The organism is Bradyrhizobium sp. CCBAU 51745 (assembly GCF_028128715.1).
GTDB classification, from domain to species: Bacteria; Pseudomonadota; Alphaproteobacteria; order Rhizobiales; family Xanthobacteraceae; genus Bradyrhizobium; species Bradyrhizobium manausense.
On the sequence record NZ_LBJP01000086.1, the window covers coordinates 1 to 113,552 of the forward strand.

At 63.3% G+C, this 113,552-nt stretch carries 105 protein-coding genes, 3 pseudogenes and 1 riboswitch (1 of these 109 running past the window's edge); of the genes and pseudogenes, 60 read left to right on the forward strand and 48 right to left on the reverse strand.

Annotation, left to right across the window (positions count from 1 at the left end; all coding sequences use genetic code 11):
- Nucleotides 1–513: 513 nt before the first annotated feature.
- Entirely contained in the window at nucleotides 514–1,074 is a 561-nt protein-coding gene (locus XH98_RS26710) for a hypothetical protein (RefSeq protein ID WP_271601968.1), read from the reverse strand.
- A gap of 505 nt (nucleotides 1,075–1,579) precedes the next feature.
- Between XH98_RS26710 and XH98_RS41235 the strand changes: the two are divergent.
- From XH98_RS41235 to XH98_RS26720, 3 genes and pseudogenes are all read left to right on the forward strand, one after another.
- Nucleotides 1,580–1,810, forward strand: a pseudogene (locus XH98_RS41235) (helix-turn-helix domain-containing protein); the annotation flags it as partial.
- Nucleotides 1,811–1,819: 9 nt separating this feature from the next.
- Nucleotides 1,820–2,323 carry a TetR family transcriptional regulator C-terminal domain-containing protein gene (locus XH98_RS26715; RefSeq protein WP_271620410.1) on the forward strand — a complete coding sequence of 168 codons (504 nt, stop codon included), beginning with the start codon at nucleotides 1,820–1,822 and terminating at the stop codon, nucleotides 2,321–2,323.
- A 389-nt stretch (nucleotides 2,324–2,712) separates the two neighbouring features.
- Entirely contained in the window at nucleotides 2,713–4,194 is a 1,482-nt protein-coding gene (locus XH98_RS26720; protein WP_271620411.1) for an NCS1 family nucleobase:cation symporter-1, read from the forward strand.
- Nucleotides 4,195–4,309: 115 nt separating this feature from the next.
- Here XH98_RS26720 and XH98_RS26725 read toward each other — a convergent pair whose 3' ends face one another.
- Complete coding sequence (locus XH98_RS26725; RefSeq protein WP_271620412.1) at nucleotides 4,310–4,603, reverse strand: hypothetical protein; 294 nt, start codon at nucleotides 4,601–4,603, stop codon at nucleotides 4,310–4,312.
- A gap of 30 nt (nucleotides 4,604–4,633) precedes the next feature.
- Here XH98_RS26725 and XH98_RS26730 point away from each other — a divergent pair, with 30 nt between their 5' ends.
- Nucleotides 4,634–5,539, forward strand: coding sequence for an AraC family transcriptional regulator (locus XH98_RS26730; RefSeq protein WP_271601971.1), 906 nt, complete (start codon nucleotides 4,634–4,636; stop codon nucleotides 5,537–5,539).
- A 100-nt stretch (nucleotides 5,540–5,639) separates the two neighbouring features.
- On the opposite strand, the gene XH98_RS26735 is transcribed toward XH98_RS26730, so the two are convergent.
- The 3 genes and pseudogenes from XH98_RS26735 to XH98_RS26745 all read right to left on the reverse strand — a co-directional run.
- Nucleotides 5,640–6,887 carry an NAD(P)/FAD-dependent oxidoreductase gene (locus XH98_RS26735; RefSeq protein WP_271601972.1) on the reverse strand — a complete coding sequence of 416 codons (1,248 nt, stop codon included), beginning with the start codon at nucleotides 6,885–6,887 and terminating at the stop codon, nucleotides 5,640–5,642.
- Nucleotides 6,888–6,893: 6 nt separating this feature from the next.
- Complete coding sequence (locus tag XH98_RS26740; RefSeq protein WP_271620529.1) at nucleotides 6,894–7,991, reverse strand: aminotransferase-like domain-containing protein; 1,098 nt, start codon at nucleotides 7,989–7,991, stop codon at nucleotides 6,894–6,896.
- Nucleotides 7,992–8,060: 69 nt separating this feature from the next.
- Nucleotides 8,061–8,279, reverse strand: a pseudogene (locus XH98_RS26745) (GntR family transcriptional regulator); the annotation flags it as partial.
- Nucleotides 8,280–8,582: 303 nt separating this feature from the next.
- Between XH98_RS26745 and XH98_RS26750 the strand changes: the two are divergent.
- The 7 genes from XH98_RS26750 to XH98_RS26780 all read left to right on the forward strand — a co-directional run bounded on the left by XH98_RS26750 (nucleotide 8,583) and on the right by XH98_RS26780 (nucleotide 16,086).
- Nucleotides 8,583–9,743 carry an ABC transporter ATP-binding protein gene (locus XH98_RS26750; protein ID WP_442868637.1) on the forward strand — a complete coding sequence of 387 codons (1,161 nt, stop codon included), beginning with the start codon at nucleotides 8,583–8,585 and terminating at the stop codon, nucleotides 9,741–9,743.
- Nucleotides 9,740–10,801: an ABC transporter substrate-binding protein gene (locus XH98_RS26755; protein WP_271601974.1), complete on the forward strand. Its 1,062-nt coding sequence runs from the start codon at nucleotides 9,740–9,742 to the stop codon at nucleotides 10,799–10,801. The genes XH98_RS26750 and XH98_RS26755 overlap by 4 nt, the downstream gene beginning before the upstream one ends.
- Nucleotides 10,802–10,866: 65 nt before the next feature.
- Nucleotides 10,867–12,087, forward strand: a complete 1,221-nt coding sequence (locus XH98_RS26760) for an ABC transporter permease (protein ID WP_271601975.1) — start codon at nucleotides 10,867–10,869, stop codon at nucleotides 12,085–12,087.
- A gap of 6 nt (nucleotides 12,088–12,093) precedes the next feature.
- Nucleotides 12,094–12,918 carry an ABC transporter permease gene (locus tag XH98_RS26765; RefSeq protein ID WP_271601976.1) on the forward strand — a complete coding sequence of 275 codons (825 nt, stop codon included), beginning with the start codon at nucleotides 12,094–12,096 and terminating at the stop codon, nucleotides 12,916–12,918.
- Nucleotides 12,919–12,929: 11 nt separating this feature from the next.
- Nucleotides 12,930–14,327: an ethanolamine ammonia-lyase subunit EutB gene (locus tag XH98_RS26770; RefSeq protein WP_271620414.1), complete on the forward strand. Its 1,398-nt coding sequence runs from the start codon at nucleotides 12,930–12,932 to the stop codon at nucleotides 14,325–14,327.
- Nucleotides 14,327–15,139: an ethanolamine ammonia-lyase subunit EutC gene (gene eutC, locus XH98_RS26775; RefSeq protein WP_271620415.1), complete on the forward strand. Its 813-nt coding sequence runs from the start codon at nucleotides 14,327–14,329 to the stop codon at nucleotides 15,137–15,139. The genes XH98_RS26770 and eutC overlap by 1 nt, the downstream gene beginning before the upstream one ends.
- A 608-nt stretch (nucleotides 15,140–15,747) precedes the next feature.
- On the forward strand, nucleotides 15,748–16,086 hold the full coding sequence (locus XH98_RS26780; protein ID WP_271601979.1) for a hypothetical protein: 339 nt from the start codon (nucleotides 15,748–15,750) through the stop codon (nucleotides 16,084–16,086).
- A gap of 77 nt (nucleotides 16,087–16,163) precedes the next feature.
- Here XH98_RS26780 and ftsH read toward each other — a convergent pair whose 3' ends face one another.
- Nucleotides 16,164–17,963, reverse strand: coding sequence for an ATP-dependent zinc metalloprotease FtsH (gene ftsH / locus XH98_RS26785; protein ID WP_271620416.1), 1,800 nt, complete (start codon nucleotides 17,961–17,963; stop codon nucleotides 16,164–16,166).
- A 249-nt stretch (nucleotides 17,964–18,212) separates the two neighbouring features.
- On the opposite strand from ftsH, the gene groL reads away from it, so the two are divergent.
- The 3 genes from groL to XH98_RS26800 all read left to right on the forward strand — a co-directional run bounded on the left by groL (nucleotide 18,213) and on the right by XH98_RS26800 (nucleotide 21,784).
- Nucleotides 18,213–19,835: a chaperonin GroEL gene (gene groL / locus XH98_RS26790; RefSeq protein WP_271602341.1), complete on the forward strand. Its 1,623-nt coding sequence runs from the start codon at nucleotides 18,213–18,215 to the stop codon at nucleotides 19,833–19,835.
- A 174-nt stretch (nucleotides 19,836–20,009) separates the two neighbouring features.
- Nucleotides 20,010–20,531 (forward strand): Hsp20/alpha crystallin family protein, encoded by a 522-nt coding sequence (locus tag XH98_RS26795; protein ID WP_271601980.1) that lies wholly within the window; start codon nucleotides 20,010–20,012, stop codon nucleotides 20,529–20,531.
- 311 nt (nucleotides 20,532–20,842) lie between these two features.
- Complete coding sequence (locus tag XH98_RS26800) at nucleotides 20,843–21,784, forward strand: CBS domain-containing protein (RefSeq protein WP_333932718.1); 942 nt, start codon at nucleotides 20,843–20,845, stop codon at nucleotides 21,782–21,784.
- Here XH98_RS26800 and XH98_RS26805 read toward each other — a convergent pair.
- Nucleotides 21,729–22,469, reverse strand: coding sequence for a maleate cis-trans isomerase family protein (locus tag XH98_RS26805; RefSeq protein ID WP_057758574.1), 741 nt, complete (start codon nucleotides 22,467–22,469; stop codon nucleotides 21,729–21,731). The genes XH98_RS26800 and XH98_RS26805 overlap by 56 nt on opposite strands.
- 205 nt (nucleotides 22,470–22,674) lie before the next feature.
- Here XH98_RS26805 and XH98_RS26810 point away from each other — a divergent pair, with 205 nt between their 5' ends.
- The 6 genes from XH98_RS26810 (at nucleotide 22,675) to XH98_RS26835 (ending at nucleotide 28,107) form a co-directional block, all read left to right on the forward strand.
- Nucleotides 22,675–23,382 carry a GntR family transcriptional regulator gene (locus XH98_RS26810; protein ID WP_271601982.1) on the forward strand — a complete coding sequence of 236 codons (708 nt, stop codon included), beginning with the start codon at nucleotides 22,675–22,677 and terminating at the stop codon, nucleotides 23,380–23,382.
- Between the two features lie 2 nt (nucleotides 23,383–23,384).
- The gene (locus XH98_RS26815) at nucleotides 23,385–24,134 is read left to right on the forward strand and encodes an aspartate/glutamate racemase family protein (RefSeq protein WP_271620417.1); all 750 of its coding nucleotides are present in this window, start codon (nucleotides 23,385–23,387) and stop codon (nucleotides 24,132–24,134) included.
- Nucleotides 24,135–24,241: 107 nt separating this feature from the next.
- Entirely contained in the window at nucleotides 24,242–25,336 is a 1,095-nt protein-coding gene (locus tag XH98_RS26820) for an ABC transporter ATP-binding protein (RefSeq protein WP_271620418.1), read from the forward strand.
- A gap of 30 nt (nucleotides 25,337–25,366) precedes the next feature.
- Nucleotides 25,367–26,413: an ABC transporter substrate-binding protein gene (locus tag XH98_RS26825; RefSeq protein ID WP_057758582.1), complete on the forward strand. Its 1,047-nt coding sequence runs from the start codon at nucleotides 25,367–25,369 to the stop codon at nucleotides 26,411–26,413.
- 15 nt (nucleotides 26,414–26,428) lie between these two features.
- Nucleotides 26,429–27,292, forward strand: a complete 864-nt coding sequence (locus XH98_RS26830; RefSeq protein ID WP_271601985.1) for an ABC transporter permease — start codon at nucleotides 26,429–26,431, stop codon at nucleotides 27,290–27,292.
- The gene (locus XH98_RS26835; RefSeq protein ID WP_271601986.1) at nucleotides 27,292–28,107 is read left to right on the forward strand and encodes an ABC transporter permease; all 816 of its coding nucleotides are present in this window, start codon (nucleotides 27,292–27,294) and stop codon (nucleotides 28,105–28,107) included. The genes XH98_RS26830 and XH98_RS26835 overlap by 1 nt, the downstream gene beginning before the upstream one ends.
- Here the strand turns inward: XH98_RS26835 and XH98_RS26840 are convergent, their stop codons facing one another.
- On the reverse strand, nucleotides 28,108–28,443 hold the full coding sequence (locus XH98_RS26840; protein WP_271620419.1) for a hydroxyisourate hydrolase: 336 nt from the start codon (nucleotides 28,441–28,443) through the stop codon (nucleotides 28,108–28,110).
- A gap of 26 nt (nucleotides 28,444–28,469) precedes the next feature.
- Here XH98_RS26840 and XH98_RS26845 point away from each other — a divergent pair, with 26 nt between their 5' ends.
- Entirely contained in the window at nucleotides 28,470–29,666 is a 1,197-nt protein-coding gene (locus XH98_RS26845; RefSeq protein ID WP_271620420.1) for an MFS transporter, read from the forward strand.
- 98 nt (nucleotides 29,667–29,764) lie between these two features.
- Here XH98_RS26845 and XH98_RS26850 read toward each other — a convergent pair whose 3' ends face one another.
- From XH98_RS26850 to XH98_RS26875, 6 genes are all read right to left on the reverse strand, one after another.
- A complete protein-coding gene (locus XH98_RS26850) occupies nucleotides 29,765–31,483 on the reverse strand; it encodes a phospholipase D-like domain-containing protein (protein WP_271620421.1) in 1,719 nt (572 codons plus the stop codon).
- A gap of 145 nt (nucleotides 31,484–31,628) precedes the next feature.
- Nucleotides 31,629–32,309, reverse strand: coding sequence for a DUF2278 family protein (locus tag XH98_RS26855; protein ID WP_271601989.1), 681 nt, complete (start codon nucleotides 32,307–32,309; stop codon nucleotides 31,629–31,631).
- A gap of 58 nt (nucleotides 32,310–32,367) precedes the next feature.
- A complete protein-coding gene (locus XH98_RS26860; protein WP_271620422.1) occupies nucleotides 32,368–34,230 on the reverse strand; it encodes a GMC family oxidoreductase in 1,863 nt (620 codons plus the stop codon).
- Nucleotides 34,231–34,280: 50 nt separating this feature from the next.
- Nucleotides 34,281–34,883 (reverse strand): hypothetical protein, encoded by a 603-nt coding sequence (locus XH98_RS26865; protein ID WP_157083798.1) that lies wholly within the window; start codon nucleotides 34,881–34,883, stop codon nucleotides 34,281–34,283.
- A gap of 682 nt (nucleotides 34,884–35,565) precedes the next feature.
- Complete coding sequence (gene rhaI, locus XH98_RS26870) at nucleotides 35,566–36,864, reverse strand: L-rhamnose catabolism isomerase (RefSeq protein WP_271620423.1); 1,299 nt, start codon at nucleotides 36,862–36,864, stop codon at nucleotides 35,566–35,568.
- Nucleotides 36,861–38,957, reverse strand: a complete 2,097-nt coding sequence (locus tag XH98_RS26875) for a bifunctional rhamnulose-1-phosphate aldolase/short-chain dehydrogenase (RefSeq protein WP_271620424.1) — start codon at nucleotides 38,955–38,957, stop codon at nucleotides 36,861–36,863. Before XH98_RS26875 ends, rhaI begins: the two co-directional genes overlap by 4 nt.
- Before the next feature lie 185 nt (nucleotides 38,958–39,142).
- Between XH98_RS26875 and XH98_RS26880 the strand changes: the two genes are divergently transcribed.
- The 9 genes from XH98_RS26880 (at nucleotide 39,143) to XH98_RS26920 (ending at nucleotide 47,757) form a co-directional block, all read left to right on the forward strand.
- A complete protein-coding gene (locus tag XH98_RS26880; protein ID WP_271601994.1) occupies nucleotides 39,143–39,955 on the forward strand; it encodes a DeoR/GlpR family DNA-binding transcription regulator in 813 nt (270 codons plus the stop codon).
- Between the two features lie 2 nt (nucleotides 39,956–39,957).
- A complete protein-coding gene (locus XH98_RS26885; RefSeq protein ID WP_271601995.1) occupies nucleotides 39,958–41,499 on the forward strand; it encodes a sugar ABC transporter ATP-binding protein in 1,542 nt (513 codons plus the stop codon).
- Complete coding sequence (locus XH98_RS26890) at nucleotides 41,496–42,482, forward strand: ABC transporter permease (protein ID WP_271620425.1); 987 nt, start codon at nucleotides 41,496–41,498, stop codon at nucleotides 42,480–42,482. Before XH98_RS26885 ends, XH98_RS26890 begins: the two co-directional genes overlap by 4 nt.
- The gene (locus tag XH98_RS26895) at nucleotides 42,479–43,471 is read left to right on the forward strand and encodes an ABC transporter permease (RefSeq protein ID WP_271601997.1); all 993 of its coding nucleotides are present in this window, start codon (nucleotides 42,479–42,481) and stop codon (nucleotides 43,469–43,471) included. Before XH98_RS26890 ends, XH98_RS26895 begins: the two co-directional genes overlap by 4 nt.
- A 49-nt stretch (nucleotides 43,472–43,520) precedes the next feature.
- Nucleotides 43,521–44,636, forward strand: a complete 1,116-nt coding sequence (locus XH98_RS26900; RefSeq protein ID WP_271601998.1) for an autoinducer 2 ABC transporter substrate-binding protein — start codon at nucleotides 43,521–43,523, stop codon at nucleotides 44,634–44,636.
- Between the two features lie 78 nt (nucleotides 44,637–44,714).
- Nucleotides 44,715–46,079, forward strand: a complete 1,365-nt coding sequence (locus tag XH98_RS26905) for an FGGY-family carbohydrate kinase (protein WP_271620426.1) — start codon at nucleotides 44,715–44,717, stop codon at nucleotides 46,077–46,079.
- A 91-nt stretch (nucleotides 46,080–46,170) separates the two neighbouring features.
- Nucleotides 46,171–46,467 (forward strand): hypothetical protein, encoded by a 297-nt coding sequence (locus XH98_RS26910; protein WP_057758609.1) that lies wholly within the window; start codon nucleotides 46,171–46,173, stop codon nucleotides 46,465–46,467.
- A 95-nt stretch (nucleotides 46,468–46,562) separates the two neighbouring features.
- Nucleotides 46,563–46,997, forward strand: coding sequence for a VOC family protein (locus XH98_RS26915; RefSeq protein ID WP_271620427.1), 435 nt, complete (start codon nucleotides 46,563–46,565; stop codon nucleotides 46,995–46,997).
- A 37-nt stretch (nucleotides 46,998–47,034) separates the two neighbouring features.
- On the forward strand, nucleotides 47,035–47,757 hold the full coding sequence (locus XH98_RS26920; protein ID WP_271602001.1) for a DUF72 domain-containing protein: 723 nt from the start codon (nucleotides 47,035–47,037) through the stop codon (nucleotides 47,755–47,757).
- A 2-nt stretch (nucleotides 47,758–47,759) separates the two neighbouring features.
- Here XH98_RS26920 and XH98_RS26925 read toward each other — a convergent pair whose 3' ends face one another.
- From XH98_RS26925 to XH98_RS26935, 3 genes and pseudogenes are all read right to left on the reverse strand, one after another.
- Entirely contained in the window at nucleotides 47,760–47,933 is a 174-nt protein-coding gene (locus XH98_RS26925; RefSeq protein ID WP_271620428.1) for a hypothetical protein, read from the reverse strand.
- A 15-nt stretch (nucleotides 47,934–47,948) separates the two neighbouring features.
- A complete protein-coding gene (locus XH98_RS26930) occupies nucleotides 47,949–49,025 on the reverse strand; it encodes a flavodoxin family protein (protein ID WP_271620429.1) in 1,077 nt (358 codons plus the stop codon).
- 834 nt (nucleotides 49,026–49,859) lie between these two features.
- Nucleotides 49,860–50,363, reverse strand: a pseudogene (locus XH98_RS26935) (SDR family NAD(P)-dependent oxidoreductase).
- A gap of 169 nt (nucleotides 50,364–50,532) precedes the next feature.
- On the opposite strand from XH98_RS26935, the gene XH98_RS26940 reads away from it, so the two are divergent.
- From XH98_RS26940 to XH98_RS26950, 3 genes are read left to right on the forward strand one after another with little or no spacing between them, the layout of a single operon-like run.
- Nucleotides 50,533–51,708, forward strand: coding sequence for a zinc-dependent alcohol dehydrogenase (locus XH98_RS26940; RefSeq protein ID WP_271602004.1), 1,176 nt, complete (start codon nucleotides 50,533–50,535; stop codon nucleotides 51,706–51,708).
- A 10-nt stretch (nucleotides 51,709–51,718) separates the two neighbouring features.
- Nucleotides 51,719–52,264 (forward strand): hypothetical protein, encoded by a 546-nt coding sequence (locus tag XH98_RS26945; protein WP_271620430.1) that lies wholly within the window; start codon nucleotides 51,719–51,721, stop codon nucleotides 52,262–52,264.
- Nucleotides 52,251–53,381, forward strand: coding sequence for a DUF305 domain-containing protein (locus XH98_RS26950; RefSeq protein WP_271620431.1), 1,131 nt, complete (start codon nucleotides 52,251–52,253; stop codon nucleotides 53,379–53,381). The genes XH98_RS26945 and XH98_RS26950 overlap by 14 nt, the downstream gene beginning before the upstream one ends.
- A 13-nt stretch (nucleotides 53,382–53,394) precedes the next feature.
- On the opposite strand, the gene XH98_RS26955 is transcribed toward XH98_RS26950, so the two are convergent.
- On the reverse strand, nucleotides 53,395–54,003 hold the full coding sequence (locus tag XH98_RS26955) for a cysteine hydrolase family protein (protein ID WP_271602007.1): 609 nt from the start codon (nucleotides 54,001–54,003) through the stop codon (nucleotides 53,395–53,397).
- 115 nt (nucleotides 54,004–54,118) lie between these two features.
- Between XH98_RS26955 and XH98_RS26960 the strand changes: the two genes are divergently transcribed.
- Nucleotides 54,119–54,634, forward strand: coding sequence for a YciE/YciF ferroxidase family protein (locus tag XH98_RS26960; RefSeq protein WP_057758622.1), 516 nt, complete (start codon nucleotides 54,119–54,121; stop codon nucleotides 54,632–54,634).
- Between the two features lie 178 nt (nucleotides 54,635–54,812).
- Here XH98_RS26960 and XH98_RS26965 read toward each other — a convergent pair whose 3' ends face one another.
- The 6 genes from XH98_RS26965 to XH98_RS26990 all read right to left on the reverse strand — a co-directional run bounded on the left by XH98_RS26965 (nucleotide 54,813) and on the right by XH98_RS26990 (nucleotide 60,669).
- Complete coding sequence (locus XH98_RS26965; RefSeq protein WP_271620432.1) at nucleotides 54,813–55,391, reverse strand: histidine phosphatase family protein; 579 nt, start codon at nucleotides 55,389–55,391, stop codon at nucleotides 54,813–54,815.
- A gap of 55 nt (nucleotides 55,392–55,446) precedes the next feature.
- Entirely contained in the window at nucleotides 55,447–56,526 is a 1,080-nt protein-coding gene (locus XH98_RS26970; protein ID WP_271620433.1) for an ABC transporter ATP-binding protein, read from the reverse strand.
- A 9-nt stretch (nucleotides 56,527–56,535) separates the two neighbouring features.
- Nucleotides 56,536–57,369: a carbohydrate ABC transporter permease gene (locus XH98_RS26975; protein ID WP_057758627.1), complete on the reverse strand. Its 834-nt coding sequence runs from the start codon at nucleotides 57,367–57,369 to the stop codon at nucleotides 56,536–56,538.
- A gap of 9 nt (nucleotides 57,370–57,378) precedes the next feature.
- The gene (locus XH98_RS26980) at nucleotides 57,379–58,329 is read right to left on the reverse strand and encodes a carbohydrate ABC transporter permease (RefSeq protein ID WP_442868635.1); all 951 of its coding nucleotides are present in this window, start codon (nucleotides 58,327–58,329) and stop codon (nucleotides 57,379–57,381) included.
- Between the two features lie 131 nt (nucleotides 58,330–58,460).
- Nucleotides 58,461–59,723, reverse strand: a complete 1,263-nt coding sequence (locus XH98_RS26985; RefSeq protein ID WP_271602010.1) for an ABC transporter substrate-binding protein — start codon at nucleotides 59,721–59,723, stop codon at nucleotides 58,461–58,463.
- A 1-nt stretch (nucleotide 59,724) separates the two neighbouring features.
- Entirely contained in the window at nucleotides 59,725–60,669 is a 945-nt protein-coding gene (locus tag XH98_RS26990) for an N-acetylmuramic acid 6-phosphate etherase (RefSeq protein WP_271620434.1), read from the reverse strand.
- Nucleotides 60,670–60,762: 93 nt separating this feature from the next.
- On the opposite strand from XH98_RS26990, the gene XH98_RS26995 reads away from it, so the two are divergent.
- From XH98_RS26995 to XH98_RS27015, 5 genes are read left to right on the forward strand one after another with little or no spacing between them, the layout of a single operon-like run.
- Nucleotides 60,763–61,635, forward strand: a complete 873-nt coding sequence (locus XH98_RS26995; RefSeq protein WP_271620435.1) for a BadF/BadG/BcrA/BcrD ATPase family protein — start codon at nucleotides 60,763–60,765, stop codon at nucleotides 61,633–61,635.
- Nucleotides 61,632–62,387: a GntR family transcriptional regulator gene (locus XH98_RS27000; protein ID WP_057758636.1), complete on the forward strand. Its 756-nt coding sequence runs from the start codon at nucleotides 61,632–61,634 to the stop codon at nucleotides 62,385–62,387. The genes XH98_RS26995 and XH98_RS27000 overlap by 4 nt, the downstream gene beginning before the upstream one ends.
- Entirely contained in the window at nucleotides 62,384–63,409 is a 1,026-nt protein-coding gene (locus tag XH98_RS27005) for an SIS domain-containing protein (RefSeq protein ID WP_271620436.1), read from the forward strand. The genes XH98_RS27000 and XH98_RS27005 overlap by 4 nt, the downstream gene beginning before the upstream one ends.
- A complete protein-coding gene (gene nagA, locus XH98_RS27010; protein ID WP_271620437.1) occupies nucleotides 63,409–64,542 on the forward strand; it encodes an N-acetylglucosamine-6-phosphate deacetylase in 1,134 nt (377 codons plus the stop codon). Before XH98_RS27005 ends, nagA begins: the two co-directional genes overlap by 1 nt.
- A gap of 42 nt (nucleotides 64,543–64,584) precedes the next feature.
- Nucleotides 64,585–65,682 carry a Gfo/Idh/MocA family protein gene (locus XH98_RS27015; RefSeq protein ID WP_442868636.1) on the forward strand — a complete coding sequence of 366 codons (1,098 nt, stop codon included), beginning with the start codon at nucleotides 64,585–64,587 and terminating at the stop codon, nucleotides 65,680–65,682.
- 14 nt (nucleotides 65,683–65,696) lie between these two features.
- On the opposite strand, the gene XH98_RS27020 is transcribed toward XH98_RS27015, so the two are convergent.
- Nucleotides 65,697–66,473: a cyclase family protein gene (locus tag XH98_RS27020; protein WP_271620438.1), complete on the reverse strand. Its 777-nt coding sequence runs from the start codon at nucleotides 66,471–66,473 to the stop codon at nucleotides 65,697–65,699.
- Between the two features lie 53 nt (nucleotides 66,474–66,526).
- The gene (locus XH98_RS27025; protein WP_271602015.1) at nucleotides 66,527–67,516 is read right to left on the reverse strand and encodes a fumarylacetoacetate hydrolase family protein; all 990 of its coding nucleotides are present in this window, start codon (nucleotides 67,514–67,516) and stop codon (nucleotides 66,527–66,529) included.
- 139 nt (nucleotides 67,517–67,655) lie between these two features.
- Between XH98_RS27025 and XH98_RS27030 the strand changes: the two genes are divergently transcribed.
- The 5 genes from XH98_RS27030 to XH98_RS27050 are packed head-to-tail and all read left to right on the forward strand — an operon-like array spanning nucleotide 67,656 to nucleotide 71,592.
- The gene (locus XH98_RS27030) at nucleotides 67,656–68,552 is read left to right on the forward strand and encodes an ABC transporter substrate-binding protein (RefSeq protein WP_333932745.1); all 897 of its coding nucleotides are present in this window, start codon (nucleotides 67,656–67,658) and stop codon (nucleotides 68,550–68,552) included.
- Nucleotides 68,553–68,562: 10 nt separating this feature from the next.
- On the forward strand, nucleotides 68,563–69,267 hold the full coding sequence (locus XH98_RS27035) for a GntR family transcriptional regulator (protein WP_271602017.1): 705 nt from the start codon (nucleotides 68,563–68,565) through the stop codon (nucleotides 69,265–69,267).
- Complete coding sequence (locus XH98_RS27040) at nucleotides 69,264–70,070, forward strand: ABC transporter ATP-binding protein (RefSeq protein WP_271620439.1); 807 nt, start codon at nucleotides 69,264–69,266, stop codon at nucleotides 70,068–70,070. Before XH98_RS27035 ends, XH98_RS27040 begins: the two co-directional genes overlap by 4 nt.
- Complete coding sequence (locus XH98_RS27045; RefSeq protein WP_271620440.1) at nucleotides 70,067–70,831, forward strand: ABC transporter permease; 765 nt, start codon at nucleotides 70,067–70,069, stop codon at nucleotides 70,829–70,831. Before XH98_RS27040 ends, XH98_RS27045 begins: the two co-directional genes overlap by 4 nt.
- On the forward strand, nucleotides 70,828–71,592 hold the full coding sequence (locus tag XH98_RS27050) for an ABC transporter permease (RefSeq protein ID WP_271602020.1): 765 nt from the start codon (nucleotides 70,828–70,830) through the stop codon (nucleotides 71,590–71,592). The genes XH98_RS27045 and XH98_RS27050 overlap by 4 nt, the downstream gene beginning before the upstream one ends.
- Here the strand turns inward: XH98_RS27050 and XH98_RS27055 are convergent, their stop codons facing one another.
- From XH98_RS27055 to XH98_RS27065, 3 genes are read right to left on the reverse strand one after another with little or no spacing between them, the layout of a single operon-like run.
- Entirely contained in the window at nucleotides 71,593–72,024 is a 432-nt protein-coding gene (locus tag XH98_RS27055) for a RidA family protein (protein WP_220002884.1), read from the reverse strand.
- Nucleotides 72,025–72,042: 18 nt separating this feature from the next.
- Nucleotides 72,043–73,221, reverse strand: coding sequence for an acyl-CoA dehydrogenase family protein (locus XH98_RS27060; protein WP_271602021.1), 1,179 nt, complete (start codon nucleotides 73,219–73,221; stop codon nucleotides 72,043–72,045).
- Between the two features lie 16 nt (nucleotides 73,222–73,237).
- Complete coding sequence (locus XH98_RS27065; RefSeq protein WP_271602022.1) at nucleotides 73,238–75,556, reverse strand: bifunctional salicylyl-CoA 5-hydroxylase/oxidoreductase; 2,319 nt, start codon at nucleotides 75,554–75,556, stop codon at nucleotides 73,238–73,240.
- Nucleotides 75,557–75,845: 289 nt separating this feature from the next.
- Here XH98_RS27065 and XH98_RS27070 point away from each other — a divergent pair, with 289 nt between their 5' ends.
- Nucleotides 75,846–76,352: a MarR family winged helix-turn-helix transcriptional regulator gene (locus tag XH98_RS27070; RefSeq protein WP_220002881.1), complete on the forward strand. Its 507-nt coding sequence runs from the start codon at nucleotides 75,846–75,848 to the stop codon at nucleotides 76,350–76,352.
- 12 nt (nucleotides 76,353–76,364) lie between these two features.
- Here XH98_RS27070 and XH98_RS27075 read toward each other — a convergent pair whose 3' ends face one another.
- From XH98_RS27075 to XH98_RS27105, 7 genes are read right to left on the reverse strand one after another with little or no spacing between them, the layout of a single operon-like run.
- Nucleotides 76,365–77,999 (reverse strand): ATP-dependent acyl-CoA ligase, encoded by a 1,635-nt coding sequence (locus tag XH98_RS27075; protein ID WP_271620441.1) that lies wholly within the window; start codon nucleotides 77,997–77,999, stop codon nucleotides 76,365–76,367.
- Between the two features lie 15 nt (nucleotides 78,000–78,014).
- Nucleotides 78,015–79,172, reverse strand: coding sequence for an ABC transporter substrate-binding protein (locus XH98_RS27080; RefSeq protein ID WP_271620442.1), 1,158 nt, complete (start codon nucleotides 79,170–79,172; stop codon nucleotides 78,015–78,017).
- 56 nt (nucleotides 79,173–79,228) lie between these two features.
- Nucleotides 79,229–80,011, reverse strand: coding sequence for a cyclase family protein (locus tag XH98_RS27085; RefSeq protein WP_271620443.1), 783 nt, complete (start codon nucleotides 80,009–80,011; stop codon nucleotides 79,229–79,231).
- Nucleotides 80,012–80,045: 34 nt separating this feature from the next.
- A complete protein-coding gene (locus XH98_RS27090; protein ID WP_271620444.1) occupies nucleotides 80,046–81,287 on the reverse strand; it encodes an SDR family NAD(P)-dependent oxidoreductase in 1,242 nt (413 codons plus the stop codon).
- On the reverse strand, nucleotides 81,284–82,462 hold the full coding sequence (locus XH98_RS27095; protein ID WP_271620445.1) for a thiolase family protein: 1,179 nt from the start codon (nucleotides 82,460–82,462) through the stop codon (nucleotides 81,284–81,286). Before XH98_RS27095 ends, XH98_RS27090 begins: the two co-directional genes overlap by 4 nt.
- A 22-nt stretch (nucleotides 82,463–82,484) precedes the next feature.
- Nucleotides 82,485–82,913 (reverse strand): organic hydroperoxide resistance protein, encoded by a 429-nt coding sequence (locus XH98_RS27100; protein WP_271602028.1) that lies wholly within the window; start codon nucleotides 82,911–82,913, stop codon nucleotides 82,485–82,487.
- 29 nt (nucleotides 82,914–82,942) lie between these two features.
- Nucleotides 82,943–83,725, reverse strand: coding sequence for an aspartate/glutamate racemase family protein (locus tag XH98_RS27105; protein WP_271620446.1), 783 nt, complete (start codon nucleotides 83,723–83,725; stop codon nucleotides 82,943–82,945).
- A gap of 635 nt (nucleotides 83,726–84,360) precedes the next feature.
- Here XH98_RS27105 and XH98_RS27110 point away from each other — a divergent pair.
- From XH98_RS27110 to XH98_RS27135, 6 genes are all read left to right on the forward strand, one after another.
- Nucleotides 84,361–85,509 (forward strand): ABC transporter substrate-binding protein, encoded by a 1,149-nt coding sequence (locus tag XH98_RS27110; protein ID WP_271620447.1) that lies wholly within the window; start codon nucleotides 84,361–84,363, stop codon nucleotides 85,507–85,509.
- A gap of 43 nt (nucleotides 85,510–85,552) precedes the next feature.
- A complete protein-coding gene (locus XH98_RS27115) occupies nucleotides 85,553–86,596 on the forward strand; it encodes a branched-chain amino acid ABC transporter permease (RefSeq protein ID WP_057758669.1) in 1,044 nt (347 codons plus the stop codon).
- Nucleotides 86,593–88,362 (forward strand): branched-chain amino acid ABC transporter ATP-binding protein/permease, encoded by a 1,770-nt coding sequence (locus tag XH98_RS27120; protein WP_271620448.1) that lies wholly within the window; start codon nucleotides 86,593–86,595, stop codon nucleotides 88,360–88,362. Before XH98_RS27115 ends, XH98_RS27120 begins: the two co-directional genes overlap by 4 nt.
- Complete coding sequence (locus tag XH98_RS27125) at nucleotides 88,359–89,072, forward strand: ABC transporter ATP-binding protein (protein ID WP_271620449.1); 714 nt, start codon at nucleotides 88,359–88,361, stop codon at nucleotides 89,070–89,072. Before XH98_RS27120 ends, XH98_RS27125 begins: the two co-directional genes overlap by 4 nt.
- A gap of 207 nt (nucleotides 89,073–89,279) precedes the next feature.
- Nucleotides 89,280–90,617, forward strand: a complete 1,338-nt coding sequence (locus XH98_RS27130) for a serine hydrolase domain-containing protein (RefSeq protein ID WP_271602034.1) — start codon at nucleotides 89,280–89,282, stop codon at nucleotides 90,615–90,617.
- 148 nt (nucleotides 90,618–90,765) lie between these two features.
- The gene (locus tag XH98_RS27135) at nucleotides 90,766–91,728 is read left to right on the forward strand and encodes a metallophosphoesterase (protein WP_271602035.1); all 963 of its coding nucleotides are present in this window, start codon (nucleotides 90,766–90,768) and stop codon (nucleotides 91,726–91,728) included.
- Here the strand turns inward: XH98_RS27135 and XH98_RS27140 are convergent.
- From XH98_RS27140 to XH98_RS27155, 4 genes are all read right to left on the reverse strand, one after another.
- Complete coding sequence (locus tag XH98_RS27140; protein WP_271602036.1) at nucleotides 91,722–92,210, reverse strand: CDP-archaeol synthase; 489 nt, start codon at nucleotides 92,208–92,210, stop codon at nucleotides 91,722–91,724. The genes XH98_RS27135 and XH98_RS27140 overlap by 7 nt on opposite strands.
- Nucleotides 92,211–92,297: 87 nt before the next feature.
- Complete coding sequence (gene glyA, locus XH98_RS27145; protein ID WP_271602037.1) at nucleotides 92,298–93,575, reverse strand: serine hydroxymethyltransferase; 1,278 nt, start codon at nucleotides 93,573–93,575, stop codon at nucleotides 92,298–92,300.
- Nucleotides 93,576–93,609: 34 nt separating this feature from the next.
- Nucleotides 93,610–93,695, reverse strand: a riboswitch (ZMP/ZTP riboswitch).
- A gap of 510 nt (nucleotides 93,696–94,205) precedes the next feature.
- A complete protein-coding gene (locus XH98_RS27150; protein ID WP_271620450.1) occupies nucleotides 94,206–95,195 on the reverse strand; it encodes an MBL fold metallo-hydrolase in 990 nt (329 codons plus the stop codon).
- Between the two features lie 131 nt (nucleotides 95,196–95,326).
- Nucleotides 95,327–96,145 carry an SDR family NAD(P)-dependent oxidoreductase gene (locus XH98_RS27155; RefSeq protein WP_271620451.1) on the reverse strand — a complete coding sequence of 273 codons (819 nt, stop codon included), beginning with the start codon at nucleotides 96,143–96,145 and terminating at the stop codon, nucleotides 95,327–95,329.
- Nucleotides 96,146–96,602: 457 nt separating this feature from the next.
- Here XH98_RS27155 and XH98_RS27160 point away from each other — a divergent pair, with 457 nt between their 5' ends.
- Nucleotides 96,603–96,791 (forward strand): hypothetical protein, encoded by a 189-nt coding sequence (locus tag XH98_RS27160; RefSeq protein WP_271602040.1) that lies wholly within the window; start codon nucleotides 96,603–96,605, stop codon nucleotides 96,789–96,791.
- 145 nt (nucleotides 96,792–96,936) lie between these two features.
- Nucleotides 96,937–99,522 carry an excinuclease ABC subunit UvrA gene (gene uvrA, locus XH98_RS27165; protein WP_271620531.1) on the forward strand — a complete coding sequence of 862 codons (2,586 nt, stop codon included), beginning with the start codon at nucleotides 96,937–96,939 and terminating at the stop codon, nucleotides 99,520–99,522.
- Between the two features lie 101 nt (nucleotides 99,523–99,623).
- On the opposite strand, the gene XH98_RS27170 is transcribed toward uvrA, so the two are convergent.
- Together XH98_RS27170 and XH98_RS27175 are read right to left on the reverse strand one after the other, a co-directional pair.
- Nucleotides 99,624–100,292, reverse strand: a complete 669-nt coding sequence (locus XH98_RS27170) for an NAD(P)-dependent oxidoreductase (RefSeq protein WP_271620452.1) — start codon at nucleotides 100,290–100,292, stop codon at nucleotides 99,624–99,626.
- A 60-nt stretch (nucleotides 100,293–100,352) separates the two neighbouring features.
- Complete coding sequence (locus tag XH98_RS27175; RefSeq protein WP_271620453.1) at nucleotides 100,353–100,826, reverse strand: SRPBCC family protein; 474 nt, start codon at nucleotides 100,824–100,826, stop codon at nucleotides 100,353–100,355.
- Between the two features lie 608 nt (nucleotides 100,827–101,434).
- Here XH98_RS27175 and XH98_RS27180 point away from each other — a divergent pair.
- Together XH98_RS27180 and XH98_RS27185 are read left to right on the forward strand one after the other, a co-directional pair.
- Nucleotides 101,435–102,235 carry a DUF1269 domain-containing protein gene (locus XH98_RS27180; RefSeq protein WP_271602043.1) on the forward strand — a complete coding sequence of 267 codons (801 nt, stop codon included), beginning with the start codon at nucleotides 101,435–101,437 and terminating at the stop codon, nucleotides 102,233–102,235.
- A 218-nt stretch (nucleotides 102,236–102,453) separates the two neighbouring features.
- On the forward strand, nucleotides 102,454–102,807 hold the full coding sequence (locus XH98_RS27185) for a cupin domain-containing protein (RefSeq protein WP_036024830.1): 354 nt from the start codon (nucleotides 102,454–102,456) through the stop codon (nucleotides 102,805–102,807).
- On the opposite strand, the gene XH98_RS27190 is transcribed toward XH98_RS27185, so the two are convergent.
- Complete coding sequence (locus tag XH98_RS27190) at nucleotides 102,808–103,188, reverse strand: DUF4267 domain-containing protein (protein ID WP_271620454.1); 381 nt, start codon at nucleotides 103,186–103,188, stop codon at nucleotides 102,808–102,810.
- A gap of 95 nt (nucleotides 103,189–103,283) precedes the next feature.
- Between XH98_RS27190 and XH98_RS27195 the strand changes: the two genes are divergently transcribed.
- Both XH98_RS27195 and XH98_RS27200 read left to right on the forward strand, forming a co-directional pair.
- Nucleotides 103,284–103,853, forward strand: a complete 570-nt coding sequence (locus tag XH98_RS27195) for a TetR/AcrR family transcriptional regulator (protein WP_271620455.1) — start codon at nucleotides 103,284–103,286, stop codon at nucleotides 103,851–103,853.
- Between the two features lie 112 nt (nucleotides 103,854–103,965).
- Nucleotides 103,966–104,856, forward strand: a complete 891-nt coding sequence (locus tag XH98_RS27200; protein ID WP_271620456.1) for a LysR family transcriptional regulator — start codon at nucleotides 103,966–103,968, stop codon at nucleotides 104,854–104,856.
- Here the strand turns inward: XH98_RS27200 and XH98_RS27205 are convergent.
- The 5 genes from XH98_RS27205 to XH98_RS27225 form a co-directional block, all read right to left on the reverse strand.
- Nucleotides 104,853–105,569 carry a hypothetical protein gene (locus tag XH98_RS27205; RefSeq protein ID WP_271620457.1) on the reverse strand — a complete coding sequence of 239 codons (717 nt, stop codon included), beginning with the start codon at nucleotides 105,567–105,569 and terminating at the stop codon, nucleotides 104,853–104,855. The two genes, XH98_RS27200 and XH98_RS27205, sit on opposite strands and share 4 nt — an antisense overlap.
- Complete coding sequence (locus tag XH98_RS27210) at nucleotides 105,566–106,003, reverse strand: acyl-CoA thioesterase (protein WP_271602048.1); 438 nt, start codon at nucleotides 106,001–106,003, stop codon at nucleotides 105,566–105,568. The genes XH98_RS27205 and XH98_RS27210 overlap by 4 nt, the downstream gene beginning before the upstream one ends.
- Entirely contained in the window at nucleotides 106,003–106,911 is a 909-nt protein-coding gene (locus XH98_RS27215; RefSeq protein WP_271602049.1) for a fumarylacetoacetate hydrolase family protein, read from the reverse strand. The genes XH98_RS27210 and XH98_RS27215 overlap by 1 nt, the downstream gene beginning before the upstream one ends.
- 45 nt (nucleotides 106,912–106,956) lie before the next feature.
- Nucleotides 106,957–108,063: a cupin domain-containing protein gene (locus XH98_RS27220; protein WP_271602050.1), complete on the reverse strand. Its 1,107-nt coding sequence runs from the start codon at nucleotides 108,061–108,063 to the stop codon at nucleotides 106,957–106,959.
- Between the two features lie 235 nt (nucleotides 108,064–108,298).
- Entirely contained in the window at nucleotides 108,299–109,312 is a 1,014-nt protein-coding gene (locus XH98_RS27225) for a carbon-nitrogen hydrolase family protein (protein WP_271620458.1), read from the reverse strand.
- A gap of 127 nt (nucleotides 109,313–109,439) precedes the next feature.
- On the opposite strand from XH98_RS27225, the gene XH98_RS27230 reads away from it, so the two are divergent.
- The 3 genes from XH98_RS27230 to XH98_RS27240 all read left to right on the forward strand — a co-directional run.
- Nucleotides 109,440–111,599 (forward strand): indolepyruvate ferredoxin oxidoreductase subunit alpha, encoded by a 2,160-nt coding sequence (locus XH98_RS27230; protein WP_271620459.1) that lies wholly within the window; start codon nucleotides 109,440–109,442, stop codon nucleotides 111,597–111,599.
- Nucleotides 111,596–113,161 carry an indolepyruvate oxidoreductase subunit beta family protein gene (locus XH98_RS27235; RefSeq protein ID WP_271620460.1) on the forward strand — a complete coding sequence of 522 codons (1,566 nt, stop codon included), beginning with the start codon at nucleotides 111,596–111,598 and terminating at the stop codon, nucleotides 113,159–113,161. Before XH98_RS27230 ends, XH98_RS27235 begins: the two co-directional genes overlap by 4 nt.
- 157 nt (nucleotides 113,162–113,318) lie before the next feature.
- A protein-coding gene (locus XH98_RS27240) for a MarR family winged helix-turn-helix transcriptional regulator (RefSeq protein ID WP_271620461.1) crosses the window boundary here: on the forward strand, nucleotides 113,319–113,552 show its 5' end (the start). 261 nt of this gene lie beyond the right edge of the window; only the first 234 of its 495 coding nucleotides appear in the window; it begins with the start codon at nucleotides 113,319–113,321; its stop codon lies off the right edge, out of view.

The following is a 113,552-nucleotide window of genomic DNA, read 5'->3' on the forward strand; positions in this document are numbered from 1 at the left end:
AGGCCGAGATCATCGCCTTCTGCCGCACGCATATGAGCGGCTTCAAGACGCCGAAGGCCGTCGTGTTCGGACCGATCCCGAAGACGTCGACCGGCAAGATCCAGAAATTCCTGCTGCGCAATCTGGTCGACTCGGCGAAGGCGATCTCGGCTTGAGCCATCATGAAACGGTTTCGAACGCCGCCAGCGTGCTGAGACGTAGCACACCGCACGCAGGCACCGCGCGTCGCGCTCCTTCCCTCCACTGCCCGGAGCTCTCACGAGCTCCGGGCTCTCTTTTGGCAGGCAGCGACCCATTCGGCGCGATGACGGCGATCGCAGCGTCAGTATCTTGGCGACACCCCAGTGGCATGGGCGGCAGGTCAACGCGCGGGGCGAGGTCCGCCAGGCGCTCGCGCCGGTCACTAATCAGCTGGCTCGGTTGTGGTTCAAATACGTGCGAGATATGCCACTCGGCAGAGACAAAGATCTCTTCACGACCGGCTGGTGTCCTCCAGCCCTGCGCGCCTCGCGATCAGAAAGATGGTCGGAGGAGACGGGTATCGCTCGAGACGCGATCCTTTTCCTCGATCGTCTTGCCGTCCACCGTTGGCGCAAGATCTGCGACAGTCCCCTCCAGGATCGTGGCCACCTCCAACAGTGAGATCACCAGGCGTGGCATGCGCCGGAGTTTCTCTTCAACGGCAACCGCGCGGAGATCGTTCATCGACTGCCCACCGAGCAGGCGCCATCCCCCAAAGGCGATCTCGCGGACATTGCCGGAGAGGTGTCCCACTGACGACAACGACTGCTTTGATTCAAGCAAGAGCTCGTCAGCCATGCGATCCATCACTTTGATCACGGCAATCGCATCCCGCGCGACACTAGCGAGACTGTCCCCATGGCCATTGTGCTTGCCGGATTTACCGAGGCTCTCCCAAAGCGCGATGGCCACAGATCGATTATGCAGTTCGGAAAGTCGGGCCACCAGCGTCGAGAATCGCGACCGAGCGGTTCTAACAAGTGCTTCCAGCAATGACAGGTTGGCCTGCATCGATGCCGATGCGGCCTTCGACCTGATGAGTGTGAAGTACATCATTTGCTCCAGAGGCGCCCTGCGATCGCGGCAATACAACTCTAGATTACAGAAGGGCAGCGCGCTTGAACGTCTTGAGCCACGATTGATCAATGCACGCCTCGAAAGCTGATCCCGCTAAAATTAGTCTGCCAGCATCTTGCCAGCCGATCGCCAGCGCCGCAGCGGAATGACGGCTTGGCAAGTTCGGACCGCAAAAAACATGATATGCACCAATCTCGATGGTGAGTTTTCTCTCGCACGCATCGCCAGGGAATGGGGTCTATCGGCAGCGCATTTTGCCCGCGCTTTCAAAGTCAGCACGGAGACACCGCCACATGTGGGCTGCGCCGGCAGCCGAGCTGTCACTGCCCCTCTCTTCGAAAGCTATTTAATCCTATCATTGCCCGGCCTAACCGCTTGAAAATACTGGATAGGAAGAGCACCTTGCGCATGAATCGCCTATCGCGATCCAAACATTTCCGTTCAGCCCTCCTCGCGGAGGCAACGCTCCCAATGAGGCCATATGGCTGCTACGTCTGCCGACAAGCTCAAGCTTTTTCGTATCCGCCGCGCGCCAAAAGGCGGCCGCAAGGCGGCCGCGCCGGGCCCTGACGTCGAAGAAAAGATCCTTGATGCGGCGGAGTTCGTATTTGGGCATTTCGGCTTCCGGGGGGCGACGACTGCTCTGATTGCCAAAAAGGCATCGATCGCAAAACCCCACATCTACTACTATTTCGAGGACAAGGAGGATCTCTACCGCGCGGTGCTCGAACGTGCGATGAACATGTGGGCGCGGGATATGGACAATCTGGACATGACGTCCGACATCCAGACCATTCTTATCGGCTACATCCACAAAAAAATCGATTTCTCGCGAGATCACCCTCATCTGTCGCGCATCTATGCAAACGAAATCATCAGCGGCGCACAATTCATCGGCAGCTTCATCGAGAAGGTCTCAACCCCATTGCTGCTCGACAAGGTCGCGACGTTGGAGCAATGGGCGGCGAGCGGGTCCATCCGCGCGATCAGCGCAGTGGATCTCTTTTTCTGCATCTGGGCAATGACTCAGGCTTATGCCGATTTCTCGAGCCAAATGATCATCATGAAAGGCAAGCGGCAGCTGGAGGATGCGGACTTCGATTCCGCAAAAGCGACCATCGTCCAGCTCGTTCTTGGCGGCCTCGGGCTCGAGGAGAGCGACAAGTCGACGAACCGGCTCCCGCCGAGCGGGCCACGGCAAAGCCGGGCACCTAAGGCACGATGACATCTGGATGAATCGTCATCGCGCTTTCGGTTGTCGTCTGCGCACGACATCCACGCAAGCGTATGCCGCGTTTATCGCGAAGGAAGATTGCTTCGCACCTTTCGGAACCATGCTTTAGGCCCTTGCTCGGCCGCGCGCATCCCGGCTCCTTCAAGACTTTCCCTCGACAAACGTCACTTCGGCGCTCGCGGCCGACCGATCACTCTACCTTTAGTTGTTAGCTCAGCTCGCGTCAATGACTAGAGGCGGCCATGAAAACCTTATTGTAAAACTATTTTATCGAACGTAAAATTATTTTATCGATCGTTACAGAGATGGCATGTCGCTTGCTTCGATCCGATCGCCTCGCATGGTGCGGGCCTTCGTCAAACAAACATTGGAGAGAGGATATGACATCCAACAGCGGCGACGTTCCCGCGCTGGTCATTATCGGTGCTCATCCCAAGCTCTATAATCACGACCTTGCTCCGACCGCGCCCGAGGGACGAACATGGGGAGTATTCAGCCTGTTCGCGATGTGGATGTCGGATGTCCACTCGGTTGGCGGCTATACCTTCGCCGCAAGCCTGTTTTTTCTCGGCTTGACCGGATGGCAGGTTCTTATCTCCATGACGGTCGGCATCACGGCGGTCTACTTCCTAATGAACCTCATTGGCCGCCCCTCTCAACGATACGGCATCCCCTTCCCGGTCATGGCGCGCGTGTCGTTCGGGGTAATGGGCGCCAATCTCGCCGCCATCGTGCGAGGCGTCGTCGGCATCGTCTGGTACGGCGTACAGACCTACTTCGCCTCGAAGGCGGTCCAGGTCCTCATCATCACTTTGGCACCTTCAGCAGTCGATCTTACGCACAACAGCATTATCGGCCTGTCCACCCTCGCCTGGTTCAGCTTTCTGTTCATGTGGCTGTTCCAGCTCATCATTTTCCTGAGCGGCATGGAGCGCATCCGCCGCTTCATCGATTTCTGCGGACCGGTGGTCTACGTTGTCATGCTGGCCCTCGCGGTCTGGATGCTGTGGCAGACCGGCTTTTCGAGCCTGTCGCTTCAGCTCAGCCCACCCGCGGCATCGAACGCGGCAACGATTGGGGTGATGGCCAATGCCGCAATGCTGATTGTCGCGTACTTCTCGGCCCTCCTGCTCAATTTCGGTGACTTCGCCCGGTTCGCCAAGAGCGAGGACGCCATGAAGGCAGGAAACCTGCTCGGCTTGCCCGTCAACTTCCTGGTGTTTTCGATCATCACGGTGATCGTGACGGCCGGCACTCTGAACGTGTTCGGGGAAGCGATCATGGATCCAGTCCTGATCGTCGAGAAAATCGGCAACCCCATCGTCGTCATTGTGGGCTCGATCACGTTCATCGTTGCGACCATGGGCATCAACATCGTGGCGAACTTCGTTTCCCCCGCCTATGACATCTCCAACCTCAATCCGGAGCGCATCAATTTCAAGATGGGCGGCCTCATAACGTCTATTCTGTCAGTGCTTGTATGTCCCTGGCTGTTCGTGGCGAGCCCATCGGCCATCACGCTGTTCGTGAGCATCTTCGGCTCAACGCTCGGACCGATGTTCGGCATCATGGTCGCCGACTACTACCTCGTGAGAAAGCAGATCGTGAGAGTGGATGACCTCTATACGATGTCGCCGAGCGGAGCATTCCACTACGACGGCGGCTGGAACTCCAGGGCGTTGATCGCGCTGGCACTATCCGGGGTCCTGTCGATTGGATTGTCCCTGTTGGGTGCCTATGGACTGATCCTCAACGTCGGAGACTGGGGATGGCTCATCGGAGCTTGTGTCGGAGGAACGATCTACCGAGCGCTATCGAAAGAGCAGGACTCGGTCCCCATCGTCGTCGGGGCAGGTGAATGACGGCCGTCTTCGCGGACCCACCGCCATGCCGGCGGCGTCCGGGAAGAAACTTCAGCATGCGCGTTCGACCGAACGCGCATGCAAGATTGAGACGAGCTCGTGATCACCTCAGCAGCTACTGCCGATTATCCGCCCGTTCTGCGGTTTTCAGTGGATGCAGATCGTTGACCGCTTCTTCCAATATGGTCGCGACCTCCAGCAGCAAAATCACCAAACGCATTATCCGCTTGAGATTGTCCTCGTCAGGAACGGCCGGCGGAGCGCCCGGCTTCCGCTCGCCCGCCGAGCGCTGTCGTCCGAAGTCGATCCTGCGGATCCGCGAGGTTGCGCTTGAACACCTTGAACCAAGGTTGAACGAATCGAGCCTGCGACGACATGCGGCGGCAGGGCTGGTCGCAGCCTGCGCCAAACGGTTCCGGCGGCGCTCCGGGAGCCGACAATGATCAATGCTGGCCGCTACGGAGATCGCTTCGCAAGACTATTTCCCATGCTCCGGCAGCCGAACACCGGAACAGTCAAATCGCTACAGAAGGGAGCGTTCGCCGCCGTCCGGATAACATATTGCGGGGCGGTCGGTGATCCGACATTGCCATCCCCGGCCGACGAGGCTTTTGGGCTTTGCGTTCGGCTACAGCATCAGAGAGGCGAGATATGGGTGGACGGCCGACATATGCGCAAGGGCGCCTTGAAGGACGAAACAACCGTCTACGATCTGCGATGCGAAACGATCATTCACTTCCATGACCCATTCGACTTCCTGTACCTCTATCTGCGCCACAACGCGCTAAGTGAACTTGCGACCGAGCTTGACCTTGGTCGCTTTCAATATGACGTCGTAGCCGGCGCGAACCTCCTCGACCCTGTCCTGGCACATTTGGGCCGCTGCCTGCTGCCGGCCTTGGAGAGACCTCAAGAGGCAAACGAGCTGTTCATCGGCTATGTTTCGATGGCTCTTAATACTCATTTCCTCCGCAAATACACGATCAGTCGACCTGGCAACCGCCCTTGCCGCAGCGGATTGGCGCCATGGCAGCTTCGGACCGCGAAGGCACTCATCCGCGCGAATCTGGACGGCAAAATGTCACTGGCACGGATCGCGTGCGAATGTGGCTTGTCAGCTGCCCACTTTGCGCGCGCTTTCAGGATTAGCATGGGGGCACCACCGCACCGGTGGCTGATGAATCAACGCATCGAGCAAAGCAAGGCCTTGCTGCTGGACTCGACGTTGTCGCTGACGGAAATTGCAATCAAATGCGGCTTCGCCGACCAGAGTCACTTCACCAGATCCTTCTCAGCGGCGGTTGGCGCCACACCAGGCCGCTGGCGACTGATCCGGAAGACTTAAAGCGCGCCGCTAGATGCTCGAAACAGGCTCGCATGCCGACACTCGACCGGTCTGACTTTCTCATCATTCCATCGAACGAAAGTGCTCCTCGACCGACCACTCAACCAAACCGACCGCTCCGGAAGGCTTCGAGGCTCGGAACGTCGTTTCGCCTGTCGATGAGGCCTGCGACGACACGGCTCGTGGCACCGGCCAGGGTCAAGCCGAGATGTCCATGTCCAAAGGCGTGGATCAGGTTGGGAAGGCGCCGGCTGGGTCCGATGACGGGCAGCGAGTCCGGAAGCGAAGGACGAAAGCCGAGCCATCGCGACTGAACCGGTCCAAGGTCCGGGAAAATCCCGCGGACGCCGCGCTCCAGCAGCGCGATCCGGTTCGGATTGATCGGTGCTTCCAGGCCGCCGAGCTCGACCGTTCCCGCAACCCGCAAGCGGCCCGCCATCGGCGTGAGATAGAAGCCGAGATCGACCGGACTGACCGGCCGCTTGATCGGGCAGGCATCCATCGCGAATTCGATGTGATAACCGCGCTCGGTGTCGAGCGGGATGTCGTCTCCGGCTTGTGCGGCGAGATCGCGGGACCACGCACCGGCGGCAAGGACAACACTATGTGCTTCGATCGTGCGGTCGCCACACACGAGATGGATGCGGCCTCCCTCCTGCGGTTGCAGCCGGTCGACACGCGCGCGTTCGAACAAGGCGCCTTTCGCCGCCGCCCCGGATGCCAGCCGGCCGGTCAGTGCGGCCGGATCAACGGTGTGAGCCGCATCGGGAAAGAAGATGCCGCCGGCTGCGCGCGGCAATGCCGGCTCGAGCCGCGCGACCTCGTCCGCGCTCAATCGCTGTTGTCGCACGCCGAGCTCGTTGCGGAGGCGGGCTGCCCAATCGCCGTCGTCGTGTGGCATTTTCCCGCGATAGAGATAGAGGCAGCCTTCATAACGAAGCAGATCCGCAAGCTGCGCCTGCTCGGCAAGCTCGCGCCATGCCGGAATTGCGTCCTTCAGCAGGCCCGCAAGCGCGTGTCCGTTGCGGCGCGCGCGGGCAGGCATCGATTGCCAAAGGAAGCGCGACAGCCACGGCACGAGTGCGGGCAAGGCGGCCAGCCTCACCGAGAGAGGGCTGTCTGCGCCAACAAGCAGGCTCGGCAAGTTGCTGAGAACATCGGGGTTGCCGACCGGCGCGCAAGCGTAGGGCGCAAATGTTCCGGCATTGCCGTAGGAGGCGCCCGAACCGGGCTCGTTGGGATCGATGACGACGACGTCACGGCCGCCGTCCGCCAGCCGAAACGCGATCGCTAGCCCGATGACCCCGGCCCCGACGATCGCGACGTCCGTTTTGATCAATTCGGCCACAATGCCTCAGACCGCTCCCGAGATTTCGAAATGACCGGCATTGAGCAGGTCGGCCATGATCGCAAGCGCCTGGCGCAATTCACCTGAAGACGGTGCTGCACCGACATTGATCCGCACCGCATGGGCGAGGGTCTCGCGTCCGACGGCGAACGCATCTGCCGGGAGCACGCCGACGCCCCGCTGACGGCAGGCACGGGCGAACGCTGCGCCGCGCCAGGGTTCGGGCAAATGCAGCCAGGCGTGCGGCGACGTCTCCTGCGACTGGACATCGAAGGCCGCAAGCGCATCACGCAAAATGGCCTGCCGCCGACGCAGCTCCTCGCGCTGAACGTCGATGATGCGCTTCGCGGTCCCCTCCTCCAAAAGGATGGTGGCGATCAGCGCCGTGAGCGGGCTGATGCTCCAGCAATCGATCCGGAGCGCCGCTGCAACGTTGCCCAGTACCGCACGCGGCGCGACGACGAATCCATAACGCAGGCCCGGCGCAATGCATTTCGACAGGCCGCTGATATGGACGGTGAGTTCGGGCTCCAGCGCTGCGAAGGACGGGACGGCGCGATCGAGCAATGGACGGTAGACGTCGTCCTCGATGATCAGCACGTTATGGCGGCGCGCGATCGCGGCAAGCGCGCGGCGACGCTCCTCGCTCAAAGTGACCGTGGTCGGATTATGCAGGGTGGGCACCAGGAAAACCGCGCGCGGACGCAGGGTCGCGCAAGCCGCCTCGAATGCGTCGGGCCGCATGCCCTCGCGGTCGATCGACACCCCACGCAGGTCGACGCCTTGTGACCGGCACAGCGCGCTGATGCCTTGATACGTGATGAAATCGGCAAGCACGACATCGTCGGGCTGCGTCAGGGCACGCAACACGCAGGCAAGGCCATGCTGAGCGCCATCGGTCAGCACGACGCGGCCTGCATCACCGTCGCCCGCGACGCCATCGAGCCAATCGGCGACCGTGGCGCGCGCCCATTCAGGACCCTCAGGAGGATGGTAGTCCTGCAAGGCGCTGAACCTGCGATCTTTTGCGATGTGCGGGAGCAGCAGCGCGAGCGCTTCGCGATAGGCCGACGTGGCCGGCCTGTTGACGGACAGATCGATCAAGCCGGCCTCATCGCTGGGAGCCGATTTGAAGCCGCCCTCCTCCGTCTCCCTACCCGCGACAAGGGTCCCGCGGCCAGGGCGCGCCTCCACAAGTCCTCGCTGCTGCAACGCAGAGAAGGCACGCGTGACGGTCGTGACATTGATGCCGAGCAGGCGCGCAATTTCCCGGTGCGGTGGCAAACGATCGCCTTCTGCCAGCTCTCCGCGTGCAATTCTCTCACCGATGGCATCCGCCAAACGCTGATAAATTGGTCGATCGTTGTTCGGCAATTCCAGATTTTCGAGCATTGCGGCTTGGCGTCCCGGACGTTCCTGTCATCAGCAAAGCCTTCTTATCATGGAGAAAAGACCCAGACAATCTGACTTGTATGCATACCAACAGGCTTTGCAAGTCTATTATATGGCACGATGTCTGCCATAAATTGCATCATATGATCCGCTTGACGGTGGAATTTCCGCATTATACGGTCACTCAATATCGTATTGTCTGACCACATAACTGCGGCGGGGCGCCCTGGAGGTCGAGCGATGGTTTTATCAGGACAAAGCACGTCGCTTCGCGAAGCGTTGACCGAGAGCACCCCCTCCGCAATGGACCGGCCGGCAGCCGTGGCCGGCGGAAGAACCGGGTCGGCGGTCCGGGCCGACGCCAAGTTTGTCGAATTCATCAACGTCGAAAAAACCTATGGAAATTTTCACGCCGTCCGCCGGCTCAATCTGAGCATCGGCCGCGGCGAGTTTCTCACCTTCCTCGGGCCGTCGGGCTCCGGCAAGACCACGACCCTGAACATGCTGGCGGGCTTCGAACGCCCGAGCCAGGGCGTGATCACGCTCGACGGCAAATCGGTCGACCGCCTGCCGCCCTATGAGCGCAACATCGGCATGGTGTTCCAGAACTACGCGCTATTTCCGCATATGAGCGTGGCCGACAACGTCGCCTTCCCGCTCTCGGTGCGCAAGGCGCCGAAGGCCGAGATCGGGCCGCGCGTCATCCGCGCGCTCGAGATGGTCAAGCTGGAGCGCTTCAAGGACCGCAAGCCGACGCAGCTCTCCGGCGGACAGCAGCAGCGCGTCGCGCTGGCGCGCGCGCTTGTGTTCCAGCCGACCCTCGTCCTGATGGACGAGCCGCTCGGCGCGCTCGACAAGAAGCTGCGCGAGCACATGCAGATCGAGCTGAAGCAGATTCACGAAATGCTCGGCGTCACCATCGTCTACGTCACGCACGACCAGAGCGAGGCGCTGACGATGTCGGATCGGGTCGCGATCTTCGAGAGCGGCAACATCGCCCAGATGGGTACGCCCGATGCGCTCTACAACGAGCCTGCGACCGCCTTCGTCGCCGGCTTCATTGGCGAGAACAATGCGCTGGATGGCGTCGTCGAACGCGTCGACGGCGATCAATGCCTGGTCGCGCTGCCGACGGGACTGACGACATCCGCCATGGCGATCGGCGGCATCAGTCCCGGAGCCGCGGTCCAGCTGGCGATCCGGCCCGAGCGGATCGCAGGCAGCGGCGAGCCGGCGGACAACCGCTTCAAGGCCATTGTCGAGGGCCGAATCTATCACGGCGACCATCAACGCCTGCTCGCGCGCCTGCCGGGCGGACAAGTGCTGACCGTCAAGGTCAGCCCCGACGCTGCGATGGCGACGGGCGAAACCATCGATCTGAGCTGGCGCACGATCGACTGCCGGGCCTTTCCGGCGGGCGCAGCTCCAGACGGCAACACTCCGAACACAGGGAGCGTGACATGAAGTTGATCTACCGGACGACCTTGGTTGCCTTATTACCTGTCCTGGCAAGCGCAGGAATGACCTCGCAGATCCGGCCCGCCAGCGCCGAAGAGCTCACCGTCATGGCAACCGGCGGTGAGTGGCAGGCGGCGCTGCGCAAGGCCTGGTTTGAGCCATTCGCCAAGAAGACCGGCATCACGTTCAACGAGCAGGAATACACCGGCGAGCTCGGCAAGATCAAAGCCATGGTCGAGACCGGCAATGTGCCGATCGATCTCGTGACCGTCGAGACTTCGACGGTCCTGCAAGGCTGCGACGCCGGCGTGCTGATCCGCCTCGACTATGCCAAGGTCGCCGATCGCGCGCGGTTCCTCCCCGGCACCGCGCTCGACTGCGGTGTCGGCATCGACGTCTATGGTGACGTCCTTGCTTACGACACCACCGTGTTGAAAGAGGCGCCGACATCGGTGCTCGACATTTTCGACACCAAGAAGTTTCCGGGCAAACGCGCCATGCGCAAGGCGCCGGCACAGAATCTCGAATGGGCGTTGATGGCCGACGGCGTGCCGATCGCCGAGATCTACAAGGTCCTGGCGACGCCCGCCGGCGTCGACCGCGCCTTCAAGAAGCTCGATACGATCAAGAAGGACATCGTCTGGTGGGAGGCCGGAGCGCAGCCGCCGCAACTGCTCGCGTCCAAGGAGGTGGTGATGACGACCGCCTGGAACGGACGCATTCAAAACGCGATCGACAAGGACAAGCGGCCGTTCGCGATTGTCTGGGATAACCAGATCGTCGAGTACGACATGATTGCGATTCCGAAAGGCGCCAAGAACCTCGACCTCGCCTACAAATATCTGGCTTATGCGGCCGGGCCCGAGGTGAGCGCGCAGCTCGGCGCATACATCCCCTACGGTCCCGTGATGGCGGATGCGACGCCTTTCGTGCCCAAGGATGTGCTGGCGAAGCTGCCGACGGCGCCGGACCACATGAAGACCTATCTGGTCGGCGATGTCGAGTTCTGGGGCGACCATGGCGAGGACCTGGTGAAGCGTTTCAACGCCTGGCTTGCCCAGTAGATAGCGCGGCGAGATCGCGATCGGGCAACCTGCCCGATCGCCAGCGACCACACGAGGTGACGTTCATGTCGTCGATCGCAATATCAGGCGTCAAACCGCGCGCCGGCGCCACCGACCGCAGCGACAGCCTGCGGCCACTGGCATTGGCCGCGCCGCTGCTGCTTCTGCTCGCCTTCAGCTTCGGCGCGCCGATCGTGCTGCTGCTGTCGCGCGCGGTCTATGAGCCGACCATCGCCAACGCGCTGCCGCACACCATCGCGGCGTTGCGCACGGACAGCGCGCGTGTCCCGGCCGAGCCGGTGTTCCGCGCCCTCGCGGACGACCTGAAGACCGCCCAGGCGGCGGGCGCGATCTATGAATTCGCCAAGACGCTCAACACCCGCCTGCCCGGCGCGCGCAGCCAGGTGCTGCGGCTCGCGCGGCTTGCCGGCCAGGATCCGGCGGCCACCAAGGAGGCGATGATCAAGGCCGCGCCGCTGCTCGGCGAAGACCAGGGCTGGACAGCGATACGCGCGGGAACCAACCGTTTCACCTCGTTCTTTCTGCTCAGCGCGTTCGATCTGCGCTGGACCGACCAGGGAACGATCGGCGCTGTCCCGGCCGAACAGGCCGTGTTCACCCGGGTGTTCGGACGGACCTTCCTGATCGCGACGCTGGTGACGCTGGCGACCCTCGCACTCGCCTTTCCGCTTGCTTATGTCATGACCAACGTGCGGCCGGTGATCGCCGGCATCGTGCTCGTGTTGGTGTTGCTGCCGTTCTGGACGTCAATCCTGGTGCGCACGGCCGCATGGACCGTGATCCTGCAGAAATACGGCCTGCTCAACGATCTGCTGCTCTGGCTTGGCGTGACATCGGATCGCCTGGAGCTGATGTACAGCCGGACCGGTCTCATCATCGCGATGACGCACATCCAGCTGCCCTTCACGCTGCTTCCGATCTATAGCGTGATGCGCGCGGTGCAGACCTCGCAGCTCAGGGCAGCTCAATCGCTTGGCGCGCGGCCCTTCACCGTGTTCCGCAGGATCTACCTGCCGCAGGTCATGCCCGGTGTCCTGGCCGGCTGCCTGCTCACCTTCATCCTGTGCCTTGGCTATTACATCACGCCAGTCCTGGTCGGCGGCGCCAGCGACCAGCTGATCAGCAACTTCATCGCCAACTACGTCAATGTCGAGCTGAACTGGGAAATGGCGGCGGCGCTCAGCTTCGTGCTGCTCGCATCCACGCTCGGCCTGTACGTGACGATGACACGCTATCTCGGTCTCGACCTCTTCAAGATGGGATGAAGCGCCATGCTGTCGCCCTACCCGACCACCTCTGAACGGATCCGCGTCGCCGCGCTCTGGATCTGGTGCGTGCTGGTGCTGATCTTCCTCGTCGTGCCGATCTTCGTGCCCGTGCCGCTCTCGTTCAACAGCGGATCGTTCTTTACTTTTCCGCTCGCAGGCGTTTCGACACGCTGGTACGAGGTCGTGCTCGGCACGCCGCGTTGGCGTGCTGCCATCGGCAACAGTCTGCTGATTGGGGCGGGTGCGACCGTGCTTGCCACCTTTCTGGGAACGCTGACTGCGATCGGCTTGTCGGACCCGAAATTTCCGGCGCGTCGGTTTGTCGTGCCGCTCCTGATCTCGCCGCTCATCGTGCCCGTCGTCGTGACCGCCGTCGGGACTTACCTGTTCTATGCCCGGCTCGGACTCGCCAATACCTATGCCGGCATCATCCTCGCCCACACCGTGCTGGCGAGCCCCTTTGTCGTCGTGACCGTCGGGGCGAGCCTCTCGGGGTTCGATCGCAATTTGATGCGGGCGACATCGATCCTCGGAGCAAGGCCCCTGACCGGATTCTTCCGGGTCATGCTGCCGCTGATCCTGCCCGGCGTGTTGTCCGGCGCGGCCTTCGCCTTTGTGACATCGTTCGACGAGGTGGTCGTCGTCCAGTTTCTTGCCAACGCCCAGCAGCGCACCTTGCCGCTCGAAATGTTCACAGGCCTGCGCGAGCAATTGAGCCCTGCGATCACAGCCGCTGCGACATTGATGATGGCACTGTCGATCCTGTTGCTGATCGTTGCCAATCTGCTGGCCCGCCGGTCCAGACAAGCCGGCCTGCCGGCCGAGTGAGGCCTTGTTGCATGTCCTTCCATACGACGATCAACGGCACACGCTGGACCTTTGATGACCTCAAGACGCTGCTCGCTAAGGCATCGCCGGCCCGCTCCGGTGATGCCCTGGCGGGCATCGCGGCGCAAAGCGCGATCGAGCGCGTCGCCGCCCAGACGGCGCTTGCCGATCTTCCGCTCAAGACGTTCCTTGATGTCGATCTCGTACCGTACGACGAAGACGAGGTCTCTCGTCTGATCCTCGACCGCCATGACCTCCCGGCATTCGCGCCGGTGTCCCATCTCACTGTAGGCGGGTTCCGCGAATGGCTGCTCGACACACGCACCACGACAAGCCAGCTGACGGCGCTGGCCCCTGGCCTGACCCCGGAAATGGTTGCCGCAGTCTCCAAGATCATGCGTGCGCAAGACCTGATTGCGGTTGCCGCCAAATGCAACGTCGTGACCGCGTTCCGCAGCACGATCGGATTGGCCGGCCGACTCTCCACGCGGTTGCAACCGAACCATCCGACCGACGATTCACGCGGAATTGCCGCCAGCCTGCTCGACGGACTCCTGTTCGGAGTCGGCGACGCGGTCATCGGCGTCAATCCCGCAACAGATACATTTCATGACTATGTGCGCGTCGTCACCCTGCTCGACGATGTCCGCCAACGCCTCGACGTTCCGACGCAGACCTGCTGCCTGGGTCATGTTACCACCGCGATCCAGGCCATCAATCTCGGCGCTCCGGTCGATCTCGTCTTCCAATCCATAGCCGGCTCGGAAAAAGCCAATCTAGGATTCGGGATCAGCCTGTCCGTCCTAGCGGAGGCCCACGATGCCGCGCTTTCGCTGGCGCGCGGCACGGTCGGCCGCAACGTGATGTATTTCGAGACTGGGCAAGGCAGTGCCTTATCCGCAGATGCGCATTTCGGCATTGACCAGCAGACGATGGAGGCGCGAGCCTATGCCGTCGCGCGGCGCTTCAGCCCGCTGCTCGTCAATACGGTGGTCGGCTTCATCGGTCCCGAATATCTCTACAATGGCAAGGAAATCACGCGGGCCGGGCTGGAGGACCATTTCTGCGGCAAGCTGCTCGGCGTGCCGATGGGATGTGACGTCTGCTACACCAATCACGCCGAGGCCGATCAGGACGACATGGACACGCTGCTGACATTGCTAAGTGCCGCGGGTGTCAGCTTCGTCATCGCGGTCCCCGGAGCCGATGACGTCATGCTGAACTATCAGAGCCTGGCGTTTCACGACATCCTTTACGCGCGCCAGACCCTCGGCCGCCGATGCGCGCCGGAGTTCGAGAGTTGGCTGAGCCGGGTCGGCCTCGCCGACGCGGACGGTCGCCTGCTCGAGCAGCCAGCATCCGGAGCGATCGGTCCGGCCATTGCGTTGATCGAGACGATGAGAGCCTGATGATGCGCGACGACCCTCCCCGTGACGGCGATCAGCTTGCGGTGCTGGATAAACTTGCAGGCCTGCGGCGCTTCACGCCGGCACGCATCGCGCTCGGACGATGCGGTTCCGGTCAACCGACGATGACGAGCCTCAACTTCATGCTCGACCATGCGCGCGCGCGTGACGCGGTTCACACGGCACTTGATTTCGAGGCGCTCGGGCGATCGCTTCGCGAGCGGAACTGGGACGTCATTGCCGTCCGGAGTGCTGCGGTCGATCGGGCCGAGTATCTGCGCCGCCCGGATCTGGGACGCCGCCTTTCGCCCGAGGGGCGTCTTGCCATCGAAGGCCAGCGGCGTGGCAACGACGTCGCGATCGTCGCCGCCGATGGCCTCTCCGCTTCGGCCATCGAGATCAACCTGCGGCCATTGCTCGATCATCTGCAACGGCTGTTGTTGGCCAAGGGCCTCACTGTCGGTCCCATCATTCTGGTCGAGCAGGGACGCGTCGCAATCGGCGACGAGATTGGTGAAACCCTTGGCGCGAGGTTGGTCGTCGTCCTGATCGGCGAACGTCCGGGTCTGTCGGCCGCGGACTCGCTCGGTGCCTACATGACGTGGCAGCCACGAATCGGCACGATGGATTCGAACCGAAACTGCATATCCAATATTCGCCCCGCCGGACTGCTGCCGGAAGACGCGGCATCCCAGATCGTCGGCTTGATCGAACTGGCATTCAAGCATGCCGTGACGGGTGTACAATTGAACGATTTGCGGGAAGCGGACGCAATGCTTCTGGTCGGGCCTCGCGCAAACCACGTAAACCGATGAGCGACTCCCGCTTTCCGCGCGGGCTTAAGTTCAAGATCACTGGCGAGTGGCTCCCGGCGGTGCGCAAGCTATTCGGAACCTCGACGTAGGAAAAAGACGGCTGGCTCTATCCATCAGAGGTCATCATGGCCAATGGAAGCGGAGAGCGGCTCGAACCCTCGACCAAATCTTCTGATGAACCAGAAAATACTAAGCACCTCTCCCTGGCTTGGCTTGGTCGGGATCAAAGGAGATCTCGAGGATCATCTGCTCCGGACATCGCGCGACAATTCACCTGTCGCCACATTTATCAAATGAATCCGCGCACAAGCCGGGCAATGCACGACCAAGACCGCCTCGGCACGCGCCCCTGAGGCAGGCTCGCAGATAGGATGTTGAACGTTCATGCCCGTGTTGGGGCAGCGAAACAGGATGTTGGACATGGAAGCTCCGTGACACAGACCTGTCTCTCCCCTGCCCGAAGATCAACTCAGGAAGATCACCTAGGCGGCAGAAGCCAAAACCCCATCCTGATACCGCCGCTCACTCCCTTCGATGCTCGATCCGTTTCGCCGACCCACCGTTAGTGGTAACATGTAACAGTTGCGCGCAGCGCGGGGGAGCAGACCATGCACAGGTACGTCGCCCGGGCAAACATCGATCACTACGTAGAGATTTTGAAGGACATGAGCCTGTCGACGCAGCGCCGAAGCACCACGATCGCACTGCTTATTGCTGAGCTCGACAAGCTCGGCGCGGACGGCGAGCATCTGGAGTTCGCGGAAACCAAGGTTTCAGCGAGCCGTCAACAGGTCGCACAAGCAGCCGCCCGCCGCGATTCTCTCGCCCTCGGCACATCCGCGCGGGAAAACGCAGAGAGATACCTGATCCACCTTGAGAATGTTCATACGGTACTGGATGATTTCTGCCACCGCCTTCGTCACAGAATCGCATCGGGTCCCGCTTGAGAGCTGACGGAGGTCGCGCAGGTAACGCGACACCAAGCCGCGAACTCTTGAGGAGGTGATGGTCGGCTCGGTTGCGATCAGGCAGCGACGGACTCGTTCGTTTCTCTGTTGCCGAGTAGTGGCGTAAACTGCTCCGCGGTCACGGTTTCGTTTGCAATCAACAGTTCAACACCGGCGTCAAGGTCGGCACGGCGTCGCTGCAGGATATCGCGGGCACGGCGATCACCCTCCTCAATCAGATTGCGCACGGCAAGATCAATCTCGCGGCCGGTGGCTTCGGCAGCAGTCACGACCGTATCCTGGGCCGCGAGAAATGCCTGGGGCTTGGGGGCATAGGTGCGCTGCCCGACCGTCTCGTCCATGCCGTATTTGGTCACCATCTCAATGGCCACCTCGGTCGCACGTTGAAGATCGTCGGCGGCCCCGGTCGAAATCGCACCATCGAAGATCAGGCGCTCCGACGCGCGTCCACCCATCAGCACCGCGACCCGGTTCTTCAGCTCTTCGATGGTCAGCAGGAACCTGTCTTCGGTGGGACGCTGAATGGTGTAGCCCAGCGCCCCGATTCCACGCGGGATGATCGATACTTTCTGCACCGGATCGACCCCCGGCAGGCTCGCAGCCACGAGAGCATGGCCCATCTCGTGATATGCAACCCTACGCCGCTCCTCCTTGCCGAGCACCCTGCTCTTCTTTTCCACTCCGGCAACGATCCGCTCGATCGCGGCGACGAAATCGGCGAAAGAGACCTCGCCAGCGCCCCGCCGGGTCGCGGCTATCGCGGCCTCGTTGACGAGATTGGCAAGATCAGCCCCCGTGAAGCCGGTTGTGAGGCCAGCTACCTTCTCCAGATCAACTAGCTCACCCATCCGGATCTTGCGGACGTGCACTCTGAGAATGGCAATGCGCCCCGTCTTGTCTGGCCGGTCGACGAGGACCTGCCGGTCGAACCGTCCTGCCCGCAACAGCGCGGGATCCAGGATTTCAGGGCGATTGGTCGCCGCCAACAGGATCACGCCGACGCTCGGATCGAAGCCGTCAAGCTCGGACAGGAGCTGGTTGAGGGTCTGCTCCTTCTCATCATGACTCGACAACGACAGCGGTCCACGGCTACGTCCAAGTGCGTCGAGCTCGTCGACGAAGATGATGCATGGGGCTGCCTTGCGGGCTTGCTCGAACAGGTCACGCACGCGCGCGGCGCCGACGCCGACGAACATTTCGACGAACTCGGAGCCCGAAATCGAGAAGAACGGAACGCCAGCCTCGCCGGCGACAGCGCGGGCCAGCAACGTCTTGCCGGTACCGGGCGGTCCCACCAATAGGATGCCCTTCGGCACATGCGCACCCAGTCGGCCGTAGCTGCCGGGATCCTTTAGAAACGACACCACCTCCTGCAGCTCGAATTTCGCGTCATCGACCCCGGCGACGTCGGCGAAAGTCACCTTGATGTCCTTCTCCACATAGACTTTGGCACGCGACTTACCAATCGCCATGAGTCCGCCAAATCCCTGCCGGCCGGTCATGCCGCGCCCGATCCAGTACCAGATCAGGAAAAAGACCACGATCGGGAAGATCCAGGACAGCAGGCTTTGCAATGCGCCGCTCCCGGGAATGCCAGTGACGCTCACGCCCTTCTGCGCGAGCTTGTCGGCCAGGACCATATCAACCCGCGCGGTGACGAACGCAGACTTTCCGCTCGGGAGTTGTTCCTTCAGCTTTCCCTGGATGCTATCGGGTCCCACGGAGACCTCTGCGATCTTTTCCTGGGCGAGCAGCTGCTCAAACTGGCTGTAAGGAATGGTCTCGATTGAATTATAGGTTGCGACAAGGAATTGCAGGGCGACGAGCAACATACTGCCTGCGAAGATGATGGCCATCACGATGGTCTGCTTTCGCGACCCTTGACCTGCCTCCACCTGCTCCTCCCATCAACATCAGCTCGCACTCAATTGGTAACGGGAGATGGCCGCGTCGGATTGATTCAGGTCAACTCGATGGCCAACACCGCTCCAGACCGCGACATCGGCATTGATCACCTGTTTGACCAAGATCAATTTCCGTCAAGCACAGTCGTACACAATGTTTGCCGAGATTTCGGCACAAGGCAGCACAGCCGAGGCATTTCAATGGCTCACAAACAAGTTTTGTTCCATTCAGCCGCGCGCGAGAAAGTCCTGCGCGGCGCTTCCCTGCTCGCGGATGCGGTGCGCGTTACGCTCGGTCCGAAGTCGAAATCCGTTCTGATCCAGAAAGGATGGGGGGCGCCGATCGTCTGCAACGATGGTGTCACCATCGCGAAGGAGTTTGATCTCAAGGACGCCGAGGAAAATCTTGGCGCTCAGGTTCTTCGCCAAGCCGCCGAGAAGACGGGTGACGTCGTCGGAGACGGCACCAGCACCTCGACCATCCTCGCGCATGCCATCCTGTCGGACGGAGTTCGCAACGTTGTTGCCGGCGCGAGTGCGATCGACCTGAAACGTGGTCTGGACCGAGGGACGCAGGCCGCCATCGCGGCGCTGCGCGCGATGGCAAAGCCGGTGAAGACGGGAGCCGAAAAAGCTCAGGTCGCGACGATTTCGGCCCACAACGATACGTCCATCGGTGAGCTGGTCGCCGACGCGATCGAAAAGGTCGGCGGTGATGGTGTGATCTCGGTGGAGGAATCCAAGACGACAGAGACCCTCCTGGACGTCGTCGAAGGGATGAAATTCGATCGTGGCTTCCTGTCCCCTTACTTCGTCACGGATGCCGACCGGATGGAATCGGTGCTGGAGGACCCATACGTCCTTTTGTGCGACCATAAGATCGGTGCATTGCGCGACCTCGTCCCCGTCCTTGAGCAAGTCGCCAAGAGCGGCCGGTCGCTCCTGATCATCGCCGAAGACATCGAGGGCGAAGCTCTGGCGACGCTCATCGTCAACCAGCTGCGTGGCGTGCTCAAGGCCTGCGCGGTCAAAGCACCTGGATTCGGTGATCGGCGCAAGGCCATGCTGGAAGACATCGCGATTCTAACCGGCGCCCAGGTGATCTCGGAAGACATCGGCCTGAAGCTCGAAAGTGCCACCCTGGAGCAGCTCGGCCGCGCCGCGCGCGTGGTTGCGGACAAGGAGAACACCACCCTCATCGGCAGTGGCGGCGACCGTTCGCGCATCGACGCGCGGGTCGCCCAGATCCGGGTCGAAATCGAGAAGACCACCAGCGACTACGACCGGGAGAAACTCGAGGAACGCCTCGCCAAGCTCTCTGGCGGCGTCGCCGTGATCCGGGTCGGGGCACCGACCGAAGCCGAGATGAAGGCGAAGAAGGAAGCCCTCGACGATGCCATTAGCTCGACTAAGGCTGCGGTTGCGGAAGGCATCGTACCGGGCGGCGGACTGGCGCTGCTTCGGACTGTCGCAGCCGTGGCCAAGGAAGAAGCGGCTTGCGAGGGAGACGAACGTACTGGCGTGCAGATCCTGAGGCGAGCACTCGAAGCGCCGGCCCGTCAGATCGCCGAGAATTCCGCTACTGATGGAGGCGTCGTCGTTGCGCGGATGCTCGGCAGCGAGGGAAATTTCGGCTTCGATGCTGCCCGCAAGGTCTATGTCGATCTCGTGGAATCCGGCATTGTCGACCCCGTGAAAGTCGTGCGGACCGCACTTGAAAACGCCGTCTCAGTGGCGAGCGTCCTGCTTCTGACAGAAGCGACGATGACTGAACTTCCGGAGGCGAAGCGCGAGCGCTTGGCGGAGCACGATATGGCGATGTAGGGCACGTCCCAACTGCCCCGTTTTTTAGGCCAGAAGGTTGACGACACGATCGTCCAGATCTTGCCTACACTTCTGACACCGGCGTGGGAATTTGAGGGAGATCAACCAACGCGCGACAGCCGCGATTATTCTTTCTGTTGACCAATATGGTCAGCCTCTAAGGAGAAGATGATCATGGCAACCGAAACCAAACTACCCGTCACCAAGACCTCCACCGCACCCGCAGCGCCCGGCACGGCATGGCAGCCATTTCAGGCCCTGAGAAACGAAATCGATCAGATCTTCGACGATTTCGGCAACGGTTTCTGGAAGCGGCCATTCCCGTCGCTTGCCCGGCTGGAGCGTGATCTGTCCAAGAACTTCAGCGCGCCAGCCGTCGATGTTTCCGAGAGCGACAAGGCTTACGAGATCACGGCGGAGCTTCCCGGTCTCGACGAGAAAAACATCGACGTCAAGCTCGCCAATGGCGGTCTCACCATCCGCGGCGAGAAAAAGGAAGAGACTGAAGAGAAGAAGAAGGACTATTACGTCTCCGAGCGCCGCTATGGCTCCTTCGAGCGCTACTTCGCACTGCCGGACGATGTCAACTCCGACAAGATCGAGGCAACGTTCAAGAACGGCGTGCTCAAGGTCGTCTTGCCGAAGACCGAAGAAGCGCAGAAGTCTGCCAAGACCATCAACGTGAAGGCCGCCTGAGCGACCGTCGAGGGGAGGCTGTGATTGTCGCGGCCTCCCCGACGACCAACATATTGGCAAGCGCACCACGCTATCACCGCTTTGCCTCGCAATAGCGCAATGGAGATGTTCCACCTTTCGCGTTGTTGGAGATACCATCAAGGAATTGACTGGCAGCGTCGCGCGCGGACAGGAAGCGACGAGGTGCGGCCGACGGAAAGCGGCCTACGAATGCTTCCTGCGGTTAGGCAGATTCAGCGTCCTCCAGAGCCTCCTTGACCGCGCGTCGGACAGGATTGTCTGGAATGAAACGTTGATAAGGGAGGTTTGCCATGCAGGCACGAGACGTGATGGTATCGCCAGTGGTTACCGTGGGACCGACTGCAACCGTTCGCGAAGTTGCGCAAATGCTGCTGGAGCGTCGGATCAGCGCTGTACCGGTCGTGGATGCCGACAACAACGTTCTCGGAATCGTGAGCGAAGGCGACTTGCTGCACAGGGCCGAGAGCGGGACCGAACGCTCTTCTTCCTGGTGGTTGCGCCTGTTGATCGGCGACGCCCAACTCGCGACCGACTACGTCAAGTCGCACGCGATCAGGGTGCAGGATATCATGACGCAGGATGTTGCGACCGCGGCGCCCGAGACGCCCTTGCATGAGATCGCGGTGCTTCTCGAAGAGCGTAGGATTAAGCGCGTTCCCATCGTCAACAGGGAAGGTCAGCTCATCGGAATCGTCAGCCGGGCCAACTTGCTCCAGGCGATCGCAAGCGCCAGGCCGACGCTCGAGATATCGCTGCCAGATTCAGCCATCCGAAAGAGGTTCTTCGAGGAAGTCCGAAAGCAACCATGGGCTCATACGTTCAATTTGAATGCGACCGTGCAGAATGGTGTGATCGATATCTGGGGCTTTGCCCCATCGCTCGCCGAACGTGCGGCCGTTCGCGTTGTCGCAGAAGCGATCCCGGGCGTGGTGGCGGTGAACGACCATCTGCTGGAACCCCCCCTTCGTCTATTGACCTGCAGGACCAGTGATCAGATACGGTCGCTGGTCGGCCGCCCGGCGGCGCCGCGTCGATCTCACGGGTCCGCCCTCGACGCGGTCGGAGATGATAACAATGCGACCGCCGCGCATTTCGACATCGGCGCGAAACTCATCGCTTGCTGTCACGATGGTCCGCCGCGAATGGCGGGGTCGGGCTGTGTTACAGATCTCTCCGTCACCTCATCATGGCGGATGTCTGGAAGATGCGCCCCCACGACGCGAGCGCCGTGATGTCGCCGCCGGCGAGACCGAGGGTTCGCCATAGCGTGACCGCGACGGAATCGAGGACGGCGATATCAAGCTCGCGTTCGAGTGCGGGCGCAAGCGCCGCGCCGTCGAGATTGGTGCAGAGGATGACGGCGGCGTCGGCCCCCTGCGCCGCGACCGCGCGGACCATGTCGGCGATATCAGCGGGAGCGACCTCGCCGAAGGAAAAATTGTCGCGCAAGCCGAGATGCCGTTCAGCATGCGGTGCGATGCCCTCCCCGGCCCAGACATTGCCGATCCGCCGCTGCACGTCGTCCGTATAGGGCGAGACGAGCGCGACGCGTTTGGCGCCAAGCGCGCGGACAGCCTCGATACAGGCGAGCGTCGAAGTCGTCGCGGGCACGTTTGTGCGCGCCGTGATCGCCTTGCATAGGCTCCTGTCCCTGTCGATGCCGAGCCAGCTTGCGGAGGTGCCGTTCCAGGCGACGGCATCGACCTTGGCATCGGCAAGCAAGTCCGCCGCAGGCAACATCACCGAAACATCGAACTGACTTAGCGCGGCAGCATCGAGCGCAATCTCGGTGACGCGAAAGCGCGAGAAATGCGCGGTGACGTCGGTTACATCATGCAGCATCGCGCTCGTGACCGGCTCGAGCACCGAGTTGGAGGACGGCGTGATCATGCCGAGGCGCTTGCGCAAAACTGACATCGATCACGATCGCTCCGTTGTGGCGAAGCGCATCCGCGCCCGCTGCAAAGGATCATCCGCATCCCCTTGCGTTCGCGCAACCGGCAATTTGCATGCTGCATACAATTTGTTCGATAAGCACGTGTTTTGAGCCACATACGTCTTCTATTTGAGCACTTGGTTTGACTGGGAATGGCTAGGATCGGGCGCAACAGGAAGTCCCCGCGTGCAGCACAGATCCGATCCGAACCCGGGACGAAAGTCGCCCAAACTCAAGAGGATGGGCCTGCACGAGCGCGCTGCCGCGCGGATGCGGACGATGATCATTCGCGGTGAGCTCCCGCCGGGATCGCAGACCCAGGAAACAAAACTGTCGAAGGAGCTTGGCGTGTCGCGCACTCCGCTGCGCGAGGCGATGAAGGTGCTCGCGGCTGAAGGATTGATCGAGCTTCGCCCCAATCGCAGCCCGCGCATCGCCGACATTGCAGTCGAGACTATCTCGGAGCTATTCGAAGCGCTCGCCGGCATCGAGCGGCTCGCGGCAGAGCTCGCCGCGGAGCGCGCCAGCGAACGCGATCTTGCCCGCCTGCGCACGCTCCAGACCCGCATGGAAGGTCATCATCGCAACGGCAAGCTCGACGATTATTTTGCGATCAACGGCGAGATACACAACACCATCGTCCGCATGGCCCGCAACACGCCGCTCCGTGAGGCGCACGAGACATTGATCTCCCGGGCCGAGCGCGCGCGCTATCTCGCGCTGGGCGCCGACAAGCGCTGGAGCAATTCGGTCGAAGAGCACGCCAATATTCTCGCCGCACTCGAAGTACGGGACAGCGAGGCAGCAGGACGCCTGCTCGGCGCTCATGTCCGTCAGACCGGCATCGCATTGCTCGAGACTCTTGTCCCCAAAACCAAGCTGACGGCGGCCTGACCATGAAGCTGCTGCTGCTCAACCCCAACACCAGCACCCCGGTCACGCAGTTGATGACCGAGGTCGGGCAGCGCGCAGCCGCCCCCGGCACCGAGCTCATCCCCTGCACCGCGACCCGCGGCGTGCCCTATATCGCAACGCGCACCGAGGCGCAGATCGGCGGCGCTATCGTGCTGGAAATGCTGGCCGAGCAGCATCGCAAGGTCGACGCCGCGATCATCGCCGCCTTCGGCGATCCCGGCCTGTTCGCTGCGCGCGAGACGTTCGACATTCCCGTGATCGGTCTTGCGGAAGCCGCGATGCTGTCGGCCTGTATGGCTGGGCGCCGATTTGCAATCGTGACCTTCGCGCAAGCGCTCGGCCCCTGGTACGAGGAATGCGTGCGCGACCATGGCCTGCGAGAACGCTGCGCCGGCATCCGCATGCTCGACACGCCGTTTCAGGCCATCTCCGATGTCGGCGGCGAGAAGGAAGATGTGCTCGTCGAGCTGGCGCAGCGAGCGATCATCGAAGATGAGGCCGACGTTCTGATCTTTGCCGGCGCGCCGCTCTCCGGCCTTGCCGAGCGCGTGGCCGACAGGATCCCCGTTCCTGTGGTCGACCAGGTCGTCGCCGCCGTGAAGCAGGCCGAGGCGGTGGTAGCGCTGCGGCTGCGCAAGGCGACCGCAGGCACGTTCCGCCGGCCGGCCGCCAAACCGACCATCGGTCTTGCCGACGCGCTCGCCGCGCGGCTCGAGCGGCGCGACAGCTAGGGAGGCCCCGGCGGCGATGCAAGAAGTTCAATCCGTTTTGAATCGCCGAGTCGGCATTCCAAGGCTTGCGACTTGCTTTCTCTCTCGACGAAACCGGAGCTACCATCATGGCTGAAGCGCAAGGCGGCCGTTCGCTCGTCGTCGACGCCGTCACCCACCGCTATCCGAGCGGCGCGCTTGCGGTCGAGAACATTAATCTCGATATCAAGGGTGGCGAGATCATCGCGCTGCTCGGTCCGTCCGGCTGCGGCAAGACCACGTTGCTGCGCATCATCGCCGGCTTCATCGCGCAGACGCAGGGACGCATCATCATCGGCGACGACATCGTCGACGCGCTGCCGCCGAACAAGCGCGCCGTCGGCATTGTGTTCCAGAACTATGCGCTGTTCCCACACCTCTCGATCAGCGAGAACGTCGCCTATGGACTGGCCGCACGCGGCGTCGACAAGACATCGCGCCAGCGCGAGGCACAACGCCTGCTCGAGCTGGTGCAATTGCCGACCATGGCGGAGCGTCTGCCAAGACAGCTCTCCGGTGGCCAGCAGCAGCGCGTTGCCCTTGCCCGGGCGCTCGCGATCAAGCCGTCGATCCTGCTGCTGGACGAGCCCTTTGCCGCGCTCGACAAGAATCTGCGGCTGGACATGCAGATCGAGGTGAAGCGGCTGCAGCGCGTGTCCGGCATCACCACGCTGATCGTGACCCACGACCAGGAAGAGGCGCTGTCGATGGCCGACCGCGTCGCGGTGCTGAGCCACGGCAAGCTCGAGCAGTTCGGCTCACCGTCCGATGTCTACGACCGGCCGCAGACCCTGTTCGTGAACACGTTTGTCGGCTCCACCAACCGCATGCCCGGTGTCGTGGTCTCCGCAGATCGCACGGCCGCAAAAGTGCGTCTCGACGCAGGCGCGGAGATCATCGCCCGGCCGGCGGCGGGCAGCCTCACCGAGGGCGCCCGCGTCACCGTCTGCATCCGGCCCGAGCATCTGCAGTTTGTCGGCGACGCGTCGGGGTTTGCCGGCGTGGTCGGCATGTCGCTGCCGTTAGGTGCCACCGTCGTCCACGAGGTCACCACTGCCGATGGCTCCGGCGTAAAGGTCTCCCAGGCGCGCATCGGCGAGACGCGCGCCCTGGCGAGCGGCGCGGCCGTGCGCCTCGCACCGCTCGCCCCCTCGCTCGCAAATGCCTTTCCCGCGACGCTTTAGTTCCAGTCATTGTCCACAACGGAGTTCGACATGATCCTCAACCGCCGCAGCCTGATGACCACCGCCCTCACCCTCGGAGCCATGAAGGCGTTTCCCGGACTGAGCTTCGCCCAGGCACGCCCGCTGGTATTTGCGACCTTTACCGGAAGCTGGGAAGAAGCGCACAAGGCCGTGCTGGTGCCGGCCTTCCGCAAGGCCAACGCCGATGCGGCGATCGTGCTCGACCCCATGCTTTCGGTCGACCAGATCGCGAAGATCAACGCCGCCAAGGCCAACCCGCCCATCGACGTCATGCTGCACGATCCCGGCCCGGCGCTCGTCGCGATCGGCCAGGACCTCGCCGAGCCCTATCCGGTCGAGAAGAGCGCCCATTACAAGGACCTGATCGCCGAGGCGCAGGAGCCGATGGGTCCCGCGCCGTTCTTCCAGGTGGTCGGCCTCACCTACAATCCCGAGGCGATCAAGACGCCGCCGACATCCTGGGCTGATCTCTGGAAGCCGGAATTCAAGGGTCGTGTCGGCATCACCAATCTCAACTCGACGCTCGGCACCGGCTGGCTGGTCGAGATCGCCAAGATGCGCGGCGGTTCGGAAGCCAATGTCGATCCGGGTTTCAAGGCGCTGGAGGAACTCAAGCCCAATCTCGCCGCGGTCGCCGCCAATCCCGGTGCGCTCGCGACCCTGTTCCAGCAGGGCCAGATCGACATCTCGCCCGGCAATTTCAACGCCATCCAGATCCTGAAAGCGCGCGGCGTGCCGGTCGAATTCGTCGCGCCGAAAGAAGGCGCCATCGCCTTCAAGACCACGATCCACATCGTCAAGAACTCGCCGAACCGCGAGCTGGCCTTCAAGCTGATCGAGGCGGCGCTGACGCCGGAGGTGCAGACCACGTTGATGAACCCGCCCTATCTGATCGTCCCGACCAATTCCAAGGTGACAATGGGCGGCGAGATCGCGCGCGTGCTGGCCAAGGACACCGCGGAGCTGAAGCAGAAATTCGTGTTCCAGGACTGGAAAAAGATCAACGAACAGCGCTCGGCATGGATCGAGCGCTTCAACCGCGAGATCAAGATCTAGGACAGGCTCAAAACCATGGGCGCAGCTCCGGCATCACGGGACGTCACGTCCTACGGAATGGGATTGGCAGCGCCGCTGGCGCTGTTCTTCCTGCTGTTCTTCGTCGCGCCGCTGCTGCAATTGCTCTGGCTCTCGCTCCACAACGATACGGCCGGGCTCCATTGGGGGCTCGGCCAATACCTGCACTTCCTCACCGATCCCTTCAGCCTCGGCGTGCTCGGCTCGACGCTGCTGCTAGGGGCCGAAGTCACAGCGGTCTGCCTCCTGCTCGGCTTTCCCATCGCCTGGCTGTATCAGCGCGTTGGACCAAAGCTGCAAACCATCATCATCCTGATCGTGCTGCTGCCGCTGCTCACCAGCGTCGTGGTTCGCACCTTCGCCTGGATCGTGATCCTGGGCCGTCAAGGCATCATCAACGCGACGTTACAATCCCTTGGGATCATCGATACGCCGCTCAAGCTGCTCTACACCCAGTTCGGCGTGGTGATCGCGCTGGCGCAGGTGCAGATGCCTCTGATGACGCTGCCGCTGATCACCGCACTCGGCCGGATCGACCCCAATCTCGATGATGCCTCCTGCTCGCTCGGCGCCGGTAGCTGGCGCACCTTCTTCAGGATCGTGCTGCCGCTGTCGCTGCCCGGCGTGATCGCCGGCTGCACACTGACTTATGCCGCGGCCATCACTGCTTTCATCACCCAGTCGCTGATCGGCGGCGGCCAGATGCTGTTCATGCCGATGTATCTCTATCAGCAGGCCTCCACGCTCCAGAACTGGCCGTTTGCGGCAGCAATCTCGATCATCTTCCTGCTCGCCGTGCTCGCGGTCGTGTCCGTTTTTACCACGCTCGGCCGCCTGTCGCGCGGCTATGGAGGTGCCTGATGAGCGGGCGCAAACGCACTCTTGAGGCGCTCAGCTTCGAGCTCGTCATGACCGTCATCGCGGTCATCGCGCTTGTTATCATCATCGCGCCGTCGCTGGTGGTGCTGATCGTGTCCTTCACCAGCGGCTTCTCGCTCAAATTCCCGCCGCCGGGTTATTCGCTGCGCTGGTACGCGGAGTTGTGGAACGCCTGGCAGCTTCACTTCGCGGCCAAGAACAGCCTTGTCGTCGCGTTGTGGGCCACGAGCCTCTCCGTCATCCTCGGCGTCGCGGCGGCGCTCGCAATCTCGAGGTCGCGAACGCTATCGGTGCGGCTGCTCGATTCCCTCTTCATGTCGCCGCTGGTCTTGCCGGCGCTGGCCTTTGGTCTGGCGGCTCTGATGCTATTCTCGCTGGTCGGCCTGCCGGTGTCGCCGCTGACCCTGGTGATCGGCCACACCGTAGTCTGCGTACCCTATGTCGTGCGCAATACGGTCGCCGCACTTGCCCAGCTGGAGCCGACACTCCTGGAAAGCTCGGCGGTTCTGGGCGCGAGCCGGCTCTATACGTTCCGCCGAATCGTGCTGCCGCTGATCCGGCCGGGCATCATCGCCGGTGCCTTCATCGCCTTCATGTCGTCATTCGACAACGTGCCGGTCTCGCTGTTCCTGCGCGATGCCGCGACCGATATGCTGCCGATCCGGATGTGGCAGGACCTCGAGGGTAAGCTGGATGTGACCATCGCCGCGCTGTCGGGTGTGCTCATCATCGCCACCGTCGCGCTGGTCGCGGTGATGGAGCGCGTCACCGGCCTGTCGCGGCGGCTGACAAGCTGATCAGGCGCCGCGGAATAGCGCAAAACCCCAGCGCGTGAATTTCAGCGGCAGATGAAAATGCTCGTTGACATCCTTGATACGGAAGCGAAATGGCGTCACGGTCAGGAAGCCCTCGCTGTCGCCAAAGAATTCGCCGAGATGAAACAGCACCTCGTACTCGCCCGCGGTCACGCCCGCTCCTTGTGCGACGGCATGATCGAGTACGCCATTGGCCCCGAGCCGCGCGTCGGCGATACGCGCGGAGTCCGGATCGATCTGCCAGATCTCAACGCGCAGCCCTTGCGCGGGCCGTCCGCTTGCCACATCGACCGCGTGAATGGAAATACCGCCTGCCACCATGTCCCTCCCGTGAGCGCGGCGCCATGGTAGACGCAAACACACAGCTTCGGCCAGCGTCCGCGTTGCTGCCGGCCCTGGGCGCGATGACCTCGCTCCAGGCGCTGGTGGCGCTGGCCCTGTTTGCGCCGGGCGTGGTCGCGCCGCGCGCCCACATCGAGGTCCGGCAACTCTCGCTGTTCTCCTGCGCGGTTTTCACCATCGGCATTCCCGCCTCGTTCTGGGGTGGCGGCCTTATTGCCCGGATGGGCTCGCTCCGGATCGCAAGCCTCTGTGCGGTGGCGATCGGGATCAGCATGGCGCTGGCCGCGTTCGGCACGACGGCCGCCCTGCTCGCCGCCGGCCTCTGTCTCGGCCTCGCGTTCGGACCGGAGACGCCGGCCAGCGCAGCGCTGCTGGCGCGGCTCGTGACCACCGAACGCCGTGCCTTCGTGTTCTCGGTGCGCCAGACGGGTAACCAGATCGGCGCCGTCTGCGGCTCGCTGGTGCTGCCAGCGATCGCGGTCTCGCTGGGACCGGCCTGGTGCTATGCGGCGGTCGGCGCCTGCGCGCTGATTGCGATCCTGCTGTATGAGTGGCTGCGGCCGGCCTATGCCGGCAAGGCCACTCCGCCACCAGAACTCGATCTCCGCGGGCGACTGGCACTGGTCACGTCAGACCGGCGGATCGCGACGCTGGCGCTGGCCTCGATGCCTTTCAGCGCGATGCAGGTGTCGCTCAACACGGTCTTCGTCACGCTCGGCACGCGCGAGCTTGGCCTCAACCATATCGAGGCGGGCATGGCGCTGGCCTGCGCGCAGGCCGGCGGCCTCATCGGCCGTCTCGGCTGGGGCTTTATCGCGATGCGCCTCAACGCCTCCCGCGCGGTACTCGTCGTTATCGGCCTCGGCATGGCCTTCTGCGCCGCGCTGCTCGGCCTCGACGGCGCCTCGCTTGGCCGTACCGGACAGTTCGCCATTGCTGCCCTGTTCGGCCTGACGGCGTCGGGCTGGAACGGCGTTTTTGTTGCCGAGATTGCCCGCCTCGCCCCGCAGGACAGGGTCGGCGAGACCACTGGAGGGGTTCTGACCGCATCCTATGCGGGCCTGCTGGCCGCGCCGGCCGTGGTATCGATCCTGGACGGCGCCGCCAGCCTCGGCGCGGCCTTCTTCGCCTTGGCGGGCCTTGCACTGTGCGGCACATTGGCTCTGATGTGGGGAGACCACGGCAAAGCAGGTCAATAGCGCGCGCCACGCGCGTCGTATCGGCGTCTCGCGGCGTTGACCACGTCCCGCTAATGCGCCGTTCGTCTCCCCCCGGCATTCGCCTTGCGTGTCGCGCTTCATTTGCCGGAGCCCCTCGCACCCGCTCCCTTCTTGCGTCCGCCACCAGCCGACGCGGCCATGGCCGGTTTGGCTTTCTGCCAATCGGAGAGGAAGATGGTCTCGAAGTACTTGGCGATGCCCGCATGTTCGAGGATGACGCCGGCGTCGCGATTGGTCTGGACGCCGGACGGCGAAAAGTTCTGGCTGCTGACCACGGCGATCTGGGAGTCGATCACGAAGCCCTTGTTGTGCACGTCAGGCTGCAGGCTGATATTCGCCGTCAGGTCGACGCCTGTCGTTTTCATCTTTTCGACCCATGGCAGCCCCCATCGGGCACTCTCGATCAGCCTGACCTTCTTGCCTTCCGCGATCTTGTTCGCGATTGCCTGGAGCAGCTGCTCGTACAGGCTTCCGTCTCCCTTGGACGACTCAATGTATTGAAGCTGGATGTCGATCGACGTCTTGGCGTTCTCGATCAGATTCATGATGTTCGTGAGATATTGCGGGTGACCATTGGGCAGCAGGTCAGGTGTCAACAACGGCGTGATCGCAAGCGCGCTGTTGGGGAAGGTCTTGGCCGCAACCGGCTTCTTCTTCGCTTGCGCGGGCGTGATGGGCGGCGGATTTGCGTGCGCCGCCTTCTTGGCGCGGGCGTCAGCGATCGTTGTTTCGACGGCAAACGCATTCGGGGCTTGATGCAGGATGGCCTGCCCGTAATCGTAGTTCAGGTAATAGGCGAAGAGCTGCGCAAGAGCCTTGTCCTCGATGATGACGTGCCAGTCGCGATCTTCAGTCACCGGCCGCGGCCGGGCGGGATTCGGCTCATTGCTGTTGTTCAGGTTGCCGCTAGACAGCCAGAACCGCTGGTCGTCCTGGACGATCACCTTGATATGGTAAGCAAAGGGAAACATGAACGCGGTCACAAACGGGTCCTTGTCGTTCAGGGCCCAGGCGATCTTGGCGCGGCCTCCGAGGCCCGCCCTGAGATCCTGCACGGTCACCGAGTCGAGCTGGTCGCGCGTCTCGTTCGGCGCAGGGTCATCGAGAACCATCTGCAACGTCTTTTGACCCGTGAGGTCAGCCAGGAAATCGGCGAGCAGGGATCCGGAGGTGAAGTCATACATCCCCACCACAAGTGAATGCTGTGTCGCGGTCAGAAACTTTGACAGGGTCACGTAGCCTGCATCCGGGCTCACCGCCACAGTGATCGTGGTGTTGAGCTGGCGTCGATCGAGCGCGGGAGCCCCGGCCGGCGGTGAATATTGCAGCGCTTGCTTGGTCGCGTGCGCGGAGATCGCTTCATGGATGGCCGGTTGCGTCGTCCTGGACAGCGCGAATGCCGTCTGCGTGTCGCTGGCGGGATCGTCGAGCAGCTTTCCGCTCGGCATCTCGCGCTCCAGCGGCCAGGTCGGCCCTTTTTCCTCCGGCCGTGCGTGAAGTTCGCTCAGGACCGCGGCCGCAGGGTCGACGACGCGGAGACGTTGATGCGCGCTGGCCTCGCGCACGTCGACGGGGAATTTTCCGAGTTTCGTCGGCAGTAGATCGCCACGGGCGATATCCGCCGGGCTCTTCTTGGTATGCACAGTTACGACGATAGCCTGCTTGCCGGTCAACTGATTACCCGCGATCTCGAAGCCGGGCCGGACGGTCAGCACACCCGGCTTGCGCAACTTTGCCAGGTTCTTCCGAATGGTTTGATCGATCTCCTGCGCCGCAAATCTACCGGTCGTCTTCATAGTGCACGTCCTCGCGAATGACTGAGCTGCGGCGTTGACCAACTTCCTTGAGCGCCAGAGATTTGATGCTCTCGGGGATACCCGAGAGCACAGCGAATTGATGATGCCGAGTGCTGGAAAGACCGCCTGTGCCCGAGCCGCACGCCTAACCGATTGGGTCGCCGGTGCGATCGTCCGTCTGAAGAGATTGAGTCTGGAAGCGCACAAAGAGGGCAACAATTTCCTGGCCGCTGTTGAAAGACAAGAACAGCGCTCCGTCGCCGTGAACCCGGTTGTCGCTCGCGAATTGCCCGCGATTACCCTGCATCATGTGAATGTCATGAATCCCCCTCTCGGGTTGAAAGCCAAAATACTTATCGACCTGCCCCGCGTCCTCGAAAAATTCGCCAAAGGCCACCACCATGGCGCTTGGGTCCGCTTTCGCCCGTTCAATATTGGCATCGAGCAGGTTTTTGAGCGAAACGCCGCTGCCCGCCGGAGGAATCGGCTGCATCGCATCGACCGGGAAGAGATCGCCGCGTAGATAGTCGAGGCCCCCGGAGCCAGACGGGCCGGTCTGCAGCGCCTGAAAGCCGGGATCGCCGTTGAGATAGGGCGCGAGGTCCAACGTACCGGCTTGCTGGAATTGGTCGTCAAAATAAGCCAGCACCTCGCTCTGATCGACCGACCTGACATTGACGGCGATCCGATAGTCCCCCCCGCCATCCACCCTGATCTCGTAGTGGGGGGAAGCTCCATCCGGGCTCTCAAAGCCGTCCACGACTGAGCCGACCAGGACACCATAGTGACGAACCGCGCCTGGCGGCTTCCTGCGCTTATGAGGCATTGCAGCTCTCCGCTTCAAATGATGCAGTCAACGAACCAAATCGCAGACGTCCAGGGCCTCAACTGCCCGATCTCAGCTGCCTCTCGATCGAATCGGCCGCTCGAAGCGCCAGAGCTGCGACAGTCGACGTCGGATTGGCATTCGCCCCGGTCGGAAAGACGCTGCTGCCGACGACGAACAGGTTGGGGTGGTCAAATGCCCTGCATTCAGGATCCACGACAGCTTTCGTTCGATCCGTTCCCATCCGGGTCGTCCCCATGATGTGACCAGAGCCAAGGAACAGCTTGAAGGTCGGCTGGTCGTCCATCATGAAGCGATGCGTGACGCCAATATGATCGAAGATCTTGTTGTGGAACTGGATGATCTTGTGGAAGCAGCGCTCGACATAGCCGCCGTCATTGTCGAAGACCTTGTAGGCGATCTGCGGTCGCTGAAGACCGAGGTCGTCTTTCTTGTCAGCGGGCGCAAGGCTGACCCTGTTTTCGAGAATGGGTAGCTGCTCGCACGCGCTATTCAGCGTGATCTGGTGGGTCGCATGCTTTGCCAGCGTCTCCTTCAGCTTGGTCCCCGCGTAGCCGAAATCTCTCACGAGGTTGACGATACTTCCCGGCAGCCAATCGCCCTGCGCCGTCGAAGGAAACCGACCGCTCCCGCGCGGCCAGCTCGCGATGGTGGAGGCCCAGCCATCGTTCTTGATCGAGCATTTGAAGGACGCGTAGACCTCACGGAATGCACCGTCGCGGAAACCCTCGATGTGCGAGGTGGTCTGCGGTCCCCTGTATGGAAAGACGGGCGCTTTCGCCAGCGCAAACGACTGCTTCATGGGATGATCCATGAGATAGCCGCCCAGGACCGGACCGCAGGAGCGCGCCGCATTCGAGCGCAACAGGATCATCGGATTTTCAATGCCGTGAGCCGCCAGCACAACGATGCGACCTGTCGCGTAACCTTCCGAGACGACGGCCCTCCTGCCGTTCTCCTCCGGCTTGGTGGAATCCTCCTGCCAGACCCAGTTCAAATAGTGGACGCCGACCACCCGCTTTCCCTCGCTGTCGAAATCGAGATTGCGAACGACAGCCTGCTTTCGCAGCGTTGCTCCGGCACGAAGGGCTTTCTCGACATGAAACACCGCTTCGTATCGAGCCTTGATGGGGCACAGCGGCACGCAAGACGTGCGGCCGTCGCAAACCGGGCGGCCGTCATACGGTTGCGAGTTGATCGCATGCGGAACGGGTGTCGGCCGCAGCGAGATCATTTCCCGCTTCATCGGCATGGGGGCCCCCTCGAGCCGCGCATCCATGTACTCGTCGTCGATAACTTCCTTGAACTGCTGATCGACGTAGCTCTGCGCCAGCGGGGGCATCGGGTAAGGCTTGCTCATCGGGTTGTGGAAGCGAGGCCTCCTGAAGTCGTCCATGCTTCCCGATACGCCCATCTCCTCCTCGGCCCGAACGTAGTAAGGCTCGATGTCTGAATAGCCGATGGGCCAATCCACGGCTTGCTTCACGTGATAGGTGCTGTTGAGCTTGAAATCAGTCGGCAGCATGCGGACATAGATCGCCTGCCAATGCCAGGTCGTTCCTCCGACGATCCGCTCGTAGAAGCTCTTGAACATGTCGCCGGAATACTGCGGCGGATAATAGAGGTAGTTCGACGTATCCGGAGCATTCGTATTGCGAGGATCCGGCTGCGTGGCAAGGATGTTGTCGCCGCAATACGGACTGTCCGTCGCCTTGGACGTCGAAGCCGCGTAGGCGGACAACAGCTCATAACGGCCAATCGATTCGCGTGCGACGCCGCCGGCTTCCAGGATCAGGACGCGAAGTTGCTTTCGCGCAAGCTGATTCGCGATGAGCGCGCCGCTCACTCCTGAGCCAACGATAATGACGTCGTATTCGGGTTGAGAAATCCTGGTCGCCATGCACTCCCCCTTCGCTCGGAAAATCTGCAGGCCGTTAATGCAATCGTGACCTAGGCCAGACGAGGGGCCTTGGCCCAGTAATTTGGCTGGAAGGGCTTCATCGGCATCATCGGTGCATGCGCACCAATGACCTTCCAAATTATTCCTTGCTCGTATTGATCAGTCGTGCCGTAGACCCACGCGGGACCAACGGTCGTATTCAGGAAGAATGCGGACAGATACCAAAGATAGATCAGCTGCTCCGCAGCGGCCCGAATATCCTTGTTGTTCATGATGGCGTCCGCGGTGTCGGCATTCGCCGCAATCAGCTTGCGAACATCGATCGCCGGAACGTTTAATTTGGCGAATCGCACGAGATACTCACGGCCGAGGCGACTTTCGTGTAGTGACGCAAGCGGCATGCCCGTGAGCGTTCGCGAGACCTTCATGAAATCGGCAAGCAGGTCGTCGAGATCGTCGCCCAGGGCCTGTTCAGGAGCCGAGACATGGCACTGGGCCTCGCCCTCCTCCCAGATGTTTGCCTGGACCGCCGGGGCGAGGAAAGCGTTTCCGGCCACGGCAAGACCCGTGATCGCTACGCCTTGCAGCAGATGTCTTCGATCGATCGCAATGACAGAATGGCTGGAAGGTACGTCTGAAGCAGATCGGCTCATTGCAATGCCTCCGCCAAAACAGACTGGAAAATGAGACAATCAATCCGCTTACACAAGTTACTCTTGACAGGCTATTCAACGCAAGAGCGAGGTTCGCTCACTCGGTTTTTTTCATCGCCCACACGTTACACGGGTGAAGCCCGAGGTGCTAACGTCGACCACAACACACCATTCCTGTCGTTCCGAAAGTGAAGCAGGCCACAGATTGGAGTGTATTTTTGATGTTCTGCCTTGCATGCACGCCGGTTCGAAAAGGCAAACTTCAACGCCCGGACGAATCTGATTCAAAGTTGATTTGGCTGATAGGACAGGCAGGATGACCGATGCAATGCAAGGGAGTTCAACCATTCGTTGAATTGGCAGCGTCGGTCCTAGAGATGGGATGGCGGCTGGACGCTCGTTCTCATCGCGTGTTCGCCTCAGCGAAATTCGGGTTGCGAGCTGCCGCCCAGCCAGATTGGACCGGCGCATGAAGGCGCCCAAAACAGAGGTCCGATGCGACGCGTGTAGCGGCACAGGATCTCAGCCGGCCAAGCACTCGAAAAGACCAGGACGGCGCATCTTCCCGCCCAAGTGCAAGAAATGTGGCGGCAGGGGGAGAATCCCTGCCGAACTCCGGCTTGGGATGATCCCTCCCGCCAAGCCGCGCTTCCGGCCTTCCTGAAATCGAGAGATCAGCTTCCTAGACGATGCCTGCCGAAGTCCCGCCGGCGCTGGGACGTTCGCTCGCCTTCCTCGCCCGGTAGCTGGACGCGCGATACGCGGCAATTGGTGCGATAGCCCCGCCGGCCCGCATGCGCGCGACACCAAGGAGCGGCGAGACATCGGTGGTGAAGGCACGTTTCAATTCAAGATGCGCGCCGAGCGCATCGTTCGCGTCCTGCGCCGCTTCAAGGGCGGGGCGATCGACGATCAGAGCCTGTGCATAGGCGCGCTGCAACTCGATTGCCGATTGCATCAGGCTCTCGATCGGATCGGTCACGTTGTGCGACTGATCGATCATATAAGCGGGCGCTAAGCCTTCCGCTTTGCGACGCTCGGCGTCGATCAGCTCGTTGAAAACAAGAAACAGCCGGAACGGCTCGACCGAGCCGCTGTCGAGATCGTCATCGCCATATTTTGAATCATTGAAGTGAAAGCCGGCGAGCTTCCCGAAGCGAACGAGCCGAGCCACGACCTGCTCGATATTCACGTTCGGCGCATGATGGCCAAGATCGACAAGGCAATGCGCCTTGGGCCCGAGTTCCTGCGTGACCGCAAAACTCGTGCCCCAGTCCGAGATTACGGTCGAATAGAACGCCGGCTCGTAAAGCTTGTGCTCGAGGAACACCCGCCAGTCGGCGGGCAGTGCCGCGACGATCTCACGCATCGCGTCGATGTAGCGGTCGAGCGCCTTGGTCAGATTCGACTGGCCGGCAAAGTTCGAGCCGTCGGCGATCCAGACGGTCAGCGCTTTCGAGCCGAGCTTACGGCCGATCTCGATACATTCGACGTTGTGGGCGACGGCCTGCGCGCGCACCCGCGCATCGGTATGCGAGAGCGAGCCGAATTTGTACGAAAGCTCCTGGCCCGGCTGATCCTGGAAGGTGTTCGAGTTCACTGCGTCGAAGGCCAGGCCCTGACCCGCGGCCTGTTCGTGCAAGGCGACATAGTCGTCAACCTTGTCCCACGGAAAGTGCGGCGAGATCGTCGGAGTTGCCCGCGTCAATTGCTGGATCACCGCGCAATCATCGATTTTCTCGACGACATTGCGCGGCTCACCCGGCCCCGGAAAGCGGGCAAATCGCGTCCCCCCAGTGCCGACGCCCCAAGTCGGAATAGCGACGCCGAAGGCCATGACCTTCTGCACCAGAAGGTCCGCATCGATCCGGTGCCGCGCCAGCGCGCGCTTCAGGGCGTCATAGTCTTCGCTGATCGCGCCTTCGAGCCGCGCATTGTGTTCGGCGATGAAATCCGCGCTGATCGAGAACGGGGCGCTCATCGCGTGAAGGCCTGGGCGTTGCCGGCATCGACATTGAGAATGTTGCCGGTCGACTTGGCCGAAAGGTCGGACGCGAAGAAGTAGACGCCCTCGGCGACGTCCTCGGGGAAGACCGACAGTTTGAGCATCGAGCGTTGGCGGTAGACTTCCTCAAGTTGGTCCTCCGCAACCTTGTTGGACGCCGCGCGTTGCTGGCGCCATTCGCCCTCCCAAATCTTCGAGCCGCGCAGCACCGCGTCGGGGTTGACCGTGTTGACGCGGATGCCATGCGCGGCGCCTTCCAGCGCCAGGCAGCGGGCGAGATGGATCTCCGACGCCTTGGCGGCGCAATAGGCCGAGGCGCCGGCCGATGCGGCAAGGCCGTTCTTCGAGGCCACGAAGATGATGGCGCCGCCGATGTTCTGGCGCTGCATCAGCCGGAAGGCCTCGCGCGAAACCAGGAAATAACCTGTAGCGAGAATGTCCATGTTCTTCTGCCACAGCCCAAGACTCGTATCCTCGACAGGTGAGGCCGAGGCGATTCCCGCATTCGAGACGACGATATCGACGCCGCCAAAGGCGCGCGCGGCCTCTTCGAACGAGGCGACCACCGCCGCCTCGTCGGTCACATCGAGCTTCACGCCGATCGCCGCATCGCGGCCATGGCGCTTCATGATCGCCGTAACACGTTCGTTCAGCGCGCTCTCGTCGATATCCGCAATGATGAGGCAAGCGCCTTCGCCGAGCAGCCGCTCCGCGGTTGCCCCGCCAATGCCGCCGGCACCGCCGGTCACATAGGCGATCCGCCCGGCAAGCGATTTCGGCTTGGGCATGCGCTGGAGCTTGGCCTCTTCCAGCAGCCAGTATTCGATGTTGAAGGCTTCCTGTTCGGCAAGGCCGACATAGGCGCTGACGCCCGAGGCGCCGCGCATGACGTTGATCGCGTTGACGTAAAACTCGGCCGCAACGCGCGCCGTCGCCTTGTCCTTGGCAAAGGTGAACATGCCTACCCCCGGCACGAGATACACCACCGCGTTGGGATCGCGCATGGCCGGCGAGTCAGGACGTTTGCAGCGCTCGTAATAGGCGGTGTAGTCGCGCCTGTAAGCTGCAAGGACCTCGTCGAGGCCGGCGATCACCTCGCCGAGATTGTCGCGGACGGGATCATAGGGCAGCAGCAAGGGGCGGATCTTGGTGCGAAGAAAATGATCCGGACAGGAGGTGCCGAGCGGCGCCAGCTTCGTCAGCGCGCTGGAGTTGACGAATTCCAGCACCTCCGGCGCATCGGTGAAATGGCCGATCTTGCGCTCATCCGCGGAGATCTTGCCACGGATCAGCGGCATCAGCCTCGCCGCGATCGCGCGGCGCCTGTCCGGTGCGGCCGTCTGGACCATGGCGCCGCCGAAGGCCGGCTTCTGCTCGTGTGCGGCGAGCCAATCGGCGGCCTGCTGAATCACGCGCAAGGTCATCTCGTAACAGGCCTTCGACGTCTCGGCCCAGGTAAAGAGCCCGTGCCCGCCGAGAACCACGCCGACATAGTCGGGGTGGCGCATAGCCATCTCGCCGAGCTTCAGGCCGAGATCGAAGCCGGGCCGCTGCCACGGGAGGAAGCCGAGCTTGCCGCCGAACACCTCGCGGGTGAGACGCTCGGCGTCTTCCGAGGCGGCAATGGCGATGACCGCATCGGCATGGACATGATCGACGTGCCGGTGCGGCACGAAGGCGTGCAAGGGCGTATCGATCGACGTCGCGCGCGGATTGAGATCGAAGGTGCAGTGATTGAACATGGCGACCATCTCGTCCTCATGGGCGAGGCCGCGATAGAGGCCTTTCAGACCCTCCAGCTTGTCGAGATACAGCGTCGAAAAGCCGTCGCGCTTCATCGAGCCGATGTCCCCGCCGGAGCCTTTGACCCAGAGCACGCGCACGCTCTCGCGCGTCAGCGGATCCTTCATCTCGATCTTGGCCGAGGTGTTGCCGCCGCCGAAATTGGTGATGCGTAGATCGGCCCCGAGCAGGTTCGAGCGGTACAGCAATTGACCGGCTTCATCGAGCCCGGCAGCGAACGCGTCGTCCCAAAGATTTGGCAGGGGCGTGGCCGCAACCTCGCTCATGACGCATCCTCCCTGTGCTCGATCTTTCGGTCAGCTTAGGCCAGGGATTCAATCAAGGTCAATCACCGGCACTCAGGACCGCGACGCAATATGATTGATGCAGCGCGATATTGAGCGAATATGACGGTTTGCAGTTGACCACCGGGCGGGAGCATGACCTATTTACGAGTAAAAGGGAGGGCGACGTGCACGAGCGGGAACGCTGGCAGGTCATCAAGGCATTGTTGCGCGAGCGGTCACTCGTGCGCATTGCCGACGCTTGTCACGCGACCGGCGTCTCCGAGGCCTCAATACGGCGCGATTTCGCCAGGCTCGCCGAGCAAGGCGTCGCGATCAGGGTGCACGGCGGGTTAGAAGCGCTGCCGGACACCGCCAGCGCACCAAGCGACGTCCTCTCTCTTGCCACCCGCTCCTTCGACGTCAGCCAGACGCTCAACATCGATGCCAAGCGCGCCATCGCGAAAGCGGCCGTCGCCCTCTGCGCCGATGGCGACACGATCATCATCAATGGCGGCACGACCACTTATCAGATGGGCGAGTATCTACGCGAGCGCCGCCTGAAGGTCTTGACTAATTCCTATCTGCTCGCCGACGCGCTGATCCACACATCGAAATGCCGCGTCGCGTTGCCGGGCGGCGAGGTCTATCGTGAGCAGGGCATGATCGTCTCGCCCTTCGACGAGGACGCGATCCAGCATTATTCGGCGACACGAATGTTCATGAGTGCGATCTCGATCGGACCGCTCGGCGTGATCGAGGGCGATCCCCTGCTCGCCCGCGCCGAATCGAAATTGTTGAAACGTGCCGACAAGCTGATCGTGCTCGCAGATTGCTCGAAATTCGTCTCGCGCGGCAGCCTTGTCGTCTGCCCGCTCTCGCGCATCGACACGCTGATCACCGATTGCGACGCGCCAAACGACGCACTCGACATGCTGCGCGGACATGGTGTCCGCGTCGTAATTGTCGATGCGAGCGCTCAAACCACTGCGGCGGCGTGACCATGACAACGGACCCGCATCGTGAAGCTCCAACCGCACCGCTCCTGTCGGTGCGTACGATCGAAAAGTCTTTTCCAGGCGTGCGGGCCCTGTCCGGCGTCTCGTTCGAGGCCGCCAGGGGCGAGGTCCACGCCTTGCTCGGCGAGAACGGCGCTGGCAAGTCGACGCTGATCAAGATCATCTCCGGCGTATTCCCGCCCGACCGCGGCGAGGTGCTCGTGGATGGCAGGCCGGTCGACCTTGCGCGGCCGGACGATGCCAGGCGCGCCGGCATTGCCACGATCTATCAGGAGCTGTTGCTGTTCCCGGAGCTTACGGTCGCCGAGAATATCTTCATGGGTCACGCGCCACGCGCGGGCCTTGGCCGGATCGACTGGCGGGCGATGCACGAGAAGACCAATGCCCTGCTCGCCTCACTCGAGATTCATGATCTGCAAGCCGACCGTGTCGTCGGCTCCCTCAGTGTCGGCAATCGCCAGCGCGTCGAGATTCTGCGCGCCCTGTCGCAGGATGCGCGCATCCTGATCATGGACGAGCCGACAGCGGCTCTGACCGAGTACGACGTGACGCGCCTGTTCGACATCGTGCGCAAGCTCAAAGGCCGCGGTGTCGCTGTGATCTATATTAGCCACCGGCTCGACGAGATTTTCGCCATCGCCGATCGGGTCACCGTGCTGCGCGATGGCGCACATGTCGCAACCAGGCGCGTCGCGGACACGGACGCAGCCGAGCTCGTGCAATTGATGGTCGGCCGCAGGATCGAAAGCCTGTTCCCGAAGGTCACGGTTCCGATCGGCAAACCGGTGCTCGAGGTGATGGGTCTCGAGCGACGGCCGTTGACGAGGAGCGTCTCGCTCACGGTGCGGGCCGGCGAGATCGTCGGCCTTGCCGGCCTCGTCGGCTCGGGTCGCAGCGAGCTCGCGCAAACCATTTTCGGCGTCACGCCGGCCGATGGCGGCGAGATCCGGATCGACGGGCAGCAAGCCGATATTCGCTCACCGGCCCAGGCGCGCTCCCTGGGTATCGCCTACGTTCCCGAGGATCGCGGCACGCAAGGCCTGGTGCGGCCGATGACGGTGCGCGAGAACTTCAGCCTCGCCGCGCTGGGCAAGGTCGCGTTCGGCGGCTTCATCGATCGCGGCGCCGAGCGCAGGCTCGCCGGCGATGGCGTCAAGCGCTTTGCCGTCAAGACGAGCTCGCTCGAGCAGGTCGCGGGCAAGCTCTCCGGCGGCAATCAACAGAAGATCGTGCTCGGCAAATGGCTCGCCAATGGGCCGAAGCTGTTGATCCTCGACGAGCCCACGCGCGGCATCGACGTCGGCGCCAAGGCGGAGATCCATCGGTTGATGGGCGAGCTCGCGGCCCAGGGCCTCGCCATCCTGATGATTTCGAGCGAGCTGCCGGAGGTGCTCGGCATGAGCGACCGCGTGCTTGTGATGCGCGAAGGCCGTGTCGTTGCCGAATTCCCGCGCGAACAAGCGACGCAGGAGTCGGTCGGCGCAGCGATGATGGGGAGTCATGAAAACGCGGAGAAAGCCGCATGACGGCGGTCACCTTGGTCAGCGCCGAGGTTAGTCCGCGGCGGCGGCTGAAGGTGCTCGCCTCGCAGGAGGCCTTGCTCGCGATCGCGGTCATCGGCCTTGCCATCGCGGTCGGCCTTTACAATCCGCGCTTTCTGGCGGCACGCAACCTTTCCGACGTATTGCTAGGGAACGCCTATATCGCTGTCGCCGCAGTCGGCATGTCGATGGTGATCGTATCAGGCAACATCGATATTTCCGTCGGCGCGCTGATCGGCGTCCTCGCGACGATCAGCGGAACTCTGGCCGTGAATGGCGCGCCGATCGTGGTCGCCTGGCTGGCAGCACTCGTTGCCGGCGTCGTGGTGATGGCCTTGCAGGGTGTCATCATCGCCTATCTGCGCATTCCCGCGATCGTGGTGACGCTCGGCATGCTGTCGATCCTCAAGGGCGGCCTGATCAGCCTCACCGGGGGCAAATGGATCACCGACCTGCCCGATAGCTTCCATCTCGCCGATATCGAGCTCTTCGGCATGCTGCCGTTTCCGGTCTTTCTCATGATCGCGGTGACGATCCTGGCCGCGTTGTGGATGCGCTATTCGGCCTCGGGCCGCGCGATCTACGCGGTTGGCGGCAACGCCGAAGCGGCGCGGCTGTGCGGCATTTCGCAGCCGCGGACGGTCGTGATGGTCTTCGCGCTGCATGGCTTGTTCGCAGGAGCTGCCGCCCTGCTCTACGCGACGCAACTGCGCGTCATCCAGTCGACCGTGCCGCCCAATCTCGAGCTAACGATCATCACTGCATCCGTCGTCGGAGGCGTCAGCATTCTTGGCGGCGTCGGCACGGTCGTCGGTTCGACCCTTGCGGCCGTCCTGATCGCCGAGATTGCCAGCGCACTGGTCTTCATCGACGTCTCGCCCTACTGGATTCGCGCAGTGCAGGGCGTTCTCATCCTCGTGACCGTGATCGCCGACATTCTGCGGCGCCGGCGCATGGCCGGAGCATGAGCGCCATGAGCGAGATCCCCCTCCCCCAAGCCGCCAAGCGCGTCATGCCCTGGTGGCTGCTGCGCCACGAGACCATGCTCGCGGTGATCCTGCTCATCGCGCTGATCGGGCTGGGGAGCATGAACAGCCGCTTCCTCACGCTCGACAATCTGCTCAACCAGGGCAGGCTGACGACCGAGGTCGGGCTCATCGCGCTGCCGATGACCTTCATCATCATCACCGGCGGCATCGATCTCTCGGTAGGCTCGATCGTCGGGCTCTGCGCGATCCTGCTCGGCTACTCCTGGAAGGTTTTCGGCTTTCCCCTGCCGCTGGCGATTGTCTTCTCGCTGTTCATCGGCGGCGTGGCGGGGTTCCTCAACGGAATCGTCATCACCAGGGTGAAAGTGCCGCCGCTGATCATGACCATTGCGACCCTCGCCCTCTACCGCGGCCTCGCCGAGGGGATCAGCCAGGCGCGTTCGGTGCGCGGCTACCCGGAATGGTTCTACTTCATCGGACAGGACAATCTCTTCGGCGTGCCGGCGCAGCTCTGGCTCTTGCTGATTGCAATCGTGGTGACGGCAATCGTTCTCGACCGCACAACGTTCGGCCGGACGCTGTATGCGATCGGCAACAATGAGACTGCGGCGCGCTTTTCCGGGTTGCCGGTCGATCGCGTCAAGCTGATCATCTACACTCTATCGGGTTTGATGGCCGGCCTTTCCGCGTGCGTTCTCGTCTCCCGCGTCACCACGACCCGCTCGGACATGGGGATCGGCTATGAGCTGGACGTGATCGCGGCGGTCGTGCTCGGCGGCACCAGCATATTCGGCGGCGTTGGCACCATCTGGGGTACCGTAGTGGGCCTCGCGATGATCCAGCTGTTGAAAAACGGGCTGGCCCTGACCGGCGTCAAGGGCGACGCGACGATCGTCGTCATCGGCACGGTCCTCATCCTTTCAACTCTTGTGGCGAGTTCGCTCCAGCGGAGACGCGAGGGCGTTTGACGGCGTGTCTAGCCGCAAAAAAGCGGCATCAAAATGGGAGGAAAACAAGATGAAGCTCGGATTAGCTGCTGCATTCCTCGGCGCGACGCTGCTGGCCGGAACGGCCTCGGCCGCGGACAAGAGATGGGACGGCGCGGACGACCTGCCGGTCAATCCGCTCGCCTGTTCGGCTGGCGAAGCCAATGCCGCGCCCGCGGCCAAGCCTTATGATGGTGGCAAGCCGACAAATGCGGCTGACAAGGCCGGCAAACCGATCACACTGGTCGACGTGCCGAAGCTGATCGGCATCGGCTATTTCAATGCGACATCGAAAGGCATGCAGGATGCCGCCAAGGCGCTCGGCAATGTCACGGTGAAGACCGACGGCCCGACCGAGGCCAAGATCGACGAGCAGATCAAGTTCATCGACAATTACATCACCAGCGGCGTCGACGGCATTCTCTTCGCTGCCAACGATCCGGTGGCGATTGCGCCGGTGCTGAAGAAGGCGCTGTCGAAGGGCATCCACGTCGTCGGCTATGACGCCAATTCGACGCCCGATGCACGCGAATGGTTCGTCAATCAGGCCGAATTCAACGGCATCGCCAAGGCGATGATCGATTCGATGGCCAAGGAGGCCGGCGAGGACAAGAGCTTTGCGATCGTCACCTCGACCTTCACAACGCCGAACCAGGCACGCTGGATCGCCGAAATGTGGGCCTATGCGCAAAAGTGCCATCCCAAGCTGACATGGCTGGAAACGGTCGAGGCGCAGGAGGACAACAACCTGTCCTTCAACCAGGCGACGACGCTGATCAACAAGCATGGCGACAAGCTGGCCGGCCTGTTCGGCATGACTTCGGTCGCAACGCCCGCCTCCGCCGAAGCCGTCACCAAGGCCAAGCTCTGCGGCAAGGTCGCGGTGGTCGGTCTCGCCACGCCCAACGCGATGAAGCCGTATGTCAATGCGGACTGCGTCAAGTCGGTCGTGCTGTGGAATCCGGTCGATCTCGGCTATGCCGCGACCTATGTGGTGCGCGCCGTGGTCGACGGCAGCCTGAAGCCGGGCGCGACCTCCGTCGACGCGGGCAAGCTCGGCAAGCTGAACGTGGTCAATGGCAGCGAGATCCTGCTTGGTTCGCCCTTCATTTTCACCAAGCAGAACATCAAGGACTTCGATTTCTGATCTGAACGCCTCGTCCGGCCGCCGAGCGCGGTCGGGCGAGGTTGGTTGCCGAGATGCTCCACTCGCCTTGAGTTGACGATGAGCCAGACGGTCGCAGTCCTCGACATCGGCAAGACCAACGTCAAGCTTGCCTTGTTCGACCGCGGCCGGCTGCTCTGGGAAAAGTCGGCGCCCAATCGCATTCGGTCGGGGCCTCCATATCCGCACGAAGACGTCGAGAGCGCATGGAGCTTCTTCCTCGATGCGCTTCGTGAAGCCGCAGGCACACATCAGATCAATGCGATTGTTCCGACCGCGCATGGTGCTGCCGGCGCCTTGATCGGCGAGGGCGAGCTCGCCGCGCCGGTCATGGACTACGAATTCACTGACGTGGACGCGATCGAGGTCGACTATGCCGCCCTGCGCCCGCCCTTTTCGGAGACTCTTTCGCCGAAGCTGCCGGCCGGCCTCAATCTCGGCCGCCAGCTCGCCTACCAGAAATGGCGCTGTTCGGACCTCTTCGTCAAGGCGAGGCATTTCGTCGGCTATCCACAATATTGGGCTTGGCGCCTGAGCGGCGTCGCGGTCTCCGAAGTCACCACCATCGGTGCTCATACGGATCTCTGGGCACCGCGGGAGGGGCAGGTTTCGAGCCTCGTCAGAGCTCTTGGCGTCGACCATCTGCTGCCTCCGATGCGCCGCGCCTTCGAGCCGCTTGGTCCGATTCAGCCTGCCATCGCGGCCGCAACCGGGCTCGCGTCTGACACGCCGGTCTTTTGCGGTATCCACGATTCCAACGCTTCACTTCTGCCCTACCTCGTCTCGCGCCAGGCGCCGTTCACCGTGCTGTCGACCGGAACCTGGGTCATCCTGATGAGCGTGGGTCTTTCGCTCGATCAGCTCGATCCTCGCGACGACACGCTCGCCAATGTCGATGCGCTGGGCCGCCCGATCGCCTGCGGACGCTTCATGGGTGGACGCGAATACGCCATCATCGCGGAGAGCGGCGGCAACGCGGACCTCGACGCGATCGAGCGCGTCATCGCCTCCGGCGCGATGGCCCTGCCCTGCTTCTCCGGCCAGGGCGGACCTTATGCGACGACCGCGGGCGTGGTCCGCGGTGAAGTCGCAGCGCAAGATCGGGCCGCACTTGCGACCCTCTATTGCGCGCTTGTCAGCGATCTGATGCTGACACGCATGGGAGCGGCCATCGGCGACCTCATCATCGAAGGAACTTTCGTTCGCAACCTTCTCTTCTGCCAGACGCTCGGCGCGCTACGCCCCTCGCAGCGTGTCTTTGCGGCGGAGGACGCCTCAGGCACGGCACGCGGCGCGGCAATGCTTGCGCAATGGCCCCCTTCTTACCGGATGGCGGAGCCGGCCCCTGTCGCTCCGATTTCGATATCCGGCCTCGATCGTTATCGTAAGGCCTGGACGGCAATAGTCGACTTGATCGCTCGGTGAGCCAGCGCCGAACCGGTGATCAGCGCGCGCGTCATATCGAAAACGGAACCAACACGCTGATTCGTGCCTTGAAGATCAAGGAGGATCAAACATGGCACGTACAGCATGGAAACGTCCCGGCTCGCCGATCGGCAAGAAGGGACCGCGCAAGGCAAACCCCTCGTACAAGCGTCGCTCGCGTCAGCCGTGGTCGACGGCGGACGTCAGGATGTTGCGGCAGCTCGCGAAGGGCAACACCCCCACGGGCGTCATGAGCATCAAGCTGCAGCGCCCGGTCGCGGCGATCCGCAGCAAGGCGCATCGCGAAGGCATCTCGCTGAAGCCGATCAATCGCTCGCCCTATAACCGGCGGGCGGCCAAGACGCGCACGGCGAAGCGGCGACGCTGACGAGCAGGGCCCGGCTTCCCTCGCGAGGCCGGGCCTGGCGTCTCGACGACTGCGTGAGCGTCGGGGAACTCCTCGTCCGTGAAAGAGAGCCGCAGATGATCCATCACGTCTCGGTCGGCACAAATGACGTTGGCCGCGCGAAGGCATTTTACGACCCGCTCATGCGGCTGATCGGCTTTCGCCTCATCAAGGTCTCGCCGACGGCAGTTCACTATGGCGCCTCCGACATCGCCTTCAGCCTCGAAACGCCGATCGACGGCCAGCCGGCATCTGCAGGCAATGGAGTGCACATCGCCTTTCAAGCGCCCGACCGGGACACCGTCAGGCGCTTCCACCAGATCGCCCTCGCGCAGGGCGGAGCCGACGCAGGCGCACCCGGAATACGGGCGAACTACAACGCGAATTATTTCGGCGCATTCGTCCGTGATCCCGACGGCAACAAGATCGAGGCTGTCACCTATACCGCCAGGGAGAGCTTCGATTTGTTGGCGACCTCGACAGATGTGCCGAAAAAGGATGCCGCTCCCTAACAAATGACACTCCCTAACAAATGATAAGGCAGCGCGAATGGCGCAGGTTTTGGTTGGCACGTCCGGCTGGCACTACGAGTCCTGGCGGGGTCCGTTCTTTCCGGACGGCCTGCCGCTGAAGCAGCAGTTGCGTTATTACGCCAGCCAGTTCGCGACCACGGAGCTGAATGGCGTATTCTACCGAACGCCGACACCCGAGGCGGTCGAAGCCTGGCGCGAACAGACCGGCCGTGACTTCGTCTTCGCCTGGAAGGCGTCCAAATTCATCACGCATTGGAAGCGCCTGACCGATCGCTCGCAAAACAGCCTGGAGCTGCTGGAAGACCGCATGTCATTGCTGCGCGGCAAGGCGGGGCCAATTCTCTTTCAACTGCCACCGCAGTTCGAAGCGAACGCCGACAGGCTCGGCTCCTTCTTCAAGCTGTTGTCGCGGAAACGCCGCTACAGCTTCGAATTTCGCCACCCGAGCTGGTATCAGCCCCGCATCCTGCGAATGCTGGCTGACGAAAACATGTCGCTCTGCCTGTCGGACCACCACGATGCGCCCGCACCCTGGAAGCGCACGGCAGATTTCGTCTATGTGCGCGGCCACGGCCCGAGCGGACGCTATCACGGCCACTATACCGGACCGATGCTGGCGCAATGGGCGCGCCGCATCAAATCCTGGAAGCGGCAAGGCTGCGATGTCTACGTCTATTTCGACAATGACCAGAAGAGCGCCGCGCCCGCCGACGCGCAGAAGCTGAAAGCGCTGCTCTAGCGTCAGGGACCACCGGCAACAGAGCCTGCGATCACCATGACAAGCTCGGCAAGGTCGATCTTTCCATTGACGACCAGTTCCTCCGAAGACCCCTCGACCTTCAGCGCTTGCGGCCGGTTGGCCGCCTGACGCTTGAGTTCGCCGATGATGGATTCCTTCAGTTTCTCTTCAAGCATCCGTCCTCTCCCAGCTTATTTGGGGTTCGGGTCTTCAAGACCGGCGCCCGGCTCTCCAAACTGCCCGTTCCGCGCAAGCCGGACGGCGTTGCCGAGCGCACGTGCCGTATTCAAAACCTCCTGCTGGAACTTGTGATCTTCATCCAGCTCGTGATGCGAGGTGGCATATTGCTCCATATAGCCGACATAGCCGTCGAGCTCGCCGAAGCGGCCCGCGGAGATCAGGCGCATGTCGGTCAGCCAATCCGATAGTGTTCGGCGCGCGCCCTCGGCACCGACGCTGTCGCCGTGAACGACCAGCCCGAAATGCCGGCCGGCGAGATGGCGCGGATACGGCCAGCCCTTCAGCTCGATGGCCTTCGCCTCGACGGCCTTCTTGCCGTGTGTCGATGTCGGGTCAGGGTTGCCGCCGTCCGCGCAGACCAGGCGATCCATCATCGCCTTGAGGCCGCCCGGCGCATGATACCAGTTCACCGGCGTCACGATCAGGATGCCGTGGGCGGCGACCCAGAGCGGATAGATCTCGTTCATCCAGTCGTCGGTCTGACCCAGCGAATAATTGGGATAGCAGCTGCAGGGCCAGTGGCACAGCGGCATCGCGGTGGAGACGCAGGACTTGCAGGGATGAATGGTCTTGCCGAACTCCGATGTCAGACGGGACAGATCCAGGATGTCGACGGCAAAGCCCATCTCGATAAAGACAGGCTCCGCGAGCTTGACCATGCGCCAGGTCTTTGACATTTCGCCGGGACAGGTATGCTCGCTGCGCGCCGAGCCGTTGATGACGAGGATGCGCGGCACGACGCTGGCGTCGTCGTGTCGGCGCTGCGCCTTCAGGATCGCGTCACGCGTGGCCAGCCAGTCGACGGCGAGATCATAATCGGCATCAGCAAAGCCAGGGCCAGCCTTACGAGTCACCGGCGCCTTGCGCGAATGGCTGTAAGCATCCCATGCAGCGCCGACGATCGCATCGAGCTCCCGCTCAAGCGAAGCAAAGACAGGATCGACGAACCGGCTCCTGTAACGGCTTTCGAATTCCTCACGCGACAGCTTGACGGGCGGCATCCCCTTGCGAACGTCCGGTTCCGCCATGCTAGCTCCTCGCGAAGATGGGTGTGATGGGCCCAACCCGAGAGGCCCCCATGCGGTTCCTACCTTCGCCAATCCACCCCACACTCAGGACTCGCGTTCGCGTTCTCGCGGCGCAGCGCGCCCGAGCTTTGCCTTGTTCTCACCCTCAACTGAAAGAGGGCGCAGGGAAGACCGGGTGCCCGACCGGCACCCGCGGTCCACTGTGCGATAGGTTGCGCTACAAGAGGCTGCACAGCGGCATACAGGTGAAGCCGAAACATCCGGCCTTCCCTGCGCAGTGGTTTGACGGCTTATGTCGTGATCTCCCCGGGGAGCGATGCACTATTGCCCCCGTCGTCTCGCAGATGACTGATGTGCACGTCCGGTTGGACATCGCACATCACCACGAGCCTTGGCGCACAGGCTCCGGGCGCCAGGACCACACGATTTTGCCGTACGCGGACCACACCGGTCGTTTGCGCGATGGTTTCGCTCACGGTTGCCCGCCCTGCAAAGCCCGATCGCGCCGATGTGGCCCACGCCCACCGCCGTCCGGCCCGCGTCGTGACGATCGCGATACGCCCCTCTTCCGTGGGCCGAGTTGCCTCGACATATACGCCGTTTCCGAATTTCGGTAAAGTGGAATATTTTTGACCATAGGCGTTGCCCTACGCCTAGCGTGTTTTGCCTGTCGGGTAACGCAAGGTCTTGTAGCCCGACACATTGAACCAAAGCCGCCCGATGGCGTTAACCCCGGCACCGCCGGGTGACAACCGGACACAACAGGGAACGATGGACGTGGCGCATTTTTCCGGTTTCTGCCCACGACATCAACGCATCGGTACGCGCTGACATCTAACCTGTTCCCGGCGCGTGCAGCCTTCCCGCCGCACGCGCCAACACAGCCCTCCTACTGCTTTGCCGTGCTGGCTCGGCCATCTTGCGATGCTGCCGCGCCAGCATTTCGTTCGGCGTGACATTTGCAACCGTCGTCTGCAGCCTGTTCTTCATGCCGGTGACGATATCGGACTCGCCGCGCAGCGTCGGCTCGAAGCCTGCTCTCGCGACCTCATGTGCGTCGTCCTTCTCCGGTGCCGACCCTGGTATCCATCATGTCGGCGCGGCGGAAGAATTCGGTCTCGCGGCGCAGAGCCTGTCGACGCCTTCCGTCGTGGCGAGATCGGCCTCGACCGCTTCCACGCTGGCACCGCTGTTGCGGAGTTCGGTGGCGGCCTGCTGGATAGCCGGCTCGTTCGCGGCAATGACGAGGTCGAAGCCGTCTTCAACACAGCATTTGGCGAGTTCCAGGCCGATACCGGTGGAGGCGCCGGTGACGACGGCGAGTTGGTTGGCGGGCATGGGCAGATGTCCCTGGTGATGACGCCCAATCGCTCCGCCACCTCCGCGTTCCCATCGGCACGCAAGCCAGCCGGCTACAGAATTTGCGCGTCCGATAGCAACCATCGTTCCATCCTGGACTTAGATGCCTCGTAGTTCAGGCGGAGCACGATTCAGGCGGAGCACGGACATGAAGGCGCTGGTTTGGCACGGCAAGGAGGACATCAGGTGCGACACGGTCACCGACCCTGAAATCCAGGATCCGCGCGATGCGATCATCAAGGTCACCAGCTGCGCGATCTGCGGCTCCGATCTCCACCTCTTTCACAACTATATCCCCGGGATGATGCCGGGCGACATCATGGGCCATGAGACCATGGGCGAAGTGGTCGAGGTCGGCTCCGGCGTCGACGGCAAGCTGAAGAAGGGCGATCGCATCGTCGTCCCCTTCACGATCATCTGCGGCGAATGCGAGCAGTGCAAGCGCGGCAATTTCTCGGTGTGCGAGACCACCAATCGCAAGCGCCATCTCGCCGACAAGGCGTTCGGACATGCGACCGCCGGCCTGTTCGGCTACACGCATCTGACCGGCGGCTATCCTGGTGGCCAGGCCGAGTATCTGCGCGTTCCCTTCGCCGACGCCACTCACATCAAGGTTCCCGGCGGCATCCCCGATGAGCAGCTGCTGTTTCTGAGCGATATCTTCCCGACCGGCTGGCAGGCCGCCGTGCAATGCGACATCGTGCCGACCGACACGGTCGCGATCTGGGGCTGCGGGCCCGTCGGCCAGATGGCCATCCGGAGCGCGATGCTGCTCGGCGCCAATCAGGTCATTGCGATCGACTGCCTGCCGGAGCGGCTGAGCATGGCCGAGGCCGCCGGCGCCACTACGATCAATTTCGAGACCGAGAGCGTGCTGGCGCGGCTGAAGGAACTCACCGACGGCAAGGGTCCGGAAAAATGCATCGATTGCGTCGGCATGGAAGCGCATGTGATGGCCTCCCTGCCCGACACCGTGCTCGATCGCGCCAAGCAGATGGTGATGCTGGAGAGCGACCGGCCTCACGTGTTGCGTGAAATGATCTATGTCTGCCGGCCCGGCGGCATCATCTCGGTGCCCGGCGTCTACAGCGGTTTCTCCGACATGCTGCCGATGGGCGCGTTCATGAACAAGGGACTGACGATGCGCACCGGCCAGACCCACGTCAATCGCTGGACCGACGATCTGCTCCGTCGCATCGAGGAGGGCGAGATCGATCCCTCCTTCGTCATCACCCACACCGTGCCCCTCAACCAAGGACCCGAGATGTACCAGGTGTTCCGCGACAAGCGGGATTCCTGCGTCAAGGTCGTGCTGAAGCCCTGAAGGAGCCATCATGTTTCATTTCTCCAATATCGTGCGCTCCAAGGGTGATCCTGAGATCGTCGAGAGCGGACCCAGCCTGAAGCGGCCGCAAGACCAGCTGGCACGCGCGCTCGGCTGGTTCAGCCTCGGCCTCGGTGTCGTTGAGCTGCTGGCGCCGCGGCGGGTCACGGAAACGCTGGGCATGGAGGGCAGCGAGACCATGGTTCGCGCCTTCGGCGTCCGCGAGATCATAGCTGGGATCATGTCGCTGTCCGTCGAGAAGAATGCCGGCCTCTGGGCCCGCGTCGGCGGCGACGGCCTCGATGCAGCCGCATTGCTCTCCGGCCTGACATCCGACAATCCCAAGAAGGGCAACATCGCGCTGGCGTTGCTGATGGTCGGCGGCATCGCCATGCTCGACTATCGCGCTGCACAGGATACCAAGCCGCGGCGACCGCCGCGCGATGCAAAACGCAAGCTCTATCCCGACCGCAGCGGCTTCCCGAAAGGAGTGAAGGCGGCGAAGGATCGTGCGAAGGACATGATCCAGCACGCAACGGCCGGTGTCACTTCCTGACGAGCCTGGCACAGGGCGGCGGCGACGCTCACGCTGGATCGCCGCCGTCGCACTCGGACTGATCAGCAGCAGCTTCTCGACCATCGTCAGCCAGCTCTTCGCCGCTCGCATCGGACGTGACGCAGCCGTCGACTGGATGACCGTTGCGGCCATTCCGGCGCGCGACTGGGCGATCGGCGCCGAGCCGAGCTGGAGCGCGATCGTCACCGGCATCGCCTTCCATCAATGGGCCGACTTCTCGTGGGCGGTGTTCTTCTTTGGTGTGCTCGGGCGCTGGACCGCGAACCTGCGACCCCAGACAATCCTGCTGCTGGCCTTGCCCTGGGCGGTGTTCTCTTCGAGCATGGAATGGTTCGTTCTGGTGCCACTGTTTCCGTTCTGGCAGCCGCTCTTCAGCCTTCAGCAACCCTACTGGATCGGCCTGCTCGTTCATGGCTCTTCGGCCGTGATGTATCCGCTGTTCGCCAGGTTGCGCTGGCGCCGGGGCCAGGCACCGGCGCAGGTCGTCACCTTCACCAATGCATGGGGCGCGGGCGCCGTGTCGGCCATCGTACTATTGGGGACTATCGCCCTGCTCGGCAGCGGTGGCTACGAGATCCCATGGCGGGGACATGACAGGGAGGTCGACCAGACCTATCTCCGACACATGACGACGCATCATGAGCAGGGCGTCGGGCTGGCTCGGTTCGCCGCCGCCCATGCCCGCGATCGGCATCTGCGCAAGCTGGCCATGCTGATGGTCGCGAGCCAGACCGGCGAGATCAGGATTTTCGCGCATTGGTGGCTGAGCTGGTTCGATACGGATATCCCCGATTGCACCGCCGAGGAGCGCGCCGCCATGCCTGGCTTCCTGACGCCGGTCGAGATGCGGCTGGTCAAGCTTGCCCCGCCTGATCAGTTCGATGCTGTTTTCGTCGAGATGATGAGCCGGCATCACCGCGGAGCGGTGAAGATGGCGGACCAGATGTGGCACAGCGGTGGCGATCCGCGCCTGCGCGTGATGGCCCATGCCATCCGCCACGAGCAGCAGGGCGAGATCGCGTTGATGCAGGGAATGAGCGGTCTTGACGCGGTCGTCACGGCGACGCGGAACATGCTGGGAGACAATGTCAATTGATCGCGAGGCGTCATCACTCGCGCCAGAGCTCCATCAGTTCCTCGCTGGTCAACAGATCGACCTGGCCGTGAAACCGTGTGCGATACATCGTCATGAGCGCATCGTGGCCGACATCCGACGAGCTGCACAACGCGTCCTCCACGAGGACGACCCTGAAACCAATGTCGACGGCGCTCAGAACCGTCGACAACACGCAGACATCGGTCTCCGCGCCGGTGATGACGACGGTCCCGACGCCCTTTTCGACCAGCAGACTTGCCAGGGCCGGATTGCTGAAGGCGGAATAGGCCGGTTTGTCGATGATGCGAACCGGAGGAACGTAGCGGGCCAACGCCGGCACGAGGTCGAGAGCGGATGACGGAAGGTGGTTTCGCGTTGCCTGGTGCCAGCGCCGAAAATAATTCTGCCACTGCCCTGGACGATCCTCCGGCACCTTCGGCGTGATGAAGCGTGTAAAGATGGTGCGGGCCTGGTAGCGCGACACGATCGAGACGATCGTCGGCAGAACCCGCTCCATCCAGGGCGTTGCCCACAGGCCGCCCGGGGCGAAGATATTCTGCATGTCGATGCAGAGATGGGCTGCATCCCTGACTTCGGCGACCTCCGATTGGCTGTCTCGCATCGTCCTCCACCGTCGGCATCCCGCGACATTCTGGCCGGCGTTTCGCGCATCCGTACTAGGAACCTGCCCGGGCGCGAGGCGTTCCAAAGCCACATTGTAAAAGGAGACATCGGATATGGGCCTCTTTACCAAGGACATTAAGTCGATGGAGGATCTGCTGATGCACGGCCTCCAGGACATCTATTATGCCGAGCAACAGATTCTGAAAGCGCTTCCCAAGATGATCGACAAGGCCACCAACCGCGACCTCGTTGCGGGGCTGAAGGCGCATCTGGAGGAGACCAACAAGCAGGTCGAGCGGCTCGACAAGGTCTTTGCCAAGCTCGGCAAGCAGCCGAGCGGCACCGACTGCCCGGCCATCGACGGCCTCATCAAGGAAGCCGACGAGACCGCCGGCGAGATCGAGGACAAGGCGGTTCTCGATGCGGCGATCGTCGCCAACGCGCAGGCCGTCGAACATTACGAAATGTGCCGATACGGCACGCTGATCGCCTGGGCGGAAGAGCTCGGCCACGACGAGATCGTGCGCTTCCTGACCACCAATTTGAACGAGGAAAAGGCCGCAAACACCAAGCTCAATACGGTGGCGCTGCGCAAGGGCGTGAACGCGAAGGCATCGAGTGCCGCTTGATAGCCCGCGCCAGACCAGGTGCCGTAAGACTGGTTGCGTGGCGGGCGATCTCCCTCGGCGTTGCGATCGCGACCACCTGCCCTCCACCAGTCGTCGCGCTGAACGATCGGCTTCTCGACGTCGGCCGGTGCAGGCCAGCGTTCGGCTCATCGAGCGGAATGCATGACTGGAAGCGATGTCACAACTCTTCGAGGCGCCGCCAGCCGTGCAGAACGCGCCGCTCCTGCGAGGTGAATGCGAAGAAGCAGCCGCCTCCGGCGAGCTGGTCGTGGACGCGATCAATCGCCAAACCGGCGTAATGGCAATACAAGAGAGTGCCGACGCCACCATGGCCGACAAAGAGCACGTCGCCGGGCGTGCCGCGGGCCAGCACATGCTCGACCTCGCCGACAATGCGCAGCTGGGCGTCAACCGCGCGTTCCCAGCCGCGAATGCTGACGTGGGGTTGCCCGAAGAACTGATTGGCCGTCGCCTCGAACTCGTCGGGGACGAGGAAGCCCGTGGCCGATCGGTCGTTCTCGTGCATCGACTCGCGCACCTCCACGCCGATACCCAGCTTTGCAGCGATGATCTCGGCGGTCTCGATCGCCTTCCGCTCTCCGCTGGAGATGACCTGCCTGGTTCCCGACAGCTGCCCCGTGGCCGTCACGGATTCCGTACGCGCTCTGCCCATCTGGCTCAGGCCCCAATCCGGAACCGGAATTGACGGATCGATCGTCACCTGAGGATGGGTCAAATAGCGGACGACATTCGTCATGGCTGAACGATCGCCTTACTTGCTTGCAGTCGGCATCGCATCGCCTCCGAAGTGCCTACGTCGCAACACGCAGGCCAGAAGCATCGAAGACGTGAACATCGGGACCCGCGGCAACGAGTGTCACCGTCTCGCCCGGCGCCGGCGTCTGCCGACCGCGGACCTCCGCAACGAACATCCTGCCGTCGGCGCGGCGCAGATAGGCGAAGGAGGCCTCGCCAAGCCGTTCGACCAGTTCGACGACGCCTTCGGCGACGAAAGCACCGGCCTCGCCCCGGACAAGATGCTCCGGGCGGACGCCGACCGTCAGCCTGTCGCCGACCTTCAGCGATGCCGCAGGAATGTCGAGGTCGCGAAACGCGGCACCCGTCACGCGCGCGCGTCCGCCCTCGATGCCCTTGACCTCAGCCTCGAAGAAATTCATCGCGGGCGAGCCGATGAAGCCGGCAACGAACAGATTGGCGGGTTCATAATAGAGGTCGAGTGGTTCGCCGACCTGCTCGATGCAACCCTTGTTCATCACGACGATGCGGTCGGCAAGCGTCATCGCCTCGACCTGATCGTGCGTGACATAGACGATCGTCGATTTCAGCAGCCTGTGCAAATTCGCGATCTCGACGCGGGTGGAGACACGCAGGGCTGCGTCGAGATTGGAGAGCGGCTCGTCGAACAGGAAAACAGCGGGCTCGCGCACGATCGCACGGCCGATCGCGACACGCTGACGCTGACCTCCGGACAGATCGCGCGGATAGCGCTCGAGCAGCTCCTCGAGCCGCAGCATGCGCGCCGCCTCTGCGACGCGCCGCTCGCGTTCGGACGGCGGAACGCCGGTGAACTTCAAGCCGAACGTCATGTTCTTGCGCACATTCATGTGCGGATAGAGTGCGTAGGACTGGAACACCATCGCGATGCCGCGCTCGGCGGGAGCGAGCGTGTTGACGAGCTTGCCGGCGATATGGATGTCGCCGCCCGATGCACCATCGAGCCCGGCAATCATCCGCAGCAGCGTCGACTTGCCGCAACCTGAAGGACCGACGAGAACGACGAATTCGCCGTCCTCGATGCTCAAATTGACGTCGTTGAGCACCGTCGTCGCGCCATAACGCTTGTTGAGTTGCTCGATGCGCAGATTGGCCATTTTGACAACCTATTTGACTGCGCCGGAGGTGAGGCCCGCGATGAGTTGGCGCGAGAGGATGACGTAGATGATGACGACAGGCAGGATCGCCATCGACAGTGCGGCGAGCACGGAATTCCAGTCGGTGATGTACTGGCCGAGAAACTGCTGCACGCCGAGCGTCACCGTATGGGTCGAATCGCTCGAGGTCAGGATCAACGGAAACCACAGGTCGTTCCAGATCGGCACGATGGTGAAGACAGCGACCGTGGCGATGGCCGGCCGCAGCAGCGGGGCGACCACCTCGAAGAAGATGCGGGTTTCCGGCACGCCGTCGCAGCGCGCCGCATCGCGCAAATCCTTCGGGATCTGCTGGATGAACTCGCTCAAGATGAAGATCGACATCGGCAGGCCCTGCGCGACATAGACCAGGACCAGAGCCGTCAGCGTGTCGTTGAGCCCGGCGGACCGCATCATGTTCAGGATTGCGACGGAGCCGAGCCGGATCGGCACCATGATGCCGATCGACAGGAACAGCGCCAGCGCCGTCGAACCACGGAAGCGATACTCGGTCAGCGCCCAGGCCGCCATGGCCCCGAACAGCAGGACCAGCGCCATGCTGACGAGAGTGACGATCAGCGAATTCGAATAGTACAGGAGAATATGGGAGGAGCGGAACACCTTCTCATAGCCGATCAGGCTGAAGGTTGATGCGTCCGGCGGCGCCAGCGGGCTGCCGAAGATGGCGCTGCGCACCTTGAACGAATTCATCACGACAAGCAGGATCGGACCCACGGCCAGGAGGCTGTAGGCAATCAGGACCAGATGGACACCGATGCTCCTTGCGCGCTGATCCGTCGTCATGCCTCCCCCTCAGAAAGCGTAACGGCGGATGCGCCGCTGCACGAGGAAGAGATAGAGGCAGAGACCGAGAAGGATGATGAAGAACATCACGGTCGCAACCGCGGCGCCCATCGTCGGATTGCCGAGCTGGAGCTGATTGCCGAAGAAAGTGCGGTAGAAAAACGTGCCGAGGATGTCGGTGGCGAAATTCGGTCCCGCAAGCGCGCCCTTGACCGAGTAGATCAGATCGAAGGCGTTGAAATTGGCGACGAAGGTCAGGACCGAGACCAGGCTGATCGTCGGCAGCACCAGCGGCAGCTTGATGTGAAAGAAGATTCGGAACTGTCCAAGCCCGTCGACGCGTGCCGCGTCGATCAACTCTTCGGGGATGTTGAGCAGCGCGGCGTAGATCAACATCATCGGGATGCCGACGAACTGCCAGACTGAAATCAGCGACAGGGTGACGAGCGCGCTCGATTCGAGCCCCAGCCAGGGAGCAAAGAGCGAGCCCAGTCCGACCGCCTTTAGGGCGCCGGAGGCGACGCCCCAGAGCGGCGAAAGGATCAAATTCCAGGAGAAGCCGACAATGACGACCGACAGCATCGTCGGGAGAAACATCACGGTGCGATAAAAGCCCTTGAGTCTCACACCCGGCAGGCTGAGCAATCCCGCGAGCGCAATACCGACCGGATTCTGCACGCACATATGCACGATGAAGAAGATCAGGTTGTTGCCGAGCGCATTCCAGAATGGCTTCGACCAGAGCGCATCGCCGAGCAGCGTTCGGAAGTTGGCGAGGCCGGCGAAGGCTCGGGCTCCGGACGGATCGCTGGTGTAGGTGGACAGCGCCATCGTCGCGACGAGCGGATAGATCGAAAACAGGGTATAGATCACGACCGCGGGCCCGAGAAAGAACAACAGAAGGCCCGCGAGCTTTGCGCGAGGCATCTGGGCCGTGACGTGCGAGACCGGTTCAGCCATGACGGTAAATGAACAAACCTACCATGCGTTATCGCGCTGTGTGCTCGTGCCTTCTCCTGGCAGAGCGTGCAGCAACTATCGACCAAGAACAGCCCCTCTCCCCGCGAGAGCGGAGAGAGGGAGACCTCATATCACTTGGCGGGCTTGTACCACTTGTCGAGACCATCCTGGAGCTGCTTGCCGGCAGCTTCGGGCGTCAGCTTGCCGTTGACCACCTGCGCGGACACGTTCCAGAGCTCGTTTTCGAGATTCGGCGTACCGCGCGACAGGATCTGATACGAATTGCGGATCGTCGACTTGCAGGTCTGGCGCCATCCGACCATCGTCGCAGCGACGTCGTCCTCGACCTTCACCGGAGTCTTGCCGAGGGGGAAGAAGCCGGGAAGCGCGTTGGCGTAGATCGTTGCGAATTCCGGCGTCGTCAGCCATTCCAGGAATTTCTTGGCATCCTCCTTGTTCTTCGAGGCTGCGTTGATGCCCATCGCGATGTCGGTGTGATCGGAGATATAGCAATCCGTCGTGCCGGCCGGCTGCGGCGGCGGGAATGCACCCATGGCGAATTTCGCCTGGCCGCGGAATGTCGAGATGTCCCACGAGCCGGCCGCATAGATCGCGCCCTTGCCGAGCGAGAACAGGTTCTGACTGTCGGCGTAGGTCTGCGCCTGGAAGCCCGATCCGAGATAGGGCGCCCAGCCTGCGATCTCCTTGAAGGCCGCGACGTATTGCGGATCGGTGAGCTTCTCCTTGCCGGCGATCAGATTGGCCCTGCCCGTCTCGCCTTTCCAATAGTCGGGACCGATGTTCTGGAAGCCCATGGTCGCGGCCTCCCACTGGTCGGCCGTGCCCATCACCAGCGGGACATAGGTCCCGTCCTTCTTGAACTTCTCGAGCACGGCGTGGAATTCGTCGAGGGTCTTCGGCTCGGTCACGCCGAGCTTGGCGAAGGCCTCCTTGTTGTAGATGAACCCGGCGATGACGGAGGCGATCGGAACACAGAAAGTGGTCTTGCCGTCGTCGGTCTGCCATGCAGCCTTTGCGACGTCGGAGAAATTGTCCATGCCCTTGATGCCGTCGACGGCATCGAGCTGATGCTTCTGGTAGAGCGCGAGCGAGGCGTCGAACGGACGGCAGGTGATGAGGTCGCCGGCGGTGCCGCCATCGAGCCGCGCGTTGAGGGCGGCGTTGTATTCCTTGGGCGCCGAGGGCGCGAATTCGACCTTGATGTCGGGATAGTGCTTGTTGAAGGCGGGAATGATCTTGGAGTTCCAGATGTCGGCGTCGTCATTGCGCCAGCTCTCGATCTTCAACGAGCCCGCCTCGGCCGATGCCAGCCCCGCGAGCAACGCCAACGCGGCAACCTCAGCTCCCAATCCGGCCTTGAATGTCCGTCTCATGCTACGCTCCCTTGTTCGGGCCTTCGCCCTTGCTTCCGTGGATCCTTGCGCGGCGCAAGGCGTCGTCGATGCGGCCTCCCGCAACAGCGAGCCAGTTGACGGCTTCGCTCATGCTGGGGATGCCGCAGGCAATCAACACCGCCGGCTTGACGTCGCCGCCGGCCTCACGCAACGCCGCTGCCGCCTGGGCATCGCTGACGTCAGCGATCGCGGCGACGATCCCGCGCGCCCGCTCGCGCAACTTCGCGTTATCCGCCTTCAGATTGACCATCAGCCCTTGATGAATGTGACCGAGCTCAAGTCCCATCAAGGATGAGAGCATGCCGAGCGCGGCCTTCTGCGCGGCTCCGGCCGCGAGCCGTGTCGACCCGCGCAGCGCCTCCTCCCCGCTTTCGAGCAGGATCGAGGCGTCGGCGACAACAAGCAATGGCGAGACCGGACGGTGCGCGACGCCAATCACGAAGGCGCCGCGGCGACGCGCCTCTGCGGCCGCGGCCACAGTGAACGGCGTCGAGCCGCTCGCCGATACGGCGATCACGGCGTCGCGGGAGAGATCGCCAAGCTCTGCTATCGAACGCTCACCGGCTGCAGCATCGTCCTCGGCCGCGCCGTCGATGCGAAACGGCTCGGTGGTCCCGCCAGGCAGGACAATCGCGATGCGGCTCTGGTCAAGGCCGAACGTCCCGGGAAGCTCGGCGGCATCGTCGGCCGCCGCAAGGCCCGACGACCCCGCGCCGGCATAGACCAGACGTCCACCCGCTCGCCAAATGGCGGCGAGCCGAAGCGCCGCCGTGCGGATGTCACCGGAGACAGAAGCGACCGAAGCAATCGCGCGGCGGTAGGAGGCCAGCATCGCGTCGGCAAACATCGCCTCATCTGAGGTCACGACATCGATGGTGTCGCCGCACCTCTCTCCGCCCGTGTCCAAGTTCGGCAGTACCGACATCGTGAATACCAATGGTAGATACCTCTTGTATTCGTTTTAGACACGTGACATACCACTTGTCTAGAGGCGTTAAGAATTTTTTTAGGAGGCCCCTTGGAGACAGCCCGGTTCTTTCTCGGAGTAGACGGCGGCGCCACCCGTTGCCGCGCGAGACTGCGGGACTCGTCCGGCCTCGAGCTCGGGCGCGCCGTAGGGCCGGCTTCGAACATCTATCTCGACTTCGACGAGGCGATGCAGGTCGTGCGTGACACTATCGAATCCGCGATCAGTGCCGGCACGCCGCGGCAGGAGATCGCGGTCGGTCTCAGCCTTGCCGGGCTTTCGGACGACAATGAAGCGAAGCGTGTCTCCGCCGCCCTGCCCGGCTTCGCGCGCATCGTCGCCGTCAACGATGCGGTCGCTGCCTGCGTCGGAGCCAACGGCGTCGGCGACGGTGGCCTGATCATCGCGGGCACGGGCTCGGCGGGCATCGCGCGTGTCGGAGCGCAAACGACGATCATCGGCGGACGCGGCTTCTGGCTCGGCGACGACGGATCCGCCGCCCGCCTCGGCGAATCCGCGCTTCGCGCGACGCTGCGCGCGATCGACGGCCTGGAGCCGAGGAGCGGCCTCGCACAGGCGCTCGGTCGACATTTTGGTGACGATCCGTTGCGGATGAGCCGCTGGGCGGCGGAAGCCAGACCGCGCGACTACGGCGCCTTCGCGCCGCAAATCCTTGACGTCGCAAGATCCGGAGACATGCGCGCCCTCGAAATCGTCGGGGAAGCAGCCTCCGCGATCGCGGCGCTCGCGAACGCGCTGAACGCGCTCGGCGCCGAGCGCATTGCGCTGGCGGGCGGTTTCGGCGAGCCGTTGCGCCCGTTCCTGCCGCCCGATGTGGCCAAGCGCCTCGCCCAGCCGCGGCGCGACGCCGTCGACGGCGCAATCCTTCTCGCCGGCGGAACGCTCGCGGAGGACGCGGCATGACCCTGACGGTCGAGACTGCGCCGGGCCAGAAGCTCTATCGTGCCGTGGTCGATGCGCTTCGGCGCGAGATCGAGACCGGACGTTTTGCGGAGACGCAGCTGCTTCCGGCCGAACGCGTGTTGTGCGAGCTGCTCGAGGTGTCGCGCACCACGCTGCGAAAGGCGATCGCCGATCTGATCGCCGAAGGCGTGCTGTTTCACCGCCATGGCGCCGGCACCTTCATCCATCGCGCAACGCCGCGGGTCGAACAGCCCTCCTCGCGCCTGACCAGCTTCACCGAAGACATGCGGCTGCGCGGATTGGTGGCGAGCTCGCGCGAACTCGAACGCGGCGTATTCCTGCCGACTCCGGAAGAGGCGATGATGCTTGGCGTACGGCCGAACGATCGCGTGTTCCGGCTCGGACGCCTGCGCCTGGCCGACGGTTCGCCCATGGCCATCGAACGCGCCGCCGTGCCGATACGTTTTCTTCCTGAACAGGATAAGGTCGGCGACTCGCTCTACGAGGCGCTCTCCGCGGGGGGATTCAAGCCGACCCGAGGCCTGCAGCGCTTGCGTGCGACCCTGCTCGATCCTGCCGATGCCAAGCTGCTTGGCGTCGCGCCTGACAGTCCCGCGCTCTACATCCAGCGCATTGCCTACCTCGCCGACGGAGCCTGCGTCGAGTTCACGAAATCCTGGTACCGCGCCGACGCCTATGATTTCGTCTCCGAACTCACGCTGTCGCCACCGGCTCGAAAGGCGCAGCGATGACGACATACATGCTTCAGGAGATCGGCGAGGCAGGTGAAGCGGCTGCGCGCCAGCTTGGTGAGAATGCGGAACGGCTTGCTGACGTCGGGGCGCGCCTGCGTGCCCTCGATCCGCCGCTCGTCGTAACCATCGGCCGCGGCTCGTCGGATTGCTGCGCGCTCTATCTGAAATATCTCGTCGAGATCCTTTCGGGGGTGCCTTGCGCCTCGATCGGTCCCTCGATTGCGACGCTTTATCGGACACCGATGCGGCTCAAGGGCAGCGTTTCCGTCGCGATCTCGCAGTCGGGGCGTAGCCCTGACATCGTGGAAATGCAGCGTGCCGCACGCAGCGGCGGTGCGCTGGCCCTCGCACTGGTCAACGACGTGGCTTCGCCACTGGCGCAAGAGGCCGAATTCCTGCTGCCGCTCGGCGCCGGCACGGAGCGCTCCGTCGCCGCGACCAAATCGATGGTGGCCGGTCTCGTCGCGGGAGCAAGCCTCGTCGCGGCCTGGCGCGAGGATCGGCAGCTCGCCGACGCCCTCGCCGGCCTGCCGGACGTTCTCCGCAGCCAAACAACGCCGCCGCCCGCGATGATGCTGGAGAGACTCGCAGATGCCCGCAGCGCTTTCGTGCTCGGTCGCGGCGCGACGCTTGCGATCGCCGCGGAAGCGGCACTCAAGCTCAAGGAGACGTGCGCGATTCACGCCGAGGCCTACTCGGCGGCCGAGGTGCTGCACGGTCCGGCCGAGCTTGTGACTTCGGGCTTTCCGGTCATCGCCTTCCTGCCGTCCGATCCGGCGCGCGAAGGCATGCTGCCGACGCTCACGGCGCTGGCCGACGCCGGCGCGACGGTGATCGCAATCGAAGCAGGCGGCGACGACGGACCGGATCGTCTCGCGACCGCACGGGTCGAGGCGCCGCTGTTGGAACCCATCGTCATGATCCACCGTTTCTACCGGCTCGCCGAAGCGCTTTCGCTCCGGCTCGGGCGCGATCCCGACCGGCCGCGCAATCTGCGCAAGGTAACGGAGACCGTCTGATGATCGTTCTGTCCGGCGCGTGCATCTTCGATGGCGAACGCTTTCTCGATGACCACGCGCTCGTCATCGAAGGCGCGCACATTGCCGCAATCATTCCCCACTCCGAGAAACCTGACGGCGCCGTGCAGGACCTCGGCGGCGGGCTGCTTGCGCCCGGCTATGTCGACGTTCAAGTCAATGGCGGCGGCGGCGTCCTGTTCAACGAGGAGCCGACGCCCGAAGGCATCGCCCGCATCGCAGCCGCGCATCGCAATCATGGCACCGTCGGGCTGTTGCCGACGCTGGTAACGGACGCGCCGCAGGTGATGGCCGCGGCAATCGCTGCGACGCGCGAGGCGCGGCGCCTGACCCCTGCCACGCTCGGCATTCACCTGGAAGGGCCATTTCTGGATCCGCGCCGCAAGGGTGCGCATGAGCTCAGCTACATCCGCGACCTCGGGCGCGACGATGTCGCGACGATTGCAAAAGCCGATTGCGGCGCAGTCATGCTGACGCTCGCGCCCAACAGGGTCGGAACCGAGAGTATCGCCGAGCTCGCGCGGCAGGGCGTGCTCGTCTCGCTGGGCCATTCCGACGCGAGCTACGAGGAGGCGCGAAGGGCCGTTGAAGCAGGTGCGCGCGCGTTCACCCATTTGTTCAACGCGATGAGCCCGCCGACGGGGCGCGAACCGGGCATGGTCGGCGCAGCGCTCGATCTCGACGATGTGTTCGTCGGCCTCATCGCCGATGGCCATCACGTCCACGAGGCGAATTTGCGCGTCGCGCTGGCCGCCAAGCGACGCGACCGTTTCATGCTGATTACCGACGCGATGCCGCCGGCGGCCGGCGGCCCCGATCATTTCGATCTTCAGGGTCGCCGCGTGACGTCCGTCGACGGTTGCCTGCGGCTCGACGACGGGACGCTCGCCGGCTCGGTTCTGACCATGGACGAGGCGGTGCGCTATGCCGTCAACGTCGTCAGGCTTCCGCTCGCCGATGCCCTCGCCATGGCATCGCGCGTTCCGGCGACGTTTCTGCGGCGCGAGACTGACCTCGGCCGGATCGCACCGGGCTATCTCGCGAGCCTCGTTCATCTCGACGACGAGCTGCGGGTGCTGGAAACCTGGATCGAAGGCCACTCCTTCCGAGCATGATGCGGTGGCAGACAACACCTGACTGAAGGACGCGAGCGAGCCATGTCCTCCCTTTCCATGTCGCCTCAACGGACTATTCGCGTTCTCGTGGTTGGCCTCGGCACCATGGGAATCAGCCATGCCCGTGCCTATAGATCAATCGAGGGTTTCGAACTCGTCGGTCTTTGCACCTCTCGCGCGGCCGATCGCGACGATCTCGAGGCCGAGTTTCCCGCGCTTCCGCGCTTCGAAAGCTACGACGAGGCGCTCACGCGTTTGCGTCCCGACGCCGTTTCGATCTGCACCTACACCGAGCATCACGCCGCCATGGCGTTGCAGGCTTTCGCTGCCGGCGCCCATGTTTTCTGCGAAAAGCCGCTGGCCGACACGCTGGATGCCGCGCGGCACGTCGTAAGCGCGGCACGCGCGGCCGGAAAAGCGCTGTTGATCGGCTATATCCTGCGCGTCCATCCTGCATGGTCGCGGTTCGTCGAGATCGGGCGAACGCTCGGAAAGCCGCTCGTCATGCGCATGAATCTTAACCAGCAGTCTGCGGGCTCCTTCTGGGAGGTGCACAAGAGGCTCATGCGGTCGACCTCGCCGATCGTCGACTGCGGCGTTCATTACGTCGACATCATGTGCCAGGTGACGCGAGCCCGTCCCGTCGCGGTCCACGCCGTCGGGGCGCGGCTGACGGGCGAGATCGCACCTAGCATGTACAATTACGGCCATCTCCACATCACGTTCGACGACGGCTCGGTCGGCTGGTACGAGGTCGGCTGGGGTCCGATGATGAGCGAGACCGCTCATTTCGTGAAGGACATGATCGGCCCCAACGGCAGCGTGTCGATCGTCGCGAAAGAGCGGAGCGATGCAGGCGCACGTTCAGCAGATCACGACACGCATACACGCACCAATGCGCTTCGCATCCATCACGCCGCGCGCGACGGCGAAGGCCGCTTTGCCAAGCCGGACGAGTTGGTCTCGACCGCAGATGAACCCGGCCATCAGGAGCTCTGCGAACGCGAGCAGCGGATGTTTCTGAGGGCGATCCGTGGCGAGATCGACCTGTCCGAGCATCACGAGGACGCGATCAACTCGCTCCGCATCGTCTTTGCCGCCGACGAGAGCGTTCGAACCGGTGAGGTCGTACGCCTGTAGGTCGGCACCCGTCTTCAACCGTCAACGATGGCGACCGCCCGCGTCCAGCCTGCGGATGCCCGCTCGATCTTGACCGGAAAGCACGACACCATGAAGCCGGTCGAGGGCAGAAGCTCGAGATTGTGCAGCTTTTCGATGTGGCAATAGCCGATGTGGCGTCCGGCCTTGTGACCTTCCCAGATCAAGCTGGCATCCCTGGTCTCGGCATATTTCTTCGCGGTGTAGACGAAGGGCGCATCCCAGCTCCAGCCATCGATTCCGGTCAGCCGCACGCCGCGTTCCAAGAGATACATGGTCGCTTCATAGCCCATGCCGCAGCCCGAGGTGACGTAGTCCTGCCGGCAATATTTGGCGCCGGCGCTGGTGTTGACGACGACGATCTCGAGCGGCGACAGCTTGTGCCCGATCCGCTTCAGCTCCGCCTCGACATCTCCGGCAGTCGCCACATATCCGTCCGGCAAATGGCGGAAGTCGAGCTTGACGCCGGGCTGGAAGCACCATTCCAGCGGCACCTCGTCGATCGTCCAGGCGCGCTCGCCGCGGTTCATCGTGGGATGGAAGTGCCAGGGCGCATCGAGATGGGTGCCGTTATGGGTGGACAGATTGACCATCTCCACCGCCCAGCCCTGGCCGTCAGGCAGGTCCTCCGCCTTCAGCCCATCGAAGAACTGGAGCATGCGCGGCAGGCCCTGTTGATGATCGATGTATTGAATGGTCGGATGGTTGCCCGGCGGATCGGCCGGCACGTCGTTTTGCAGCGGGACCGAGATATCGATCAGTTTGCGCGCCATGGTGTTTCCTCGTTGCCTGTTTTTGTCTGCTTGAATCCCAAACGTCTTTGCGCTCAAGCGTCTTGCCGCTCGACCCTGTTCTTCAACACGCCGATTTTCTCGACTTCGAGCTCGACCGTGTCGCCATGCTCGAGATACCAGCCGAGCTCGAGGCCGCAGCCATTGCCCACTGTGCCCGAGCCGATGAATTCACCCGGCATCAGCGTCTCGTCCTGCGTGACATGGGCGATGATCTCCTCGAATGAGAACAGCATCCCGTCCGAGACGCCGGTTGAGCGGGTCTCGCCGTTGACACGGGCTTCCATCTTCAACCTGTAGGGATCGCCGATCTCATCCGGCGTCACGATCCACGGTCCCATCACATTGCCGCCGTCAAAACTCTTGCCCTTGGCGGGGCCGAGCCGTCCCTCCATCTCGATACGCTGCGCATCGCGCGCCGAAAAATCGTTGAAGATGGTGTAGCCGAAGATGTGATCCCCAGCCTTTGCCGCTGGAATATTCGCGCCCCTGTTCTTGGTGATGATGCCGAATTCGAGCTCGTAATCCATCACCTTGCTGTAGCGCGGCCATTTGACGGTCGTGTTGGTGCCGCGGACACTGAAGCGGTTGGTAATGTAGAAGATCGGCTGCTTGCGATAGACCTCGGGCAGCTCGCCGAGCGGCTCGGCGTCGATCCGCGCCAGCTCCGCCATGTCGCCTTTCGCGCGCGCCGCGAGCTTACGCTGCCCGCGCGGCGCCTGGAGGATGTGCAGCGGGAACGACATGCCGTCACGCATCTGCCGAGGCTCCGGCACCGGCGCGAGGAGGTCCACCGCAGATGCCGCCGACGACAGCGCCGGATCCGCGCCGTATTTTTCGAACAGCCCCGCCGCCTGCTCCAGCGCGCGTGGCCCCGCGTCGATCAGCGCCAGCATCGAGGCAAAGGCCTGAAGATCCTGTCCATCGCGTGCAGCGGCCGCGGCGATGTCGAAGATCCGATCGTCATTGGAATGCACGATGCCGATCCGGTCCTGACCGGCCGACCTGAATGTAGCGAGTTTCACCTTGGACACCTCTTGCTTTGGTTGGAAATATATGATCGAATAAAATATCGATAATCAAGATAAAAAAATGCAAAGTGGGAGGATGGCCTTGAAGAGGCAGTTGGCAAGATTGGCGGTCACGCTGGGTATTTCGCTTCAGATGGCTTGCGCATTGGCTGGCGCGGCGGCGGCACAGGCGAAAATCCAGATCGGTTGCACGGCCACCTCCGACTGTGCGTCCGCCATGGTCGCCGTCGACGAGGGCATCTTCAAGAAGCACGGGCTCGACGTCGAGATGACGCCGATCGCGATCAATTCGAACATCCCTGCCGCGATCCTGTCGAACTCGATCCAGATTGGCGGGCCGACCTCGACCGTCTTCCTCCAGGCAGTTGACGGCGGCCTCGATCTGGTCGGCATCGCCGGCGCGTCGGTGATGAACCCGACGTCGAACATCGCCATCACGGCTTTCGTCCGCAACGGTATCACCATCAACGAGCCCAAGGATTTCGTCGGCAAGAAAGTCGGCGCGCCGGGACTGAACGCCTTCCTGCATGTGCTGTTCGTGAAGTGGCTGGTGGAGAAAGGCGTCGATCCCAAGAGCGTCAAATTCGTCGAGGTGACCTTCCCGACCATGGCCGACATCATCAAGTCCGGCGGTGTCGATGCCGTCCTCACCGCCGAGCCGTTTGTCACCCGCATGACCAATGCGGGCCTCGGCTCGGTCGGCGCACGCTACGCCGTCGAACTCGCCCGCACCGACCCGATCATCTTCTACGCGGCATCGCGCGAATGGGCGGAGAAGAACGCGGCGATCGTGACGAAATTCCGCGACGCGATCGCGGAAGCGGCAGTGATCGTCAACAGCGACCGCGAGAAGGCCTCCGCTTCGATCGCAAAGTTCACCAAACAGCCGCTCGATCTCGTCAAGGCGACGCCTCCGAACCAGTCCGAGCCACGCCTGAAGCCGGAGAACCTCGCCTGGTGGATCGAGGTGATGTCGTCGCAGAAGATGCTGCAATCAAAGCTCGATACAAGCAAACTGGTGCTGAACTGAGGACCCTGCGATGCCGGCTTCCGAACGTCCTGTCGAACGTCCGAGCGGCGAGGCCGGCACCTTGAGCGAGCGCGCGGCCAGCCTCCTCGAGCAGGACATTCTGGCCGGACGCCTGGCGCCGGGGTCGCGGCTTGGCATCGTCGATCTCGTGCAGCGCTATGAGATCGGCGCCACGCCGCTCCGCGAAGGATTGTCGCGCCTGATGTCACGCGGATTGATCGTGGGCATCGGCCAGCGCGGTTTTCGCGTCGCCGAGGTCAGCCGCGAGGACCTGGCCGATATCACCTGCATGCGCACCGCCATCGAGAAAGAGGCGATCCGGCTGGCCATCATCCTTGGGAATGACGCGTGGGAGGCCGGCATCGTCAGCGCGCTGCACCAGATGCGTCGCCACATCGAGCGCACCGGCAACGAATTCCGCGAGGGCGCCGCCGATTTCGACCGCCTGCACAAGGGCTTTCATACCGCCCTGCTCTCGGCCTGCGGTTCGGGGCGGATGCTCGGCGCGCATTCGGAGCTCTACGACCAGGCCTATCGCTACCGCCGCGTGATGATGCGCGGAATTGACAGCGGTGCAGAGTTTATCCGCAGCCATCAAATGCTCGCCGACCGCGTGCTGGCGCGAGACGTCGAAGGTGCACAAGAGATGCTGGAAGCGCACCTGCATTCGACCATCAATTTCGTCTATCCGCCCGCCAGCGAGAGCAACCGATGACCCTTCTTGCAAGACTTGAAGACGTAAAGGCGGCGCGGCGGCAAAAGCCGTTGATCAGCTTCAACGGGGCGACGCTTCGGCTTGGCGGCAAGACCATTATCGAGAATCTCGATCTTGCGGTGCGGCCCGGCGAATTCCTCTGCATTGTCGGCGCCTCCGGTTGCGGCAAGACCACTGCATTGCGGCTCGCGGCGGGCCTCTATCGTCCGACCGGCGGCGCCGTCACCTTCGACGGCCAGCCGATGCTCGACCCGCGCCGCGAGGTCGCGATCGTATTCCAGGACTATGGCAAGGCGCTGCTGCCCTGGCGAACCGCAGCCGGCAACATCTCGCTGGCGCTGGAGGCCAGCGGCATTCCCGCGCGCGAACGACCCGGCCGCATCGCGGCATTGCTGCGCAAGGTCGGCCTGCCCGGCCATGCCGACAAATATCCGGCGGAAATGTCCGGCGGCATGCAGCAGCGGTTGCAGATCGCGCGCTGTCTGGCACAGGAGCCGACCACGCTTCTGATGGACGAGCCGTTCGGCGCGCTGGATGCGATGACGCGGCAAGGACTGCAGGACGAGGTGCTGTCGTTGACGGCGGCGAGCAACACCACCGTGATCTTCGTGACCCACGATCTCGACGAGGCGATCTATCTCGGCGACCGCGTCATCGGCCTGTTGCCGCATCCCGGCCGGATCGGAATCGAGCTGGATGTGAACCTGTCGCGCCCGCGCGACCAGCTTGCCACAAGGGAGCATCCGGAATTCCTGCGGCTGCGCCGGCAACTCTTCGACTTCATCAAGGCGACCGAACATTGAGCCTCGAACGCACCAAGCCGCTGCTGCTGCCGCTCGCGGCACTGCTCGTCTTCGAGCTCTGGATCCGCCTCGCCCATTTGCAGAGCGACAGCCTGGCGCCTCCGAGCGCGGTGCTCGCCGCTCTGGTCGCAGCACTCGCCGACCTCACGATCCCGATCGCCACCCGTGACACGCTGCTCGCGGCGTTTGCGGGGCTCGCGATCGGCAGCGTGATCGGGCTTGCGCTCGGGATCGCCTTCGGCATCTCGCGCGTGCTCGATCGGTTGATGGAAGTGACCATCGAGGCGATCCGGCCGATCCCGTCGATCGCGCTGCTGCCGATCGCGCTGATCGCGCTCGGCTTCGGCTATCGCATGGAGATCGTGATTGTCGCCTTTGCCTGCGTCTGGCCGATGCTGATCCTGAGCCGCACCGCCGTTCGCGGCATCGAGCCGCGGTTGATGGAGGTGTCGCGGGCGCTGCGGCTGACACCGGTGCAGCGGATCATCAAGATCATCATTCCAGCCGCTTTGCCGCGGATCTTCGTCGCATTCCGCCTGTCCGCCGGCATCGCATTGATCGTCGCGGTGACGGTCGAGATCGCGATCAATCCGCTCGGGCTCGGCGCCGGCATCATGCTTGCGCAGCAGGCACTGCGGCCGGATTTGATGCTCGCTTATCTCGTCTGGATCGGCGCCATCGGCTATGGGCTGAACCTCGCTTTGATCGTCGTCCAGTACCGCCTGTTCGGCCGCGCCGCCACTGCCGGAGCCGGCTCATGAGCGCCACCGCAACGATCTGGCGCATGGCGAGTTTCGCAGTCGCCGCCGGCTTTGTCGGGCTGTGGCAGCTCATTGCCAATCTCAAGCTGGTCTCGCCTGTGTTTCTGCCCGGCCCCGATCGCGCCTGGGCCGCACTGATGCGTGGCTTTGCGAGCGGCGATCTCACCAGCAAGCTCGTCGGCACGCTGGAGCACATGGCCTATGGCTGGCTCGCCGCTTCGATTGCGGGCATCGCGCTCGGCGCCCTGATCGGATCTTCTCGCCTGATGCGCATCTATATCGCGCCATCGCTGGAATTCCTGCGTCCGCTGCCGGTCTCCGCCATCATCCCGGTCGCGATCGCGATGCTCGGCTTGACTGAAGGCATGGCCCTGTTCGTGATCGCCTTCGGTGCGATCTGGCCGATCATGCTTGCGACCATTCACGGTTTTGCCGCGGTCGAGCCGCGCCTCTACGAGGTCGCGCGCGCGTTGCAGATGTCGCGCACCGCCGTGGTCTTCAAGATCGCATTGCCGTCGGCCCTGCCCGACATCCTCGCCGGCATGCGGCTCAGCCTGACGGTCGCGCTGATCCTCTCCGTCGTCTGCGAGGTGCTGGCCGGGCTCGACGGCCTTGGCCATTGGGTGCTGCTGTCGGCGCGCGCATTTCGGTCGGCCGATCTGTTTGCCGGCGTGATCCTGCTCGGAGCCACGGGCTATGTCACGTCGGTCGCGATGTCACTGGCCGAGCGCAGGTTATTGGCGTGGCAGTCGACGCGCTGATCAGCGCGGGACGACAGCTGTCGCTTCGATCTCGACACGCGCCGACGGCTCGACCAGACGCACGACCTGCACCAGCGCCATGCTGGGGTAATGGGTGCCGACCACCTCGCGATAGGCTTTGCCGAGCGCCTTCAGGTTCGCGACGTACTCGTCCATGTCGACGACATACCAGGTCAGGCGCACCAGATGGTCCGGCCGCGCGCCGCCTTCGGCCAGGATTGCGACGATGTTTTCGAGCGTCTGGCGGACTTGTGCGACGAAGCCGTCGGCAAACCGGCCCGCGACGTCCCAACCGACGACGCCACCCGTCACGACCAGGCGTCCCTCGGCCGTGATGCCGTTGGCATACCCTTTCGGCTGCGGCCAGCCGCTGGGCTGAAGCACTTGCAGGCCGCTGGTCGCACCGGCTTCCGGCTTTCTCATCGTACTCATGGAGAACTTTCTATCTTCTCAGCGCGGCTTCAACAGCTCGCGCGCGACAATCAGTTTCTGGACCTCGGTCGCGCCCTCATAGATGCGCAGCGCCCGGATCTCGCGGTAGAGGCTCTCGACGACCTCTCCTTTACGCACGCCGCGGCCGCCGAACATCTGGACGGCGCGGTCGATGACGCGCTGCGCAGTCTCGGTCGCAGTCAGCTTCGCCATCGCCGCTTCACCCGTCGTCGGAAGTTTCTGGACATCGCGCCGCCAGGCCGCGCGATAGGTCAGGAGCGCGGCGGCATCGGTGTCCGTCGCCATGTCGCCGAGCGCGGCCTGGGTCAGTTGGAGATCTCCCAAGGTCGCGCCGAACATCTTGCGGCTGCGCGCGTGCGACAGCGCTTCGTCGAGCGCACGCCGGGCAAAGCCGAGAGCTGCGGCCGCGACCGAGGCGCGGAAAATATCCAGCGTCTGCATCGCAAGCTTGAACCCGCCGCCGGGCGCGCCGAGGCAGCGGCTCGCCGGAATCCGGCAATTGGTGAAGCGCAACGTCGCCAGCGGATGCGGCGCGATGACGTCGATGCGCTCGGCAATGCCGAAGCCGGGATCATCGGGAAAGACGACGAAGGCCGAGATGCCGCGCGCGCCCGGCGCCTCGCCGGTTCGGGCAAACAGCGTGTAGACATCGGCAATGCCGCCATTGGAGATCCAGGTCTTTTCGCCGTCGATGACGTAGTTGTCACCGTCGGTCCGCGCGGTGCAGGACATCGCCGCGACGTCGGATCCCGCCTCCTTCTCGGACAGCGCAAAGGCCGCGAGCCATTCACCGGAGCGAACTTTCGGCAGCACTTGCTTGCGCAGCTCCACCGAGCCGCCGAGCGCAATCGCGCCGGAGCCGAGCCCCTGCATGGCGAAGGCGAAATCGGCAAGTCCATCGGCATAGGCGAGCGATTCGCGCGACAGGCAGATCGAGCGGGAATCGATCGTGGCCGCATCGCCGTCGGGCGCCGCCACCGCGCAATCGAGCAGGCCCGCCTCGCCCATCGCGCGCACGAGGCTGCGGCAGGCGCCGTCGACATCGTCGTGATCGATCGTGTCGAGCGCGCCCGACTGCACGAAGCGGTCGAGCTTCGCGCCGATTGCCTGGTGGCGCGGTTCGAAGAACGGCCAGTCCAGCCAGTCGCGCCTGATGACTTTTGCAACGGAGCTCATCTGTCACCTCCTCCGTTCACTGGGCGCTAGCTGCGGCAGCGCGCGCCAGGTTGGTTTCGTACTGTCCCTTGGCGGACAGATATTGCTTCGGCCAGCTGACCGCGGTGATGCCGATGCGCGCCGCTTCGTGCAGGGTCCAGGCGGGATCGGCCAGATGCGGCCGCGCAATGGCGCAGAGATCGGCGCGGCCGGCCGCCAGAATCGAGTTGGCGTGATCAGCCTCGGAGATCGCGCCAACGGCAATCGTTTCGATGCCGACCTCGTTGCGGATCAGGTCGGCAAAGGGCGTCTGGAACAGGCGTCCATAGATCGGCCGCTCCTCCTTCCAGACCTGCCCCGAGGAGCAATCGATCACGTCCGCCCCCGCCTGCTTGAACATCGCGGCGAAGATCGCCGCATCGGCCGGGGTGTTGCCGCCGTCGGTCCAGTCATGACAGGACAGGCGCACCGACATCGGCCGATCGGACGGCCACACCGCCCGCATCGCCTTGAACACCTCCAGCGGATAGCGCGCGCGGTTCTCGTGGCTGCCGCCGTACTCGTCCGTGCGCCGGTTGGTGAGCGGCGAGAGGAAGCTCGACAGCAGATAGCCGTGGGCGCAATGCAGTTCGAGCCACTCGACACCGGCGGCCGCCGCACGGCGGGTTGCCGCGACGAAATCGTCGCGGACGCGGTCCATATCGCGGCGGTTCATTTCCCGCGGCAACTGGCTGTGGGGCAGGTACGCCAGGGCCGACGCCGAGATCAGCGGCCATTCGCCCGTCTCGAGGGGTTGATCGATCCCCTCCCACGGCACCCTTGTCGCGCCCTTGCGCCCGGCATGGCCGAGCTGAATCCCGACCTTGGCATGCCCAACGCTGTGGACGAGCTCGACCAGCCGCCGCCATTGCTCAGCCTGCGCATCGTTCCAAAGCCCGAGGCAGCCCGGCGTGATCCGCGCGTCGGGCGAGACGCAGGTCATCTCGGCGAAGACCAGCCCGGCGCCGCCCATGGCGCGCGCGCCGAGATGGGCGATGTGGAAGTCGTTGATGAGCCCGTCCTGCGCCGAATACATCGCCATCGGCGAGACCATGATGCGGTTCGCCAGCGCAAGGCCGCGCACGCGGTGCGGCGTCAGCATCGGCGGCGGCACCCGCTCGCCGTCCTTGACGGCGATCCCTGCGCGCGCGGCGAACCAGCGCTCGAAACCTTCCAGCCAGGTGCGGTCGCGCAGGCGAAGATTCTCGTGGCTGATGCGCTGCGAGCGCGTCAGCATCGAATAGAAGAATTGCGGCGGCTCGAGCGTGTCGGCGTAGCGCCGGCCGACCACCTCGAACCATTCCATGGCGTTGCGCGCGGCGTTCTGGATACGCGCGACATCGACACGGCGCACCTCCTCATAGGCCTCCAGCACGGTCGGGATACCGTCGCGGCCGTGACCATGGCGGTCGAACTGGTTGGCGAGCTCGATGGCGTCGTCGAGCGCGAGCTTGGTGCCCGAGCCAATGGCGAAATGCGCGGTGTGCGCGGCATCCCCCATCAGCACGACATGCGACTTGCCGTTGAAGACGCTCCATTTGCCGCAGATCAGGCGGCTGAAATTGAGCCAGGCCGAGCCGCGCAGATGGCGGGCGTTGGTCAGGAGCTTCGCGCCATCCAGCGTCTCGGCGAAGATCTTTTCGCAGAAGTCGATCGACGCCTGCTGATCGAGCTCGCCCAGTCCGTGGGCATTATAGGCTTCTTCCGTGGTCTCGACGATGAAGGTCGAGGTCTCCGCGTCGAACTTGTAGATGTGCGCCTGGAACCAGCCGTGCTCGGTCTTCTGAAAGTCGAACGTGAAGGCGTCGAACGCTTTCTTGGTGCCGAGCCAGATGTAACGATTCGGCCGGATCACCATGTCGGGCTGGAACTGCTCGGCATAGCGGGCACGAATCCTGGAATTGACGCCGTCGCAGGCGACGATCAAATCGGCGTCGGGAAATTCGAGATCGGACTCGACCTCGCGCTCGAACACGAGCTCGACACCCAGCGCCTCGCAGCGCCGCTGCAGAATGTTGAGCAGATGCTTGCGGCCGATGCCGATGAAGCCATGGCCACTGGTGCGCTGGCGTGTCCCCTTGAAGACCAGCTCGATGTCGTCCCAGTGGTTGAAGGCGTCCTCGATCTCGGCGGCGCTCTCGGGATCGGCAACACGCATCGCCGACATCATGGCGTCGGAGAACACGACCCCCCAGCCGAACGTATCGTAGGGCTTGTTGCGCTCGACCACCGTGATGACATGCTCGGGATGCCGACGCTTCATCAGCAGGCCCAGATAGAGGCCGGCCGGGCCGCCGCCGATACAGACTATGCGCATGATCCCTCGCTTTCGCGCGTCGCGCCTGATGTCGAGCTCTCACTCAAATTATTTTAAGCATAAAGTATTTCGCCGGCTCGTGCGTTGTCAAGGCGGTTCTGCAATGCCCCCCGGGCGGCGCGCAGAGCCGCGGCATCGATCTTGAAACCGGTATAAATTGGAGACAAGGCGGCGCCGAATCCGAGGACCCCGGGCTCCGCCTTGAATTTACTTTTGGTACGAACTATCTTGCCCAGGTCCGCGAGAGCTGCGCCAGCTTTCGAAAGGCCATCAAGCCCGGGAGATTCGATTGGCACTCGCGAAGGAGCCCACGCCTGTTTCGGCCAAGAATGGAGCGGATCAGGAAGCCGAGTACAGGGCTCAAACCCGAGTCTGGCTCCGGCTGCTCGCCTGCACGACCCTGATCGAGGGCGAACTGCGGCGCCGGTTTCGCGAAGAGTTCGATTTCACCATGCCTCGCTTCGATGTTCTCGCTCAGCTGGACCGCGAGCCGAGCGGGCTTGTGCTGGGAGAGCTGCCCAAGCGCCTGATGGTCTCGGCCGGGAACCTGACGCCGATCGTGGACCGCCTGGTCGCGGACGGATACATCACCCGCACGCCGTCGAACCTCGACCGCCGCGTGCAGATCGTCTGCATGACGGTCGAAGGCCGCAAGACCTTCAGGCGAATGGCCAAGAGCCACGGCGCCTGGCTTGCCGAGCTGCTGGCGAATTTCCCGGCGGACCGGTTCGACGGACTGATCGGCGAGCTCGACGAACTCAAGAGCGCCGTCAGGGACGCGCTGCAGAAACCGTGAATCGATCGACGCTCAGCGCCGCAACGTCACGCCGGCCGCCTCGCGATCCCATGTGTCCGCGGTGACGCCCGCCTCACGCAGCACGCCCTTCTTGATCTTGCCGTTTTCCGTCAGCGGCATCTGGCTCAGAATGCGCACATAGCGCGGGATGGCGAAATAGGCGATCTGGCCTTCGCAGTGCCTGACAATGTCGACGGGCTCGAGCGATTGGCCAGCTTCCGGCAGGATCGCAGCCGCAACCTCGTCCTCGCCCAATTCCGACGGCAATGGGTAGATCGCGCAGGCCGCGACCGCGGGATGGGACTGGATGGTCTGCTCGACCTCCCATGAAGACACGTTCTCACCACGTCTGCGAATCGAATCCTTCATGCGATCGATGAAGCGATAGTGTCCGTCAGCATCCCGAACCACCCGATCGCCGGAGTGGAACCACAGATTGCGCCAGGCCTCGACCGTCTTCTCCGGCATGCCGAAATAGCCGGTGGCAAAAGCAAAGGGCTCACTGGCGCGCAGCACGAGCTCGCCGGCCTCGCCATCGGGAAGCGCTGAATCATTCTCGTCGACGATCCGCGCTTCAATGCCGTCGGCCAGATAGCCCATCGTCCCCGGACGATCGGACGGGATCGTACCCGCGAACACGAAATTGGTCTCGGTCGACCCGTAGCCGTCGACCAGCGGGACATCAAACCGCTCATGGAACGGACCATGGATCTGCGGCGGCACGCCGCCGCCGAGCGCAACACGAAGGCGATGCGTCTTGTCGTCCGTCGTCGCCGGCTGCGCCAGAAGCATCGATGCCATCGCGCCGAGCAGATAGCCGACCGTTGCATTGTGCCGTCGCGCCGCGGCCCAGAAGCCGGAAGCGGAGAATTTCGGCTCCAAGACATAGGTGCAGCCGGTCAGCAACGCCTGATAGAACGCGTTCAGCGCGTTGGTGTGGAACAAGGGCAATGTCGTGAACAGCACATCCCCTTCGCGGATGCCGAGCGCCCGCGCCGAGTAGATGCCCCACCAGAACAGCTGCGCCTGCGGGCAGCACACCCCCTTCGCAGGCCCCGTGGTGCCTGACGTGTAAAGGATCGCAACGGTGTCGCCGGGACGCACGGCACATGCCGGAGCGGACGTTCCGAGAGGCGGCAGCGACACCGCCGAAAGCCCGGCATCGAACGCCTCCCCGGCAGCTCCGATGATCCAGGTTCGGGGCGGCAGCTCGACACCGGCTTCCACACTCTCGAACGCACCGGCGAACTGCGCCTCAACGGCAAGAAGCGCGGGACGCGAGTTGCGGAAGATGTGGGAGAGCTGGAAGCCGCGCAGCGCGGTGTTGATGGGGACCGCGATGGCTCCGAGCCACGCACAGCCGAGATAGACCTGCAAGAACTCCGGACGGTTCGAGCACATCAGCGCGACGCGATCGCCGGGCTTGATGCCGGCATCGACGAGCGCCTGCGCCGATGCAGCCGCGATCGCCGCGGTCTGCGCAAAGGTCCAGCGCGTCTCGCCCGCGACAAGCAGGACGCGATCGCCATAGCGTTCCGCCTGCCGCCTGAGGATGGTGGAGAGGATCCGGTCGGACGGTGGAAACAGCTCGACCGCGCGCGCCCAGACCGGCGGCACGTTCTTCGCCGTCGCGTCGTTCTCCGTCACGATCAGGCTCCCACCTCAGGGCAACAACTTATATTTACCGTCCACGATCTGGACCATGATGCGCGAGCGGTCGTCGACGCCATGCCGATCCGCCGGCGTATAGGTGTAAACGCCCTGGGTGCCGACAACCTCCTTGGTGGTGAACAGCGCCTGGCGAAGCGCGATACGGAATTCCGGCGAGCCGGGCTTGGCACCTGATGCCATCGCACGCTTGGCGGCATCGGCGAGCACCAGCCAGCCATCGAAGGAATAGGACGAAAACGAATCCGTCGGCGCCTCGCCGTTCGCCTTCTCGAAGGCCGCACGGAAATCCAGCGCCACCTTCTGGATCGGATTGCTGGGGGGAAGCTGCTCCGCCGCGGTCACCGGCCCGGTCGGACAGATGATGCCGTTCGCCGCCTTGCCGGCAAGGCGCAGGAAATCGGCGCTGATCATGCCGTGATTGCCGAAGAGCGGCCCCTTGTAGCCGCGCTCGGACAGCGCGATCACCGGCAGCGCACCGGGCGTTCCCGTTCCGCCCAGCATGATTGCGTCGGGATGCGTGGCGACAACGCGCAGCACCTGCGCTGTGACCGAAGAATCCGAACGCGCATAGCGCTCATTGGCAATGATCTTGATGTCGGTCGTCTTCGCACTTTGCTCGAGCGAGTTGTACATGAGGTCGCCGAACGCATCGGAGAACCCGATGAAGGCAACGGTCTTCAGACCTTTCGCCTTCATGTTGTCAACGATCCCTTGCACCAGCAGCGGCGTCGGTTGGGGCGTCTGGACGACCCATGGACCGCCATCGCCAGGCGGCACCGGCGCGATCGGCGACACCGCGATCATTGGAATCTTCATCTCGATCGCCGCCGTCGCCATCGCCAGCGTCTGGGGGGCGCCGGACGTGCCGATCAGGACATCGACTTTCTCCTGCTCGACGAGCTTGCGCGCATTGCGCGCCGACGCGGTCGGATCGGAGCCGTCATCGAGCTGGATGACCCGGACCTTCTCGCCGCCGATCTCGCCGAGATAGGCCTGCCCTGCCGCAATCCCCTTCGCGTTGGGAATTCCAATCGACGACACCGGCCCACTGAGGCCGGTGACGAAGCCAACGAGGATGTCGGCCTGCACTGCTTGTGGGACGGCAAGCAGCAATGCAGCGGAGGCGAGCAGGCTCTTGGTCAAGTTCATGGCACCTGTCTTTCGTGAGAATTTCTTGTTCTGATCGGCAAGCGCCATTGCAGGGCTCAGGTCGAGGCAACCAGCGCGATGACGCGAAGCGGACTGCCGGAGCCGTTCTGGATCTTCAGCGGCGAAGCCACGATGACGGCGCCGGTGGGTGGCAACTGATCCAGGTTGCACAGGCATTGCAGGCCATAACGCCCTGCGCCGTGCAGGAAGTGATGCGCCGGATAAGGCGGATCGAAATGCCCGGCCTGCCCCGCATCGGTACCGATGGTCTCGGTGCCAAACCCGATGACGCCGCGCTCCTCCACCAGCCACTTCATCACAGCGGGATTCGGGCCCGGCGTATGTGCGCCGTCATCCCTGAGGTTCGCGTAGTCGCGCCAGCCCTTCTTCGACCAATCGGTGCGCAACAGAACCCAGTGACGAGGGGGGATCCGTCCATGCTTCGTCTCCCACGCTTCGACATCGGGGACGGTCAGGACGAAGTCCGGATCCTGCGCGGCCTGCGCCGAGCAATCGATGACGCAAGCCGGGGCGATCATGTCCTTCGGCGGCATGGTGTCGACGGCATTGTTTGGCAGATCCTTGCCGGTGAACCAGTGGATCGGCGCGTCGAAATGCGTGCCGGTGTGCTCGCCGAAGGTGACGTTGTTCCAGTACCAGGCCGGGCCGCGACCGTCATATCGCGAGATTTCCTGGATACGGACCGGCGCGGCCTGCCCGAACTCGGGCGGCAGCACGATGACCGGAAACTCCGGACTGAGCGTAAAGGTCAGGTCGACGACGCGCACCGCGCCCGAGGAAATCGCACTCGCCAGCTCCAGGAGATTCTTGCTTTGCATTGTGACGTCCTCCAGCTTGATTGAAATCCGCTGCTTACTTGTCGAGCTCGCGCTCCAGCGCTTTCGGATTGGCCGCGAGACGTTGCCGGATTTCCTCGGCGACGTCTCCGACATACATCTCTTCGAGCCCGCCCTTCAGACCCGACACGATCGCCTGCGCAATCGCGCGCGGCGCCACCTTCGGCGGCGGGACAGTCTGGAACCATTCGGTGTCGACGGGCCCGGTGAACAAATTCATCACCTTGACGCCGCCGGGCCTCAGCTCTGCACGAAGGCAGTGCGAGAGCGACAGGCACGCCGCCTGCGAGGCCGAATAGGCGCCAAAGGCAGGCCAGTTCGCCAGCGCATAGACCGAGAGAATATTGACCCACGCGCTACTACTATTGATGCCGTCGGCACCTCGCATCCGCATGGCGGGACCAAAAGCCTGCGCGAGATTGATGAAGCCGAGATAGGCCTGGTCGATCTCGTCGCGCGCAATGCTCGTGCCCCTGCGGTCGAGCAGGCCGCCCGGCCGCACATATTCCGTCGTGTTGACGAGGATATCGACCTTGCCGCCGATGTCGGCGGCAAGATCAGCCGCCGATTTTTCGTCGGCCGCATCGAGGGTCACGATCTCGATCCCATCCTGACCGCGCAGCCGCTCCTCGCCGGCAAAGGGCCGCCACGGTTCGGCGACGCCGACGAACACCGTCTTGGCGCCTGCGGCCTTCAAGGCAGCGACGGCTTCCTGGCCGATCATGTTACGGCCGTTGGTCACGAGCACGCGCCGGAATTTCGGATCGGCTGTCATTTCCCGCCACTGCCTGTCGTCCGCCATGTTCGGAGTCTCCCCCTCGGGATGGGCAAAGGCCACCGCCTGCCCGCTCTTGTCGAGCTGCAACGACATGCGGACGGCCGCGCCCTCTACACAGTCGGCATGAAGATGCGCGACAATGCTCGGACCGCAATCCATCTTGACGAGCCCGATCCGCCACGGCGCCCGTTCGCGAAAATAGACGTCGCTCGGCACGCGGGCCGTGGTCTCGGCGAGCAGGGTGCCCCGGCGTGGCGCGTCGATGAAGACAAGGCCAACCGAAAGACAGGACGGACATGCCTCCCGTGCCGGATAGGCAAAAGAGCCGCAAGCCTCGCAGCGTTGCAGCATGAAGCGGCCCTCGGCGGCCGCGCGCGTGAACCCGTGCGACGTCCTGCTGCGCGGTCGCGGAGGCGAGGCAGGCAGCCGCGTCCGCAGCAGCGGGTTCTTGCGCCGGGGCGGCTTGATCGGCTCTATCATCGCGAAGGCCCTGCAAAGATCGCGGCGCCCGAGGCGAGACCACGGTCATAGTTGATCATACCGAATCCCGAGGCCAGTGCGAGGCTGGCATTCCTGACCTGTGTGGGGCCTGCAGTGCCCAGAACCTGCCGCAGCCCCTCGACGAGACCGAGATAGGCGCCGGCCGCACCGGCCTGCCCGACGGAGAGCTGTCCGCCCGAGGTGTTGTGCGGGAAGTCGCCGTCGATCGTGAGATCATGCTGGCGCACGAACGCGGCGCCCTCGCCTTTCTTGCAGAAGCCAAGATCCTCGAACTGCATCATGGCGATGACGGGGTAATCGTCATAGGTCTGCACGACATCGAGATCATCAGGCTTCACGCCGGCCATCGCGTAGAGCTCGTCCACATCCATCGCCCAGCCGCCGCGCACCTGCATCGGATCGTCGGCAAAGGCATTGTGCCGCTCGATTGTCGACAGCAATCGCGCCGCAGGCAGACCCAGCGATGCCGCAGTCTCCTCGCGCATCACGAGGAGGGCCTCGGCGCCGGCGCACGGCATCACGCAATCGAACAGATGAATGGGATCGGAGATCGGCCGGGCGGCCAGATATTGCTCCATGGTCAGCGGCGTCTTCATCAGCGCATGCGGATTGCGCAAGGCGTTGGCACGCTGGGCGACGGCGATCCTGCCGACATCCTCACGCGTGACCCCGAACGTCCGCATGTAGTTGCGTGCGATCAGCGCAAAACTCGAATTGGCGCCTCCCGCGCCGTAGGGATAGACGGCGTCCTGGTTGAAGCGCGAGAAGTTCTCGAGGGTCCGCCTGAACGAATCGACGTGATTGGTGTCACCGGCGACACACGCCACGATGTCGGCGTCGCGCGCCTGAACCGCGCGCGCCGCCTTGCGCAGACCTGCAATGGCGCTGGCGCCGCCGAGCGGGATCGTATCTAGCCACCGGACGCACAGCCCGAAATGCTGCGTCAGTCCAACCCCGCTGTCAGTCCCCATGGTGAAGCTGGAGACGCACAGGCCGTCGATGTCGGAGGCCTTGATGCCGGCTTGCGCAACGAGCGCGCTCAGGGCACGGCCGATCCACCATTGCGCGCTTTCGATGGAGTAGCGCACATAGGGAATCGTGACGGGCGCGGCGATCACCACGCCATCATACGGTGTGCGCAAGGTGTTGGTCACCGACCGCCCTCGTTCATCCGCCTCAGACCACCGTCAGTTTCACGGCAATATTGCCGCGGGTTGCGTTCGAATAGGGGCAGCGCTCATGTGCGGCGGCAACGACCTCTTCCGCCGCTGCTTTCTCGACGCCTGGCAGGTTGACTTTCAGCTCGACAGCGAGCGCATATCCGACCGGCACCGGCCCCATCGCAACCTTCGCCGTCACGGACGGCTCGGCGGAGGGCACCACCTTTCTCGTGCGCGCGACGAGCTTGACCGCACCGAGAAAGCAGGCGGCATAGCCGGCGGCGAAAAGCTGCTCGGGATTGGTGCCTTCGCCGCCGGGACCGCCCAGCGATTTCGGCACGGACAGCGACACCGACAACCGACCGTCGACGCTGGCGGCCTTGCCATCCCGACCTCCGGTCGCCGTCACCTCCGTCTCGTACAGGATCTTTTCGGGAGTCATCATGACGGGTTCTCCAGGAACGGTTTCGAGAACTAGCGGCTGTTACGGGCCAGCAGCGCGCGAAAATCGCTGCGCGCCTGGGCGCTGGCCCGCTTGAAGCTCGGTCCGCGGCTGGGCTCGGTGCCGTTGAGCTTGCGGAGCTGCACCCACATCTCGGCGCTCTTCAGCGCCACGGCCGCGCAGTTGACCACCGGCGCGTGGCCGACCTTCAGGCCATGCTCCTTCCCGATCAGGAGGCCCGGCAGCACGCCGGCCGGGATCACGACATCAGCGCCGCGCTCGACCAGCGGCAGCGCGCAGGCGACGAAGTCCTTGATCATGCGGGCCTGCGCAGCAGCGTCTCCACCAAAGGCGTCGGCGAAATCCTCCGGCTTGCAGCCGAGGCCGGTCACATGGACGACGCGATCGCCGAGGCCGTAGCGCTCGGCCTGCTCATAGTGCCAGACCTCGAAGACAGGATCGAGCGTCACAAGACCGAGACGCCGGCCGAGCTGCGAGGCCGCCAGCAACGTCGCCTCGCCGGTCCCGATCACGGGAATGTCGAGCGCCGAGCGCAGCTCGTAGAGGCCGGGATCCTGGAAATGCCCCATGACGAAGGCATCGAAGCCGCCCTCCTCCGCCGCGATGCCGTTGTCGATCGCCTGGACGGCGCAGCGCAATTCCGCGAGCCGGCCGAACTCGCGGTCCGGCGGACTGATACCCTCGACGTGAACCGTCGTGCCTGGTGCAGCGATGCCGTTGAGGTATTCCGACAGCCGCGCCATGTAGGGCGCGTTCACGCTCGCATCAACGAAGCTCTGCCAGAAGATGCGCATCGTCCTTCTCCTCAAGCGGCGATCGGAGGATCGGTCGTCGGCTGCCGATGAATATATTTCAATCATAAACTAATTCACGCGTCAAATGCGCGCGGCGGCGACTGCGAGGCTCGCCGTCGGAGCATGGCCCGCAGGGCTTTTTCGCTCCACCGGGCCGCCAAGAAACGCCGCACACTGACGAAATTGTATGCAGCAACATTTTTTTCTGACAGCCCCGTGACACGTGTTGACGGCGCCACCGCCGATACTTTAGGCTTTAAGTAATTCTTCGCCGACCAGGGACCGGCGGCCGTGACAATGATGTTGCAGGGCACCGATTTTGAGAGACTCGATCGTGTGGACATTCGCCGGGCTCGAACAGCCGGCTGTAGCGGCAGCGTCGCCGGTCGCGCGTCGCGGCCGCACCGAGGGTCTTTCATCGCTCCGGAAAGGGCCCGCCTGCATTCGCCGGTGGGTTCGACGTTCGCGCGGCAAGCAACATCATGACTGCTGAGCGCCGGGCGAGCAAACTCTCTTCGGACGCGCCCGGTATTTGGCGCTGCAGCAATGCTTTCAATCGGTTGGCTCGTCGTTCGGGGGTTTCCGCGCGGCAGCTTCACGGCATCCCTATCCAGCATCAACGGAGGAGAACGCGTATGCGCAAGACTCTGAGCTTCCTTGCACTTGCAGCGGGCATCGCTGCCGCCCCGGCTGCGCAGGCCGACATCACCATCGGCTTCGTCACCTCGCTCAGTGGCAACGGCTCGTCGATCGGCATCCCCTACGGGCGCGGCATCAACGCCGCCTATGAGTACAAGAAAACCATCAACGGCGAGACCATTCGTCTGATCCAGCTGGACGACGGCTCGGACCCGTCGGCCGCGACCCGCAACGCGCGCAAGCTGGTGGAAGAGGAGAAGGTCGATCTCCTGATTGGGACGGCGACGGCGCCTTCGACCATCGCCATGGCGGCGGTGGCGAGCGAATTGAAGGTGCCGATGATCGCGGTGTCGCCGATCGGCAAGCTGCCTGATACGCCCGAACAGTGGGTGGTGTCGGTGCCGCAGCCGGCATCCCTCCTGGTCAAGATCGTCGCCGATCGCATGAAGCGCGACGGCATGAAGAACATCGGCTATATCGGCTTTTCCGATGCCTGGGGCGATCTCGTCTATGGCGGCGCCAAGGCGGCCGAAGCCGCCGGCGACATCAAGATCCAGAGCAACGAGCGCTATGCCCGCACCGACACTTCGGTGACCGCGCAGATCCTTAAAGTGCTGGCCGCGCGGCCGGATGCCGTGCTGGACGGCGGCTCGGGCACGCAAGGCGCGCTGCCGCTGCTCAGCCTCGCCGACCGCGGCTTCAAGGGAAACACCTACGGCACGGTGGCGCTGGTCAATCCGGACTTCGTCAATGTCGGCGGCAAGGCGGCCGACGGCATCCAGGTTTCCGCAGGTCCCGTGATCGTCGCCGAGCAGCTGCCCGACGAGCACTTCGCCAAGAAGATCGCGCTGGATTTCCGCAGCGTCTACCAGAAGGTCCATAACATTCCGACCACCGACGGCTTCTCCGCTTACTCGTTCGACGCCTGGCTGATCTTCGCCAATGCCGCCGAGCGCGCGCTGAAGATCGCGAAACCCGGAACAGTGGAATTCCGCGCGGCGCTGCGGGACGCGATCCTCAGCACCAAGGAGCTGCCGGGCGTGCATGCCGTCTACAACTTCAAGCCCGGCTCGGTCACCGGCGTCGACGAACGTTCGCTCGTCGTGGTGCGCCTGACCGGCGGCGCCTGGAAATACGCGCCTTAGTCGGACGGCGGCTGGTCACCACTACGAGGGGACGGCGTTCTCAATGACGAGCGATATCGCAGCCATTCTTGCGATCGACGGGATCGCTACCGGCGCAGTCTATGCGCTGGTGGCGATCGGAACCGTCCTCATCTTCACAGTGACACGGGTCATCTTCATTCCCTTCGGCGACATTGCCGCCTTCACGGCGCTGACGCTGGCCGCCCTCGACGCCAAGCGCTTTCCGGGCACAGGCGCGCTGGTCGTCATCCTGGCGTGCCTGGCGACGCTGATCGAGATCATCTCGCTGCTGCGCGCGGGCGAGCTTCGCCTGTTTCCGCGCGCGCTGTTCTTCTATCTGGCGCTGCCGCTGGCCGTGGTTGGAATTGCCTGGCTGACGATGCGCGCCGACCCCCCGCTCGGTGTCAGACTCGTGCTCGCCTTGCTGCTGATCACGCCGATCGCTCCGCTGCTGGACCGGATCGTGTTCCGGCCCATCGCGGACGGAACGGTGCTGCTGCTGCTGACCGTCTCGGTCGCGCTGCACTTCGCACTGGTCGGACTTGGCCTCTTGTTCTTCGGTCCCGAAGGTGTCCGGACCGAGCCGCTGACCTCGTTCTCGACCGAGTTCGCCGGCGTGCTGATCTCGGGCCAGACCATGCTGATCGTGATCGCAGCGCTCGTATTCTCCGGCCTGCTCTATCTCTTCTTCGACTTCACGCTGGTCGGCAAATCACTGCGCGCCACCGCGGTGAACCGGACCGGCTCCCGCCTGATGGGCATCCGCCCCGCGCGCGCCGGCACCATCGCTTATCTGCTGGGTTCGCTGATGGCCGGCGTCTCCGGCATCCTGATCGCACCCGTCAACACCGTGTTCTACGATTCCGGCTTCCTGATCGGCCTCAAGGCCTTTGTCGGCGCCATCGTCGGCGGCATGACCAGCTATCCAGGAGCTGCGATCGGCGCGGTTGGAGTCGGCATCCTCGAAAGCTTCGCCTCCTTCCAGAGCAGCGCGCTGAAGGATGTCATCGTGTTCTCGCTGCTGATCCCGATCCTGATCTGGCGATCGCTCGCCTCGCTGCATTCCGAGGAGGAGATCGAGGAATGACGCGCCTTCACGTTCAGCTCGCAGCAATTGCCGCGGTGACGTGCCTCGCGCTCGCGCCGCTCGTCCTCAGCCCGTTCAGCATCACGCTGATGAACTATATCGGCATCTATTCGCTGGTCGCGATCGGCCTTGCCCTGCTCACCGGCGTCGGCGGCGTCGTGTCGTTTGGACAGGCGGCCTTCGTCGGCGTCGCGGCTTACGCAACCGCGTGGGTCTCGGCGCTGAACGGGTACTCGCCCTGGCTCGGCCTCGTGTTCGGCGTGGTGCTGACCTGCGGTGTCGCGACCGTCCTCGGCGTCGTCACTCTTCGGCTGCAGGGACATTTCCTGTCGCTGTCGACCGTCGCCTGGGGTCTCGCCATCGGCTTCCTGTTCGGCAATGTCGAGGGGCTCGGCCGCTTCAATGGCATCTCGTCGATCCCGCCGATCAGCATCGGATCGTTCGCGCTCGTCAGCAGCGCGCAGATCTATTTCCTGATCTGGGGCATCGTCGCAGCGGTTCTCTTCCTCGGCTACAACCTGTTGGACTCCCGGCTCGGCCGGGCCATGCGCGCGCTGCGCGGCGGCAATATCCTGGTCGAGAGCCTCGGCATCAACGCCTTCAAGATCAAGCTCGTCACCTTCGTGATCGCGGCCTTCCTCGCCTCCCTCTCCGGCTGGCTCTACGCGCATATGAGCCGCTTCATCAGCCCGGGCCCGTTCGATGCCGGCATGGGCATCGAATATCTGATGATGTCCATGGTCGGCGGCGCCGGCAGTTTGCTCGGCGGCGTCGTGGGCGCGGCGATCGTCACCCTGCTGAAGAACAGCGTGCAGGACTATCTGCCGCTGATCGCCAAGGGCGCGTCCGGCCAGCTCGAGATCGTCGCGTTCTCCGCGCTGTTCATCCTGTTCCTGCAATGGGCGCGGCAGGGCATCGTGCCGTTCGTCGCGCGCTATCTGCCGAAGATCAAGCGCGAGCGGCCCGAGCCGGCGCCGCCGTTGCCCCGCCGCCCACAGCCGGCACCGGGCGAGCTGCTTCTGAAGGTCGATGGCGCCGAGCGTCGGTTCGGCGGCCTCGTCGCGGTCAACAATGTCAGCTTCGAAGTCCGCTCCGGCGAGATCCTCGCCGTCATCGGCCCGAACGGCGCCGGCAAGAGCACGATGTTCAATTGCCTCACCGGCGCGCTGAGGGTGAACAAGGGCGAGATCGTCTTCGCCGGACGCCCGATCACGCGCGATCCGCAATCGCGCATCGCCAAGGGTGGAATCGCCCGGACGTTCCAGCATGTGAAGCTGCGGCCGCGCATGAGCCTCCTGGAGAACGTGATGCTCGGCACTTACGCGCGCACCAGCACGGGCCTGTTCGCCGGCGCCTTCCGCCTCAACCAGCGCGAGGAAGCCAGCACGAGGCACGAGGCGTTGATGCAGCTCGAACGCGTCGGGCTCGGCGACAAGCCGTTCGAGCTCGCCGGCAATCTGCCGCTCGGCAACCAGCGCATCCTCGAGATCGCGCGCGCGCTCGCCGCCGATCCGGCGCTGCTGGTGCTGGACGAGCCGGCGGCGGGGCTGCGCCGCCAGGAGAAGCTGCGGCTTGCGGAGCTGCTACGGTCGCTGCGATCGGACCATCTCACCATCCTGATCGTCGAGCATGACATGGAGTTCGTGATGTCGCTGGTCGACCGCATCGTGGTGCTCGATTTCGGCTCCAAGCTTTGCGAAGGCGCGCCCGCCGCGATCCGCAGCGACGAGCGGGTGCAAGAGGCCTATCTCGGAGGCGTCGCGTGAGCGAGATGTTTTCGATGCGCGATGTGACCGTCTGCTACGACAATGTCGAAGCGGTCCGCAACGTCACGCTGTCGGTCGAGGAAGGACAGATCGTCACCGTGATCGGCCCGAACGGCGCCGGCAAGACCACGCTGCTGATGGCCGCGATCGGCCTGCTCGCTTCGCGCGGCCGCCTCGTCTTTCAGGGCAACGACATCGGCAGGATGTCGGTCGAGGACCGCGTCGAGCGCCGGCTCTGCCTCGTCCCGGAAAAGCGCGAGCTGTTCTCCGACATGTCGGTCGCCGACAATCTCCTGCTCGGCTCCTACAGCCTGCGCGACCGCTCCGGCGTGCAGAAGACGCTGGACGAAGTCTACGACCGCTTCCCCCGCCTGAAGGAGCGGCAGCGCCAGGCCGCCGGCACCCTCTCCGGCGGCGAGCGCCAGATGCTGGCGCTCGGCCGCGCGCTGATGGCGAAGCCGAAATTGCTAATGCTCGACGAGCCCAGCCTCGGCCTCGCACCGCTGATCGTGCGCGAAATCTTCCGCACCATCGCCTCGCTGCGCGACCTCGGCGTCTCGATCCTGCTGGTCGAGCAGAACGCCCGCGCCGCGCTGGAGACCGCCGACTACGGCTATGTGCTCGAGACCGGCGAGATCGTGCAGTCCGGCCCCGCCAAGGATCTGATCCATGATAAAAGGCTGATCACGGCCTATCTCGGCGGGCATTGAAGCCGCTCCGACCAGAACAGTCGAAAACAACCCCATGCACAGTAGCCTGTGACAACCATATCAATGGCTTAGTCGCCAGCTTACGGATTTTACGAAATTCGCTTGCTCCGTCGGGCAAAACAGTGGCATGATGTCATCATCGCCGCTCAGACTTGTTCGCACGCAACAACGGCGGCTCGACACAGGGGCCATTGTGGCGAGGCTCACATGTTTAGCACATCCTCATCACGCGCTACCTCGACCTATTTTGAACGTCTGACGCGAGCCGGCCAACGGATCAAGGCGGCCGCAAGGTTGGCGGCGTTCGCGCTGGTCGCCGCGCTCGTTGCTGCAAGTTTGAATGCCACGTCTGGAGATACGCCGGCCGCGCGAGGCCTTTCGCAACCGGGCCTTCAGCGCATCGGTGACTATCTACGACATGAGATCGCGATCAGTAAAATTCCCGGCGCGATCCTGTTGATCCAGCAGCACGGAAAGCCGGTCTACTACGAAAAATTCGGCCTGCGCGACGTCGCAACCAAGGTGCCGATGACGGATGACACCATCTTTCGGTACTATTCGATGTCGAAACCGATCACATCGGTTGCCGCGCTGATGCTGGTCGACGACGGCAAGCTGTCGCTGGATGACCCCCTCTCCAAATACATTCCGGCCTTTGCCGACGTAAAGGTCGGCGTGGAAAAGCCCGACGCGACCGGAAGGCCGGTGTTTACGCTGGAACCACTCAAGCGCCCGATCACCGTACTCGATCTGATGCGACAGACTTCCGGTATCACCTACGGGTTCTACGGCGACGGCCCCGTGCAAAAACTCTATCGGCAGGCCGACCTGTACAGCGGCGATTTTGACAACGCCGAGTTCGCTGCGCGCCTGGCGAACCTGCCGCTCGCCGAGCAACCGGGCACGAGGTGGACCTATAGCCATTCCGTCGATGTGCTCGGGAGGGTGATCGAGGTGGTTTCTGGACAATCGCTGTTTCAGTTCGAGAAGGAGCGGCTGCTGGATCCCCTTGGCATGAGCCATACCGCGTTCTTTGTCGCGGACGAGGCGAAGCGCCCGCTGGTTGCCCAGTTCCTGCCAGATGATCTGATAGAACCGCCCATTGCCGGAATCAGGGACCCGATGGTGCATAGGCGCTGGGAATCCGGCGGAGCCGGAATGGTCGGGACGACCGGCGACTACGCGCGCTTTGTGCAGATGCTCTTGAATGGCGGCACGGTCGACGGACGACGCTATCTGAAGCCGGAGACGGTGGCCCTGATGACGTCGGACCAAATCGGTCCCGGGAGCGGAATCGCGCCCGCCGATATCTATTTTTTGGCAGTCCACGCCGGATTTGGGCTGGGGGTTGCCGTGCTCACATCGCCGCAACCGAAGAGGCCGTGGCCGCCAGGCATATATGGATGGGATGGCGTGGCCGGCACCTTCTTCTTTGTAGATCCAAACGACGATCTGTTCGCGCTGTGCATGATGCAGTCACCGTCGCAGCGCGGGCGGATCGAGACGGAGTTGGCGCCGCTGATTTTCGACGCGATGGTGAGGTAGCCTGCCAGAGCTTGATCGACCCATCGCCCCGAAACGCCGGCGGAGCGTCCGCGTCTTTCGTTAGCTCATGTCATTGCAAGGGTCAGGTTTGATGGGTTTCGCTTCGCTTGGCCTTGCGCCCGCCAAGTCGAGTTGAAAGGGATTGCTCTTGGAACAGCTACAAACTTCCATCGTCGGCCGTCTCGAGAAGCGGCTTGGCAGGCTTCATGCCAGGCAGAGACTTGGAATCGAGGCCGACCACGAAGCGCAGATATTCGGTCAAGGCCTCAATTTTTTCCACATCGAAAACTGGTATTCGGTGCATTCTCTCATTCGCGGAGTCTTCAAGCTTTCCGGCCTCTATTGGCGAGGGTTGAAGAATGCGGCTGACGTTCAGGTCAAAGAGACCGATCTCGTGTTTGCCTTGTTGCCAAGGGCATTCGAAGGTTTCACTCTGCTGCATATCAGCGACTTGCATGTGGACATGAACAAGGGCGCGATGCAGCGCTTGGCGGAGCTTCTTCCATCACTCGTGTACGACATCTGCGTGCTCACGGGGGATTTCCGCGGCGCTACGTTCGGTCCATTCGATGCGGCGATGGAAGGTATGGCGCAAATTTGTGCGCTGCTGACAGCGCCAACTTACGGCGTTCTCGGCAACCATGATACGGTCCGAATGGTCCCGGCTCTGGAGGACCTGGGCATAAGGATGCTCTTGAACGAGTGCGCGCCGATCTCGCGAGCCAACGAGCAGATCTATCTTGCCGGTATCGACGACGCTCATTTTTATCGGGTCGACAGCATTGAGAAGGCTGCCTCGGCCATTCCTTCCGATAGCTTCACGATCCTGCTGTCGCACACGCCGGAAATCTATCGTCACGCAGCCCATGCCGGCTTCGACCTGCTCTTGAGCGGTCATACGCATGGCGGGCAGATCTGCCTGCCGGGATCGGTTCCGATCACGCTGGATTCGAGGCTGCCCAGGCGGTTCGGGGCGGGGCTTTGGAACTACCACCAGATGACCGGCTACACGTCGGTCGGGGTCGGCTCCTCCGTTGTGCCGATACGGCTGAATTGCGCGCCTGAAATAACACTGCACCATCTTCATTCAGCTCACGCCGGTCATCAATAAGGGCGATCGCGAACATGCAGCCTGAACATCAGGCGGGAGAGGACAATTTCGCCCACGAAGAATACGGCGACCAGGACGACCACGTCGGTGACCGATAGGGACAGGCGTTTCCAACACATGAGGGCTGGTAGCAAGGCCTCCGGCACTTGATCGAGGCCCGTGGCCTTGCCGCTTGGCTTTATGCCCAGTCGACGCTTCGTGAAGCTCGAAAGCAAGTCACCGACCATTGCGCCCAGCCCGACCAGAAAGGCGGATGCGAAGTCCAGGCCAAGAAATGGGGACATGGCCGTGGTGACGACGATCGAAAGCAGCAAACCTCGCCACGTCTTCGAAGGGCCGAACAGCGGGCTGCCGTCAATGAAACGAACACCGCCGTCAAGAGCGCAAGAGAGGCGGCTTCCAAAGAGGCGCTTTGCAAGAACGGGCACGCCATTGGCAACGGCGAGCAATATCAGCAACTTGAAAATGAGCAGGATCTGCATGCCAACGCATATCCATTTGTCCGCGGTGAGCTATACGCTTTTTGAGGTCTGCACCGGTCTAGCGGTGCAGACTGGTTTGGCGGCCGATCAGTTCGCTCCGGACCCGGACACCACACCCGGGACAGGGAAGGCTCGGCACATCTCGACGCACTCTGACCTGAGGCGCGCGAGAACCGCATCGTCGCCGTTGGCCCGCAGAGCAGCCGCAATGAACTCGCCGATGCGACGCATTTCGGTCTCTTCCATGCCACGCGTCGTCGCCGCCGGTGTCCCGAGGCGAACTCCACTCGGCCTGAGCGGCGGGCGCGGATCGTCTGGAATAACCTGCTTGTTCGTGGTGATCGCTATGGCGTCGAGCACCTCCTCGGCTGCTCGCCCGTCAAGTCCGACGGACGCTGCCGTATCGACGACCATCATGTGATTGTCCGTTCCATCAGTCACCAGCTTCATGCCGCGCTCCATCAGTGCGCCGGCGAGAACCTTCGCGTTGCGCAAGACCTGCCGCGCGTAACCCTGGAAATCCGAGGTCGCCGCCCGCTTGAGCGTCACGGCAATCCCGGCCACGACATTCATGTGAGGCCCGCCCTGCAGCCCGGGAAAGACGGACGCATCGATCCGGCCCGCAATTTCCCTCCGGCACAGGATGATCCCGCCCCGGGGGCCGCGCAGCGTCTTGTGCGATGTCGTCGTCATGACGTCGAAGCCGGCATCAAGCGGATTGCGCATGACATCAGCGGCAACCAATCCGCCATAATGGCTCACGTCAGCCATCGTGAGCGCGCCAACTTCGTCGGCAATGCTTTTGAATGCGGCATAGTCGAGGTCGCGCGGATAGGAGCTGTAGCCGCACAACACCATCTTCGGACGCACTTTGCGCGCAATTGCGCGCAATTCGTCGAAATCTATCGCGCCTGATGAAGGGATCGTCTTGTAGCGCATGAAGTTGAACAAACGCCCCATGTGGGACACCGGCGCGCCGTGCGTGAGATGGCCGCCATGGGAGAGGTCCATGGCGAGAATGGTGTCGCCGGGATTCAACAGGCCGAGATAGACGGCCTGGTTCATCGGTGATCCCGAAAGCGGCTGAACGTTGGCGTGCTCGGCACGAAACAGCGAGCAGGCCCGCTGCCGTGCCAGGTTCTCGATTTCGTCCGTATAGTGCTGGCCGCCGTAATATCTGCGTCCAGGATATCCCTCGGAATATTTATTGGTGAAGACCGATCCGAGCAGTTCGAGCACCTCCGGATAGGTGTAATTCTCCGACGGAATCAGTTCGACGCCGTCCTGTTGACGGCGCTCCTCCCCCGCAAGGGCGGCGGCGATCTCGGTATCGTTGATCGACAGTTCGTTGCGAAACGACGGCATGCTCGGGCTCCTCAACACGCTGTTTTTCCAGCAGATGGGTTGCCCAGGCGATCGGCGTCGGATCCATTCGCGCTTCACCGTGGTCGTTTCCACGTTAGCTCGCCAGTCGCGCGAAAGAACGAATGAGCACGGGCTCTTCGCAAAGGAAGGTTAGCCGAGTTGCGAGGCGTCTGCAACTGCCAGTTCGTGCGGCCGTGGGTCACCAATGGCAGACAAGCTATCCGCGTACGAGCGTCACGCCGGTGATGAGGCACACAACGCCGATTCCTCGCAGGAGCGTGATGGGCGAGGCTGGCGCCTGCAGCCAGGGCGACGAGAGATGCGAGGAAATTCATGCCGCTACTTCAGACGCATAAGAGCAGGACCGGGGAGCTAGGCTGCCTCCCCTACATTGAGATTGCTCTGCAGCTGCGCTCGCCGCAGAAGCGTACGGGCGTAAGCCTCGGAGCTGAGGTCGCCCCGCCGGATTGCCTCGGCAGCGGCAGCAAGGCCGAGCGAGAGATGCTGGCCTGTCCTGCGTCGTTCGTCGAAGGATTGCTAGATATATCCGTCATGCTTCGTCGCTTGCGGAGCAAGCCGGCTGCGGCGGACCACAGCGGCTATCCCAAACCATTGAATGACACTCATCAGCTACGTATCTCGCTTTGGCAAAGGAGCGTCCTGTTGCGCCTCTTCGGGCACGAATGAAAAGCCGTTCGCACGACTGCGTATCCGACCGCCATGCGGGATGCCGAAGTGCGCCGGAAACATGAGGCTGTTATGTTCCGCGCAATGGCCGAGCACGCGCAGGCGCGATTGCATCGCTTGCTCCGGATTCATGCAGAACCGGCTGCTCCAGTCGGGGCGGTAGACTTGAATGGGATTATGCATGACGTCGCCGATGAAGAGGCCCTCATCCTCGCCACTCAGGAGCCGCAAGATCACGTGTCCAGGGGAGTGCCCCGGCGCCGGCTCGATCAAAAGGTTGTCGCCGAGCTGGTCGGTCGTGCTCACGACCTGTTCCTGCTTGGCGGCGATCACGGGCAGGACGGAGTCGGTGAAGACATCGCGCGGCTCCTCCGGCAGATGCGGATTGTGCGATGGGTTCCAAAAGTTCAGTTCCTCGCGAGAGAAGACATATCTCGCGTTTGGGAAGGTCGGGACCCAGCGGCCGTCGACCAATCGGGTATTCCAGCCGACGTGATCAACGTGAAGGTGGGTGCACAGCACATAGTCGATGTCCGCCGGCTCCAGGCCTGCGCTTCGGAGACGATCAAGATAAGGCGTGCCGAGTTGATGGAAATGCGGCGATGCCGGCCGGTTCTTGGCGTTGCCGCAGCAGGTGTCGACCAGAATGTTGTGATCGGGCGTCTGTATCAGCCAGGAATGTACCGACATGATGAACTGGTCGGTTGCAGCCACGTAGTGATGTGGTGCCATCCAATGCAGGTGCTCTTCGAGAACGGCTGGATCGAAGGCCGAGAGCAATTCCTGTGGCCTGAAAGCCGGCCCTAGAAGCTCCTCGATACGCGTGACGATCGTCGTGCCGATCCGCCATGTGAGATGGCTCGTCTGCGTCATGTGCTCTCCTCGACGGGTTCGATTCGAATGAAAGTGCGTGTCGCATGCAGACGGGCTCAAAAGGTCGCCGCCATGCGATCTGCAGCAGCGAGCCTTGCGTGCGCCACCAGCGGGAAATCGGGGATGCCGAGGTCTCATGAGGCGGCCAGCGGCGAGCTTGCCGCCGGCACGCCGCTCGCAAAACAGCTTGCTCAGGACGCTGAAGCTGCCTCGTCCGGCTGAAGGTATCGGGGGGCCGGCCGACCAGCAGCGAGCGAGGTTCGCATGCCCTGGCGAGCCGCCTCGAAAGCTGCCCAAACCGATTCATCCGCCACCGTCGGCAATGTGAGAATCTCGCCCCGGTCAAATCCGACCAGCGCGGCAGTGACGAGATCTTCGGGGTTCATGATCATCGAACGCGGGATGACGCTTTCCGGCACTTGGCCGCGCGCCCACATCTCCGTGTCGGTCGGACCAGGAAGCGCGGCCTGAACCCGGATCCCTGCATCCCTGGTCTTGCCGGCGAGAGAGATGGTGAGATTGATCAAATAGTTCTTCGAGCCGCTGTACGCGCCGTCGAACATCTCGGGCGCGAACGCGGTCACCGAGCTGATGTTGACGATACCGCCGCCGCCGCGCTTGGCGAATGCCCGGGCAGCCGCAATGGAAAGCAGCGTTGGCGCCGTGATGTTGACGGCAATCAGCGTTTCGGCGTCGGGCAGACTATTCTGCAGCATGCCGCCCTGAAGCGAGATACCGGCGTTATTGACGAGAAAGGCAATGGATGCGTCATCGGCGATGCGATCCGCGAGCTTTGATACCTCGAACGACTTGGCAAGGTCCGCAACGATGACTTCGGCGTTTTGGCCGGTTTCCTGCCTGATCCGCAGGGCGTTGGCTTCGAGCCGCTCTGCGTTGCGGGCCACCATGATCAGGTCATAGCCCCGCCGAGCCAACTTACTTGCATAGACCGAGCCAATGCCCGTCGAAGCCCCGGTGACAATTGCCGTTCGAGCTGCCGTCTTGTTCATGACTTCCTCCCAAAAGCTGCGACCTTGGACCGCAAGACCGAAGAGAGAGAGCCCCCTCTCCATGAGATTATGATCGTAATATCATATTACGACCGTAATACAATAGCTCTTGCTGCACAATAAGTTGTCCGGGTGTCGTCGATACGCCGATCCTCCGCGGCGTCGCTCCATCCGGACGTGCCGGTCAGACTGAAGCAGAGTTTCGCGACTGTCTTGCCGACGCGAGCAAGCTAATTCCGGATTGGCCGTCTTGGGCGCCCCGACGAGAAGCAGATTGGCCAGCCGGACTCCAACCGGCCTAATTGGTGCGGCGCCTACATCGCGGGAGAGCAGACCGGCGGAAAAGGAACAAAGCCCACGCGATCTGATTGGAGGTTTACGGCTGAGCGGGACAGGCCCGAAAGCTGGGTAAGAAATTATTCCTGGAGGAGCGTCCTCACGACAAAGGGAGCAACCAATGGATCACGAGCGAAAATCATCAGAAGCGGGAAAGCGGGCCGCTGAGGGCTTGCGCGAGGCAACTGCCAAGGACGAAGCGAAACGCGAGAGCAAGATGGGGCACGATCTGGCCAAGGGCGCTGATCGCTTCGAAGAACGCTCAAGAAGCTCCGACGGAAGAAGCGCAGAAGAAAAACAAAAAGGGTAGATGCAAACGGCGGCCAGACGTGGCCTATCTCTTCGCAAACTGACGCCTGGTTCCAAGAAGACCGCGACGCGTTTCTTGGGATCGTTGGCACTTCGACGCGGTTGTCGTCCCGAGGACAACGGCGGCGGGCATGGACCAGGCGGGCATGGACCAGAAGCTGTACAAACCAAGCGAGCGCTTGCAACCATCGACCCCGGGATTTGTCAGGGTTCGTGGTGCGCGCGAGCATAATCTGAAGAACCTGGACGTCGACATTCCCCGGGACGCGCTGGTCGTGTTCACCGGCGTATCCGGCTCCGGAAAATCCTCTCTGGCATTCGGGACGCTGTATGCCGAGGCGCAACGGCGCTACCTGGAATCCGTGTCGCCCTACGCCCGTCGCCTGTTCCACCAGATGGCTGTGCCTGAGGTGGACGAGGTCGAGGGGCTGCCGCCGGCGGTGGCGCTGCAGCAGCAACGGGGATCGTCGACCACGAGATCGAGCGTGGGCAGCGTCACGACGCTGTCGAACCTTTTGCGCATGCTCTATTCCCGCGCCGGCGACTATCCGAAGTCGCAACCTCTGCTTTATGCCGAGTCGTTCTCGCCCAATTCGGCGGAAGGGGCCTGCCCCAGATGCCATGGCCTCGGGCGCGTTTACGACGTGACCGAACGCTCGATGGTGCCCGACGATAACCTCACCATTCGCCAGCGCGCGGTCGCGGCGTGGCCGACCGCATGGCACGGCCAGAACCTGCGCGACATCCTGACGACGCTGGGCTACGACGTGGACAGGCCGTGGCGCGAGCTTCCGAAAAAGGACCGTGACTGGATTCTGTTCACGGACGAGCAGCCCACGGTGCCGGTCTACGCCGGTTACGACGCCAAGGAAGTTCGGAGAGCGCTCCGGCGCAAGGAGGAGCCGAGCTATCAAGGCACCTTCACCGGCGCCCGTCGCTACGTCATGGAGACGTTCGCCAATACGACCAGCGCGATGATGAAGAAGCGCGTCTCGCAATTCATGTTGAGCGCCGAATGCCCGCTTTGCCACGGCAAGCGGCTCAAAGCCGAGGCGCTCTCGGTCAAGTTTGCCGGAATGGATATTGCCGAGATGGCTCGCCTTCCGTTGAAGCAATTGGCCGCGCTGATGCGGCCATACTGCGAAGGAAAAGTCGGCCGGCGGGACGCTCACCCGGAGAAGGCGATCGTCGTGCAGCGAATTGCGCAGGATCTGAGCGCACGACTTGGCGTTCTCCTCGACCTCGGTCTCGGTTACCTGACCCTCGAGCGCAGTACGCCGACTTTGTCACCGGGCGAGCTCCAGCGGCTGCGTCTGGCGACGCAAGTACGCTCAAACCTCTTCGGGGTGGTCTATGTGCTCGATGAACCGTCCGCCGGGCTGCATCCCTCCGACACGGAAGCGCTGCTCCGGGCGCTCGACAAGCTGAAGGCAGGCGGAAACTCGCTCTTTGTGGTCGAGCATGAGCTGGACGTGGTGCGACACGCCGACTGGATCGTCGACGTTGGGCCCGACGCCGGTCGGCACGGCGGCAATATCCTTTACAGCGGCCCTCTCGACGGATTGAAATCGGTCGAGACATCGCACACCGCAAGATACCTGTTTGGCCGAGTCCCACCGCCCCGGCAAAACCATCGCAATCCGAAAGGCTGGCTCAAGCTGAGCGGTGTCGAGCGCAACAATCTCAGGGGGATCGATGTCGCCTTTCCGCTGGGTGTCCTGACATCAGTCACTGGCGTATCCGGGTCTGGCAAGTCAAGCCTTGTCAGCCAGTTCCTCGTGGAGGCGCTGAGTAGCCACTTCGGGCAGTCCCACGCATCCGACGATGTCGGCGAGGACATCCTTCAGCGCGCGCCTGATGTCGCTTCCGGCGGCAAAATCACCGAAGGGCTTGATCGGTTGAAGCGGTTGGTCGTGGTGGACCAGAAGCCGATCGGAAGGACTCCCAGGTCCAATTTGGCGACCTACACCGGACTTTTCGACGAGGTGCGAAAGCTGTTCGCGCAGACGAAAGATGCGCGACGGCATCGCTTCGACGCCGGCCGATTCTCTTTCAACCTTCCGAAAGGGCGTTGTCCGAATTGCCAGGGAGAAGGATTTGTCTGCGTTGAGCTGCTGTTCCTGCCCAGCGTCTATGCACCATGTCCGGAGTGCCAGGGCTCGCGGTATAATCCGGATACGCTGAAGATCAAGCTCAAGGGCAAGTCGATCGCGGACGTTCTGGCGATGACCGTCGATGAGGCCCATGCGTTTTTTGTGGGCGACGTCCACATTGCGAGGTCGCTCGACGTGATCCGGCAAGTCGGGCTCGGTTATATCCGTCTGGGCCAGCCGGCCACGGAGCTGTCCGGCGGCGAGGCACAACGGGTCAAGCTCGCCACCGAGCTCCAGCGCACCCAGCGAACGGGAAGCATCTATGTCCTGGACGAGCCGACCACCGGCCTGCATCCCTCGGATGTCGAGAAGCTGATTGTTCAGCTGAACGGACTGGTCGACGCCGGCAGCACCGTCATCGTCGTGGAGCACGACATGAGCGTCGTGGCCGCAAGTGATTGGGTGATCGACATCGGGCCAGGCGCCGGGGATGAGGGAGGACAGGTCGTCGCAGCCGGGCAGCCGCTGCAGATCGCGCAGCACCAAGCGAGCCGCACCGCGCCCTATCTGGCGCGAGCGCTGAAAGATTATCGGCTGCGATCACGAGGAGCAGCAGGAGCGACGGTCTCGCCACAATAGCTGACGAGCGCACTCCACGCGCGATCATCAAGAGGGACGGTCTCGACTGGCTCCGATTGCGGTCCCCGGCCCTTCTCGGACGTTTCATGAGCCCTCACGCCTCACCCTGTGATCAACGGAGCCCGATGCAGCCAGTCATCGCTGTGCAGTTGATCCAGCACGAATGTGGCGACGTCCTGTCGCGAGATGCTGCCGCCGTGGAAGCCGGAGAGATCCGTCAGGGCCCGCACCGCGCCGCCGCCGGGCTTGTCGTTCAGGATCGTGGGACGAACGAGGACCCAGTCGAGCCCGCTGTCCCTCACGATGGCCTCCTGCCTGTCCTTGTCGGCATACACCTTCTTCAGAAGCAGCGGGAAGATCACGCGATCGAACAGGAAGCCGCCATGCCCGCGGCTGTCGCCGGCGCCGATCCCCGTGATCGCAACCAGGCGAGCGACGTGCTCGGCCTTCATCGCCTGGACGAGCGCGCGCGTCGCGCTCGAGAGCAGCGTCACGTCGCGGAAGGGGCTCGCCGGCGTGCCGAGCGCGCTGACGACGGCGTCCTGTCCCCTCAGGGCTTCGCGAAGCACCTTCGCCTCGCGCGCCTCGCCGACGACGAGCCTGACGCCGTTCAGATCGCCGGCCTTCTGCGGTGACCGCACCAGCGCGGTGACCTGATGGCCGCGCGCCAGCGCCTGCTTGACGATCTGGCGTCCGGTGCCGCCGGTTGCGCCAAGAACCAGTATCTTCGTTGGGGACGCGTTCGCGTTATTGTCGATGAGGGTCGTCATTGTTGCCTCCATGATGCGGACTGATCGGGAACCAGATTGTTCGACGCCAAGGTGAATTGGTCAGAACGTGCCGTCGGCGAGCAGCTCGCGGGTGCGCTTGAGCGTCGACAGCAGCGCGGCCCTGTAGCCTCTGTCGCTGTCGAACTGCGCCTGCTCGGCCTGCTCCTCGGGACCATCAGGCTGCTTTCCGCGCACGCCGAGATAGCAGTAGAATCTCAGCAGCAGCTCGCCGGCATCGTTCTCGACGATCTCGTTGATGATGGCGCCTTCACGCGGGCCGGTGGCCTGGAAGAACGTGACCTTGCTCTGCGGCTCGAGCGTGATGATCTCGCGCAGATCCGCGCCGGCGATGGTGGCTTCGCGCACGAAGTGCGTCGCGCTCTCCGCGACGACGTCGCAGCGCGTGCAGAGGCCGGGCGGCAGAAACAGGCGGGCGTCGCGCGCCTTGAGCTCCAGCCCTTTCCAGACCTGCTCGCGGCTCAGCCGGGTCTCGCCCTCGGGGTTCACGGGGACGGTGGCGGTCGAATAGATCATGACGATGGTCCTTGTTGCTGTGGTTGGCGTTCGGCGGCGACAGCTGCGCCGGCCGGGTTGGTGACCACGAAACTAGTGATCCAAAAGAATAGCGATAGGCGTTTATTTTGGACGCATCGTTTCACAGGTGGAACGGTCGTCAGATTTCCAGGAGCAGCCGCGACACGGCGTTTGCGCGCACGGCGCGTTTCAAGTGCGGCAGTTCGAAGAGAGAGTGCTCGGAAGCTGATCGGCGGCGCTCGGCTCGAAGGAGGTCGAGCCACGCGCCTATCGCAGCCGGAATTTGACCTGGGTCAAGGCCGAGAAACGCTCATCGGCACATCATTCTCGTGTGGCCGCCGCATGCGATTGCTTGCGGTCGGCAAAGCTCAGTCTGCGATCTCATGGAGGAAACAATGAGTTCCTCGAATTCTGCGATGAGCGACACGCATCGGCCAGTCAGCGAGACCACGCACGGGTCGGCGTCAATCTCATCACGTCCGGGCTCGCGACCACGATGGTCGCGATCGGAGGCAGAAAGCCCGTGAACGGGATCCAGGCAACGATGCGCTGATCCCCGCGCGCTCCGAGATAACCGACTTCAAGACCAAACGACAGGAGAACTCCTCATGAACAAGATGCTGGTTGCAGTTTTCGAAACCGAGGCTTCGGCATTCGAGGGCTTGAGCGCCCTGCGGGAGCTTCATCAGGAGGGCGACATCACGCTTTATGCCTCGGCGGTGGTCGTCAAGGACAAGGCGGGCAAGAACGAGGTCAAGCAGGCGGCTGACCAGGGCCCGGTGGGCACGGCTGTCGGCTTGGTCACCGGGAGTCTGATCGGGCTTCTCGCCGGCCCTGCCGGACTGCTCGTCGGCGCCTCGCTGGGTGGCCTCGGCGGCCTGGCTTTTGATCTCGACAGCAGCGGCATCAGCGCGGCGTTTCTCGATGAAGTCTCGAAAGAGCTTTCGCCCGGAAAGGCGGCCGTGCTGGCCGACGTCGGGGAAACCTGGATGACGCCCGTGGATACGCGTCTGCACAAGCTCGGCGCGACCGTCTTCCGCCGCCTGCGCTCTGAGGTCATCGAGGATCAACTCATGCGCGAGAGCGCTGCGTTCGAGGCGGAACTGAAGGCATTGCAGGACGATCTCAAGCATGCAGCCGCCGAAAACCGCGCGGCGATCCAAAAGGACATGGAGCAGGTCAAACTGCAGATCAACACAGTGCAAGAGCAGGCGAAGAAGCGACTTGATCAGGCCCGGGCCGAGACGGATGCGAGAATTCAGTCGCTGACGGAGCAGGCAAAGCAGGCCAGCGATCGCGCCAAGCGTCGCATCGACAAGCGCATCGCCGAGGTCAAGGCCGATTTCGACGTCCGCGCCAAGAAGCTCAACCAGGCGTGGACGTTGACCAGAGAGGCGCTGGCGGCCTAGGCGTGGGCTCCTCAGCTTGAAGGGCGCTCGGGTCAGACCGGGCGCCCGCAATCCCCTGAGCACCGCCAGGCTCGTCATGGTCCCGCCATGGCGAGGCGGAATCGTGCGCCTCTCGGCCGTCTCCCGAATCGCAGCAGTCTCGTTTCGCGATCGAGCACGTGCTAACCAGCACGCCCCGTCTTGCAAACGTGGACAGACGGCTCGCTCAAGGACACGCCATGAAAGCACCCGCAAATCTCGCCGAGAAGCTCGCAACCTTCACTGACCGGTTCTCCCCGCGCACGGTCGCGACCTATAACGACAATGACATCATGGTGGCGAAGCTCGAGGGGCCATTTCATTGGCACAAGCACGAGGATACGGACGACTTTTTTCTCGTGCTCAGCGGGACGCTGGATATCGAGCTGCGGGATCGCACCGTCACGCTCAACCCCGGCGAGGTTTTCGTCGTCCCCAAGGGCGTTGAGCACCGGCCCGTGGCGCGCGGCGAAGTGCACATCCTCTTGATCGAGCCGACGGGGACACCGAATTCCGGTGACAAGGCCACCGCGGCGCCTCGCATCCTGGTCTGATCAAGCCGCGCTCGCGATCAGAGCAATCGCCGCCGCGATCATCAGCGCGGCGGTGAGGCCATGGACGCCCAACGCCCTCGCCGTCGAGCCCCTCGCGGCGAGAATGAGCGACATGTCGCCCACAGGAATGATCGCTTCGATCAGCAGAACCAAACCGACCATTCGCGGGCCGCCCCACGCCATCAAGGCGAGCACGACCAGTCCCGAAACGACATCACGCACGCCCTTGAGACGAAGCCACCAGGCGACGTTCGGCCCTTGCTCGGGGAGCGGCAGGCCGAAACTCTGCGTCGCTCCCTGCGGATTGGCCAGATACATTAACCCGATGGCGATGATCCCGAGGGCCGCCAGCAACGCCACAGCGATAGAAAACCAGTACATCGACGCCTCCTTCTTTCATCGCAAGATAATCTAGCATTGCTAGTTTATCAAGTAACGCTATAATACGGCGTCATCACGGTTTGGAGATCAGGGTCTTGGGTGTCGCCGAGAGGAAAACCAGGGAGCGGGCCGATCGGGAGCATCGCATCACCGCGGCTGCGCGGCTGATCGCCGAACGCGAGGGATGGAGTGCCGTCACGATCCGCCGTCTCGCCGACGAGATCGAATACAGCCAGCCGGTGGTCTATTCTCACTTCGAGAACAGGGACGCGATCGTGACCGCTGTCGCGCTCGAAGGGTTCGGCGAACTCGCCAAAGCGCTTCGGAAAGCCGCGCAGCGGTCGAGCGATCGCGGAAAAGCAATTGAGAATGTCGCAATCGCGTATCTCGCCTTTGCGCGCCAGCATCCGGCGCTCTACGAGGCGATGTTCACCCTGCCGACCAGCCTCCGCTTCGCGGACGCCGACACCAGGCCGGAGTTGAAGGACGGTTTTGCGGCGCTGGCTTCCGTCGTGGCGCCATCGAGGAGCGACGTCGAGGTCGCGACCGAGACGTTCTGGGCCGCTCTCCATGGGCTGGCCGAGCTCGAGCGGTCCGGCCGGATCAGAAAGAGTGCACGTGACCAGCGGATAGCGCTGGTCGTCCGCGGACTTCTTGATTCCTGAGCAAGGCAAACGAACGCGCGCAGCCAGGCGCAAGCGGCGGCGCGTAAATTAGTGATCCGGAATTTGGCCAAATACCTTTATCTTTTGGCAGACCGTCTCATGGGTGGACCGTATGGATTTGCTTGCGCTTGCCGATTTCAACCTCGTTGCGCGACATGGAGGCTTCGGGAAAGCCGCCCGAGCCTCGGGACGACCGAAGGCGACACTCTCGCGCCGGGTCTCCGAGTTGGAGAGCAGCCTTGACCTGCGCCTGTTCGAGCGCGGAGCGCGCACGGTGAAGCTCACCCAGGAAGGACGAGCGCTTCACGAGCGTACGGCGGCACTCCTCACCGATCTCGAACAGACGGCGGCGGCAATCGCCTCGGGCGGCGACAAGCCGCGCGGCCGGCTGCGGGTGAGTGCGCCTCTCTTGTTTTCGCAGACCGCGATGGGAAAGCTGGCGGCCGGTTTCGCGCTGAAATATCCCGATGTCCGGCTCGAGATCACGACGGAGGACCGCTCCGTCGACATGATCGAGGAAGGCTATGATCTCGTCATCAGGGTCAATCCGGATCCGGATGAAACACTGGTCGGACGAATCCTGATGCGCGACCACCTAGTGGTGGTGGCGAGCCCCACGCTGAAGCGTCCGAAGGGCGAGCGCGCCGTTCCAACCGTGGTACGGGGCGCGAGCGATATGAGCCCCGTGTGGGATGTGACTGCCCGAGGCCGGAAAGTTCGGATCACGACCGATCCGGTGCTTCGTCTGTCGTCGCTGATCATGGTGCGCGACGCTGCGCGCGCTGGCGTGGGCGCCGCGCGCCTTCCCGTGTCGCTCGTGAGTCGCGACCTTGGCGCCGACAAGCTGGTCCATTGGGGCGATGTCGACGGGCCGCCGATCGCGCTCTGGGCACTGTATCCGTCGCGCCGATTGCTGAGCGCCCGGGTATCGGCCTTTCTGGATTTCCTCAAGGGCGCCTTCCCCTCGGGCAGGCCCGAGGAGCTCGCCGCCTTCATCGACTAGGCGACCGGCCTGTCTTTGCGCACCACCCGCGTCAGCATCGGAAAATGCTTGTTGCCGCCCGCGAACGGCGGAAACTGCACGAAGTCCGCGCGCATGTGCTTGATCACGTCGGAGGCGAGTGCGTGCGCGAGGGCCGCTGGGCTGTCGAACACCAGCTTGTTGCGCTGCATGTGGTCGATGCGCTGCGACGGCAGGCGGTCGACCCAGTCGATGCGGGTGTAGATCTCGATCTGGCGGACATCAGGAAAGGTCCGCATGATCGAGGGGTGGTGCTCGAGATAATGCAGGTTCCAGGCGTTCATGTCCGCGGCCGGGCCGGGATAGTGCACGAGATAGCTGCACGGCGTTGTCGTGTCCGGCGGATGCTCGGCGACATCGACGGGAAACGCACGTGTCAGCATCACCTGGTGCGTGACGTCGAGATCAGTGAGGCCGGAGTGTCCGGCGCCCGTCGCGAGGCTGGCCAGGATGCCGTCGCGCCCCATCGCCGCCTCGCAGGCGAACAGGTCGGGAAAGCGCAGCTGAAGCGCAAACACGGGGCCTGTGCCGTCGGCCTTGTAGGGATGGTCGACCGACTGGTCGAGCGGCGTGAACAGCATGGCCTCGGTCATCACAGGGATCGATTTGACCAGCTCCGCAACGGCGTTCACCTCGTCGGGATGAACCCGGCGTTCGCCCGCGGAATCCGAGAATGTCATGAACAGCGAGATCATGCCGGCGTCGCCTCTGCGCCCTCGCCCGCATTCACATGCGGCACGAGCGCGGCTCTGATGTCATCGGGCCACGGGATCGCATGATGATCGACCAGCGAGGTCGCGGCAAGGATCTGGCGCGCACGCCAGCGCGGGCCGTTCGCGCCTGATATGACATGCTCCAGATGGAGCGATGATCCGCCGACCTTGACGATGCGCAGGTTGAAGGTCAGGAGATCGCCGAACATCGACGGCCGGGAGAAGTCGCACGCAAGATGTACCGTGGGCGTGCCGATCTTCCTGACGGTGATCAGCTCCGGCCATGGAAAACCGATGCTTGCCCAGAAATCCTCGACGACGCCGTTGAGGATGTTCAGGTAGGACGGGAAATACGCGATCCCCGAGGGATCGCAATCTCCGAACCTGAGCTCACGCTCGAACGCAAAATTCGTCATCAGATGGCGACAACCGGATGCCTGAGGACGCCGACGCCGTCGACCCCGGCTTCGACCACGTCGCCCGGCCACAGCCATTCCTGCGGGGTCATGCCGGCGCCGACGCCTTCGGGCGTTCCCGTTGCGATGATGTCGCCCGGCTCGAGCGTCATGCCCGACGAGATGTCCGAGATCAGCACCGGAATGTCGAAGATCATGTATTTGGTGTTGGAGTCCTGCTTCATGACGCCGTTCTTGGTCAGCCACAACCTGAGATCATGCGGATCGGGAATCTCGTCCGCGGTGACGATGCAGGGGCCGAACGGCGCATAGGTGTCCATGCCCTTGGAGAAGATCCACTGGCCGGCGCGGCGATTATCGCGCGCGGAAATGTCGATCATCACGGAATAGCCGAACACGTGATCCATCGCCTTGTCGGTGGAGATGCGCGTTGCGGTCTTGCCGATGATGACGGCGAGCTCGACCTCCCAGTCGAGCTGCTGCGTCATCTTGGCATTGTGCTGGATCGCACCGCCCGGACCGATCACAGAGGTCGGCGGCTTGGAGAAGACGACCGGCTGCTTCGGCAGGTCCTTGTCGGTGTCGAGTCTCTCTGCGGATTCGGCGACATGGGCCCGGTAGTTCAGCCCGATACCGAAAATGTTTTTCCGCGGCCGCGGGATCGGCGCCTGCAGCTTGACGTCCTCGACCGCAACCGCCGAGCCGGCCGGGAAGCGGCCATTGGCCTCCTCCAGTGCATCCCGGAGCGCCGGCAGCAGGGTCACGTTGTTGTCGATGAACGACAGCATACCATCCGGCCATGTCACGCCGCTGGACGCACCGAGGTGCTCGACATCGACGACCAATCCGTTGACCAGCGCGCCGAGGCGCGCACCGCTGGAGCCCAAAGTGTAGGTGACGAGACGCATGAAGGATTTTATCCGGCTGTTCTGGTTGAATTCTGCAATGAGGTTTCAGGCCGCGACCGATTGGTAACCGCCATTGTCGCCATAGGCCTCTTCCCGGTAGAGCCCGAGGCCTTCGATCACAGGCAGATCGTTGAAGCAGAACAGGCAGGCATCTTCGCTCACGGAGGCATTGCCGTGCTCGTGCCAGGCCCAGGAGGGAACGCAGAAGATGTCGCGTTCCTCCCATTCGAGCCGCTTGCCGCCGATGATGGAATAGCCGCGTCCCTTGGCGACCTGGTAGAGGAAGCTGCCGGTGTGCCGGTGCGATCTTGTTTTCTCGCCGGGCCGCAGCAATTGCATGCTGGCGCCGATGGTCTGCATGACATGGCCGCCGGTGATGGGGTTGACGTAGTTCATGAGCGTGCCGTCGTAGGGCGAGCCCTCGGTCGCGGCGGCGTATTTCTGCAAGGACTCGTAGGTCGGCTCCCACTCATATTTGAACATCGGCGAATAGCCCTTCGACCATTTCGAGCCGGCTGGCCGCAGACCGGGATTGCCCCAGGTCTTGGTCATGTCGTCGACGGGATAGCCTGACTCTTCCTGCTGGATCTTGGGATGCACGACGAAGAAATTGGCTTCGAGCGCGTTGACCAGCGGGATGTCGAGGCCATCCTGCCAGATGCAGACCGAGCCGCCCGCCTCGACGCCATGCTCGTGCCAGGTGCCGTTCGGCGTCAGCACGAAATCCCGCGCGCCCAGCGTCATCTTGTGACCGTCGACGATGGTGTAGGCACCCGCGCCTTCCATGATGAAGCGCAAGGCGGAAGCCGAGTGAGCATGGGCGGTGGCGACCTCGCCGGGATGCATCACCTGCAATCCCGAATAGAGCCAGCCGACCGCGGCCGACACGTCGCGCCTTCCGGGATTGTTGAGGTAGATCACCCGCCGGCCCGCCTTCTCCGGCGAGACCAGCTCGACCGAGCGCAGCACATGCTCGCGCAGATCCTTGTAGCGCCAGAGCACGGGGACCGAGGCCGATTGCGGCGCCCACGGCTCGATCTTGTTGGCGACCGTCCACAGCGCGCCGGCTTCATACTTTTCGAGATCCTTGTAATAGGCCTTCAGCTCGGGGGTGTCCTCGACATTGGCCCGGCCGATCACGTTCTCGCGCATGCTGTCCTCCAAGTCGTGTCGCTTCAGCTAGAGCAAAGTGAATTGATTGAAGGGATGGGAGCCGCGGGCGCTTCACCTCTCCCGCTTGCGGGAGAGGTCGGCGCGTAGCGCCGGGTGAGGGTTCTCTCCTCTTGGGGGTTCTCGCGAGAGGAGACACCCTCTCCCCAACCCTCCCCCGCAGGCGGGGGCGGGAGCGCACCTTCGTTGCGGTTTGCAGCCGGGCTCAATCTCATCATCATTCCGATCTCAGCGGGATCGGCATAAAGCCCTGCTCCAGGGCATCGCCCTCGCCTGCAAGGCCTAGCGGCGCCAGGGGGCGCCTGTTGACCCGCAGATCAAACACGTCGAACCGGTTGTAGTGCCCGACGATGTCGTGCATCTGCTTCGGCTGGATGCAGCGATCGAGGTCGATGTCGGCATAGACGATGCCTTCGTCGTCGATCAGCGGCGTGCCGACCACGCGACCGTCAGGGCCGATGATGCCGGAGAAGGCGCTGGACTTGCGCTGCAAACGTGCGCGCGCGTCGGGAACGACTGATACCATCGCCGCGATGATCTCTTCCGATACGGTCGAACAGGAGACGATGGTAAAGATCTTGCCTTCGAAGGAATGGGCGATGGCGCGCAGCTTGATCGCCTCCGCCATATCGTAATCGGGCGGGGCGACGGGAAGCGAGATGTAGCTGGCGACATGCACGAGCTCACCCTGGCCGAGTAGCGCAAAGCGCGCGAGCGTGTTGGTGTTCTCGCCGCAGGCAAGGCCGCCGAGACGCCCGATTTCGGTATCATAGACGCGCAGGCTCGAGCCGTCACCGCCGGTCCAGGTCAGCTTCTCTGCCCAGGTCGGCACCAGCTTGCGGTGCTTACCGAGCAACGCGCCATCGGGCCCGATGAACACCAGGGTGTTATAGATCGCGCCGAGCGAGACCGGGCTGCGCTCGTTGACGCCAAGGACAACGTAACAGCCGGCGTCGCGCGCGGCCTTCCGGACGATGTCGACCTCGGGCCCCGGCACCAGCACCGAGACCTTGGCAAGCTTCTCGAACCACGCACTGCCGGTGACGGGATCGGTGATCCAGTTCCAGTAGGGATAGCCGGGTACGAACACTTCGGGGAACGCGACCAGCCGGGCGCCATTGGCCGCCGCCTCACGCACCAGTGAGGCCGCCTTGTCGACGGTCGCGCTCGCATTGAGATAGACTGGTGAAGCCTGGACGGCGGCGGCTCTAAAGCGAGGCAGCTTCAGCATCGGCCCTACCCTGTCGGCTCGCTCATGACCGCCCGCCGGAAGTGCAGATCCGCAGGCGTGGTCGCATGGCGCGCGTTGACTTACTTCACATGTAAACGTATGCTATCGCATATTTCTGGAGGGTGCAATGGCTGAACGTTCCTTTGCTCGCGAAGTCGAGGATCTCCGGCTCGGCGATGGCGACACCTTTCGCGGCGAAGGCATCCTCGCCATCACCAAGGCGCTGCTGCAATCGGGCGTCGCCTATGTCGGCGGCTACCAGGGCTCGCCGATCTCGCATCTGATGGACGTGCTCGCCGACGCCAAGGACGTGCTCGACGATCTCGGCGTGGTGTTCCAGAGCTCCGCCAATGAAGCCGCCGCGGCGGCAATGCTGTCCGCTTCGGTGATGTATCCGCTGCGGGGCGCAGTGGCGTGGAAATCCACCGTCGGCACCAACGTCGCCTCGGACGCGCTCGCCAATCTCGCCTCGGGCGGCGTCACCGGCGGCACCATGATCATCGTCGGCGAGGATTATGGCGAGGGCTCCTCCATCATGCAGGAGCGCACGCACGCGTTTGCGATGAAGTCGCAGATGTGGCTGCTCGATCCCCGCCCCGACCATGAATGCATCGTCAACCTGATCGAGAAGGGCTTTGAGCTCTCGGAATTCTCGAACACGCCCGTGATGCTGGAGGTGCGCGTCCGCGCCTGTCACATGCACGGCAGCTTCGCCTGCAAGGACAATGTCAGGCCGGCGCATACCATCAAGGACGCGCTCAACAATCCCAAGCGCGACGTCAATCGCATCGTGCTGCCGCCGGCGGCCTATGAGCACGAGCAGGAGAAGATCAAGACGCGGATGCCCGCGGCCATCGGCTTTGTCCGGGACAACAGGCTCAATGAGTGGATGGGGCCGAAGGAGGGCAAGGTCGGCATCATCATGCAGGGCGGCATGTACAACAATGTCATCCGCGCGCTGCAATATCTCGGGCTGTCGGACGCCTATGGCAATACGCAAGTGGCGCTCTACGTCATGAACGTCACCTACCCCGTGATCGACACGGAGGTTGCGGAATTCTGCGCCGGCAAGGACGCGGTACTCGTCGTCGAAGAGGGCCAGCCGGAATATCTGGAACAGGCCATCAACACGGTGCTGCGGCGCAGGGACATCCAGGCGCGCGTCCATGGCAAGGACGTGCTGCCGATGGGCGGCGATTACACGGCTCAGGTGCTGCTCGGCGGCGTCAGGGAGTTCCTGGAGAAGACCGAGCCGCGGCTGCTCGGCAACCGGCCGCCGGCGCCCGATGCCGCGCCCGTGCTCAATCACCCCGCGGTCGAGAAGCTCAAGCAGGTGGTGCCGGCGCGCCCGCCCGGGCTCTGCACCGGCTGCCCGGAGCGGCCGATCTTCGCCGCGATGAAGCTGGTCGAGGAAGAGCTCGGCCAGCATCACGTCTCGGCCGATATCGGCTGCCATCTGTTCTCGATCCTGCCGCCGTTCAACATCGGCGCGACCACGATGGGCTTCGGCCTCGGCCCGGCCTCGACCTCGGCCTTCAACGTCAAGGCCGACAAGCGCTCGATCGCGGTGATGGGCGACGGCGGCTTCTGGCACAACGGGCTGACCAGCGGCATCGGCAATGCCGTGTTCAACAAGCATGACGGCGTCTTCGTCATCGTCGACAACTACTACACCTCGGCGACCGGCGGTCAGGACATCCTGTCCTCGCGCGCGGTCAACAAGCGGCGCAAGACCAACAATTCGATCGTGCAGGCGGTGAAAGGCATCGGCGGCCAATGGGTGCGCCAGCTCGATCGCACCTATGATGTCGGCAAGATGCGCGACACGCTGAAGGAGGCGCTGACCACCAAGGAGGAAGGTCCCAAGGTCATCGTCGCCTCCTCCGAATGCATGCTGAACAAGCAGCGCCGTGTGAAGCCGCAGATGAGCAAGGCGATCAAGGACGGCGTGCGCATCGTCAAGGAGCGCTTTGGTGTCGACGAGGACGTCTGCACCGGCGACCATGCCTGCATCCGGCTCTCCGGCTGCCCGTCGCTGTCGGTGAAGCAGCTCGACGATCCCTTGCGCGATGATCCCGTCGCGGCGATCGACAATTCCTGCGTCGGCTGCGGCAATTGCGGCGAGGTCTCCGAGGCCGCGGTGCTCTGCCCGTCGTTCTATCGCGCCGACGTCATCCACAATCCGAGCCATTGGGACAAGTTCAAGTCGAAGATCGCGATGAGCGTGATCGGCTGGCTGCAGCGCCGGCGCGACCGCCGGCGGCCGGCACTCGAGGCACTGGTATGAGGGACGAGACGGTCCGGCTGGCCCTGCCCGCTTCAGGTGAAGCAACCGAGCGGCCGATCTCCATTGCGATCGTTGCGATGGGCGGCCAGGGCGGCGGCGTGCTGACTGACTGGATCGTGCAGCTCGCCGAGAACCATGGCTGGGTCGCGCAATCGACCTCGGTGCCCGGTGTCGCCCAGCGCACCGGCGCCACGATCTACTATATCGAGGCGATGACGCCGCTCGATGGCCGCAAGCCGATCCTGTCGCTGATGCCGACCCCCGGCGATGTCGACGTGGTGATGGCGGCGGAGTTCATGGAGGCGGGTCGGTCGATCCTGCGCGGCCTGGTGACGCCTGACCGTACCACGCTGATCGCGTCCAACCACCGCTCGTTCGCGGTCGGCGAGAAGATCGCGCCGGGCAACGGCATCGCCGACAGCGGCGCCGTCACCGGCGCCATCGGCATTGCGGCGAAGACCGAGATCATCTTCGACCTCAATGCGCTGGCGATCGCCCATGGCAGCGTCATCTCGGCGGCGATGTTCGGCGCGCTCGCCGCGGCCGATGTGCTGCCGTTCAGCCGCGACAGCTATCTCGACGTCATCCGCGCCGGCGGCAAGGGCGCCAAGGCCAGCGTCGAGACCTTCGAGGCCGCCTTCGAGCGCGTCAAGACCGGCCCGGCCGAGCCAGCAGCACCGGCGCAAGCCGAGCCGGCCAATAAGACGCCCTTCTCAGCAACGCCCGGTCCGCAACTCGGCGCGCTCATTGCGAGATTGAATCAGGAGCTGCCCGTTTCAGCGCTTCCCATGGCACGCGCGGGATTGCGGAAGGTCGTCGACTTCCAGGACGTCGCCTATGGCGCCGAATATCTCGACATCCTCAAGGAGCTGCACGCGGCCGACCGCAACGCCGGCGGCGGCGCGCACGCCTATGCCTTTACGGAGGCCGCGGCAAAGTATCTCGCCAACGCGATGAGCTATGACGACGTGATCCGCGTCGCCGATCTCAAGACCCGCGCCGGCCGCCGCGCGCGCATCGAGAGCGAGCTCGAGATGACAGACGGACAGGTGCTCCACACCACCGAATTCATGCATCCCCGCATGGAGGAAGTGATGGGCATGCTGCCTGCCGGCTTTGGCCGCTGGCTCGGCACGCGGCCACGCCTCGTCGGCTGGCTCGATCGCCGCGTCAACAAAGGGCGGCGGGTGCGGACCTATTCGTTGCCCTGGTTCCTGGTGCTCTATGTCGTCGGCGGCATGCGCGGCCTGCGCCGTCGCTCGCTGCGTCACGCTATCGAGACGGCGCACCGGGATGCCTGGCTGAAGGCCGCGCTAGGGGCGGTCGGCACAAATTACCAGCTCGGCGTCGAGATCCTGCAATGCCGCCGCCTGGTCAAGGGCTATTCCGATACCCACAGCCGGGGCCTGTCGAAGTTCGACAAGACGCTGGCTGCGATCAAGCTGATCGAGCGCCGCGAGGATGCCGCCGACTGGGCTCGCCGCCTGCGCGAGGCCGCGCTGAAGGACAGCGCCGGCACGGCGCTCGACGGCGTGATCCAGACCATCAAGACCTTTGCATGATTCAAACCGCGCAGGATGCAGGATTGGATTGCCGTTCGCCCGCGGGGACGTCAGGATCAGGCGGCTTGACTACGATTCTCATGTCGTTCATCGGAGCGACAAACCAGCGATAATCCCCTTAAGCTCGACGAGACATTCTGTCCTCAATGGTCATGCGATGCCGGCAGCACTCAAAGAGAACGTTGTTCCCGTCCCTGGGCAGATCGAGACCCGGCTCTGGCTGCAATTGCTGTCGTTGCATGGCGAGCTGTTTGCCTCGCTCAATTCGATGCTGAACGCCGAGTTCGGCCTGTCGCTGGCGAAGTTCGACGTGCTGGCCCAGCTGGATCGCTACCGCGATGGCCTTGCGCTCGGGCAGCTGTCCCAGAATTTGAAGGTCACCGGCGGCAAT

Bases quoted from the DNA above. Each gene is read 5' to 3' on its own strand.
- XH98_RS26710 (WP_271601968.1), bottom strand. From the start codon at position 1,074: ATGTACTTCACACTCATCAGGTCGAAGGCCGCATCGGCATCGATGCAG.
- XH98_RS26720 (WP_271620411.1), top strand. From the start codon at position 2,713: ATGACATCCAACAGCGGCGACGTTCCCGCGCTGGTCATTATCGGTGCT.
- XH98_RS26730 (WP_271601971.1), top strand. From the start codon at position 4,634: ATGATCAATGCTGGCCGCTACGGAGATCGCTTCGCAAGACTATTTCCC.
- XH98_RS26750 (WP_442868637.1), top strand. From the start codon at position 8,583: ATGGACCGGCCGGCAGCCGTGGCCGGCGGAAGAACCGGGTCGGCGGTC.
- XH98_RS26755 (WP_271601974.1), top strand. From the start codon at position 9,740: ATGAAGTTGATCTACCGGACGACCTTGGTTGCCTTATTACCTGTCCTG.
- XH98_RS26760 (WP_271601975.1), top strand. From the start codon at position 10,867: ATGTCGTCGATCGCAATATCAGGCGTCAAACCGCGCGCCGGCGCCACC.
- XH98_RS26765 (WP_271601976.1), top strand. From the start codon at position 12,094: ATGCTGTCGCCCTACCCGACCACCTCTGAACGGATCCGCGTCGCCGCG.
- XH98_RS26770 (WP_271620414.1), top strand. From the start codon at position 12,930: ATGTCCTTCCATACGACGATCAACGGCACACGCTGGACCTTTGATGAC.
- eutC (WP_271620415.1), top strand. From the start codon at position 14,327: ATGATGCGCGACGACCCTCCCCGTGACGGCGATCAGCTTGCGGTGCTG.
- XH98_RS26780 (WP_271601979.1), top strand. From the start codon at position 15,748: ATGCACAGGTACGTCGCCCGGGCAAACATCGATCACTACGTAGAGATT.
- ftsH (WP_271620416.1), bottom strand. From the start codon at position 17,963: ATGGCCATCATCTTCGCAGGCAGTATGTTGCTCGTCGCCCTGCAATTC.
- groL (WP_271602341.1), top strand. From the start codon at position 18,213: ATGGCTCACAAACAAGTTTTGTTCCATTCAGCCGCGCGCGAGAAAGTC.
- XH98_RS26795 (WP_271601980.1), top strand. From the start codon at position 20,010: ATGGCAACCGAAACCAAACTACCCGTCACCAAGACCTCCACCGCACCC.
- XH98_RS26800 (WP_333932718.1), top strand. From the start codon at position 20,843: ATGCAGGCACGAGACGTGATGGTATCGCCAGTGGTTACCGTGGGACCG.
- XH98_RS26805 (WP_057758574.1), bottom strand. From the start codon at position 22,469: ATGTCAGTTTTGCGCAAGCGCCTCGGCATGATCACGCCGTCCTCCAAC.
- XH98_RS26815 (WP_271620417.1), top strand. From the start codon at position 23,385: ATGAAGCTGCTGCTGCTCAACCCCAACACCAGCACCCCGGTCACGCAG.
- XH98_RS26820 (WP_271620418.1), top strand. From the start codon at position 24,242: ATGGCTGAAGCGCAAGGCGGCCGTTCGCTCGTCGTCGACGCCGTCACC.
- XH98_RS26825 (WP_057758582.1), top strand. From the start codon at position 25,367: ATGATCCTCAACCGCCGCAGCCTGATGACCACCGCCCTCACCCTCGGA.
- XH98_RS26830 (WP_271601985.1), top strand. From the start codon at position 26,429: ATGGGCGCAGCTCCGGCATCACGGGACGTCACGTCCTACGGAATGGGA.
- XH98_RS26835 (WP_271601986.1), top strand. From the start codon at position 27,292: ATGAGCGGGCGCAAACGCACTCTTGAGGCGCTCAGCTTCGAGCTCGTC.
- XH98_RS26845 (WP_271620420.1), top strand. From the start codon at position 28,470: ATGGTAGACGCAAACACACAGCTTCGGCCAGCGTCCGCGTTGCTGCCG.
- XH98_RS26850 (WP_271620421.1), bottom strand. From the start codon at position 31,483: ATGAAGACGACCGGTAGATTTGCGGCGCAGGAGATCGATCAAACCATT.
- XH98_RS26855 (WP_271601989.1), bottom strand. From the start codon at position 32,309: ATGCCTCATAAGCGCAGGAAGCCGCCAGGCGCGGTTCGTCACTATGGT.
- XH98_RS26860 (WP_271620422.1), bottom strand. From the start codon at position 34,230: ATGGCGACCAGGATTTCTCAACCCGAATACGACGTCATTATCGTTGGC.
- XH98_RS26865 (WP_157083798.1), bottom strand. From the start codon at position 34,883: ATGAGCCGATCTGCTTCAGACGTACCTTCCAGCCATTCTGTCATTGCG.
- rhaI (WP_271620423.1), bottom strand. From the start codon at position 36,864: ATGAGCGCCCCGTTCTCGATCAGCGCGGATTTCATCGCCGAACACAAT.
- XH98_RS26875 (WP_271620424.1), bottom strand. From the start codon at position 38,957: ATGAGCGAGGTTGCGGCCACGCCCCTGCCAAATCTTTGGGACGACGCG.
- XH98_RS26885 (WP_271601995.1), top strand. From the start codon at position 39,958: ATGACAACGGACCCGCATCGTGAAGCTCCAACCGCACCGCTCCTGTCG.
- XH98_RS26890 (WP_271620425.1), top strand. From the start codon at position 41,496: ATGACGGCGGTCACCTTGGTCAGCGCCGAGGTTAGTCCGCGGCGGCGG.
- XH98_RS26895 (WP_271601997.1), top strand. From the start codon at position 42,479: ATGAGCGCCATGAGCGAGATCCCCCTCCCCCAAGCCGCCAAGCGCGTC.
- XH98_RS26900 (WP_271601998.1), top strand. From the start codon at position 43,521: ATGAAGCTCGGATTAGCTGCTGCATTCCTCGGCGCGACGCTGCTGGCC.
- XH98_RS26905 (WP_271620426.1), top strand. From the start codon at position 44,715: ATGAGCCAGACGGTCGCAGTCCTCGACATCGGCAAGACCAACGTCAAG.
- XH98_RS26910 (WP_057758609.1), top strand. From the start codon at position 46,171: ATGGCACGTACAGCATGGAAACGTCCCGGCTCGCCGATCGGCAAGAAG.
- XH98_RS26915 (WP_271620427.1), top strand. From the start codon at position 46,563: ATGATCCATCACGTCTCGGTCGGCACAAATGACGTTGGCCGCGCGAAG.
- XH98_RS26920 (WP_271602001.1), top strand. From the start codon at position 47,035: ATGGCGCAGGTTTTGGTTGGCACGTCCGGCTGGCACTACGAGTCCTGG.
- XH98_RS26925 (WP_271620428.1), bottom strand. From the start codon at position 47,933: ATGCTTGAAGAGAAACTGAAGGAATCCATCATCGGCGAACTCAAGCGT.
- XH98_RS26930 (WP_271620429.1), bottom strand. From the start codon at position 49,025: ATGGCGGAACCGGACGTTCGCAAGGGGATGCCGCCCGTCAAGCTGTCG.
- XH98_RS26940 (WP_271602004.1), top strand. From the start codon at position 50,533: ATGAAGGCGCTGGTTTGGCACGGCAAGGAGGACATCAGGTGCGACACG.
- XH98_RS26945 (WP_271620430.1), top strand. From the start codon at position 51,719: ATGTTTCATTTCTCCAATATCGTGCGCTCCAAGGGTGATCCTGAGATC.
- XH98_RS26955 (WP_271602007.1), bottom strand. From the start codon at position 54,003: ATGCGAGACAGCCAATCGGAGGTCGCCGAAGTCAGGGATGCAGCCCAT.
- XH98_RS26960 (WP_057758622.1), top strand. From the start codon at position 54,119: ATGGGCCTCTTTACCAAGGACATTAAGTCGATGGAGGATCTGCTGATG.
- XH98_RS26965 (WP_271620432.1), bottom strand. From the start codon at position 55,391: ATGACGAATGTCGTCCGCTATTTGACCCATCCTCAGGTGACGATCGAT.
- XH98_RS26970 (WP_271620433.1), bottom strand. From the start codon at position 56,526: ATGGCCAATCTGCGCATCGAGCAACTCAACAAGCGTTATGGCGCGACG.
- XH98_RS26975 (WP_057758627.1), bottom strand. From the start codon at position 57,369: ATGACGACGGATCAGCGCGCAAGGAGCATCGGTGTCCATCTGGTCCTG.
- XH98_RS26980 (WP_442868635.1), bottom strand. From the start codon at position 58,329: ATGGCTGAACCGGTCTCGCACGTCACGGCCCAGATGCCTCGCGCAAAG.
- XH98_RS26985 (WP_271602010.1), bottom strand. From the start codon at position 59,723: ATGAGACGGACATTCAAGGCCGGATTGGGAGCTGAGGTTGCCGCGTTG.
- XH98_RS26990 (WP_271620434.1), bottom strand. From the start codon at position 60,669: ATGTCGGTACTGCCGAACTTGGACACGGGCGGAGAGAGGTGCGGCGAC.
- XH98_RS27000 (WP_057758636.1), top strand. From the start codon at position 61,632: ATGACCCTGACGGTCGAGACTGCGCCGGGCCAGAAGCTCTATCGTGCC.
- XH98_RS27005 (WP_271620436.1), top strand. From the start codon at position 62,384: ATGACGACATACATGCTTCAGGAGATCGGCGAGGCAGGTGAAGCGGCT.
- nagA (WP_271620437.1), top strand. From the start codon at position 63,409: ATGATCGTTCTGTCCGGCGCGTGCATCTTCGATGGCGAACGCTTTCTC.
- XH98_RS27015 (WP_442868636.1), top strand. From the start codon at position 64,585: ATGTCCTCCCTTTCCATGTCGCCTCAACGGACTATTCGCGTTCTCGTG.
- XH98_RS27020 (WP_271620438.1), bottom strand. From the start codon at position 66,473: ATGGCGCGCAAACTGATCGATATCTCGGTCCCGCTGCAAAACGACGTG.
- XH98_RS27030 (WP_333932745.1), top strand. From the start codon at position 67,656: ATGGCTTGCGCATTGGCTGGCGCGGCGGCGGCACAGGCGAAAATCCAG.
- XH98_RS27035 (WP_271602017.1), top strand. From the start codon at position 68,563: ATGCCGGCTTCCGAACGTCCTGTCGAACGTCCGAGCGGCGAGGCCGGC.
- XH98_RS27040 (WP_271620439.1), top strand. From the start codon at position 69,264: ATGACCCTTCTTGCAAGACTTGAAGACGTAAAGGCGGCGCGGCGGCAA.
- XH98_RS27050 (WP_271602020.1), top strand. From the start codon at position 70,828: ATGAGCGCCACCGCAACGATCTGGCGCATGGCGAGTTTCGCAGTCGCC.
- XH98_RS27055 (WP_220002884.1), bottom strand. From the start codon at position 72,024: ATGAGTACGATGAGAAAGCCGGAAGCCGGTGCGACCAGCGGCCTGCAA.
- XH98_RS27060 (WP_271602021.1), bottom strand. From the start codon at position 73,221: ATGAGCTCCGTTGCAAAAGTCATCAGGCGCGACTGGCTGGACTGGCCG.
- XH98_RS27065 (WP_271602022.1), bottom strand. From the start codon at position 75,556: ATGCGCATAGTCTGTATCGGCGGCGGCCCGGCCGGCCTCTATCTGGGC.
- XH98_RS27080 (WP_271620442.1), bottom strand. From the start codon at position 79,172: ATGAACTTGACCAAGAGCCTGCTCGCCTCCGCTGCATTGCTGCTTGCC.
- XH98_RS27085 (WP_271620443.1), bottom strand. From the start codon at position 80,011: ATGCAAAGCAAGAATCTCCTGGAGCTGGCGAGTGCGATTTCCTCGGGC.
- XH98_RS27090 (WP_271620444.1), bottom strand. From the start codon at position 81,287: ATGATAGAGCCGATCAAGCCGCCCCGGCGCAAGAACCCGCTGCTGCGG.
- XH98_RS27100 (WP_271602028.1), bottom strand. From the start codon at position 82,913: ATGATGACTCCCGAAAAGATCCTGTACGAGACGGAGGTGACGGCGACC.
- XH98_RS27105 (WP_271620446.1), bottom strand. From the start codon at position 83,725: ATGCGCATCTTCTGGCAGAGCTTCGTTGATGCGAGCGTGAACGCGCCC.
- XH98_RS27110 (WP_271620447.1), top strand. From the start codon at position 84,361: ATGCGCAAGACTCTGAGCTTCCTTGCACTTGCAGCGGGCATCGCTGCC.
- XH98_RS27115 (WP_057758669.1), top strand. From the start codon at position 85,553: ATGACGAGCGATATCGCAGCCATTCTTGCGATCGACGGGATCGCTACC.
- XH98_RS27120 (WP_271620448.1), top strand. From the start codon at position 86,593: ATGACGCGCCTTCACGTTCAGCTCGCAGCAATTGCCGCGGTGACGTGC.
- XH98_RS27130 (WP_271602034.1), top strand. From the start codon at position 89,280: ATGTTTAGCACATCCTCATCACGCGCTACCTCGACCTATTTTGAACGT.
- XH98_RS27140 (WP_271602036.1), bottom strand. From the start codon at position 92,210: ATGCAGATCCTGCTCATTTTCAAGTTGCTGATATTGCTCGCCGTTGCC.
- glyA (WP_271602037.1), bottom strand. From the start codon at position 93,575: ATGCCGTCGTTTCGCAACGAACTGTCGATCAACGATACCGAGATCGCC.
- XH98_RS27155 (WP_271620451.1), bottom strand. From the start codon at position 96,145: ATGAACAAGACGGCAGCTCGAACGGCAATTGTCACCGGGGCTTCGACG.
- XH98_RS27160 (WP_271602040.1), top strand. From the start codon at position 96,603: ATGGATCACGAGCGAAAATCATCAGAAGCGGGAAAGCGGGCCGCTGAG.
- uvrA (WP_271620531.1), top strand. From the start codon at position 96,937: ATGGACCAGAAGCTGTACAAACCAAGCGAGCGCTTGCAACCATCGACC.
- XH98_RS27170 (WP_271620452.1), bottom strand. From the start codon at position 100,292: ATGACGACCCTCATCGACAATAACGCGAACGCGTCCCCAACGAAGATA.
- XH98_RS27175 (WP_271620453.1), bottom strand. From the start codon at position 100,826: ATGATCTATTCGACCGCCACCGTCCCCGTGAACCCCGAGGGCGAGACC.
- XH98_RS27180 (WP_271602043.1), top strand. From the start codon at position 101,435: ATGAACAAGATGCTGGTTGCAGTTTTCGAAACCGAGGCTTCGGCATTC.
- XH98_RS27185 (WP_036024830.1), top strand. From the start codon at position 102,454: ATGAAAGCACCCGCAAATCTCGCCGAGAAGCTCGCAACCTTCACTGAC.
- XH98_RS27190 (WP_271620454.1), bottom strand. From the start codon at position 103,188: ATGTACTGGTTTTCTATCGCTGTGGCGTTGCTGGCGGCCCTCGGGATC.
- XH98_RS27200 (WP_271620456.1), top strand. From the start codon at position 103,966: ATGGATTTGCTTGCGCTTGCCGATTTCAACCTCGTTGCGCGACATGGA.
- XH98_RS27205 (WP_271620457.1), bottom strand. From the start codon at position 105,569: ATGATCTCGCTGTTCATGACATTCTCGGATTCCGCGGGCGAACGCCGG.
- XH98_RS27210 (WP_271602048.1), bottom strand. From the start codon at position 106,003: ATGACGAATTTTGCGTTCGAGCGTGAGCTCAGGTTCGGAGATTGCGAT.
- XH98_RS27215 (WP_271602049.1), bottom strand. From the start codon at position 106,911: ATGCGTCTCGTCACCTACACTTTGGGCTCCAGCGGTGCGCGCCTCGGC.
- XH98_RS27220 (WP_271602050.1), bottom strand. From the start codon at position 108,063: ATGCGCGAGAACGTGATCGGCCGGGCCAATGTCGAGGACACCCCCGAG.
- XH98_RS27225 (WP_271620458.1), bottom strand. From the start codon at position 109,312: ATGCTGAAGCTGCCTCGCTTTAGAGCCGCCGCCGTCCAGGCTTCACCA.
- XH98_RS27230 (WP_271620459.1), top strand. From the start codon at position 109,440: ATGGCTGAACGTTCCTTTGCTCGCGAAGTCGAGGATCTCCGGCTCGGC.
- XH98_RS27235 (WP_271620460.1), top strand. From the start codon at position 111,596: ATGAGGGACGAGACGGTCCGGCTGGCCCTGCCCGCTTCAGGTGAAGCA.